The organism is Variovorax sp. PAMC26660 (genome assembly GCF_014302995.1).
Classification (GTDB): domain Bacteria; phylum Pseudomonadota; class Gammaproteobacteria; order Burkholderiales; family Burkholderiaceae_C; genus Variovorax.
The window spans coordinates 6553127-6661950 of sequence record NZ_CP060295.1 but is presented as its reverse complement, the minus strand read 5'-3'; the positions used below and the strand labels follow the sequence as shown (position 1 = coordinate 6661950).

Genomic DNA, 108824 nt, shown 5'->3' with positions numbered 1-108824 from the left:
TTTCAGCGAAACGCGCGAAGCGCCGGATGCCAGCCACCTCGCACCAGCGAGCCAGCCTGCCACTGAAATCTTCCCAGCGCCTGCCATCTGCCATGGGGCGGCCTTCTCATCTCGATTGAAGGACGCTGACATGCACCCGGATACTTCCAAAGCTCGCTCCGACCAGCGCCATGCGCTGGACCTTTTGCTCGAACGTCATTCGCCCTGGCCATTGACCGAGCCCGCGCCGTCCGCTGAAGAATTGGACCTCGTGTTCCAGTCCGCGCTGCGGGCCCCGGACCACGGACAACTTCGCCCCTGGCGCTTCGTACTCATCCGTGGTGATGCACGACTGGCCTTGGGCAACGTCTTCGCGAACGCTGCGCGCCTGCGCGATCCCCTCGACGACGGCGAGCGCTTTCGCGGCAAAGCCATGGCAGCGCCCGTGCTCATCGCGATCTGCGCCCGGGTGCAGTCGCCGCACAAGGTGCCGGAATCCGAGCAGGTCCTCGCCGTGGGCGCCGCCGCGATGAACATGCTCAACGCGCTGCACTTGCTGGGCTATGGCGGTTTCTGGGCGACGGGGCTCAACAGCTACGACCGTCATGTGCAGCAGGCGTTGGGCCTGCAGGACGCAGAGCGGCTGCTGGGCTTCCTGTACGTGGGAACCCCGAAGGAGGCGACGCAGGCTCCCGCGCGAGAAGCGCCGGATGCGTTCGTGCGCGAATGGACGGGTGAGACGACCCGCCACACTGCGGCCGACCTGGCATCCGTTCGATGACTTGCAGACGCGACAGTGCGCCGTCGCCAGCTGGCGACGGCGCATATCGTTGCCAGACCGAGGCTTAGAAGCTGGCCTTCAGACCCACCGAGAACATGCCGCCCTTGGCCTGCTTCGACACCTTGCCGAAGTAGTCGTAGTCCGCCGTCACCGACAGGTTCTGCGTCACGCGGTATTCGGCACCGAAGCCCGCCATGACACCGGTGGCGTTGCCGGAGATGCGCTGGTAGCTCGGCGCCCACTTGTCGCCGCCGGAGACGCTGCCGCGCGCGAGGCCCAGGCGTCCGTTGAGCGCGAAGGATTCGCCGATCGGCAAGCGGGCCGTCGCGGCTGCATAGAAGGCGCTGCCTGTGCCGTTCTGGTGACTGGAGATGCCGTTCACCGCGGTCCACTGGCTCACGCGACCCAGGCGCGCATAGCCCACTTCCACGCCGAAGGTTTCCGTCAGGCGATAGCCGCCGTACATCTTGTAGGCGGTGCCGGACTTGCTGCTCTTCTCGCCGCCCCACGGCGCGGGCACGCTGTTGGAGCCCGACAGGCTGTAGCTCGAGCGGCCGATGGCGCCGCCCGCGTAGAAGCCGGTGTCCTGAGAGGGGCCGGCGGCGTAAGCGCCCATGGATGCGGTGCCGAGCAAAAGGGCTGCGAGGACGGTGCAGGCTTGCGTTTTCGTCAAGATGAAATTCCTTGTGGGATTGGGTTGAAATCGATCGACAGGTGGCAGGCTGTTGCCGTGCCATCAGCGTCCATCGATTCTCAAATTTCAAGCTGAAGACGAGCTTGGTGCTTGCTGAAGATCGCATGAAGGGCAGCGGCCATGCGCGATGATCGAGGCATGTCTGAACAGTTTCTTCTTCCCGGTATCGATCCCCCGCCGCGGCCTCTGCCGCGCAGCCGAAAAAACAAGCCGCAGCGCAAGGAAGCGCTGCCGCACGCACTCTTCTTCGCCATCCTCCCGAGCCCGCAAGACGCCGCATCCATCGCCGCATTGGGCGCGCTGATGGACTCGCGTCATGTGCTGAAAGCCACGCTGATCGATGCGCCGCGCCTGCACGTCACGTTGCACGATCTGGGCGAGTACGCGGTGGTGCCGCAAGACAAAGTGGCGCTCGCGCGGGCTGCCGCCGCGACGCTGGAAGCGCCGTCCTTTGACGTCGTGTTCGACCGGTCCATGAGCTATGCGAAGGGTGCGCTCGTGTTGTGCGGCAATGAAGGGACCGGCGCGCTCGCGCAGTTCAGGCAGCGACTGGGCGAAGCACTGGCGGACGCGGGCTTCAAGCCGACGCGCGCCTTCACGCCGCACATGACGCTGGCCTACGCGCGCCGCAAGCTCGAAGAGCACGCGATCGACGAACCGGTCCGGTGGCGCGCCGGGTCATTGGCGTTGATCGACAGCCACGTGGGCGAGGGCGTCCACGAAATCCTGGCGCAGTGGCCGGTCATGCAGAACTCTGAGGAGGCCTGAGGTGAGCGAGCCGCTGCTGGTCTGCCTGGACGTGGACTACCGCGCCGACACGGCGGTGGGCGCCGGCGTCTGGTTCCGTGGATGGGCCGCGGAGCGCGAAGAAGCACGCGCCGTCGCGGGCTTCAGCGGCATCGCGCCCTACGAGCCCGGCGAGTTCTATCGCCGCGAGTTGCCCTGCCTGCTCGGCGTTCTGCGCGCAGGGCCGGCGGCCGACATCATCGTCGTGGACGGCTATGTCTCGCTGGGCGAGGGGCGCGCGGGTCTCGGCGCGCATCTGCATGCGGCGCTCGATCGAAAAGTGCCCGTCGTCGGCATCGCGAAAACCGCGTACCGCAGCGCACCCGAAGCCATCGCAGTGCGGCGCGGCCAGAGCGGCTCGCCGCTGTTCGTAACGGCGGTGGGTATCGATGCATCGACGGTTGCGGAGGCGCTGAAACGCATGCACGGTCCGTTTCGCGTGCCGACGCTGTTGCGCAACGTCGATCAGCTCGCGCGCAGTGCCATGCCGGACCGGTTCGAGCCGACAGCGGGCATTGGGTAGCCGGTCAATCGCTATCCGCGAAGTTGTCGAACAGCAACCCGCGCAGCCACTGGTTGCCCGGATCGCGATGCACCTTCGCATGCCAGAACAGATTGATCGCAATCTGCGGCAGCGCCACGGGGTGAGGGCGCCACACCAGCCCGAAGGGTTCGGCAATGCTCTGCGCCAGCCGCTCGGGCACCGTGGCGATCATTCCGCTCGAACGCAGGATGTGGCCGATGGCCACGAAGTGCGGCACGCGCAGCCGGATGCGACGCTGGATACCTTGCGCGGCCATCACGTCGTCGGCCTTGCCGTGGCCCGTGCCGGCTGCCTGCACCAGCACATGGTCGGCCGCGCTGAAGTCTTTCAGTGACAGGCTGCGCTTGCGCGCCAGCGGATGCGTGCCCGAGAAAAGGCACACGTAGCGCTGCAGGAACAGCCGGCGCTGGAACACGCCCGCCTTGAGCTGCGGCAAGAGGCCGATGGCAATGTCCACATGGCCGGCTTCCAGCTCGTCGCGCAGGTTGGTCGCGGTGTTGTTGCGCAGGGTGCTGATCGTCACGCCCGGTGCCGCGAGCGACAGCGCTTCCATCAGCTTGGGCGTGAAGTAGATCTCGCCGATGTCGGTCATGGCGAGCGTGAAGCTGCGCGTGCTGGTGGCAGGGTCGAACACCACCTGCTGGTTGAGCGCCGTGTGCAGCGCGCCCATCGCATAGGCCACCGGCTCGGCCAGTTGCAGTGCGAAGGGCGTGGGCTCCATGCCGCGCGCCGTACGCAAGAAAAGTTCATCGCCCAGCAGCTTGCGCAGCCGTGCCAGCGCATTGCTGATGGCGGGTTGTGAAAGCCCGAGCGATTCGGCCACGGCCGACACGCGTTTTTCGGCCAGCATGCGGTCGAACACCAGCAACAGGTTGAGGTCGATGTCCTTGAGCTGCATGGCGGACCTTTATTCATGCCAGTGATGAAGATGATTCACCAGATTCTATTGGTCAATCTTCATCGGCCGCGCATCATCCAGCCCCAGAGACAAGCCGGCCATGACGCCGGCGCAAAGAGAGCCCGACGATGGACCTGCACATTCACCCCCTTGCCCGCACCCTCGAGGTCCGCCCCGGCGCGAACCTGCTCGAAGTGCTGCGCGAGCACCATGTGCCGGTGTCGTACAGCTGCATGTCGGGGCGCTGCGGCACCTGCCGCTGCAAGGTGGTGTCGGGCCAGGTGCTCGACGGTGGGCAGGACGCGATCCGGCCGGACGGGCAGGGCGAGCGCTACGTGCTGGCCTGCCAGAGCACGCTGACCGAAAGCTGCACCATCGAGATTCCCGAGCCCGATGAGGTGGTGGTGCATCCGGCGCGCATCCTGAAGGCCACCGTCACGGGCATCGATGTGCTCACGCACGACATCCGCCGCCTGCGGCTCAAGCCCAACAAGCCGCTGGAGTTTTCTCCGGGCCAGTACGCGCAATTGCAGTTCGCCCCCGATCTGGCGCGGCCGTATTCGATGGCTGGCCTGAGCCGCGATGCGGAGCTTGAGTTCCATGTCCGCAGGGTGCCGGGCGGCCGCGTGACGGCGCATATCTTCGAGCAACTGCGTGTGGGCGATTCCGTGCGGGTGAGCGGGCCGCTGGGCACGGCTTACCTGCGCACGAAGCACCGAGGCCCGATGCTCTGCGCCGCGGGCGGCACCGGGCTCGCGCCGATTCTTTCCATCGTGCGCGGCGCCATCGCGGCGGGGCTGACGCAGCCGATTCACCTGTACCTCGGCGTGCGCTCCGATGAGGACGTCTACGGCCTGCAGGAGCTGCGCGAGCTGCAGGCGCAGCACGCGGGCCTGAAGGTGCACGTCGTGGTCGTCACCGGCCCGGCGCGCGATGGCCAGCGCCTGGGCCTCATCACCGATGCGATCCGTGCCGACTGGCCCGGCAAGCTCGACGGCTGGCGCGCCTACCTCTGCGGCTCGCCGCCGATGGTCGAGGCCGTGACCCAACTGGTGCGCGCACGCGGCCTTGCACCCGAACAGACCCATGCCGATGCCTTCTACCTGCAAGGCACCTGAAGAACACACGCAGACAGACAAGAAAAGGAGACCCGCGATGACCACGCAAGCCGTGTTCCCCATCGAGTTGCGATGGGAGAACGACAAGACCAGCCGCATTCCCTTCATGGCTTACACCGACGAGGCGCTGCACAAGAAGGAGCTGCAGCGCTTCTTCTACGAGAAGCATTGGTGCTATGTCGGGCTGGAAGCCGAGATCCCGAACCCCGGCGACTTCAAGCGCACTGCCATCGGTGAGCGCTCGGTCATCCTGTCGCGTGACGAAGCGGGCGCGATCCACGTCTTCGAGAACGTCTGCGCCCATCGCGGCATGCAGTTCTGCCGTGAGCGCCACGGCAACAAGAAGGAGTTCGTCTGCCCCTATCACCAGTGGAACTACACGCTCAAGGGCGACCTGCAGGGCGTGCCGTTTCGCCGCGGCGTCAAGCAGGACGGCAAGGTGCACGGCGGCATGCCGGCCGACTTCAAGACCGAGGACAACGGCCTGAACAAGCTCAAGGTCGCGTCGCGCGGCGGCGTGGTGTTCGCCTCGTTCGACCATGAGATCGAATCCTTCGAGGAATTCCTCGGCCCTGACATCCTTCATTACTTCGACCGCCTGTTCAATGGTCGAAAGCTCACGATCCTGGGCTACAGCCGCCAGCGCATTCCGGGCAACTGGAAGCTGATGCAGGAGAACATCAAGGACCCCTACCACCCGGGCCTGCTGCACACCTGGTTCGTGACCTTCGGCCTCTGGCGTGCCGACAACAAGTCGGAGCTGAAGATGGATGCGCGCGGCCGCCACGCCGCCATGATTTCCACGCGCGGCAATGCAGGCAAGGCCGCGCAGGTGACGCAGGTGTCGAGCTTCAAGGAAAGCATGCAGCTCAAGGACCCGCGCTTTCTCGACATCGTGCCCGAGCCCTGGTGGGATGGACCGACGGCAGTGATGATGACGCTGTTCCCGAGCCTGATCCTGCAGCAGCAGGTCAACAGCGTGTCGACGCGGCACATCCAGCCGGTGGGCCACGACGCCTTCGATTTCGTCTGGACGCATTTCGGCTTTGAAGACGACACCGAAGAGATGACGCAGCGCCGTCTGCGGCAGGCCAACCTGTTCGGGCCGGCCGGCTTCGTGTCGGCGGACGACGGCGAGGTGATCGAGTTCTCGCAGCAAGGCTTCGAGCAGAAGCCCTACCACCGCACGCTCGCCGAGTTGGGCGGGCGCGAGGTCGAGAACACCGATCACATGGTGACCGAGACGCTGATTCGCGGCATGTACCGCTACTGGCGCGAAGTGATGGAGGCGGCATGAAGCTCGACGCCGACACCTATCTCGAACTGGCCCGTCTTTACGCGGCCTATGCGCATGCGGTCGATTCCGGCAAGTGGGACCTGTGGCCCGCGTTCTTCATCGAACAATGCAGCTACCGGCTGCAGCCACGTGAGAACCACGAGCGCAATCTGCCGCTGGCCACGCTGTCCTTCGAGAGCCGGGGCATGCTCGAAGACCGTGTCTACGGCATCCAGGAGACGCTGTTCCACGACCCGTACTACCAACGTCATGTGGTCGGTTTGCCGGTGGTGCATTCGGTGGACGCCGATGGCGCGATCCACAGCGAAGCCAACTACGCGGTGTTCCGCACCAAGCTCGACGGACCTTCCACCGTGTTCAATGTCGGCCGCTACATCGACAAGGTCGTGCCGACGCCCGAAGGCCTGAAGTTCGCTTCGCGCCTGTGCGTGTTCGACAGCGAAATGATCCCGAACTCCATCATCTATCCCATCTGAGCCATGCAAGAAAAAGAACCAGAGACCCACGGTGCGCCATTGAGGCGCTTTGTCGACCCGGCCTACCAGCCGCTGTGCAGCAACCTCGCCGATGTGCGCGAGAAAATCGACGCGCTCGACCGCAAGATCGTCGCGCTGCTGGCCGAGCGCGGCCGCTACGTGAAAGACGCCGCGCGCTTCAAGTGCGATGCCTTCCAGGTGTCGGCGCCGCAGCGCCAGCAGGAAGTGATCGACAAGGTTCGGGCGTTGGCCGAGAAGGAGGGCGCTTACCCGGAGGTGGTTGAGGCGGCTTACCGCGCGCTCATCGCGGGCTTCATCGCACGCGAGCAGCAGGACCATCTGGGCATGGTCGATGTGGGGGCCAAGCCATGAGCGTGATCCGCATGCTGCCGCTTGCCGTCGCCGCGCTCTTCGCTGTGGCCGGCGCGCACGCACAACAGGAATGGCCGCAGCGCCCCGTGCGCATCGTCGTGCCGTTCGCGGCCGGCTCGTCGCCCGACATCCTTGCGCGCATCGTCAACGACAAGCTCTCGGCCCGCATCGGCCAGCCGCTGATCGTCGACAACAAGCCCGGCGCCGGCGGCAACACCGGCACCGACCAGGTCTCGAAAGCCTCGCCCGACGGCTACACCTTCCTGCTGTCGGTGAATGCGCCGCTGGTCTACAACACCATCCTCTACAAGAACCTGCCCTACGACCCGTTCAAGGACCTCGTGCCGGTGTCGCTCGCCGCGACCACCCCCAATGTCTGCGTGGTCTCGAATTCGATGAACGTCGATTCGGTCAAGGGCTGGCTGGCCGCGATGAAGCAGAACCCCGGCAAGTTCAACTTCGCGTCGACGGGCAACGGATCGATCTCGCACCTGGGCGTGGAGCTGATCAAGCTCAAGACCCAGTCGTTCGCGGTGCACATTCCGTATGCGTCGTCGGGACAGGCGGTCACGGCCATCATCCAGGGCGACGTGCAGTACGCCTGCCTGCCGCCCGTCACGGTGATGCCGCAGGCCAAGGCCGGGCGCCTGAAGGCGCTGGCCGTCACCTCGGCCGAGCGCTCGGCGCTGCTGCCCGACCTGCCCACGCTGCGCGAATCGGGCCTGCCCGACATCCAGGCGGTGCCCTGGTTCGCCTACATGGCGCCCAAGGGCACGTCACCGGAGATCGTGCAGCGCATGAGCCGTGAGATCGCCGTTGTGTTGAAAGACCCCGAAACCCAGAAGCGCCTGCAGACCGCGTACTTCGATGGCGTGGGCAGCACGCCCGAAGCGCTGGGCAAGTTCATGGGCGAGGAACTGCGCCGCTGGAAGCCGGTGATCGAACGCGCGGGCATCAAGGCCGACAACTGAGCGAAGGAAAATGAACATGAGCACGATGACCTGGGTCGACGCCGCAGCAGTCGGCGATGTTCCCGCCGACGACGTGGTGGGCATCGAAGTGCAGGGCAGGGACATCGCCCTGTACGGCACCGAAGACGGCATTCACGCGACCGACAACATCTGCACGCACGGGCACGCCCGGCTGTGCGACGGTTTCCTGGAAGGCCATGAGATCGAATGCCCGCTGCATCAGGGGCGCTTCGATGTGCGCAACGGCAAGGCGATGTGCGCGCCGTTGACCGAAGACCTGCGCAGCTACCCGGTGAAGATCGAGGGCGGCCGGGTCTTCCTCGCGTTCGAGGCCTGAGCGATCTGTTCCGCATCGGGTCCACGCGATCTGTATCTGTTTTTCGGCAAGGGGGTGGCGACAATGACGCTCCTTTTCATGGAAGCCATATGACAGAGCAAACCCGCGACCAGATCGCCGACCTCATCGCCTCGGAACTGGGCCACAGTTTCGAGGGCGACATCATTGCGGGCGGCCATTACGTGCCCCTCGTGCGCGATGGCCGAACGGTCTACCTGAGCGGGCAGGTGCCGCGTGTGGGCACCACCGTGGTCGTCACCGGGCGGGTGGGCGATCAGGTGTCGCTGGCCAAGGCGCAAGACGGTGCGCAGATCTGCGTGCTGCGCAGCCTGGCGCTGCTGCGGCGTGCGCTGGGTTCGCTCGATGCGGTCGAGAAGGTGTTGCGCGTCGGCGTGTTCGTGCAGTGCACGGCAGACTTCACGCAGCAGAGCGAAGTGGCCGATGCGGCGTCCGACCTGCTGCACCGCGTGTTCGGCGATGTCGGCGTGCATGTGCGCACGGCGGTCGGTGTCTATGCGCTGCCGAAGAACGCGACCGTCGAGGTCGAGATGACGGTGGCCGCAAAGGCCTGACGCACTGGGCGCCTAGGCCGCCTGTGCTTCCTGTGCCCCTTGCAGGCGGCGCGACGGCTCGGCCTGGTGCAGGTACACCGCGAAGGTGTCATATGGCAGTTCGCGCGACTCCTGCCGGAGCAGGCGTCCGACTTCACCCCGGTGGTAGCCGCCGTGGGTGACGACATGGGTCAGCATTTCTTCGCGTGACATGAAGCCCTTGTCTCCATCGGTGAAGACGAAGGGCACGCGCTCGGCCAGCAGCGCCGGTGTCATCGTTTCCAGATAGTCGAGGTACCAGCGGTCCAGCGTGGCCACGGCGGTGCGAAGGTCCTTCAGCGTCGGTGTGTGTTCGGTGTTGTCCATGGAAAAGTCGTGCGCTTTGCCCACGAGATGCGCCGCGAAGATCTGGTTCACCACGAGGCAGTGGTTGATCAGCCGGATGGCGGTGTGCCGCGCATCCCTGTGCAATTCCGGATCGAAGCCTTCCATTCGTTCCAGCAGCTCGTCGTGGGCCCATGTCTGGTAGTTGAAAAGTGTACGAAGCAGTGCCGACGCGCTCATGACTGGGGTGTCCTTTGATTCGGGGGAAGGCCATGCTACGTGAATAGGATTGCCTGTCTACCCCTGTCCGAAGCCGACTAACGCGGTGGCTGGTTCACGATGTCGCGCGCCAGCGAGGCGATCGTCAGCGGCGCGCAGCCTTCGGCGTTGTTGCTCACGGTGACGAAGGCGTTCTGCCCCGCGCGCGTGGTGCCGGCAATCACCTTGGCCAATGCCGCGCGCGTTTCAGGATCGGGATCGATCACCTTGTCGAAGGGGCCGTAGAGCTTCTCCGCATCCTCATAGCCGAAGCGGCCGTGGCGGCGGTGCAGGTTCCAGCGGCACACCAGCGGACCGGGCCAGAGCGCGCGCAGCATCGGCAACTGGTCTTCGATCGGCGGCATCTTGGCGTGCAGGCCCATGCAGAAGGTGGCGCGCACGCTGCGCAGCATGTCGGCGAAGGCGGGGCACAGCAACTGCGGATCGCGCACTTCGACCGCGATCACCGCGTCGGGCGCCACGGATGTCAGGTCGGGCAGCGATTCGAGCATGGCGGCGATGCGCCCGAGCAGCGCGGGCTGGTCGGCCAGCAGGTGCCCTGGGATGGGGCTGAACTGGAACACCAGCACGCCGATGCGGTGGCCGAGCCCTTCGAGGGCCGGCAGCACGAACTCTTGCCGCGCGATCTCGCTGCTCAGGAACACCGGGTTGGCCTGCATGCCGCGACCGCTTTCGTCGCGCACGGTGGCGTCGGTCACCAGGCTCGGCGCCTTGACCACGAAGCGGAAGTCGTCGGGCACCATGGCCGCGTAGCGCGCGTATTGGCTCGCGGTGAGGGCGCGGTAGAAGTTGCGGTCCAGGCTCACGGTGCGAAACAGCGGGTGCTTCGCCAGCGCGGAAAGGCCGTTCTTCGACAGCACGGTCTCGGCGTATTCACCGTCCCACACGAGCTTGGCCCAACCCGGGTAGCTCCACGACGAGGTGCCGAGCCTCAGTTGAGGCGGCAACGCCGCGGCCAGTTCGACGAGCGCCGGATCGGTCGGCGCAGCCTCGACCGTGCCGGTGCGCGATTTCTTCTTCGCGGGCGTTTCGGTCCCTGCCTCCGGGCCGGGCGGCAGCGATGCCGCAGGCGCCTCTTGCGGGCGCGGAAGATCGGGGAAAAGGGAGTCCTGCACTTCAGCCATGTGTGGGGCCGCATTCTCGACCAACATCGAAGGGGCCCGCAGCGGCGGGCACAATCCGCGCCATGAAACAGTGGTTGCGTACGCAGGGTGGTTGGTGGCTGGCCTGGCTGGTCCTCACGGCCGTGGGTGCGGTGTGGCTGGCGCGCGCCCAACTGGCGCAGATGCATCAGGACTTCGAGACCGACGTGCGCATTGCCCACCGGCTCATGAGCCAGCAGGTGGTTCAGTACGACGCCGTGCTGGCCACGCTCGCATTGCTGGAGCCCAGCACCGAGGCGGATCACCCCGAGCAGCGCCTGCCGTCTGTGTACTCGTCGATCCTGCGTGTGCAGCGGCGAGATCGCGACGAGCCCTGGCCCGACGCAAAACAGGCGAGCGCATTGGCCGCAGCCGAGGCGCGTTCGCGCAGCCAGCACCGCGCTGAGCTGGCCACGCTCGACCTGACGCACGGCCGCTACCAGCTCGTGATGGGTGCCATGCCCTTCAGCTATGCGCTTGAAATCGATCTGGCCGGCTCGGTGCCGTGGCGCGACTGGCCGATGAGTCCGCAGCAAAGTCCCGTGCGCTTGAGTCTGCAGCGCGATGGCCAGCAACTGGTGCTGCAACCGGGGCGGCCTTCGGCGAGCGGCTGGCGCTTCGACCTGACCAAGGCACTGGCGTCGCCGAGCCAGCCCTTCGACCTCGTGGCCGAACGCCATGTGGGTTGGGGCGAGTTGCCGTGGCGCAGCATCGGCGGCTGGGCCGTGGCGATGGCGTTGCTGCTGGCCGGCCTGTGGGCAGCCCAGCGTCAGCGCGTTGCGCGTCGCAGGGCTGAAGAACTGCTGCGGCTTGGACAGGTCGCGCGGCTCAACGCGCTGGGTGAACTGTCGGCGGGTCTGGCGCACGAACTGAACCAGCCGCTCACGGCCGTGCTGGCCAATGCGCAGGCCGCGCGTCGCTTGCTCGATGACGATCCGCCGGACCTTGCCACCGCCCGCGACGCGATGGGCCAGGCCGTCGAGCAGGCGCGCCGCGCGGCCGGCGTGGTGGGGCGCCTGCGCCGCGTGATCGAGCGGCCCGAGGCCGGTGGCGAAGTGAAGCCATTGGTGCTGCAGGAGGTGGTGCGCAGCGCGATGCACTTGCTGGCGCCGGAGTTTTCCCGGCACGCGATCACGGCCCAGTTCGATGCGACCGCACAGGCACCGGTGCGCGTGCAGGCCGAAGCGGTGGCGTTGGAGCAGATCGTGCACAACCTGCTGATGAATGCACTGCAGGCGCTTGACCTCGTGCCGGCGGCCGAGCGGCGTTTGGTGGTGTCCGTCGGCCGCAATGGGCAAGAGGGCGTGCTGACCGTGACCGACAACGGACGCGGCATTGCACCCGAGGCGCTGCCGCGCCTGTTCGAGCCTTTCTTCAGCACGCGCGAAGGTGGGCTAGGCCTTGGCCTGAGCCTCAGCGAGACGCTGGCCAGCGGCATGGGCGGCAGCCTGAGTGCGGCCAACGCCACGCCGCGCGGCGCACGCTTCACATTGTTGCTGCCGTTGGTGGCGCCAATATCTTCCCCGGAGCGCACACCGTGAGCACGCCCGGCACCAACCAGCCCCTGTCGCCGCTCATCCACCTGATCGACGACGACCAGGCGGTGCGCGAAAGCCTGTCACTGCTGATCGGCACGGTCGGCCTGCGGGTGCAGGACTGGGCCGATCCGCAGGCCTTCATCGACGGCTTCGACCGCGCGAGCGTGGGCGCCATCGTGCTCGATGTGCGCATGCCCGGCATCAGCGGGCTCACGGTGCTCGACCGGCTGATGGCACAGGGTGTCGACCAGCCAGTGATCATGCTGACCGGCCACGGCACCGTCGAGATGTGCCGCCGCGCCTTCAAGGCCGGCGCCGCCGAGTTCCTCGAAAAGCCGGTGGATGACGAGCAGTTGCTCGAAGCCCTGCAGCAGGCCGTGCGCCAGCACGTGCGCACGCGCGAACGCTCGCAGGCCGACAACGCCGCGCGCGAGCAGGTCGCGCAACTGTCGGAGCGCGAGCGCGAGGTGCTCGCCTTCATCGTGCAGGGCCTGACCAACAAGGAGATCGCGCGCACGCTCGCGCTGTCGCCGCGCACGGTCGAGACGCACCGCGCCAACCTGTTCGCCAAGCTCGATTGCGACTCGCTGGCCCAACTGATCCGGCGCTACGCGGTGCTGGTCGACAACAAGGCTTGAAAGGCGGGGCAGGGCGCGCTCCGTAGAACTACGGAGCGCCGCGCGTAGCCGTACGAATGGCCTTCGGGCGCGGCGTTTTCTACAGTGGCGCAGCGGTCGGCAAGCAGCCGGCGCACTCACCCTGCATCCACTGGAGAAACCAAACAATGCATTCGATCCTTCGCCTCGGCGGCCTTGCCGTTCTGCTCGCCGCATCCGCCGCTCAGGCCCAGTCGCCCGTACCGGCCGTTCGCACCGAAAAGAACATTTCGCTCGCACTGGCCAACCAGGTCGCGGCCGAAGCCGTGGCGGCCTGCGCAGCCAATGGCTACAACGTGGCGGCCACCGTGGTTGATCGCGCCGGCACCGTGCGTGCCGTGCAGCGCGCCGACAACGCAGGCCCGCACACGCTGGCATCGAGCGAGCGCAAGGCGTGGACTTCGGCCTCGGCCAAGAGCCCGACGCAAGCCATGATGGAAGGCGCGCAAAAGAACCCGGGCGCGGCGAACCTCGTGTACCTGCCGGGCTTCCTGCTGCTGGGCGGCGGCGTGCCGATCAAGTCGGGCAACGAAGTGATCGGTGCCGTGGGCGTGGGCGGCGCACCAGGCGGCAACCTTGATGAGCAGTGCGCCAACGCGGCCATCGACAAGATCAAGGGCCAGCTCTGATGACGGCGCGCGGTGCCTGGACGGCGGTGTTGGCTGTGGCGCTCGGGCTGGGCGCATCGGCCGGCGTGTCCGCGCAGGTGCCGCCGCTGGCGACCGAGGTGCTGGCCTATGAAGGGCTGCACCGGGCGGCCTGGCATGGCGACCTGCCGAAGCTGAGGAGCCTGATTGCCTCGGGCGCCAGCCTCGATGCGCGCGACCCGCGCGGGCGCACGCCCTTGCATGTCGCCACCCATGCGCGGCAACGCGACGCGGTGAAGCTGCTGGCCAAGGCCGGCGCCAACCTCGATCTGCTCGAAGACGATCGCTACGACGCCGTGACCATCGCGGCGGTGGCCGACGATGTGGCCTCGCTCACGCTGCTCCTGTCGCTCGGCGCCAATGCCGGGCAGACCACGAGCCGCTACGACGGCACGGCGCTGATCGCCGCCGCGCATCTGGGCCACGACGAGGTGGTGCGCCGCCTGATCGCGGACGGCGCGCCGCTCGACCATGTGAACAACCTGCACTGGACCGCGACCATCGAGTCCATCGTGCTCGGCGACGGCGGATCGCGCCACCAGCGCACGCTGGCCGCGCTGATCGACGCCGGTGCCAGCCTGAAGCTGGCCGACCGGCAAGGCAACACACCGCTGCAACTGGCCAGGGCCCGTGGCTACACGGTGATGGTGAAGCAACTGGAGGCCGTGCACGCAAAGTAGCGCGGCTCGGGGACAATCAGGCCTCGCCACGAGGAACCCGCCCCATGTACATGCCTCCGCAGTTCAATGCCAAGGACCCGGCCATCGCGCTGGAACTGATGCGCTCGCACCCCTTCGCGAGCCTGATCTCGAACGACGACGACGGGCTGCCGTTCGTCTCTCACCTGCCTTTGGTGGCCGAGCGACGAGAGGGCGACGAGCTGGTGTTGTGGGGCCATTGCGCCAAGCCCAACCCGCACTGGCGCTATCTGCAGGCACGGCCGAGCGCGGTCGTCACTTTCCTCGGGCCGCATTCATACCTTTCGCCCTCGGTCTATCCCGATCTGGCGCGCGTGCCGACGTGGAACTACCTGGCGGTCCATTGCACCGTCGAGGCCCGGCTGATCGAAGAGCCGGCCGCCAAGGATGTCCTGCTCAAGAAGCTCATCGGCGATCACGAGCCCGGTTACGCGCAGCAATGGCGCGACCTGGGCGAAGAGTTCCAGCTCAAGATGCTGGCCGGCATCGTCGGCTTCGAGCTGCGTGTCACGGCGCTGCAATGCAAGGTCAAGCTCAACCAGCACCGTCGCGAATCGCATGCCGCGATGCACGCCGCCTACAGCGCGGGCACGCCGGATGAGCAAGCGCTGGCCGTGTGGATGGACCGCCTCGGCATGAACGTCGAAGCGCCCGTGGCGCAGGGACGCTGAAATGCGCGTGCTCGGATTGATCGGTTTGGTGCTGGCGTTGTTGATCGTCGGATTGATCGCGAAGAAGCAGATGGGGAGCGGTGTTGCTACGGCTTTGCCGGCCGTGCCCGGCGTGGCCGCGCCAGCGGCCGGCGAGCCACCCACCACGGTGCGCGATCAGGCGCAGCAGGTTCAACAGCAGGTCAAGGACGCGCTCGAAGCGGCCGCCCAGGCGCGCAAGATGCCGGATGACAACTGAGCCCGCATTGCCTTCGCAGATGAACGACGACGCGCGCTGGATGACGCTGGCGCTGGCCGAGGCCCGCCTCGCTGCTGAAGCGGGCGAGGTGCCGGTCGGCGCGGTGCTGGTCAAGGACGGCCAGGTCATTGCCACCGGCCGCAACACGCCCGTGGCGAATCACGACCCGAGCGCGCATGCAGAGATCAACGCGCTGCGCGCTGGTGCCACCGTGCTCGGCAACTACCGGCTGGACGGCTGCGAGTTGTTCGTCACGCTGGAGCCTTGTGCGATGTGCGCGGGCGCCATGCTGCATTCGCGGCTGGCGCGCGTGGTGTTCGGCGCGACGGACCCGAAGACCGGCGCGGCCGGCTCCGTGCTCGACCTCTTTGCCGAGCCGCGCCTGAACCACCGCACGCAGGTGCAGGGCGGCGTGCTGGCGCAGGAATGCGCGGCAGTGCTGCAAGCCTTCTTCCAGCAGCGCCGCAGCGTCGCGCGCGAACAGGCCGAGCCCTTGCGCGACGATGCGTTGCGTACGCCAGCGGAGCGCTTTGCCGCGCTGGGCGACTGCGCCTTCGCCGCGCATCACGTGCAGGACCTGCCGAGCCTGCAAGGCTGGCGCATGCATTACATGGACGAAAGCGGTGAGGGCGATCCACTTGCTGGCTGCCTGTGCCTGCATGGCCCCGGTGAGTGGGGCTACTTCTTCCGGCACTTTGTCGGCGCGCCCGGCCTGCGCACGCTCGTGCCCGACTTGATCGGATTCGGCAAGAGCGACAAGCCCAAGCGCGAGACGACGCACACGCTCGAATGGCATCGCGACGTGCTGCTCGAATGGCTCGACCGTTTGCAGCTGGCGCCAGTGGTGCTGGTGCACAGCGCATCCGCCGCCAGCCTGGCCGCGCTGCTGCAGGCTGTGTCGGGCGACCGTTTCGTGGCGACGCTCGTGGCGCCGGAAGGCGGCGAGCGCATCAAGGACGCATGGCGCGCGCCTTTTCCCGATCGAGGCTACGAAGCCGCATTGCGCGCGCTCGGCCCCATCGCTTCTTCTTCGGGACCGACACCCGCGCAGGCCAGGGCGCTCGCCCTGCAAGCGCGCAACGCAATGGGATACTCGACCTCGTGACCAAACACATCTACATCTACTCCCCCTCCAGCGCGATCCGTGACAAGGCTGCTTTTCGGCGCGGCGTGAAGCGACTCACGGCGCTGGGCCATGAAGTCGAAGTCGACGACGCAGCCCTGTCGGTGCACCAGCGCTTTGCGGGTGACGACGCCACGAGGCTCGCCGCCATTTCGCGCGCGGCCGCCAGCGGTGCCGACATCGCGCTCATCGCGCGCGGTGGCTACGGGCTCACGCGCATCCTCGACGCGATTCCGTACAAGACCGTGGCCAAGGCGATCCACAAGGGCACCCAATTTGTTGGCTGCAGCGACTTCACTGCGCTGCAGAGCGCGCTGCTTGCCAAGACCGGCGCGGTCACCTGGTCGGGCCCCGCGGTCGGCGAAGACTTCGGCGCTGAGGACGGTCCCGACGACATCATGGAAGCCTGCTTCGACGACTTGCTGAGCGGGCAGGGTGAAGGCACTGGCTGGCGCATGCCGGCACGCGATGCCGAGCTGAAGTTCAAGCCGGTGCAAGACGCCGTGCTGTGGGGCGGCAACCTGTGCGTGCTGACCAGCCTGCTTGGCACGCCGTACTTTCCGGCGGTCGACAAGGGCGTGCTGTTCATCGAGGACACCAACGAGCATCCGTATCGCATCGAACGCATGCTCGATCAATTGAAGCTGGCCGGCGTGCTCGCGCGCCAGCGCGCCATCGTGTTCGGTCAATTCACCGGCATCCGCAAGGTGGCGGGCTACGACCGGGGATTCGGGTTGAACACGGTCATCGACCGCCTGCGTGCCACGCTCAAGGTGCCGGTGCTGGCAGGCCTGCCGTTCGGGCATGTGCCGACAAAGGTGTTGCTTCCCGTGGGCGCGAAGGTGTCGATGGCGGCCGAAGGGCGCGACGTGTTCCTGGTGTGGGGTCATCAGCATGACCATTCACACGAGCACCACCATCACCACCACGACCATCACGCCCATTGAACAGGGCGCGGGTCGCGCGGCGGCCTCAGCCGTTGTTGGTGAAGCGCTGGTGAGCGCGCGGGCCCATCGAGCCGGGCAGTCCGCCCTTGAACATGCTGTTGATGGCTTTCATCTGGCGGCGCGCGGCGGATTCGCCGTCGATGTCGCTGAGCGCGACCATCACGTCCTGCCGCAGATACCAGAGGGCTTCCATGTCGGCCGCAAAGCGCACGCGCTGGCTGACACGCTGGATCGAATGACCGCCACGTCCCTGAAGGGCCGACAGCATGGCTGTGCGGATGCGCCCCAGTTGGCTCTCTGCCACCTGGCGGGATCCGAAGCCGGGCACGTTCAGCAGACGAAGAATTCGGCGGAAAAGCATGGGACGAGAAGCGTATTGCGGGAAGCAAGGACGGTCGCTACCTTAAGCCGCAGTTCACGGTTACACAAGATCGCAAACAGTGTTTCTTGTTTGTAAAACAACACGCTTTACTTGTCGTTTTCACTGTCATTTTCAATTTGTTTTCCAAAGTACTACATATGGTCAATGTCCCCGGGACATCCGCCTCGCGGTTACGAGCGCATACATATGGTCAACAAAGAGGTCAGGCAGATCGTTCCTTGTATGTCTGGTCGCACGTCAAGGAAACTGCTTGCAAGTGAATGCGGGGTGCCTTGACCATAATCAACCAGAGATCGCAATAGAGAATCACAACAGTATGGGTGTCAATTCCACAGTCGTATTCGCGGACTTGACGGGGAGTACCAGGGTCTTCGAGGCCATGGGGAATGCACGGGCTACCGAAACCGTCACGCGACTTACTCAATGGATCGGTGGCGTCTGCCAGGCGCACGGTGGCCGGGTGGTCAAGTCGCTGGGAGACGGTGTGTTCGCAATCTTTTCCAGCGGAGCCGCAGCCACGCATGCAGTCATCGAATTGCAGCGCTACCACCAGAAGCGCTTGCTGGTCTGGCCGGCGCCATTGCGCATGGCGCTGCAGATCGGCGTGGCAAGTGGCGATGTGGTGGAAGTGGAGGGCGATTGCTACGGCGACGCCGTCAACCTGGCCTCGCGCCTGAGCGACTTGGCAGGGCCCGGCCAGATCTGGGTGACCGACGCCGTGATCTCGCAGTTGCGCGAAGGCGGCGTGCAGCATCGCGACCTGGGCCTCATCAACATCCGGGGCCGCAGCGAAATGTCGGTGGTGCACCGCATCGACTGGCAGGAAGACGTGACCTCCTTTCTTACCGTGCCGGCCGCGCTGGCGCCGTTGCGGGTGCCGGACTCTTCGTTCGGCCAGATCGAACTCGCATGGCTCGACGTTCGCTCGATGTTCAGTACCGAGCAGTTACCGATTCACCTCGGGCGCGTCGACGACGCGCAGTTCGTGGTCAACGACCCGCGTGTCTCGCGGCTGCACGCGCGCATCGAGGTCCGGCAGGGCAGTTGCGTGCTGATCGACGTCAGCACCTACGGCACCTGGGTCCGCTTCCACGGCAACGGCGGGCCGAGCACGGAGATCGCCTTGCGGCGCGAAGAGTGCGTGCTGCATGGCCGCGGTGAGATCGGCCTTGGCGCGCCGCTGAGCGACTTCAGCGCACCGACCATCTCTTTCAGCACCACCGGCGGTGATGTGATGCTGTCGCGCCGCGAGATCGCGCGTTGAGCCTTTCGCGGCGCGTGCTGCCGGTGACGTTTGGCAACCACCCGACAGCACCGCGGGTGCACCGCATGCATGCATCGGGCGTTGCGTATCCACATGGGCGCTGTCCGCCCTTGGCCCTGGAGCCAATGTGAACTTCAAAAATCATTCTTCTGTTTTCAAATGGGTTGCCATCGGCGCGATTGCAGCGGGCGCCTTGCTGGCCGTGGGATCGGCCAGCGCGCGCGGAAGCTGGTCGGTGGAAATCGGCACGCCCGGCCTGGCCATCGGCGCCTACCCGGCGCCGTACTACGCGCCGCCGCCGGTTTATTCGTACCCGGCTCCGATCTATTACGAACCCCCTCCGCCGGTCTACTACCGGCCGCCACCGCCGGTGTACTACCGCCCGGCACCCATCTACAGCCCACCGCCAGGACGCATCTATTACGGCCCCGGCTATCCGTACCGTCCGCCGAACGACGACTGGTACGACGAACGCGACTGAACCTCTCCGCAGGCAGTGCGCTGCTGAAGGCTTGCTGAACCGCGCCAGTTTTCTGGCATGCCATTTTTGTTTCTGGAAGTGACCAAAAGGTCACAATAAGTCACATTTGTGGATTGACTCGCCTTGTTTTCAAGCCACCCACCACGCGATTTCCGCAGGGCATGCCACTTGCCTTGAACAGCTCGACCGGCGTTGGAGCGCCGCAGGAGCGAGGAACATGGTGGAACAGATCGAAGCCGGCTGCGCATGTGTGGCCGACGAAGCCGCGCAGGATGCGCCGCGGCCCTTGAACGCCGCCACGCTGGCGCGCTGGTTGGGCGTGCCCGATGCGCAACTCAACAGCATCCTGCCGAACCTGAAGAACTTCAGCATGACGGCGCCCAGCGGCATCGCCTGTCCGCGCGACATCGGGTTCATGGCATGACATCGATGAGCATCGGCGGCCTGAATGGCATGGAGGGCGGCGCCATCGTCAACTTCGGGGCGGAGCCCGTGGCGCCGCACAGCCTGCCGCGCAGCAGCAGCCCGATGGTGCATGCACTGCGCCCCTTCGGCAACGTGGAGGCCGCCATCGCGGCGATCGAGGCGCTGGACCGCGACCTCCGGAAGTTCGAGATCGCGGTGGCCGACAACCTGCAGGACTACCTTGGCCTGCAGATGGCGCTGATCACCGACAGCGCGCTGGCGCGCGGCTGGGAACCCATCAGCTTCATGCAGAAGGACGGCTTTCGCCTCTACCGCTACAAGGCGATGCGTTAGCCGGCGAGCGTCACGCAGGCTCCGGCCACTGTGCCTGCGCCGGCCGCACCGATTCGTAGAACGAAGCCATCTGCAGCACACCCAGGTCGTCGAACCGGCGACCTGCAATCTGCAGGCCGATGGGCAGGCCACTCTTTGAGTAGCCGCAGTTGATCGACGCCGCGGGCTGCTCCGACTGGTTGAACACCGAGGTGAAGTGCGAGTCCTTCAGCGGGTTCTCGGGGCCGCTGTTGATGGCTTCCGCCGCGAACGGCAGCACCGGCGACACGGGCGACAGCACGTAGTCGTAGGGCTGCGTGGCGGCCACGGTCGCCGCGCGCAGCGCCTGCATGCGCGTGAAGGCACGGAAGGTTTCTTCGGGCGTGAGCGAACCCGCGAACTCGCCTGCGGCATGGATGTAGTCGGCCGCCAGCTTGGCGCGCTCGATCGGCATGGCCGCCAGGTCGACGCGGCAACGCATGGTGAAGAAATGCGCCATGCCCATGCGCATGTCCAGCGTGGTCCAGTCGGGCAGCGGCTCCACGATGGCGCCGGCCTGCTCGAAGACGCGTGCCGCAGCCAGCACGGCTTCTTTCACTTCGGGATCGATCGGCCAGCCGCCCGTGGTGTCGGTCCACAGGCCGATGCGCAGGCCGCGCACGTCGCGGCTCAGGCTTTCCCATGCAATGTCTTGTGCCGGCAGGCTCATGTAGTCGCGCGGATCGGGGCGTGACACGACTTTCATCAGCAGCGCGGCGTCGGCGACCGTGCGCGTCATGGGGCCGATCACGCGGGCTGCCGCCGGTGGATCGACCGGAATGCGCCCCTGGCTGGGCTTGAGCCCGAACACGCCGCAGAAGTTGGCGGGAATGCGCACCGAACCGCCGATGTCGGTGCCCAGGTGCAAGGGGCCGTAGCCCGCAGCGGCAGCAGCGCCGGCACCGGAGCTGGAGCCGCCCGTGTTCTTGCTCAGGTCCCAGGGGTTGCGCGTGAGCGCATGAAAGCTCGATGGCGCCGCGCCCAGAAAACCGAAGTCCGGCATCGTGGTCTTGGTGACGATGACCACGCCCGCTTCGCGCAGGCGCGCGGCAGCAGGTGCGTCCGCCGCGGCAGGCGACAGCACCGTGGCGGCGCTGCCGATCGGAGACGGCGTGCCGCGCGTGGCGATGTTTTCCTTGAGCGTGACCGGCACGCCGTCGAGGTCGCCTTGCGGCGCGCCTTGGGCCCATCGTGCCTCGGAGGCCTTGGCCGAGGCCAAGGCGGCTTCGGCATCCAGCCCGTAGGTGGCGTGGATGCTCGGCTCCCAACGCTCGATGCGTGCCAGCACAGCTTTCGTCACGTCGACGGGAGAGAGCGTGCGGGCGCGATAGTGCGCCAGCAGTTGAACGGCGCTGAGTGCGTACAGGGGTGTTTCCATGGTGTGTTGCTCTTGGGGGTCGAAGATGTTGATCGGGGCAGGGGACTGGTGCGCGCGCATCAGCCCTGACCGAATGCGTAGCCCTGACCAGGGGCTGCTGCCAACAGGGAACGGGTGTAGGCCTCTTGCGGCGACAGCAGCACGTCGTGCGCCGTGCCTTGCTCGACGATGCGGCCCTTGTGCATGACGATCAGCCGGTCGCAGATCTGGCTGGCCACGCGCAGGTCGTGCGTGATGAAGAGGATGCCGATGGACAGGCGCTGCTGGATCTCCGCGAGCAGCTTGAGGATCTGGTCCTGCACCGAGACGTCGAGCGCCGAAACGGCCTCGTCGGCAATCAGCACCTGGGGCTCGCAGGCCAGCGCGCGCGCAATGCACAGGCGCTGCCGCTGGCCGCCGGAGAACTCGCTCGGATAGCGGTGCAGCACCTCGGGTTTCAGCCGCACGAGGTCCATCAGTTCTTCGGCGCGCTTCCAGGCCTTCTCTGGAGAAAGACCGAAGTTCACCGGCCCTTCGATGATCGACTGCCCGACGGTGCGGCGCGGATTCAGCGAGCGGTTCGGGTCCTGGAACACCACCTGGACCATGCGCCGGAAGGCCGAGAGCCGTGCGCGCGGCGCGTGCTGGGCCTCGATGTGAGGCACCCACACATCGCCACTGGTCGGCTCGATCAACCGTGCAATGCAGCGCGCGACGGTGGACTTGCCCGAACCGGACTCACCCACGATGCCCACGGTTTCGCCGGCATGGAGCTTGAGCGACACATCGGTCGCCGCATGCACCGTGCGGCGCTTGCCCGGCCACGAGCCGGAGCGATAGGTCTTGGTCACGCCGCGCGCGTCGAGCAGCGGCGCAGCGTTGGCGACGGGCGGGCGCGGTGCGGGCTCCAGGCGCGGCACGGCATCGAGCAGCATGCGCGTGTAGGGCTCCTTCGGCCGGCGCAGCACGTCGTCCTTCGGTCCGCTTTCGATCTGGCGGCCGAGCTGCAGCACCACGACATGGTCCGCGATGTCCGCGACCACGCCGAAGTCGTGCGTGATGAACAGCACCGCCGTTCCGTTCTCCTGCTGCATCTCGCGAATGAGCGAAAGGATCTCGGCCTGCGTGGTCACGTCCAGCGCGGTGGTCGGCTCGTCGCAGATCAACAGCGCGGGCCGCAGGATCAGCGCAATGGCAATCACGATGCGCTGCCGCTGCCCACCCGAGAGCTGGTGGGGGTAGGCGTCGTAGATGCGTTCGGGCTCGGGCAGCTTGACGCGCGCGAAGATGGCCAGCACCTTTTGCTTGCGCTCGGCGGCGTTGAGTTCGGTGTGCTCGGCCAGCATTTCGTCGACCTGCATGCCGCAGCGCATCACCGGGTTCAGGGCCGTCATGGGCTCCTGGAACACCATCGCCATGCGGGCGCCGCGCCACGCACGCAGGTGCGCAGCGTCGGCCGTGAGGATGTTCTCGCCCAGAACCTCGATGCTTCCGCCCGAGGGCACCAGCGAATCGGGCAGCAGCCCCATCACCGCCTGGGCGATCACTGATTTGCCGGAGCCCGACTCGCCCAGCAGGCAGACGACCTGACCGGGCATCACTTCAAAAGAAACGGCGTGAACGGCGTGCGGCCGGTCCGCGCCCTCGGGCAGGTCGATGCTCAGATTGCGCACCACGAGGCATGGCGATTCGACGGCGGGTGTGGCGGAAAGCGTGTGTGCCATGGTCAGCTCCCGCGCTTGTTGAATTTCGGATCGAGCGCGTCGCGCAGGCCGTCGCCGAGCATGTTCACGGCCAGCACCGTGAGCGCGAGGAAGGCGCCGGGCAGCAGCACGGTCGACGGATGCGAAGTGAAATACGCGCGGCCTTCGGACATGATGTTTCCCCAGGTCGGCACGTCGGAGGGCAGGCCGATGCCCAGGAACGACATGACCGCCTCCGCCAGCATCGCCGCAGCGCAGACAAAGGTGCCTTGAACAATCAGCGGCGCCACCGTGTTGGGAAGGATGTGGCGCAGCATCAGCTTCCAGGCGGGTGTGTCCAGTGCAATGGCCGCCTCGACATACGGCTCTTCGCGAACCGACAGCACGACCGAGCGCACCAGCCGCGCAACACGCGGTGTTTCGGGAACGACGATGGCCAGGATCACCGTCCACAGGCTGGGCCGCCAGACCGCGACGAGCACGATGGCGAAGAGGATGCCGGGGATGGCCATCATCCCGTCCATCACCCGCATGATCACGCCGTCGAAGCGGCGAAAGTAGCCCGCGACCATGCCCACCAGCATCCCGAGCGCGATCGAGCCCAGCGCCACCGCCACGCCGACCGACAGCGAAATGCGCGCACCGTAGGCCGTGCGGCTCCAGATGTCGCGGCCCATGCTGTCCGTGCCCATCGGGAAGAAACGCTCGAAGCTGTCACCGGCCAGCGTCGTGAATTCGGCATGCGCGCCCGGCGACAGGTGCGAGTTGGCCGGGTCCATGGCGTTGGGGTTGATGGTGTAGAGCCACGGGGCCGCGACCGCCAGCACCACCATCAGGCACAGGAGCACGCTGCCCAAACGCACGGCGCTGTTCGAGAAGACGCGACGCAGCAGCGAGGGCTTGCGATGGCGGCGCGTTGCCGCTGTCGTGTCCACCGGCAGGGAAATCGAAGTCATGGAAAAGGTCTCCGAAAAAAAATGGCCGTGCGCGTCAGTAGCGGATACGCGGATCGAGCAGCAGGTAGCTCAGGTCTACCAGCAGGTTGACGACGACGTAGACGAGCGAGAAGAAAAGGGTGATGCCCTGGATGAGCGGGTAGTCGCGCGAGAGCACCGCGTCCACCGTCAGTTGGCCCAGCCCCGGTATGGCGTAGATGGTTTCGGTCACCACCACGCCACCGATGAGGCCGGCCACGCTCAGGCCGATGATGGTGGCGATCGGCACGGCCGCATTGGCGAGCGCATGGCGCGTCAACATGCGCCACTCCGGAATGCCCTTGGCGCGCGCGGTGCGCACATAGTCTTCGGTCAGTGCTTCGGACACCGCTGCACGGGTCACCCGCGCGATCAGTGCCGCATACATCACGGCCAGCGTGACGCAGGGCAGCACCAGGTTGCGCAGCCACGGGCCGACGCCTGCGGCAATGCGGTTGTAGCCCTGCGACGGCAACCAGCCCAGCTGCATGGAGAACAGCCAGATCATCAGGTAGCCCGCCACGAACACCGGCACGGAAAAGCCGAGGACCGATGCGCTCATGATGAAGCGGTCGAGCCCGCCGCCGCGTCGCGAGGCCGCCAGCACGCCCAGCGGCACGGCGATCAGCACGGTGAGCACGACAGTCACTGCGGCCACAGACAGCGTGGGCTCCAGCCGCTGCCCGATCAGGTCGGTCACGCTCATCTTGTAGAAAAAGGAGTAGCCCAGATCGCCGCGCAGCACATGACCCAGCCATCCGAAGAACTGGCTGACGATCGGCGCGTCCAGCCCGAGCTGTGCGCGAATGCGCTCGATGTCCTGCACGCTGGCCGCGTCGCCCGCGATGGCCGCTGCCGGATCGCCGGGCGTCATGCGCAGCAGCAGGAAGACGATGACGGCCACGATCAGGAGCACGGGCACGGTGGCCAGGCCGCGTCGCAACAGAAAGTTGAGCATGTGAGAAGGTCTCGTTCGAGCGGTTGAACTGCCGGCGCGGGCAAAGGAAATCCCCGACCGGTTGCAACGGGTGCAACCGGCCCAACGCCTCGGTGAAAGAGGTGAGGGGGCTCGCCTACTTCTTGCGCACGTTCCAGTACAGAACGGCGGGCGATGGCAGCAGTCCGCTCACCACGCCACGGCGCACGGCGGTGGGCGCCTTGCCTTCACCCAGCGGGGCGATCACGCCGCCTTCGAGCACGCGAAGCTGGATCTGCGTTGCGATGTCCTTGCGCTGCGCGATGTCGGCGGTTTCGATGAAGCGCGACTTCAGCTTTTCGAGCTCGGGATCGACCGGCCAGCCGAAGTAGCCCTGGTCGCCATTGCCGGTCAGCGGGCTGTAGGTGATCGGGCTGCTGGCATCCACGCCACCCCAGAACGTGATGAAGGCGTTCCAGCCGCCGTTTTCCGGCAGGTCTTTCTTGGTGCGGCGCGTCACGAGCGTGGCCCAGTCGGTGGTCTGCACGTCCACGTTGAATCCCACCTGCTTGAGCAACTGTCCGTAGATGGCGGGCAGCTTGTTCAGCGCCGGTGCATCGCCCGGCAGCAGGATGACCACGGGCTTGCCGTCATAGCCCGATTCCTTCAGCAGCTTCCTGGCTTCCTCGAACTGCGGCTTGCCGGTGAAGAAGCCCGTCTTGTCGCTCGCATACATCGAGCCGCACAGGTAGATGGACGTGCACGGCTTGTAGAAGTCGCGGTAGGTCGCCTGGGCGCGCAGCATGGCTTCCTGGTTGATGGCGAGCATGGCGGCCTTCAACGCTTTCGGGTTGTTGAAAGGCGCGACCTTGTGGTTGTAGATCACCGTGAAAGGGCCCGCGGGCATCACGTCCACCAGCTCGATCTTCGGGTTGGTGCGCATGTCGGCGAAACCGGAAGAAGGCACGGTCTCGACCATGTCGACCTCGCCGTTGAGCAAGGCATTCACCTGCGTCTGCGGGTCGCGAAGCAGCACCCATTCCACGCGGTCCACGTTCACCACCTTGCCGCCCGCAAGACCCGAAGGGGCCTCCTTGCGTGGCACGTAGGCGGCGTTCTTGCGGTAGATCACGCGGTCGCCGGGGCGAAAGTCTTCCTTGGCGAGCGTGAAGGGGCCGGAGCCGATCATTTCGTCGATCTGCTTGTCGGCGGGCGTGTCGGCCACGCGCTTGGGCATGATGAACGGCACCAGCGGATTGGGCTTGCCCAGCGCGTCGAGCACCACGCCGAAGGGCTGCTTGAACTTCATGCGGAAGGTGTTGGGACCTTCCGCCGCGATGCTGTCCATGACCTCGTACATCTTCTGGCCGAGCGTGTCGCGCTTGGCCCAGCGAGCGAGCGAGGCGATCACGTCCTGCGAGCTGACGGGCGCGCCGTCATGGAACTTCAAGCCCGGGCGCAGCGTGAAGGTCCAGACCTTGTTGTCGGGGCTGGCGGTGTACTTGTCCACCATCTGCGGCTTGATCACACCCTTTTCGTCCATGCCGAAAAGGGTGTCGTAGATCATGAAGCCGTGGTTGCGCGTGATGTTGGCCGTGGTCCAGATCGGGTCGAGGATCTTCAGGTCCGACGAGGGCACGGTGCGCAGCACGGTGTCCGCAGAGGCCGCGGCACAGAGCGTCAGCGCCAGCGCCGACAGGGAGACCGCGAACGCGCGGCGCAGGGAGCGTGAATTTGCCATGAAGCCTTACTTCTTTCGAGGGGTGTCAGAGGGAGGTGGCGTGGAGGAGTCCGAAGATTTGCTTTCGCGCAGTTGGGCCAGCAGGAACTCGAAGATGTCGCGCGAACCGGCTTCCGCGTCGATGATCTTTTGGAGGATGCGGCTCAGGGTGCCGACCTCGGCCGCGCTGAGGCAGTCGAGAAAGCGGGCTTCCATCTCTCGCCCGATGGGCTCGGCCTGCAGCACGAGGTCGATGCCGGCCTGGGTCAGGCACAGGTGGATCTGGCGGGCGTCCTCGTTGCCGATCTGGCGCTGCACCAACTCGCGTTGCACCAGCGAAGCCACGAGCTTGGAGACCAGCGTTTTTTCGATGGCGCAGGTCTGCACCAGTTGGCCCATCGTGATGCCGGGTGCGCCGCCGATCATCCGCAGCAGCCGCACGTCGCGGATCGACAGGCCGAGTTCGATCTCGTACACGCGCGAGCCGCGATCCCGCGTCCGCGAGGAAGCAAGGTCGAGCAGAACGTTGATGTAGTCAGTCTTGAGTTGGAGCGGTGCGTGCATGGCCAGATGGAAGAAATTTTCAATAGTTGAAATGTTCAACTATCTTGCGAAGCTACGCAAGCTCTGGGCCAGACGACGAGGGAAATCCCCTACGAAGGGCGCTGCCCTGGGGAAAGTTCTCTGTAGCGGGATGAATAGTGGCCTCGCCGAACGACGAGGCGATCACCGAGCCGGTGCGATGCGTGCACCAGGAGGCGGGTTCGCGCACCGAAGACCGGCGCGCCGGCACCCGCTCAGGACATGGCGGCCAGCGCGCCCATCACACCGCGTTCTTCGAGCAGGCCGAGGTGATGCGCCACCGCGGACACGAAGCGCGGCTCGCCTCCCAGTTCGCCGAAGACCGGTGCAAAGCCGGTGAAGAAGGCGACGCGTTCCTGCACTGAAGCGGCGGTGCCGGCTTGCGCCAGGCGTGCCGAGAGTGCGATGGCCAGCGGGTCCTGTATCTCGTGGACCGCGCCGGTCTCGTCGACGCCGCGCAGGTAGTGGACCCACGCGGCCACCGCCAGCGCGAGCCGGTCGATCGACAGGCCTGCCGCGAGTCGGTCACGCACGGTGCCCAGCAACCGTTGCGGCAGCTTCTGCGAGCCGTCCATGGCGATCTGCTTTGTCTGGTGTTGCAACGCCGGGTTCGAGAAGCGCTGCAGCAGCCGCGCGCGATACGCGTCCAGGTCTATGCCTTGCATCGCGGGCAGTGTGGGCGCGATCTCCTCGCGCATCAGGGCATCAATGAAATGGCGCAGCGCCGGCTCGTTCATCGCACGATCGACTGTGCGCAGCCCAGCCATCGCGCCCAGATACGCCAGTGCCGAATGGCTGCCGTTGACCATGCGCAGCTTCAGCCGCTCGAAGGGCTCGGCGTGATCGACGAAGCGGGCACCGCCCGCCGTCCAGTCGGGGCGGCCACTGGCGAAGCGGTCTTCCACGACCCATTCCAGAAAGGGCTCGCCGATCACGGGCCAGGCGTCGTCCACGCCCAGGCGCGCCGAGATGCGCGTGCGGTCGTCGTCGGTGGTGCGCGGCACGATGCGGTCGACCATCGAATTGGGGAAAGTGCAGTGCGTGTCGATCCAGTCGCGCAGTTCGCCATCGACCTCCTGCGCGAAGGCCAGCACGATGCCGCGCATCGTGTCGCCGTTGGCGGGCAGGTTGTCGCAGGACAGCAGCGTGACCGGCTCCAGCCCACGCCGGCGGCGCAGGTTCAGCGCGTGCACGACGAAGCCGGGCATGGTGCGCGGTGCTTCGGGATGCGCGATGTCATGCGCGATGCCTGGATCGTCCAGCCGCAGCGCGCCGGTGGCCGGGTCGTGGTGGTAGCCCTTCTCGGTGATCGTGAGGCTCACGATGCGCGCGTCCGGATGGGCGATGCGTTCGAGCACCGCCTGCGGATCTTCCGGCGCCACCAGCACGTCGAGCAGGTTGCCCACGACCTGCAGCGCTTCGCGCGGGCTGCCGTCGTCGGCCGCATCGCGCAGCGCCAGCGTGTAGAGCCCGCTTTGCGGGCGCAGTGCGTCGCGGGTGTCGGCGGCGCGCAGCGACACGCCCACCGTGCCCCAGCGCAGGTCACCGCTCGCGTGCAGCGCCGCCTCGTTGACGACGGCGAGGTGCGCCCGATGAAAGGCGCCCACACCCAGGTGAACAATGCCGGCCCGCAGCGCCTCGCGCGGGTAGCGTGGGCGGGCAATGTCGGATGGAAGCCGGGGCAGGGCGTCGGGATGCAGGCGTGGCATGTTCGGGCTCACCAGTTCCAGAGCGTGCCGTCGTGCTGCTGCCGGTTCACCGGCAGGTAGGCGCGCTTGTACGGGTACTTGGCGGCAAGCGCCTCGTCGATCTCCACGCCGTGGCCCGGCGCTTCGCCCGGATGCAGCATGCCGTTCGCGAAGGTGTACGCATGCGGGAACACCGCGTCGGTTTCCTCGGTGTGGCGCATGTACTCCTGGATGCCGAAGTTCGGCACCCACAGGTCGAAGTGCAGGGCCGCGCCCATGCAGGCCGGCGACAGGTCGGTCGCACCGTGGCAGCCCGTGCGCACCTGGTAGAGCGAGGCCAGATCGGCAATGCGGCGCAGTTGCGTGATGCCGCCCGCGTGGACCACCGTGGTGCGGATGAAGTCGATCAGCTGGTTCTCGATCAGGTCCTTGCAGTCCCAGATGCTGTTGAAAATTTCGCCCACGGCCAGCGGCGTGGTGGTGTGCTGGCGGATCAGCTTGAAGGCATCCTGGTTCTCGGCCGGTGTCGCGTCTTCCATCCAGAACAGGTTGAAGGGCTCCAGCGATTTGCCCAGCCGCGCGGCCTCGATGGGCGTCAGGCGGTGGTGCACGTCGTGCAGCAGGTGAATGTCGGGTCCGACAGCGCTGCGCACCGCGTCGAACAGCTTGGGCGTGTGTTCGAGGTACTTGGCGGTCGACCAGTCGTGCTCGCTCGGCAGGTCGGCATCGGCCGGTTCATAGAACATGGTGCCGCGACCCACGCCGTAGACCTTCTCCAGCCCCGGCACGCCGCTTTGCGCACGGATCGCCATGTAGCCTTCTTCCTTGTAGCGCAGCACTTCTTCGACCGTGTGTTCGATGTCGCGGCCGTTGGCGTGGCCGTAGACCATCACGCCGGTTCGGCTCTTGCCGCCCAGCAACTGGTACAGCGGCATGTTCGCGGCCTTGGCCTTGATGTCCCACAGCGCGGTGTCGACGGCGGCAATCGCCGTCATCGTGACCGGGCCGCGGCGCCAGTAGGCGCCCTTGTAGAGGTACTGCCAGATGTCTTCGATCTGGTGCGCGTCGCGGCCGATCAGGCAGGGAATGACGTGCTCGGTGAGGTAGGCGACCACCGAGAGTTCGCGTCCGTTGAGGGTGGCGTCGCCGATGCCGGTGAGGCCTTCGTCGGTTTCGATCTTCAGGGTGACGAAGTTGCGACCCGGGCTGCAGACGATGACGCGGGCGTTGGTGATTTTCATGGGTTGACGTCGTTTGAAAAGAGGGTGGAGTGGCGCGCGAACGGCTCAGCCGTGCCAGCCGAGATGACCGAGGAAGTCGCGCGTGCGTTCCACGGTGGGGTTGTCGAAGATCTGCGTGGGCGGTCCCTGTTCGATGATGGCGCCGGCCTCGAACACCACCACCCAGTCGGCCACGCGCCGCGCGAAGCCCATCTCGTGGGTCACCACGATCATGGTCATGCCTTCGTGCGCCAGCTTCTGCATCACGCTGAGCACTTCGCCGACGGTCTCGGGGTCGAGCGCGGAGGTCGGCTCGTCGAACAGCATCACTTCGGGTTCCATGGCCAGCGCGCGGGCAATGGCCACGCGCTGCTGCTGGCCGCCCGACAGGTTAGCCGGGAAGTTGTCGGCCTTGGCCGCCAGCCCGACTTTTTCGAGCAGCACCATGGCGCGCGCCCTGGCATCGGCCTGGCGCATGCCCAGCACGGTGATGGGGCCCATCGCCACGTTGTCGAGCGCCGACTTGTGCGGAAACAGCTCGAAGCTCTGGAACACCATGCCCATGCGTTGGCGCACCTTGCGCACCTGCGACTCTTGCGTCGGCAGCGCCACGCCGTCGATCAGCACGCGGCCGCCATCGATGCTTTCCAGCGCGTTGGTGCAGCGAAGCAGCGTCGACTTGCCCGAGCCCGAAGGGCCGATCAGGCACATCACTTCGCCCTTGTGCACCTGCAGCGACACGCCGCGCAGCGCCACGAAGTCGCCGTACAGCTTGCGCACGTTTTCATAGACCAGCACAGGCGGCTGGCCGGCGTTCTTGCGCGCCGAGGACTCGACAGGGGTGGGGTTCATTCCTTGACTCCGTATTTGCGATGAATCCAGTCCACCAGCTTGGCCTGGGGATAGCCCATGAGCCAGTAGAGGACGGCCATGGCGGTGAGCATTTCCAGCACGCGGAAGGTCTGCGCGCGGATCTGCATGGCGGTGTAGGCCAGTTCGCTGACCGCGATGACGGAGACCAGCGAGGTGTCCTTGAACAGCGAGATCCAGGTGCTGGCAATCACCGGCAGGATGCGCCGGGCCGCCTGCGGCATCACCACCTTGAACATCGCCTGCCGGCGGGACATGCCCATGGCCAGCGCGGCTTCCATCTGGCCCTTGCGGATCGAATTGATGCCGGCGCGGAAGGTCTCGGCGTTGTAGGCCGCCACGTTCAGCACCAGCGCCACCAGCGCGGTGGTGATCGCGGAGAACTGCACGTCGAAGGCCATGGGCATCACATAGAACGCCCAGTAGATGACCAGGATCAGCGGCAGGTTGCGAAAGAACTCCACGAAGGCCAGCGAGGCCGACTGCAGCAGCCTGTTGGGCGACAGCCGCATCAGCGCCAGCGCAATGCCGCCGGGCACCGCCAGCAGCATGGTGACCACCGTCAGGCCCACCGTGAGCGCCGCGCCTTCGAGCAGCGCGGTGCGATGCGTCCAGATCACGGACCAATCGAATGTCATGTTCGCGCCACTCCTAGGAGCGCCCGAGGTGCGCGAAGCGGCGGTAGAGCCGGTCCACGCCCCGGGTCACGGGGAAAAGGATGCAGAAGTACGCCACCATCACGGCGGTGAAAACCTCCACCGGGCGGTAGCTCTGGCCGGCCACCGTCTCGGCGCGGTGCATCAGCTCCGGCACCGCGATCACGGTGGCAATGGCCGTGTCCTTGATTGCGATGGTCAGGATCGAGCCGAAGGCCGGCAGCATGCGCACGATGGCCTGCGGCAGCAGCACCTTGCGCAGGATCTGGGCGCGCGACATGCCCAGTGCCAGCGCGGCGCGCGTCTGGCCGGGGCGGATCGATTCGATGCCGGCCCGGATCACCTCGGCCGCATACGCGGCGATGTGCAGCGTGAGCGCAACCAGCGCGGCCCAGAAGGGCGGAAAGGTCACGTTCACGAGGATCGGAAAGGCGAAGTAGATCCAGATCAACACCACGAGCACCGGAATCGCGCGCATCGAGTCGATGTAGAAGACCAGCAGTGGACGCAGCCAGCGCGGACCGTACATGCGCAGCAGCGCAATCGCCAGGCCGGCCAGCAGGCTGGTGACGGCGCTCACGATGCTCAGCAGAACGGTCACGCCCAGGCCACCGGCGAAGAAGCGCCAGTTGTCCACGATGGGCGAGAAGTCGAATTCCATGAAAGCTCCGTAGTCAGAACGTGACGACCACCTTCATCGCGCGCTGCCGGTCGGCCGCGAGCGCAAAGGCGTCGTGCACACGGGCCACGGGCACCGCCTCGGTGAGCAGCGGCGACACGTCGAGCACGCCGCGGCTCAGGTAGTCGACGGCCCATGCGTACTCGTCGATGAAGCGGAAGCTGCCCACCAGCGACAGGCTCTTCACCATGATCTGGTTCAGCGGGCAGCCTTCGCTGTTGCCGCCCAGCGTGCCCACCTGCACGATCACGCCGCGCGGGCGCGTCAGCCGGATGCAGTTGGCAAGGCCGGCGTAGTTGCCCGACACCTCGAAGCTCGCGTCGACCTGGCCCTTGCCTTCGGCCAGCGCCTCCAGCGCGGCGGGGTCCTTCGCGACATTGATGGTTTGCGTCGCGCCCACGCGGGTGCATGCGGCCAGGGTCTGGTCCACGATGTCCACCGCGATCAGCCGGCTCGCGCCCGCCAGTTTTGCGGCCATGAGGATCAGCGCGCCGATGGGGCCTGCGCCCACCACCATCACTGTCTTGCCCAGCAGCGAGCCGGCTTCCTGCACCGCGTGCAGCGCCACCGCCAGCGGCTCGCCGAAGGCGGCCAGCTCGAAAGAAAGCGAGTCGGGCACCGGCAGGCACTGGTGGGCCTCGACGATGACCTGCTCGCGCATCGCGCCCTGCATGTGCGGCCACTTGCTCGCGCTGCCGAAGAAGTGCACGTTCTCGCAGTGGTTGGATGCGCCCATGCGACAGAAGCGGCAATGGCCGCAGGTGCGCGAGGGGTTGAGCGCCACGCGGTCGCCCGCGCGCACCGAGGTGACTTGCGCACCGACCTCCAGCACCTGCCCCGAGGCTTCATGCCCCGGCGTCAGCGGCGCGCGGATCAGGAAATCCCCGACGCGCCCGTGCTGGTAGTAATGCAGGTCGGAGCCGCAGATACCTACCGCCTTGACCCCCACGCGGACCTGCGTGGGCGACAGTGTTTCGGTGGGGACATCGGCCACGCGCAGGTCGCGCGCACCGTGGATTTCGCAGTTCAGCATGGTGACGGTCTCGAAAATGATGGAAAGCAGGCGAAGGACGTCCCACGGGCTGCACCGATCACGGTGGCCCGGCAGGCTGCGTCCGAAGGGCGTGTGGGGTGGGCGAGCGTCTTGCAGGCGCCCGGCCCGTCAGCTCACTTGAGGTTCTGCGTCATGCGGCGCTCTTCGGCCGAGAGCGCGGGCTGCATGCGTTGGGCGACGGCGCGCAGCCAGTCGAGGTAGACCTGCTGGTCCTTGGCCACGCCCATGCCGGCCTCGATCTCGAAGATCTTGCTGTCCTGGCAGTCGTTTTCTTTCGGGAAAGCAGCCAGGCCCTTCACCTTCTTGCTGATGTTGGGCCACAGCATGCGGTTGAGCGGCGCCACGTCGGAGCGGCCGGCCATCACTTCCTCGATCGGCGCCACCGACCCCGAGTTGGCCACGCCGCGCAGCTTGGCCTTCGGGAACTGCTGGCGCACCAGCGGTTCTTCGCCCGCGCCCGAGAAATAGGCGATGGTGACTTCGGGCTTGTTGAAGTCCTCCAGCGTCTTGGCACTGGTGAACTTGGGGTTGTCGGCACGCCCGAACATGCAGACGCCGGTGCTCGAGAAGGTCACGAAGTCGATGATCTTGGCGCGCTCGGCCGTCTGGTTCAGCGGGCCGATCATGATGTCCATCTGGTTGGCGATCAGCGCGGGCACCTTGGTCTCGTGGCTCACCGGCACCGGCACGGCCTTCACGCCGAGCAGCTTGGCGAACTCGTTGCCCAGCAACCATGACGGGCCGGCCCATCCGTCGCCGTCGCCGGTGGTGTTCTGCACCAGCCATGGTGGGTTGTTCACCACGCCGACGCGCAACACGCCGGCCTTGCGGATGGCATCGACCCGCGCGCTGGCACCCGGTGCCGGCGGTGTCTGCGCTGTCGCCGCAAAGCCTGCCGCGGCAAGGGTCGTGGCGAGCATGGCACTGCGCCATGCGCGTGCAGAGATGGAGGTGAACTTCATGGTGATGAACTGCTTCCTGAATGGGCTGTGGGGGACCGTACTCACTTCAAACCGCCGACGATGCGGGCTTCATCGGCATCGAGGCGCGTCTTCTGCGCGTGTGCGACCTGGCGCAGCCAGTCCAGGTACGCCGGCTGGTTCTTGTCGACGGCAAGCCCGACGGGCGAAGCCTTCTCGGTGCTCGACTGGCAGTTGTTGTCCTTCGGCAGCACGGCCAGTCCCTTGACCTTCTGCTGCAGGCCGACCCATGGCACGCGATTGATGGGAGCGGCATCGGCGCGGCGTGCCATGATTTCCTCGATCGGCGCGGTGGCGCCCGAGCTGGCGACGGCGCGCAGCTTTGCCTTCGGAAAGCGTTCCTTGACCCAGCCTTCCTCGGCACCGCCAGTGAAGTAGGCGATGGTCACGTCGGGGCGGTTGAGGTCTTCCACGCTGTTCGCCTTGCCCAGCTTCGCGTTGTCGGCACGCCCGAACATGCACACGCTGGTGGCGGAGTAGATGACGAAGTCGACCACCTTGAGCCGTTCCGGCGTTTCACCCAGTGGGCTGATGGTCATGTCGACCTGGTTGGCCGCGAGCACCGGTACCTTGGTCTCGTGCGAGACCGGCACTGTGCGCAGCTTCACGCCAAGCTGCCGCGCATATTCGTTCGCCAGCAGCCAGGCCGGGCCGCTCCAGGGCTCGCCGGTGCCGGTGGTGTTTTCCAGCAGCCAGGGCGCGTTCTGCAGCACGCCCACGCGCAGTTCGCCGGCCTTGCGTATCGCGTCGATGCGCGGGCTGGCGCCGGGCGCGGGTTGCGCGAACAGGCTGGTGACGGTGGCCGCCGCGAGCAATGCAGCGGCCGCGCACCGGGCGGCGGTGCGCCCCCTTGAGAGGGAAAAAATCATCTTCTTGTCTCCAATGTTCGAATCCGGAACGGCGCGCGGTGGCGCCGTTCGTTCGTTGTCTCTGTCAGCGCCAGGCTTGCGCGAACTCGCTGATCACGCGCTCGATGTGCCCGCGCATCGCCTTGCGGGCCGCGTCCGCATCGCGCTCCAGCAGCGCGGTGAACACGCGCTGGTGATCGTCCTGCGAGGCGTTGCGCAGGGCGGGCGTGTGAAAGTGCGCCTCCATCTGCGACCAGATCGGCGCCTTGGTGTGGTCCCACACCGCCGTCACCATCTGCAGCAGCACGCTGTTGCCGGTGGACTCGGCAATGCGCAGGTGAAACAGCCGGTCGGCCGCTTCGTTGGCGACCTTGTCGTGCATGTTCTCGCGCATCTCGACCAGGGCCGAATAGATGCGGTCGAGGTCGCTGTCCTTGCGGCTTTCGGCGGCGACCGCGGCGATCTCGGCTTCGATCAGGCAGCGCGCGCGCAGCAGCTCGAAGGGGCCGGGGCCGGGCGAGAGGGTGTAGGCGGACGCGGGGGCCATCGCGGCGCCGGCGGCCGGCGCGCAGATGTAGATGCCGGAGCCGCCACGCACCTCGACCGCGCCCTGGATTTCCAGAACGATGATCGCCTCGCGCACCAGCGTGCGGCTGACGGTGAAGCGCTCGGCCAGGGCCCGCTCGGACGGAAGGCGGTCGCCCACCTTGAATTCGCCCTCGTTGATGAGGCTGGCGATGCTGGCTGCGAGCTTCTGGTAGGAGCGGTCGGAGTCCGGCTCGGCAGAAGGCAGGCGGGGGAGTTCGTGGATGGTCGCCATGATTGGTGAGCCAGTTTAAAAGTGGTTCACCAATTATTGACTCGTGGTTTACCAGTAGGGCGATTTGCTCTGGATGGCAGGCACAGGCTGGCGCCGCGCCGGCATGCGGCGTGGAAATTCAGGAGGGCGTGGGAGCGGTGGCCAGCCTCGGCTGGCGAGGCAAGCCGTCAGGTCGGCGACTGCGCCAGGATGCGCTCGAGCTGCGCAATGTCGAGCGGCTTTTGCAGGTGATGGTCGAACAGCCCTTCGGCCGATTGGCCACCCGTGTCCTGCGCCGAAAACCCCGAGATCGCGATCAGCAACTTGGGAGCGCCTTCGGCCGCGCTGGCCCGCAGGCGCCGTGCCACTTCGGTGCCCGGAAAGTCGGGCAGCGTGAGGTCGATCAGCGCGGCATCGAAGCGCTCGGCGGCTGCCGCATCCAGCGCCTGTTGCGCGGTGTAGGTGCAGCGCGCCGTGTGGTCCTGCAGGGTCAGCAGTTCCTGCAGCAGGTCGGCCGCGGCTTCGTTGTCGTCGACGATCAGCACGTTCACAGAGTGTTTTCTTTCCGGTTAATTCTCGAAGGGGACAGTATCGCGGGCCGTGGCCCGCCGTGCGGTAGGAGTGGGCCTACGTTCAGGTCTTTGCCGGCTGCAGCGGCAGGTCGACCACGAAGCGTGAGCCCTGGCCCGGCGCGCTGTCCACGCCGATGTGGCCGCCATGCAGGTCCACGATCTTGCGCGTGATGTAGAGCCCCAGGCCCAGGCCGGCCGCGTGCTTGCGGCTGTCGTCGGTGCGCTCGAACTGCTCGAAGATGCGCTCGTGGTCTTCGGGCGCGATGCCGATGCCCTGGTCGCGCACGCTCACGTGCGCCGAGCCATCGACCTGCTGCTGCACCACCATCTCGACCGGCTTGCCACCGCCGTAGCGCAGCGCGTTGGTCAGCAGGTTGGTCAGCACCTGTTCGATGCGGAACTCGTCCCACACGCCGCGCAATTCATGCGGCGCTTGCAGCGTGATGACGCAGCCTGCGGCCTCGGCCTGCTGGTGCAGGTTATCGACCACCGCGCGCGCCAGCACCGCCAGGTCCACCGGCTTGGTCTGTATCGACAGCGCATCGCGCCGCATGCGCGTCACGTCGAGCATGTCGTCGATCAGCCGCACCATGTTGCGGATCTGCCGCTGGTCGCGCTCGATCATCGCGGGCAGCCGGTCCGCCGCGAAGATCGCCAGGTTGCCCTTCGACAGATGAAGCTGCCGCAATTGCGCTTCCAGGTAGAGCGTGTTGAGCGGCGTGCGCAGTTCGTGCGACACCATCGACATGAAGTCGTCGCGCATGCGCACCGCGCGCTCCAGCTCGCGCTGCGTGTGCTGCAGTTGCTGCACCAGTTCTTCCTGCTTGCGGTGGGCGGCTGCAAGCGACTCCATCTCGTGCCGCAGCGCCTTGCGGTGCTGGTACAGGTCGACGAACACGTTCACCTTGCTCACCACCGCATGCGGGTCGAGCGGCTTGTGCAGGAAGTCGACCGCGCCGCTCTCATAGCCCTGGAAGGCGTAGTTCAACTCGCGCCCGGCGGCGCTCACGAAGATGATGGGAATGTGCCGCGTGCGCTCGGTGCCGCGCATCAGCTCGGCCAGCTCGAAGCCGTTCATGCCGGGCATCTGCACGTCGACGATGGCCAGCGCGAATTCATGCTCCAGCAGCAGCGTGAGCGCGGCTTCCGCCGACAGGGCGCGGTACACGGTGCGCCCCGGCGCGCGGATCAGCGCTTCGAGCGCCAGCAGGTTTTCCGGCAGGTCATCGACGATCAGCAGCTTGCTTTCGATGTCAATGTTCATGGGCGGCCTCGAGTTGAAGAAGCAGGGTGCGCAGCTCGCGCAGGGGGAGCACGTAATCGGGAGCGTGGCGCGCAATGGCGGCTTGGGGCATGGTGGGAATCAGTGCTTCTTTCGGTTCCTGGACGGCGGTAAGCCCGCCGGCCAGATGGATGCGGCGCAAACCTTCGGCACCGTCGTCGTTGGCGCCCGTCAGCAAGAAGCCGGCGAGCGCGGGGCCGTAGGCATCGGCGGCGGAGGCCATCAACACGTCGATCGACGGCCGCGAGAACAGCACCGGCGGCTCGCAACTGAGCGAGAAGCTGCGCTCGCGCTCGATCGACAGGTGATAGCCCGGTGGCGCGAAATACAGGCTGCCGCTGGCCAGCGGCATCTTGTCGTTGGCTTCGTGCACCGGAATCGGCAGCCGCTGCGCGAAGATTTCCGCGAGGTGGCTTTCATGGTCTTCGGGCAGGTGCAACACCACCGCCATCGGGATGTGCCAGGTGGCGGGCAACTCGTGAAGCAGCACGGTCAGCGCATCGATGCCGCCAGCGGAAGCGCCGAGCACCACGGCGTCCACGCGCTTGCGCAGGAAGGAGCGAAGCTGTCTTCTCATGCGAGCTTGCGGTAGATGCGTTCGGCGCGCGCATGCGTATCGAAACGCTCCGCGTAGCCCGAGAAGTCGATGCTTTCCTTCGAGCCCAGGCCAAGGAAGCCGCGGTGCGACAGCGATTCGTGGAACAGCCCGAGCGCCCGGTCCTGCAACTCGCGGTTGAAGTAGATCAGCACGTTGCGGCACGACACCAGTTGGGTTTCAGCGAATACGCTGTCGGTGGCCAGGCTGTGGTCGGCAAAGATCACGTCGGCGCACAGCGAGGGGTCGAAGCGCGCGGCATCGTAGGCGGCGGTGTAGTAGTCGGAGAACTCGCCGCGCCCGCCCGCGCGCTGGTAGTTGACTGTGTAGCCGCGAATGGCTTCGAGCGGAAAGATGCCTTGCCGCGCCTTCTCCAGCGAGGCCGGGTTGATGTCGGTGGCATAGATCTGCGTGCGTGCGAGCAGGCCTTCTTCGCGCAGCAGGATGGCGAGCGAGAACACTTCCTCGCCGGTGCTGCAGCCCGCCACCCACACCTTGACCGACGGGTAGGTGTGCAGGATCGGCACCACATGCTGGCGCAGCGCCAGAAAGTACGACGGGTCGCGGAACATCTCGCTCACCGGAATCGTCAGGAACTGCAGCAGCCGCCCGAACAGCGCCGGCTCGCGCAGCACCCGCTCCTGCAGCGCCGAGATGCTCGGCAGCCCGAGCTGGTCGAGCGCATGCAGCACGCGGCGCTTCTGCGAGGCCACTGTGTAGTTGCGAAAGTCGTAGCTGTACTTCAGGTAGATCGCCTCCATCAGCAGGCGCAGCTCGATCTCCGTGTCGCTCAGCGGATGCAACGGCGGCGTGAACGTACTGGAAGGGGAAAGGGGTGGGCGGTTCCGGGTCACAGTCTCTCCATCCGGGGCATCCATACACGCAGCAGCGAGAACAGCCGCTCCAGGTCCACGGGCTTGGCAAGGTAGTCGTTGGCGCCGGCGGCCAGGCATTGCTCGCGGTCGTCCTTCATGGCCTTGGCGGTGATGGCGATGACCGGCATCTTCTGGAAGCGCGGATCGGCACGCATGCGGCGTGTGGCTTCCAGACCGTCCATCTCCGGCATCATCACGTCCATCAGCACAAGGTCGATTTCGCTCACCTGGTCGAGCTTTTCCAGCGCCTCGCGGCCGTTGCGGCCGATCTCGACGGCCGCGCCGCGTTGCTCCAGCGCGCTGGTCAGGGCGAAGATGTTGCGCACGTCGTCGTCCACCAGCAGGATGGTTCGGCCCTCGAAGATGCGGTCGCGCCCGCGCGCCGTCTTCAGCATGCCCTGGCGCTCGCTCGACAGCTCGGCTTCCACCTTGTGCAGGAACAGCGTCACCTCGTCGAGCAGCCGTTCGGGCGAGCGGGCGCCCTTGATGATGATCGAGCGCGAATAGCGCTGCAGCTCGGCTTCTTCGTCGCGCGTGAGGTTGCGCCCGGTGTAGACGATGACCGGCGGGAACGACACGATCTCTTCGGCCGCCATCTTCTTGAGCAGCTCGCTGCCCTGCATGTCGGGCAGCCGCAGGTCGGTGATCATGCAGTCGAAGACGCGGGTGCGCAGCAGCTCCAGCGCCTCTTCGCCCGAGCCGACCGCGACGATCTCGATGTCGTCGTCCTCGATCAGCCGCATCACGCTTTCGCGCTGCAACTCGTCGTCTTCCACCAGCAGCACGACCTTGACCTTCTGCGTCAGCTTTTCTTCGAGCCGGCCGAACACCTTCATCAGCTCGTCGCGCGTGGCCGGCTTCAGCGCGTAGCCGATGGCGCCCATGTGCAGCGCCGCGGCCTGCGCGTTGTCCGCAGCCGAGACCACGTGGATGGGAATGTGGCGGGTGTGCGGCGAATCCTTCAGCCGCTGCAGCACGTCCAGGCCGGTGCTGTCGGGCAGGCGCATGTCGAGCAGGATCGCGTCGGGCACGAACTGCGTGGCCAGCTCGAAGCCGTCGGCGGCGCCGTGCGCCACCAGGCAGCGGTAGCCCAGCTCATGCGCCAGGTCGTAGAGGATGTGCGCGAACTGCGGCTCGTCTTCGATCACCAGCACGCGGCGTACCTGGTCGCGGGGAATCGAGCGGTCGTCGGCGAACTGCGGTGCCGGCACCACGGCCTTGGGCGAGGGCGCGACAAGCACCGGAGCGGCGGGCGCGACATAGGAATGCGCGCCGCGCATCGGTGCCGGTGCGGGAGCCGCCTGTTGCTGCGGCGAAGCCTGCGGCGCCTTCGCCGGCAGTTGCAGCACGAAGGTGCTGCCCTGGCCGGGCACGCTCTGCACGGCGAGCGTGCCGCCCAGCAGTTGCGTGAGGTCGCGCGAGATCGACAGGCCCAGGCCGGTGCCGCCATAGCGGCGGCTGGTGGTGCCGTCGGCTTGGCGGAAGGCCTCGAAAATCAGCTCGTGCTGCTGCGGGTCGATGCCGATGCCCGAGTCGGACACCGCGAAGGCCGCGCCGCCGTCCGCCGCGGCGGACACCATCAGCGCTACTTCGCCACGGTCGGTGAACTTCAGTGCGTTCGACAGCAGGTTCTTCAGGATCTGCTCGACCCGCTGCCGGTCGGTGACCAGCGAGGCCGGTGCGCCGGGCCGGATCTCCAGCCGGAAGCCCAGGTTCTTCTGCATCGCCAGCGGCCTGAAAGTGCCCTCCAGGCTCTGGGCCAGCTTGTCGAGCGCCACGTCTTCCGGCACCACGTCGAGCTTGCCGGCCTCGACCTTGGAGATGTCGAGGATGTCGTTGATCAGCACCAGCAGGTCGTTGCCCGACGAATAGATGGAGTCGGCGAACTTGACTTGCTCGGCGCTCAGGTTGCCCTGCGGGTTGTCGCCCAGCAGCTTGGCCAGGATCAGCGCACTGTTGAGCGGCGTGCGCAGCTCGTGCGACATGTTCGCGAGAAATTCGGACTTGTAGCGGCTGGCGCGCTGCAGCTCATCGGCGCGGTCTTCCAGGTCGCGCTGCACGCGGCGCAGGGCGGTGTTGCGCTGGTCCAGCGCCTCGGTGCGTTCGGAGAGCTGGCTGTTGGTCTGCTCCAGCTCGGCCTGCTGGTTTTCCAGCATGGCTTGCGAGGCGCGCAGGGCGCGCGACTGTTCTTCCAGTTCTTCATTGGCGGTGCGCAGTTCTTCCTGCTGCACCTGCAGTTCTTCGTTGAGCTGCTGGGTTTCGGCCAGTACGTCCTGCAGTTGCTCGCGGTAGCGCGCCGCCGCGAGCGATGTGCCGATGTCGTCGGCCACCACGTCCAGCAACTGGTTGCCGCGCTCGTCGAGCGGGCCGGCCAGGCCGAGTTCGATCACGCCGTTGACCAGGCCGTCGCTCACCACCGGCATCAGCAGCACCGCCTTGGGCGCCATCTCGCCCAGGCCCGAGTTGACCTTCAGGTAGTCGGCATTGACCGGATCGACCAGCATGCGGCGCCGCTCGGCCGCCGCCTGGCCGACCAGGCTTTCGGTGGGAGAAAAGACCTGCGGCGTGGCTTCGGCCTCGCTCGAAAAGCCGTAGCTCGCCGCGCGCCGCAGCGGGCCGTGCCGCTCGCGCACGTACAGGGCGCCGACCGCGCTGCCCAGTTGCCGCGAGAAGAAGGCCAGGATCTTGCGGCCCATGTCCGGCGCGCTCAGCTCGCCGACCAATTCGCCCACCAGCTCGGTCTGCGCGCCGCGCAGCCAGGCCTCGTGCGACAGGCGATCCGTGTGCGCCGTCTGCGCCTTGAGCACCACGTCATAGCTGTCGGACAGCCGCATCAACTGCCGCCGGCCGAAGTAGGCCACCAGCCCGGTCAGCACCAGCGTGAACAGCAGGAACAGGCCCACCACCCACCAGGCGGTGCGGTTGGCGTCGTTGTTGCGCTGGAAGCGCAGGGCCTGCTCGGTGTCCATGAAGACGGTGAACTCGGCGCGCATGTCGTCGGTCAGCCGCTTGCCGCGGCCCAGGCGCACAGTGGCGTGGGTGTCCTCGCCGGCGCGGCGCGCGGCGATCAGGCTGCGGGCGAATTCGTTCCAGGTGTCCTGGATCGCGGCGATGCGGTCGATCCGCTCCACCTGCTGCCGGTTGTCGGACACCAGTTCGCGCAGCGCGGCGGTGTCGCCCTTGATCCGGGGCAGGGCGCTCTGGTAGGGCTCCAGGAAGGTTTCGTCACCGGTGATCAGGAAGCCGCGCATGCCGGTTTCCATGTCGATGCTCTGGCGCTGCAGCTCGCTGGCGGCCCGGGTGACGCGGTCGGTGTGCTCGACCCAGCCGATGGTGTTGAGCAGGAAAAGGATCAGCCCGACGAACACCACGGCGCCGAAAACGCCGCCCATGAGCGGGAGCTTGAGGTTGCGGCTCAGCAGACGCTCGAAGTCGTCGGGATCGATCGCGGAGGGAGTGTTCATCAGGCGCATTTGTAAGCAAAACTTGTCAAGTTTTGCCGAAAAAGGATGCCCTCCCTGTCGGAGAACACCCCGAGACGGAGCATCGCCCGGAACGGGCCGGCAAAGGACGCCCTCGTTATACTGTAATTTCATACAGTAAAAAGAGCGAGATGGCGCCCGAAGCTTCCAGCCTGCCAGACGCGGCCCCAGTGGCGCATGTCGTTTCCGTCAAGGCGCTGTGCGCCTTCGGCGCGAAGGCGGGCGACCTCGACCTGCGTTTCGTGCCCGCGCCCAGCGCGCTCGAAGGCATCGCCGGCCATGCGCTGGTGCAGAGCCGGCGGGGCAGCGGCTATCAGAGCGAAGTGGGCCTCGAGGCGACCTGCGGCGCGCTGCGCGTGCGCGGCCGGGCCGACGGCTACGAGGCTCGCAACATTCGCAATGCGCGCGTGGAAGAAATCAAGACCTTTCGCGGCGACTTCGATGCCATCCGCGGCAACCACCGCGCGCTGCACTGGGCGCAGGCCCGCACCTACGGCTGGATGCTGTGCGAGGAACACGGCCACGAAGACATGACAGTCGCGCTCGTGTATCTCGACCTCGCCAGTGGCGACGAGACCGTGCTCGAAGAAAACCACACCCATGCCTCGCTGCGTGAGCACTTCGAGCTGCTGTGCGGCCGCTACAGCGCCTGGGCGCAAAGCGAGGCCGGCCACCGCAGCGCGCTCGACGCCACCCTCGCGCAGCTAGCATTTCCCCACCGCGCCTTTCGCACCGGCCAGCGCGAACTGGCCAAAGCCGTCTACCGCGCGGCCGTAGGCGGGCGCTGCCTGATGACGCAGGCACCCACCGGCATCGGCAAGACGCTCGCCACCATCTTCCCGCTGCTGAAGGCGCGCGCCGCGCACAAGATCGACAAGGTCTTCTTCCTCACCGCCAAGACCTCGGGCCGGCCGGTCGCGCTCGATGCCTTGCGTGTGCTCGACAAGGGCCGCGCGCAGGGCAGGGTGCGCGTGCTCGAACTCGCGGCCCGCGAAAAGGTGTGCGAGTACCCCGACCGCGCCTGCCACGGCGATTCGTGCCCCCTCGCCAAGGGCTTCTATGACCGCTTGCCCGCCGCGCGCGAGCAGGCTGCGCAGGCCGCCTGGCTCGACCGCGACGCGCTGCTCCACATCGCGCTCGCGCACGAGGTGTGCCCCTATTTCCTTGCGCAGGAAATGGCGCACTGGAGCGACGTGATCGTCGGCGACTACAACTACTACTTCGACGGCAGCGCCTTTCTCTACGCCACCATGCGCGACGCCGACTGGCGCGTGGCCGTGCTGGTGGACGAAGCCCACAACCTGCTGGAGCGGGCGCGCGGCATGTACACCGCGCAGCTCGATGGCGCGGCGCTCGAAGAGGCGCACCGCGTGGCGCCGTCGGCACTGCGCGGCCCGCTGTCCCGGCTGTTCCGCGAATGGGACACGCTGCAGCAGTCGCAGCAGGCCGACTACGAGACCGGCGACGAGATCCCCGAGCGCTTCACGCGCACCCTGCAGGCCGCCAACACCGCCATGGCCGAATACTTCGCGGCCACGCCCGACGCATCGCAGGGGCCGCTGCAGCGCTTTTTCTTCGACGCGCTGCACTTCGCGCGAATGTCCGAAGCCTTCGGCGACCACTCGGTGTTCGAGCGCACGCTGGGCGCCACGCAAGAGCAGCGCAGCCTGGCCATCCGCAACCTCGTGCCCGCGCCGTTCCTCGAAGCCCGCTTCGCGGAGGCGGTCTCGGTCACCTGCTTTTCGGGCACGCTGTCGCCCTTCGAGTTCTACCGCGATGCGCTCGGGCTGCCGGAAGACACGGCGCTGCTTGACGTGGCCTCGCCGTTCAGCAGCCAGCAGTTGCGTGTGGAAGTGGCGATGGACGTGTCGACGCGCTTTCGCGACCGCGCCGGATCGCTGCGCCATGTGGCGGACATCATCGGCGCGCAGTTCGAGCGCGTGCCCGGCAACTACCTGGCCTTCTTCAGCAGCTTCGACTACCTCGACAAAGCCTGCGCCGCCTTTTCCAGCCGCCACCCCGGCGTGCCGGTGTGGACGCAGACGCGCGGCATGCGCGAAGCCGAGCGCCACGGCTTCATCGCGCGCTTCGAGGAAGGCGGCCAGGGCATCGGCTTCGCCGTGCTGGGCGGCGCGTTCGGCGAAGGCATCGACCTGCCGGGCAGCCGGCTCATCGGCGCCTTCGTCGCGAGCCTGGGGCTGCCGCAATACAACGAACTCAACGAGATCACGCGCGAGCGCATGCAGTCGCGCTTTGGCAAGGGCTACGAGTACACGTACCTTTACCCGGGCTTGCAGAAGGTGGTGCAGGCGGCCGGTCGCGTGATCCGAACCGAGGAAGACCGGGGCGTGCTGCACCTGCTGGACGACCGCTTCGCGCGGGCGGAGATCCGGCAACTGCTGCCGAGCTGGTGGCATGTGCGGCTGACCGGAGACGAAGACGGTGCGCGCCGCTAGACGCCTCGAACACGCGGGCCAGCCAGACCTGTTCGGCGAGGCGCCCGTGGCCGCCATCGAGGGCTTGCGCTACGAGCGCGGTTTTCTCTCGCATGAAGAAGAGGCCGGTTTGATACGCATCGTGCAGGGCCTGCCGCTCAAGGAGATGCGCTACAAGGAATACACCGCGCGCCGCCGCGGCACCAGCTTCGGCGGCAGCTACGACTTCGACACGAACCGCCTCAAACCCGGTGCGCCGCTGCCCGACGTGCTGCATCCGCTGCGGGCGAAGGTGGCCGCATGGGCCGGCGTCGCGCCCGAAGACCTCGCCCACATGCTGATCGCCGAGTACCGGCCCGGCACGCCGCTGGGCTGGCACCGCGATGTGCCCGACTTCGAGGACATCATCGGCGTCTCGCTGAACAACGATGCGGTGATGCAGTTCAGGCCCTATGTGCCGGGGGCGCCTGCATCGGGGCCGGCTGCGCTCGAATTCCTGATCGAGCCGCGCTCCGTGTACCTGCTGCACGGCCCTGCGCGCTGGGAATGGCAGCACGCCATTGCACCGACCGAGGCGCTGCGCTACTCGATCACGTTGCGCACGCGGCGCGACAAGGGCATCGGTCGCGGGCCTACCTGAAGACCGGGCAGCCCGCCGGCAGCTTCTTCTCGAACAGCACCGCCACGCCGCAGTCGGATGTGAACATGCCGAGGTTGTCGTGCCCGATGCCCGGCACTTCGACGATGTGCTGGTTGAAGTTCGTGGCGTGCCGGCTCTTCAGGTAGTCGAAGTACGGATGCCCCCGGGCCAGCCGGTTCGGCCCCTGGGCCATGCCGCTGCAGGAGCGGTCGAAGAAATGCAGGTACGGGTCGGTGTCGGCGCCGCCGAGCAGGTAGACGACGTTGCGCGATGCGTAGCGGGCTTCGAGCGATTTCACATCCTGCTTCGCCACGTAGGGCGGCGCCTTGTCCAGGCCGTAAGGCCAGTCGTTGACGGCAGGGCATGCCTGCAGGTCGGCCGGCTGCAGCTTGCCGTCGGCCGAGGGCCGGTCGCGGTCGAAGTAGAGGTAGTTGCTCGGGTTGGCAATCACATAGCGGATGCCGATGCCGGCGCGGCGCAGCACCGCCTCGCCGTCGCTGGTGGCCACATAGCGGTTGAGGATGCGCCCGCCGGCCGAATGTCCGATCAGCAGCACCTCTTTCAACGCCGGATAGCGACTGCGGTCCGCGAAATGCGCGAGCACCGCATCGAGCGCCGAGAACGAACTGACCGGTGCGGGGCCGGCCGCCGCATCGCCGCGCGCCCAGCCGGAGCGGACCCAGCCGAGCACGTCGGGCGACAGGCTGAAGACCTTCGCATCGGTGGCGGTGAGGAACTGCGGCGCCACGACCATCGTGCCCGTGGCCGCGTCGCCCGCGTTCTGGACGATCTTCTTTCCGGTGGCGAAGTACACGTCGGCGTTGCGCAGGATGCCGTGGACGATCACGATCACGCGCCGCACGTCGGGCGCGGGCGCATCGATCGGGCGGTCCGCGAAGATCGGGATGGTGCCCGCACCGTCCGCCGTCCTGACGGCGATGCGCTGGTCACCGACCTGTTTGACGGGCTCGTCGACACGGCGGCTGTTGCGGGTCGCCAGATCGCCTTCGCCCTGCGTCTGGGCGAGGCCGTTCGATCCGATGAGAAGGAGCGCAAGAAACGCCGCGCGCACGAGGCCTGCCGACTTGCCGATGGACATGAAGAGAACTCCAGGAAAAAAGTGCAACCGCTCAAGAGCCTACCGGCTGACGGGCGCCATCGACCTTAACCACCTTTGGCGGCGCCCGCCGCATTCACCGACACGCCCCACATGCGCGGCTTGCCTTCCCACACCGCAAACCCGCCGATGCGCTTGCGCACGGCCCATGCATCGAGGCCGTTGAACAGCATCACCATCGGCACCTGCTGGATCATCAGCGCGTGGATCTGGTCGAACAGCGCCTGGCGCTTCTTCGGGTCCGACTCGGCAAAGCTGTCGTCGATCAGCTTCAGCGCCTGCGGGTCTTCCCACACCTTGCGCGCCTGCTTGTCCTTGGGGCCCGAGAACTGCTCGTAGCTCAGTGCCGGATCGAGCCGCGACGAATAGCTGAACGAGCTGATCTGGTAGTTGCCGCTGTTGTAGCGGTCAAGCTGCGTGGCCCATTCGAGCACTTCGAGCTGCGCGTTGATGCCCACCGACTGCATCATGGCCTGCGCCAGCACGGCCACCGTGTAGCTGGGCACATGGGCGCGCTTGTTGGTCTGGATGGTGATCTTCTCGCCCTTGTAGCCGGCCTCGCGCAGCAGCTTCGCAGCCTGTGCGGGGTCGTAGTGCCAGCCTTTCTTTTGCGCGGGGCTGTAGAAGGCCGAGCCCTTGTGGATGGCCGAGTTGTTGACCGAGCCCAGCCCTTCGGAAGCAGCCGCCACGATCTGCTCGATGTCGAGCGAGGCGGCGATGGCCTGGCGCAGCTTCTGGTTCTTCAGCAGCGGGTCGCGCGTCTGGATCAGCAGCACGTTCTTGATGGCCTCGGGCGGCGCCTGCACCACGAGGTTGCGGTCGTTCTTCAGCTCCTGCGCATCGCTCGACGTGATCTGCCCCGCATCGATGGCGCCCGACTTCAGGCCCGCTGCCGCGGTGGCTGCATCGGGCACGACGAGGAACTTCACCGTGTCCACCAGCGGCGTCTTCAGGCCGGTGTAGCCATCGGACTTGGTGGCGCCGGCCGGCGAGGTGTAGCCCTTGAAGGCCGTCACGGTGACGTATTCGCCGCGTTTCCATTCCGCGAGCTTGAACGGGCCGGTGCCCACGGGCTTGTCCCAACTGCCGTCGGCTTTGACCGAACTCTTGTGCAGGATGGCCGTCATGCCGCAGTCGGTGCGCGCGAGCGTGTCGAGGAACACGGCCGAGGGCTTGTTGATCTTCATCACGAAGGTGCTGTCGTCGGGCGTGGCGGTCTCGACCACCTTCAGGCCGTTGCGGCCGTCGTACTCGCTGGTGCAGCGCCAGTCGGTCTTCGGGTCCATGTAGCGCTTCCAGTTCCAGGCCACGTCGGCCGAGGTCATCGGCGCGTCGTTGTGGAACTTCACACCCTTGCGCAGCTTGAAGGTGTAGGTCAGGCCGTCCTTCGACATATCGACCGACTGCGCCAGCAGCGGGCCCACGCTGCCGTCCATGCGGTAGCCCACCAGACCTTCGACGATGTTCAGCACCACGCCATCGGTGGTGTTGTCGCGGTTCACGCCGGGGTTGGTGGAGCGGATGTCGGCGGGTTGCGCGACCGTCACCGTGGTCTGTGCGAAGGCGCCCGAAGCGGCCAGACAGGCGCTGGCGATGGCGGCATGGCGGAAGAAAGAGCGGGGCATCAGGAACTCCTGCAGGGGCAAGTACAAAAAGAAGGATCAGGCGAAGACCGGCGCTTCGGCACCGAAGCGCCAGCGCAGCCGCACGCCGCCGGCCTCGGTCGGCTCCAGCGCCGGAATGGCCGACAGCAGCTTGCGCGTGTAGTCCTGCTGCGGCGCATCGAACACCGTGTCGCGCGAGCCTTGCTCGACGATGCGGCCGTCCTGCATCACGATCACGCGGTCGGCCACCTGCTCGACCACGCCGAGGTCGTGGCTGATGAACAGGCACGAGAAGCCGTGGCGCTTCTGCAGCTCGGCGAAGAGTTCGAGCACTTGCGCGCGCACCGTCACGTCGAGCGCCGAGACCGGCTCGTCGGCGATCACGAACGCGGGCCGGCGCACGAGCGCCCGCGCGATCGCCACGCGCTGACGCTGGCCACCGGAGAGTTCGTGCGCATAGCGCGGCGAATAGGCCGTGTCGAGGCCGACCTCGTCGAGCACTTCGGCCACGCGCTTGGCCTTGTCGGCCGACGACATGCCCTTGACCAGCCGCAGCCCTTCGCCGACCAGTTGGCCGATGGTCATGCGCGGATCGAGCGAGGCATACGGGTCCTGGAACACCATCTGGCATTGCAGCCGGTAGTCGAACCAGCCGGCGTCCGAGCGCGCGATGGGGCGACCGCGAAAAAGAATCTCGCCGCCGCTGGGCTTGAGCAGGCCGGCGATGGTGCGGCCCAGCGTGGTCTTGCCGGAGCCCGAGCCGCCGACCACCGCGACCACTTCGCGCGGACGCACCACAAGGTCGATGCCGTGCAGCGCACGCTTGGGCACCGCCTTGGCGAACAGCCGGCGATGGCCAGGGTAGTCGACCACGAGACTGCGCACTTCGATGACGGGCGCATCGTCCACCGCCTGCCGCGCGGGCAGCCGGCGCGGCATGGCCTGCAGCAGCTCGCGGGTGTATTCATGCTTCGGGTGTTCGAGCATGTCGTCGGTGTTGCCGACTTCTTTGACCTCGCCATGCCGCATCACGACCATGCGCTGCGTGAAGCGCGCAACCATCGGCAGGTCGTGGCTGATCATCAGCACGGCTGTCTGGTGCTCGCGCGTGAGGCCGACCATCAGCTCCAGCACGTCGCGCTGCACCACGGCGTCGAGCGCAGTGGTCGGCTCGTCGGCGATCAGCAAGGCGGGCTCCAGCAGCATCACCGAGGCCAGCATCATCCGCTGGCGCATGCCGCCCGAGAACTCGTGCGGCCAGGCCGCGAGCGCGCCCTTCGGGTCACGGATGCCCACGCGCGCCAGCATGTCGAGAATGCGCGCCTGCCGCGCGGCGGGCGACAGGTCGCGGCGGTGCAGCGCGAGCGCTTCGCCGAGCTGCTTGCCGATGGTCATCGACGGGTTCAGTGACGTCATCGGCTCCTGGAACACCATGCCGACGCGCGCGCCGCGCAGCGCGCGCAGCCGGGCCGGCTTGGCGAGCGCCAGGTCTTCGCCCTCGAAGAGGATGCGACCGGCGGTGCGCACCAGCGGCGGTGGCGTCAGGCCCATGAGGGCGCGCGCAGCCTGCGTCTTGCCGCTGCCCGATTCGCCCACGATGCCGACCATCTCGCCCGGCGCGATGTCGAAGGACACGTTGCGCACGATCTCGCGACCGCCCATGCCGACGGCGAGCGTCAGGCCTTCCACGCTGACCAGCGGCGTGTTCGTCGTGGCTGTCATTGCACGCCCTTCATGCGCGGGTCGAGCCAGTCGCGCACCGCGTCGCCCAGCAGGTTGATGCCCAGCAGCGTCAATGCGATGCACAGGCCGGGAAGAATCGAAAGGTAGCTGGCCTGCGCCATGAACGGGCGGGCCGACGCGAGCATGTTGCCCCAGGTGGGTGCCGGTGGCGGCACGCCCAGGCCCAGGAACGACAGCGCGCTCTCGGCCAATATGACCCAGCCGAACATCGAGGTGGCCAGCACCGTGAGCGGCGCGGTGCAGTTGGGCAGCACGTGGCGCACCATCGTGTACAGCTCGGAGTTGCCGAGCACGCGCGACGATTCGATGAACTCCTTCTCGCGCAGCGACAGCACCGTGCCGCGCACGATGCGCGTCACCGATGGCGTGTAGGCCAGCCCGAGCGCCAGGATGATGCCGTACTGGTTGGCCCCCACCACCGCGAGCAGGCCCAGCGCCAGCAGCAGGCCCGGAAAGGCCAGCAGCGCGTTGTTGAAGGCCATCACGATGCGGTCGGTCCAGCCGCGCAGAAAGCCCGTCAGCACGCCGACGATGCTGCCCACCACGATGGAGAAGCCGACGGTCAGCACGGCAATCCACACGCTGGTGGCGGCACCGGCCATGAGGCGCGACAGCTCGTCGCGGCCGAACTCGTCGGTGCCCAGCAGGTAGGGGCCACCCGGCAGCTTCAGGCGCGAGCCGAAGTTGATGCGCAGCGGATCGTGCGGCGTCCACACGAGGCTGATGAGCGCAGCCGCGGCGATCAGGCCGACGATGACGATGCCGACCAGCGCGTTGAGGGGAATGCGCTTCTTGCGCTTCATCGTTGTCATTCGACGGCGACGCGGGGGTCGAAGAGGGGGTAGCAAAGATCGATCACGAGGTTGACCACCACATAGATCACGGCCACGAACAGCAGGCAGCCCTGGATCACCGGGTAGTCGCGCGCAAAGATCGCGTCGACCAGCAGGCGGCCCAGGCCTGGAATGGTGAATACCGTCTCCACCACCGCGATGCCGCCGAGCAGGTTGCCCAGCACCAGGCCGATCAGGGTCCAGGTCGGGCCGAAGGCGTTCTTGAAGGCATGGCGCATCAGCACCGCGCGCTCCGACAGGCCCTTGGCGCGCGCATGCGTGATGTAGTCCAGCCGCAGCACCTCGAGCGTGCTGGCGCGCGCCATGCGCATGAGCACGCCGATCTCGTGCAGGAAGAGCGTGAGGATCGGCAGCACCAGATACAGCAGGCCGTTCTTCCAGTCTTCGGTGATGCCCACGTAGCCCACCACCGGCAACCAGCCCAGCTTGAGGCCGAACAGCAGCAGCAACAGCAGGCCGAGCCAGAAGGTCGGGATCGACACCAGCAGGGTGGCCGAGCCGACCAGCAGCAGGTCGGGCGCACGGTTCTGCTTCCACGCAGCGATCATGCCGGCGGGCACCGCAACCATCGCGGCCAGCGCCACGGCCACCAGCACGATGCGCCCGCTGATCAGGAAGCGCTCTGCCACCAGCGGCAGCACTTCCTGGCCGCTGTTGATCGACGTGCCCAGGTCGCCCTGCAGCACATGGCCGAACCAGATGCCGAACTGCGCCATCACCGAGCGGTCGAGACCGAGGCGGGCGCGCAGTTCCGCAAGGCTCGCGGGCGTGGCAAGGTCGCCCAGCAGCAACTGCGCCGGGTCGCCGGGAATCAGCCGTATCAGCACGAACACCGACACCGCCACGATGAGCAGTGTGGGAATCGCCATCGCGATGCGGGCGGCTGCGAAACGGAACATGCCTTGTTCTTCCTTGTGGGTGGTGGGCGTCAGGCCGGCGAGGGCGTGGCACGCAACTCGTGCAGGGCCTTCGCGAAGAAGTCTTGCACATGCCCCACGCAGGCCAATCCGTTGTGCGGCACGTTGTCGAGCAGCTCGAACGCAACCTTCACGCCAGCCGCCTCGAAGGAGCGGCGCAAGGTGTCGAGGCGTTCGGGCCGCGTGCGGCCGGCGTCGTTCGCGCCCGGCATGAAGAACTTGCCGCCTTCGCGGTGCGTGATCTCCCAGGTCTCGATGTCGGCCTTGCCGGCAATCATGTGCACCGGCACGCGGCGCAGGGCATCGAGGTTCATCGGCTTGCCGAAGCGCGCGTCGAAGTCTTGCGTGCCGACCCACCAGCCCTGCTGCGGGTCGATGAGCGTGACGGAGCCCGGCGCGCCGATGGACGCGGCCCACAGGTGTTCGGGGTGCAGCATCGCAAAGCGGTTGACGAACTGCCCGCCGCCCGAATAGCCGAAGAGCGCGAAGCGGCTGAAGTCGCAGTCGAATTTCTCGCCCACCTCGGCCACCATGTCCAGCAGGATCTGGTCGTAGCGGATGTCCGCCTCGATGAGGTGCTTGAAGCCGTCGCGGTTGCCGTCGCCGCGCACGCCCGCCGGGAACAGCGGGCACAGCACGATGCAGTCGTTCCACTTGGCAAAGCCGCTGAAGGCCTCGCGGTAGTTGACGAAGGCGCGGCCGGTGCCGTGCACCACCACCACCAGTTGAATCGGCCGCGTGCCGGGCTGGCCGATGTGCTCCGGCACGTAGGTGCAGTACGAAAAGCGCGGGTCGCTGCGCGAGGCGTAGATGGTGCTGGGGCCCAGGTCGTAGATGGCGCGGGCGCGTCGGTCGGCCAGGGCGGTGGAGGTTTCGGTGGTGGCGGTCATGGCGAGAAATCTGCAAATGAAGAGAGAAGGGCGGGCGGAACTACAGCGTGTATTCCTGGAAGTTGCGCGCCTCGTAAGGCTTGCGCGCCACCCACATCACGCGGTTGGCCGCATCCATGAGCGTGGTGGCCACGGTGGCCGAGATGCTGCTGAAGTCCGCGGGCTTGGGCGTGCGCAACACGCCGTCGGGCTTGCCGAATTCGTCGGCCAGCGCAGCCTTCACATGGGTCCAGTCGATGCGGCCCTCGATGCGGCCGAGCGCGTTTTCCACACGGTGCTGGCGGTAGATGCTGTCGGGCCGCTGTGGCAGGCCGGGGTCGCGCAGCTTCATCACGGCGGACGGGGACATCCAGTGGTTGGCATGCACCAGCAGGTCGTTTTCGGGCAGGGTCCAGAAGATCTCGCCTGGCGAGGTTTCGAGGCTGATGCCAGAACCGTCGTTGCCGCTGGCCTGCGCCAGGATCATGTTGTTGGCGCAGTAGCGCTTCGAGGCCCACACCGACTTCATCGCGGTGGCGAGGTTGGCAGCCTCCAGGATGCGACGGCGCAGCAGCACCAGCGGCACGCCGGGGCCCTTGCAAAAGTCTTCGTCGCAGGTCAGCGAATTGCCGGTGAGCGACACGCCGTGCGTGTTGAAGCCATGGCGCGCGAGCGCGCCGGCTTCGGTGAAGGTGAGCATGTCGGGGGCGCTTGCGCTGCGGATGCGCAGCACGATGCCGGTGTCCACGCATTCCTGGCGCCAGTCCCAGTTGTGGGCATGCATGAGCCGGCCGGTGGCCGAGCGCGCGGGCAGCACGAGCAGGCCGGTGCAGTCGCCGTCTTCGGACGGGGCTGCGTCGGGTGCGGGATCGGCCTTGCCCTTGAGGTCGGCATAGCCGAACAGCATTTCGGTGCGGCAATTGATCATCACCACGTCTTCGAGCGACACGCCCGCGCCCTCGGCAATGCCGCGCATCTCTTCGAGGTAGCCGGCGTCGTAGGCCTCGATGATCGGCAGCATCGACTGCGCGAGCTGGCGGATCGTCGCCTCGTCGAGCCCGCGCCGGCCGAGCTGGGCACGGTAGAGCGCGACGCCGCCCGCCACGCGCTCTGGCACGGCACGGCCGTGCTGCACGCCGCGCGCGTGCGGCGTGCCGGAAACATCGACAAGGGGAAAGTATTGGGGAGTGGTCATGGGTTGCAGCAAGGTGTCATCTGCCTGCCGCGCAAAGGCGGTAGTGCGGTGGTGATGGCACGCATTGTTTTGCAGGCACAGGAAAAATAAAATTTAAAAATCATTTAGAGTTGATAAAGGATTTATTTACCTTTCAACGTCTGCCTGCCCCGTGAGCACCATCCGCTTTCTTCGCACCTTCGTGGCCGCTGCCCGTGGGGGCTCCTTCGCCGCCGCGGCCGACCAGGTGGCCCTGACGCAGGCGGCGGTCGGCCAGCAGATGCGCGCGCTCGAAGCGGAAATGAAGAAGACGCTGTTCGACAAGACCGGCCGCACCATGGTGCTGAGTCCCGCCGGGCATCTGCTGCTGCCGCGCGCGGAAGAGCTGCTGGCGCAGTACGAATCGATGCGGCGCGACCTGCAGGACCAGCGGCAGATCGCCGGCAGCATCAAGCTCGGCTCGCTGATCTCGGCCATGGGTTTGCTGTCGAGCACGCTGGCGGTGCTCAAGTCGCTGCATCCGAACCTCGAGGTTGAGCTGCGCGTGCGTGAGCAATCGCAGTTGATGCAGGACGTGGTGAGCGGCGAACTCGATGCGGCCGTGGTGGTCGAGCGGCAATGGCCCGAGGTGCCGGGCCTGCTGTGGACGCCTTGCTACGACGAGACGCTCACCGTCATCGCCAATTCGGGCATCGCTTCGCCCGACACGAGCATTGCGAGCCTGTTCGCCACCCATCCCTTCATCCGCTTCGACCGGCGCACGCCGACGGGAGCACGCATCGACCGCATCCTGCGGCGGCTGCAGCTCGTTCCCAAGGAATTCCTGGAACTCAATTCGCTGCTTGCCATTGCGGAACTGGTGCGCAAGAACGTCGGCTTCACCATGGCGCCGCTGCTGAAGAATTTCGATTGGGAGAGTGACCCCGCGCTGTGCGTGCTGCAACTGCCGGGCCGGCCCATCGCGCGCCGGCTGGGCATGCTGGAGAACGGGCGGCGAAGCCACATCACGGGCGTGGTTCGCGAGGAAATGCTGGCGCACCTGCGCCGCATGAAGCCGGGCGGCTGACACGCTTGCGACCACGCGCGCCAGACAAGGCTGACGCGCAGCGCTCGCGTCTTCTTACCCCCGGCAGGCACCAGCCGCCCAGCATGGAGGCTTCTCAACCCGAAGGAGTACTGACATGCCAAGAGGCGACAAGTCGTCCTACACGGACAAGCAGAAGCGGCAGGCCGAGCACATCGAGGACGGCTACGAGCACCGTGGCGTCGGCAAGGGCGAGGCCGAACGCCGCGCCTGGGCCACGGTGAACGCGGAGACCGGTGGCGGCAAGAAGAGCGGCTCCGGGCGCGGCAAGGCCGAGAACCATGCACCGGCACGCAAGGGTGGTCGTCTCGGTGGCGCTGCTGCTGCGCACCGCACCGCCGCCGAGCGGTCGGCTTCCGCGAAGAAGGCCGCCGCCACACGCAAGCGCAATGCTGAAAAGCGCGCCTGAACAAAGGGCTCCCATGCACATCATTCTTGGCGCGACGGGCCACGTCGGCGCGGCACTTGCGCAAACCCTGCTGGCCCAGAACCAGCCGGTCACCGTGGTCACGCGCGATGCCCGCAAGACCCAGGCATTGCAGAACAAGGGCGCGCGCGTCGCCCAGGTCGACGTGTTCGACACGCTCGCCCTGAACCGCGTGATCCAGGGCGGCACGCGGCTCTTCGTGCTCAACCCGCCGGCCGCGCCGTCGACCGACACCGTGGCCGAGGAGCGCAAGAGCCTGCGCGCCATCGTCGCCGCGCTCGAGGGCTGCGCGCTGGAAAAGATCGTTGGCGAGTCCACCTACGGCGCGCAACCCGGTAGCGCCGTGGGCGACCTGGGCGTGCTGTACGAGATGGAGCAGGCACTCGGTGCCGGCCCCGTGCCGTTCAGCGCTCTGCGCGCGGCCTACTACATGAGCAACTGGGACACCTCGCTGAAGACCGCGCGCGAAGAGGGCAAGGTCTACAGCATGTACCCGCGCGACTTCAAGCTGCCGATGGTCGCGCCGCACGACCTGGGCGAGTTCGCGGCGAAGCTCATGCTCGGATCGCCCGCGCCGTCGGGGCCGCACTATGTCGAAGGGCCGCAGCGCTATTCGGCGGCCGATGTCGCGGCGGCTTTCTCGGCCGCGCTGCAGCGCCCGGTGGCGGTGGTGGAAACGCCGCCCGCGCAGTGGGAGCAGGCATTCAAGTCGCTGGGTTTCTCGGACGCGGCTGCGAAGTCCTATGTCGCCATGACCCGCATCACGCTCGAAGAGAAGTACGAGCTGCCCGACAAGCCCGAGCGTGGTGTCATCTCGCTGAACGAATACATCAACGCATTGGTGAACAAGAGCAGCGCCTGAGCCGGCGCTTGGCCGATCGTTGAAATCGGCCACAACGCGTGTCCGAAAGGTGCAGCCGAGGCCGTGGGGCCGCGAGAACCGGACATTCGCGGGCCATCTTTGGTGGCAGCCGGACAACTTGCAAGCGCGGCTGCCCAAGCGCCGGATGCACGAAGCCACCGCGTTGCGCGACATTGCGCTGAACGTACCTTCTATGCGGCTGAACGTCGCTCAACCACCTCCCATCCCGCGCACGAAAAGCAGGTTTGCCGTGCCGCTTCAGCGTCGATACGATCCCGCGCCTTGCCCCTCGTTCCTCTCGACGGGCAGAGCTTTTTCCGAACAAGAAAGGAACGCGCGGGTGCCTCCATCGACTGCTTTTCCCCTCATCTGCACGCCAGCCGGCAATGCCGGTTGGCAGCAACGCAGCCGGCGTCACGTGTGGCACCCGTGCACCCAGAGCATCCGCCTCGACGTGGCGCCGCCATTGCCCATCGCGCGCGGCGAGGGCGTCTGGCTCTTCGACCATGAGGGCGGCCGCTACATGGACGCCACCAGTTCGTGGTGGGTCAACCTTTTCGGCCACGCGCATCCGGCCATCAACGCGGCGCTGAAGAATCAGCTCGACACCTTCGCGCACGTGATGCTCGCGGGTTGCACGCATGCGCCGGCAGTGGAGCTGGCCGAGCGCCTGTCTGCGCTGACGGGGCACGCGCTGGGCCATTGCTTCTATGCATCCGACGGCGCCTCGGCCGTGGAGATCGCGCTGAAGATGAGCTTCCATGCCTGGCGCAACGCCGGCCGCAGCGGCAAGCAGCGCTTCGTGGCGCTGAAGCAGGGCTACCACGGCGAGACGCTGGGGGCCTTGCATGTGACTGACGTGCCGGTGTTCCGCGACGCCTATGCGCCGCTGCTCGCCAACGCCCATCTGGTCGCGTCGCCCGACGCGCGCAACGCGCGGCCCGGCGAAGACGCCACCGCCGTCGCTCGCCGCGCCGCCGCTGAACTCGAAGCCCTGCTGGCTCAACAGCACGACACCATCGCCGCTGTGATCGTCGAGCCGCTGGTGCAGTGCGCCACCGGCATGGCGATGCATGACCCCGCGTACCTGCGGCTGGTGCGCGCCCTGTGCGACCGCTACGACATGCACCTCATCGCTGACGAGATAGCAGTCGGCTGCGGGCGCACCGGCACTTTCTTCGCGAGCGAACAGGCCGGCATCTGGCCCGACTTCCTGTGCCTGTCCAAAGGCATCAGCGGCGGCTACCTGCCGCTGGCGCTGGTGATGACGCGCGACGCCATCTACGACAGCTTCGTGGACGACGACGTGGCGCGCAGCTTCCTGCATTCGCATTCGTACACCGGCAATGCGCTGGCCTGCCGGGCTGCGCTTGCCACGCTGGACCTGTTCGAGCGCGAGGACGCATTGCGCCGCAACCGCGAGCGCGCCGACCGGCTGCTGCAGCGGCTGCGCGCAGGGCTGGCCGGCCAGCCGGTCGATCACCTGCGGCAGCGCGGAATGATCACGGCCTTCGACGTGCGCGAGCCCGGAGCGCGCTTCGCCGAGCGTTTTCACCTTGCGGCGCGTGCGAACGGGCTGCTGATGCGGCCCATCGGCGCCACCGTCTACCTGATGCCGCCCTACGTGATCGGCGACAGCGAGATCGACCGGCTGGTCGATGGCACGCTCGCCACGCTGGCGGATGTTTCTGCTGCTGACCACGCAGAAGGAGGCCGCGATGTCGCGCTTGCTTGAACGCCTGCAGGAAGAGATCGCCGCACTCGACACACAGTCGCTGCGCCGCCGCCGCCAGATCGCCGAGACGGCCTGCGCGCCCGAACAGTCACTCACGCTGGCCGGCGCCACAGCGCCGCGCACCATGCTGGGCTTCAGCAGCAACGACTACCTCGGGCTGGCCGCGCATTCCGCATTGGCGGCCGCCTGGGCTGAAGGCGCGGCGCGCTATGGCACGGGCAGCGGCGGTTCGCACCTGATCCTGGGCCACTCGCGCGCGCATGCGCAGCTCGAAGAGCGGCTGGCCGACTGGATGGCGCCCTTCATTCCCGAGGCGCAGAGCCTGTTCTTCTGCACCGGCTACATGGCCAACCTCGCGGTGCTGTCGGCGCTCGGCGGCGCGCAGGCGGTGATCTTCTCGGAGGCGCTCAACCATGCTTCGCTGATCGACGGAGCCCGGCTGGCGAAGGCACGCGTCGAGCGCTACCCGCATTGCGACATCGACGCGCTCGACGCCATGCTGGGCGCCTGCGATGCACCGGTCAAGCTGATCGTGAGCGACGCGGTGTTCAGCATGGACGGCCACCTCGCGCCCGTGGTGCAGTTGCTCGCACTGGCCGAGCGGCACGACGCCTGGCTGGTGCTGGACGACGCGCACGGCTTCGGCGTGCTGGGCGACACGGGCCGTGGCGTCGTGCAGGCCCTGGGCCTGCATTCAGAGCGGCTTGTGCTCATCGGCACGCTGGGCAAGGCGGCGGGTGTGTCGGGCGCTTTCGTGGCGGCGCACCGCACTGTCATCGACTACCTCGTGCAGCGCGCTCGCCCCTACATCTTCACCACGGCCGCGCCGCCGGCGGTGGCGCATGCACTGCTCGCCAGCCTGACGCTGATCGAGGGCGAGGAGGGCATGGCTCGCCGTGCCTCGCTACAGACCCGCATCGCCCAGTTGCGCGAAGGGGTGAACACAGTCCTGCCCGCAGACGGCAGCGCATGGCTGCCCGAATCGCCCACCGCGATCCAGCCGCTGATCGTCGGCGACAACGCGCGTGCGATGCGGACGATGGCGCAGCTCGATGCGCGCGGCTTGCGTGTCGGTGCGATCCGTCCGCCGACGGTGCCGGCCGGCACGGCGCGGCTGCGCATCGCGCTGTCGGCCAGCCACAGCGAAGCCGATGTCGAACGGTTGGTCGATGCGTTGGGCGCGGCCCTTGCACAGCCTTGTCAGGAGGCGGCATGACGCGCCGCCACTGGTTCGTCACCGGCACCGACACCAGCATCGGAAAAACGCTGGTCAGCAGCGCGATGCTGCATCTGCTGGCGTCGTCGGGTCTGCGTGCAGTCGGCATGAAGCCTGTCGCGGCCGGCGTCGAAATGATCGATGGCATCTGGCAGAACGAAGACGTGGTGCAACTGCAAGCGGCCGGCAACGTCAATGCGCCGCTGTCGTTGCGTTGCCCCTACGGGCTGCGCGCACCGATGTCGCCGCACCTCGCCGCGCGGGAAGAGGGCGTGCGGATCGAACTGCCGGTATTGCAGTCGGCCTTCGAGGCACTGGCGCAACGCGCCGATGCGGTCGTGGTCGAAGGCGTCGGTGGCTTCTGCGTGCCCTTCGGCGACGACCTAGACAGCGCCGACCTCGCCACCGCACTGGGCCTGCCCGTGATCCTCGTGGTCGGGCTGCGGCTGGGTTGCCTCAGCCATGCGTTGCTCAGCGCGGAAGCGATCCGCGCGCGCGGCCTCACGCTGGCAGGCTGGGTCGCGAGCGCGGTCGATCCATCGATGCTGGCGCCCGAGGCCAATCTGCAGACCCTGCGCGCACGCCTCGGTGCGCCGCTGCTGGGCGTGGTGCCGCACCTCGCATCGCCCGATGCAGCGGCTGCGGCCCGCCACATCGACCTGCGTGCGCTGCGCGCGACGGCGGCCCACGCCGCGCGCCGATCCGCAGCGCAGCCGTACGAGGAAGAAGCCTCAGCCGCGCTGGCCTGACTCGGCCAGGCGCTTGCCACGAACGCCGCCCTGGCGCTCCAGCATCCAGCCCGGGTATTCGGCCGGCAGCGCGCTCGCCTTGTCGAGCGTGGCCAGTTCGTCGGCACTGAGCTTGATGGCCGTGGCCGCGATGTTGTCGTCCAGTTGCTCGACGCGCTTGGCGCCGATGATCACGCTGGTTACCACCTGCTGGTGCAGCAGCCACGCCAGCGCGATCTGCGCGACCGAGACCTTGCGGGCATCGGCCAGCACGCGCATCGCGTCGATGCAGTCGTAGGCGCGCTCGACGTTCACCGGCGGAAAGTCGAAGCTGGCGCGGCGGCTGCCTTTTTCCACTTCGGTGTCGCGCCCGAACTTGCCGCTCAGCAGGCCACCGGCCAGCGGGCTCCAGACCATCAGGCCGACGTTCTCGCTGCGCATCATCGGCGCCAGTTCGCGCTCGAGGTCGCGCCCCGCGATGGTGTAGTAGGCCTGCAGCGACTCGAAGCGCGCGAGGCCGTGGCGCTCGGCAATGCCCAGTGCTTTGGTGATCTGCCAGGCGGCCCAGTTCGACACGCCCACGTAGCGCACATGGCCTTGCTGCACGAGGTTGTCCAGCGCGCGCACGGTTTCCTCGATGGGTGTGAGCGGGTCGAAGCCGTGGATCTGGTACAGGTCGATGTGATCGAGCTGCAGCCGCTTCAGGCTGGCCTTGACGCCGTCCATGATGTGAAAACGCGAGGCGCCGGCGGAGTTGACGCCCTTGCTGCCGGTCTCGCCCAGCACCTTGGTGGCCAGCACGAAGCTGTCGCGCGGCAGCTTGAGGTTTTTCAGTGCCTGGCCGGTGATGACTTCAGACTGGCCTTCGGAGTACACGTCCGCCGTGTCGATGAAGTTGATGCCGGCGTCCACTGCCCGGCCAATCAGGCCTTCGGCTTCGGACTGCTGCAGGTTGCCGATCTGGCCCCAGATGCCGGAGGAGCCGCCGAAGGTCATGGTGCCGAGGCACAGTTCAGACACCAGAAGGCCGGTACGACCGAATTTGCGGTATTGCATGGAGAAATCCTTTGCGTTGGGAGGCGAGCCGCCAAAGTATCCCGCCGCCTCCCCGGCGCAGGCGAGCGCGTTCCTGCAAAGTCTTTGCCTATTTCTCCAGACCACCCCGCCGGGGCGTGCCATTTCGCGGGCGGAGCGCTAAGCTGCAAACCACTCGATCCTCCATGGCGGCCATTCCGTGGCGCCCACCGTGACAAGGCCCTGAACATGTCCGACGAAACACCTGAAATCTCCGCTGTCATCGCCGCACCGATGCCGCTGGAGCCCGAACTCGACGAAGCCAGGAAGGAACTGGTGCAGTTGATCAACCACATCACGCGCGGGCAGGACGGCACCATCATCACCGCCGTACCCGGCCTGCAGGTGTACTGCATCAGCAAGCCCGATGGCCCCAAGCACGGCTTCGCAAGCCCGGCACTCGGCCTGATCGCGCAAGGCTCCAAGCGCATCATCGTGGGCGACGACATCTACGTGTACGACCCGATGCACTACCTGGTGACCTCGGTCGACCTGCCGGTGTGCGGCCATGTGCGGCTGACAAGCGACAACCAGCCCTACTTGGGCTTGCGGCTGGAACTGGCGGTCGACGAAATCGGCGAACTCATCGGCGACGAGAAGCTGCCCGCCAAGGCCAACGCGCCGGCCTCGCGCGGCATGTACGTCAACCGCATCGCGATGCCGGTGCTGGAGCCGGTGCTGCGCCTGCTGCGGCTGCTCGACACACCGGAAGACGTGCCGATCGTCGCGCCGCTCATCAAGCGCGAGATCATGTACCGCCTGCTGGTCAACGGCGAGGGCGCGCGGCTGCGGCAGATTGCGCTGCAGGACAGCCACACGCAGCGCATCACCAAGGCCATCAGCGCGCTGCGCGTCAACTATGCGCAGTCGCTGCGGGTGGAAGACATGGCGCGCGCGGTGCACATGAGCGTGTCGTCGTTCCATCACCACTTCAAGGCCGTCACCGCGATGAGCCCGCTGCAGTACCAAAAGCAACTGCGCCTGCAGGAAGCACGCCGCCAGATGCTGCTGACCGGCGCCGACGTGGCCTCCGCCGCGCACAACGTGGGCTACGAAAGCCCCTCGCAGTTCGCGCGCGAGTACGGCCGCATGTTCGGCGCGCCGCCGTTGCGCGACAAGCGCCGCTGGCTCGGCGAGGCCGGCAACGACGCATTGGGTGCCGAGTCGATGGAAGCGGCCTGAGCGCAACGGCCGCCCATGGCTGAATCCAAGGTTGCCATCTACGGCGCCATTGGCGCCAACGTGGCGATCGCGGCCACCAAGTTCGTCGTGGCGGGCGTCACGGGCAGCTCGGCGATGCTGTCCGAGGGCATCCACTCGGCGGTCGATACCTTCAACGGCATCCTTCTGCTGGTCGGCTTGCGCCTGAGCAAACGGCCCGCGACCGTCGAGCATCCGTTCGGCCACGGCAAGGAGCTGTACTTCTGGAGCCTGATCGTCGCGGTGCTGATCTTCGGGCTGGGCGGTGGCGTGTCTTTCTACGAAGGCATCCAGCACATCCGCCACCCGGAGCCGATGCGCGACCCCACCTGGAACTACATCGTGCTCGCGGCGGCGGCGCTGTTCGAGGGCGTGAGCTTTGCCATCGCGCTCAGGGAATTCCGCGCCCAGTCACGCGGCATGCCGTTCTGGCAGGCGCTGGACCGCAGCAAGGACCCGACCACCTACACCGTGCTGGCCGAAGATTCGGCCGCACTGGTCGGGTTGGCGGTGGCCGCGCTGGGCATCTACTTCAGCCACAGCCTCGACATGCCGGCGCTCGACGGCGTGGCCTCGGTGGTCATCGGCGTGCTGCTGGCCGGCGTGGCCGTGTTTCTCATCAGCCAGGCGCGCGGGTTGTTGATCGGCGAGGGCATTCGCCCCGAGACGGCGCGCGCCATCCGCAGCATGGCGATGGAGCAACCCAGCGTGGAGAACGTGGGCCATGTGCTGTCGATGTACATCGGCCCCGACGAAGTGCTCGTGATCGTCGACGTGAACTTCAAGGACGACACGCCCACCGGCGATGCAGCCGATGCCATCGCCGCCATCGAGAAGCAGGTGCGCGCGCGTTTCCCGATGATCAAGCGCATCTTTGTCGAGGCGAGCGATGCGCCGGCCGCCGACACGCCCGCCGTGCCCTGAACAACGGCACGTTCAGCAAAGCGAGCGGTACTGCGAAGGCGTGAGGCCGCAGGACTGCTTCCACGCGTGCACCAGGTGCGCCGAATCGAAGAAGCCCGAGGCATGAGCGATGGCGGTGAGCGATTCGCCGCCCTTGCTGCTGCACATCGCATGGCTTGCGAGGGTCAGGCGCACGGCCTGGCGCAGCAGGCGAAAGCTCAGGCCGGCCTGCGTGAAGGCGCGCTGCAGCGTGCGGCGTGAAGCGCCTACCGCGCCGGCACATTGGTCCAGTTCGGCGAAGGGGTCGGCATACAGGCTGTCGACGCTGTCTCGCAACGCGGCGTTTGCATAGCCGAGTTCGCCGAAGTGCCGTGCGAGCGGCCTGATCTCGTCGTGGCGTTGGCGCAGCGGGCTGTTGTCGGCCATGAGGTGCGACACGCAGATCGCGCCCGCCTGTTCGCGCATTTCGTCGTGCAGCCCGGCGGCGCGCGTCTCGCGTTGCAGGCGAAGGCCGGCATCGCAGGAGACCAGCGTTTCCACGCCCAGTGGCGCCATGCGGTTGAAGCCGTTCCATCGCATCTGGAAGGCGGATGCATCGCGGGCCGTGCGCATCAGTTCTGCGACAGGGTTCGCATCGAGGGCCATGAGCTGCAGCATGCGCCGCTCCGCGCGCTGCATGGCTCCTTGCCGCGTGGCGGCCCGCGCAACGGCCTGCGAATAGACATCGTGGTCGGTGAGGCCATCGACCACGCGCTCGACCGACCAGCGGAACAGCAAGGCCGGGGCATCGTCCGTGTCGGCAAAGGATTCGCCGAGCAGGTGATAGCTTTTCCAGTGCGTCATGGTCTTGGGGAGGAGATGTGGGCGGGATTCTAGTGATGGCCCGTGGCGCACAGATACAAGCCTTGGACGCAGGTCACAAAAACAATGCGACTCCATTCATCAGGAGCCCATTCACCGTGGACAGACGACAACTTCTTCTAGGCGCCGGCGCCAGCCTCGGCGGCACCACCCTGGCCGGCTGCGCCGCCTTCGATCGCCCGGTGGCCGCGCGGCGCGACGATTTCGCAGGCCTGGATGCCACCGCGCAGGCCGAACTGGTGCAGCGCCGCGAGGTCACGCCCGGCGAACTGCTCGAAGCCGCGATCGTGCGCATCGAGGCACTGAACCCCCGGCTCAATGCCATCGTGACGCCGCTGTACGAGCGTGCGCGCGGCGAGGCTCGTTCGCAGCTGCCGGCAGGGCCGTTCCAGGGCGTGCCCTATGCCATCAAGGACATGCTGGACCTGCAGGGCACGCGCCGCACGTCGGGCTCGCGGCTGTTCGCGCGCAACATCTCGCAGGACACCAGCGAGATCGTCACGCGCTCCGTGGCGGCGGGCCTTGTGATCGTGGGCAAGACCAACACGCCGGAGTTCGCGCTCAATGGCTCCACCGAGCCGGTGCTGTTCGGGCCTTCGCGCAACCCGTGGGACACGGCGCGGTCTTCCGGTGGCTCGTCCGGCGGTGCCGCCGTTGCAGTGGCTTCGGGCATGGTGCCGATCGCGCATGCGAGCGACGGCGGTGGTTCGATCCGCATTCCCGCGTCGTGCTGCGGCCTCTTCGGGCTCAAGCCGAGCCGCAGCCGCATGGTCGGCTCGCGCGCCACCGATTCGGGCGTGGAGCATTGTGTGAGCCGCTCTGTGCGCGACAGCGCACGCCTGTTCGCATGGAACCAGCGGCAAGATGCGCAGGCACCGCTGAAGCCCGCACCGGTGCTCGACCCGCTGGGCGCACGGCGGCTGAAGATCGGCTTCTCGACCGCCAATGTGTTCGGGCAGCAGGCCGCGCCTTCCGTGCGCTCGGCGCTCGAAGAAAGCGCAAGGCTCTGCGCGGGCATCGGCCACCATGTCGAACCAGTGCGCCTGCCCGTGAACGGCGAAGAGTTCTTCACGCATTTCATGGTGGCGTGGAGCAGCGGTGCCGATCGCATGCGGCGCATGGCCGAGACGCAGGGCCTGCGAGCCGAAGACATGCTGGAGCCCTGGACGCTGTACCTCAGCGCGCATTTCCGCAGGCAACCCGCCGATGCCGGCGCGAAGGCCGGCGTGTATTTCGCGGAACTCTCGCGGCGCTTCGATGCCTTCTTCCAGACCGTCGACGTGATGTTGACACCGGTGCTTCATGAAGAGCCACCAGCATTGGGTTTCCTCGGCCCTGACGTGCCCGGTGCGCAGATGTACGAGCGGCTCATGACCTACGTGTCGTACACACCGATGCACAACGTGGCAGGCACGCCCGCGATGTCGGTGCCGCTCGCCCAGGGTGCATCGGGCTTGCCCATCGGCAGCCAGTTCGCGGCACGCATGGGCAATGAATCCACGCTGTTCGGCCTGGCCTTCGAGCTGGAGCGCGCCGCGCCCTGGGTGCAACGCAAGCCGGGAGCCTTGTAGCACTTACTGCGATTTCCTGCGTTGTCCACACCATGCAAGTTTTACAAAATCTCGCTATCGTTTTGTTCGCTGCAGCAGCCCGGCCCATGGGGTCGGGGCAACCTAACAACATGGAGAAATTGCATGCTTTGGGAAAAGAAGCTGGCGCAGTGGTGCGCCGCAGTTCGCGCTCGCGCCAACCTGCCTGCGCGACTGACCTTGTGGGACGGCCAGTCCTATGACTTCGGCACCTTCAGCGGGCCTTCGGTCACGCTGCATGTCAAGTCGCCGGCTGCGCTGTCGCTGATGCTGCAGCCTACGCTCGACAACCTGGGCGAGGCTTACGTCAAGAGCAAGATCGACATCGAAGGCAAGCTCAGCGACGTCATCGACATCGCCTACGGGCTGGCCAAGACATCGATCGACAAGCCCGGCGGCGCGCTGCAGAACATGGCGCGCTACTTCACGCACACCAAGTCGTCGGACAAGAAAGCCATCGAGTACCACTACGACGTATCGAACGAGTTCTACCAACTGTGGCTCGATCCGAACATGGTCTATTCGTGCGCCTACTTCGAGAACGGCGACGAAGACCTCGCCACCGCGCAACTGAAGAAAATAGACCACATCCTCACCAAGATCGAACTCAAGCCGGGCCAGACCCTGCTCGACATCGGCTGCGGCTGGGGCGCACTGGTGATCCGCGCGGCGCAGAAGTTCGGCGCGCGCTGCGTGGGCGTCACGCTGTCGCAGAACCAGTTCGAGCTGGCGACCGAGCGCGTGCGCGCGGCCGGCCTGCAGGACCGCATCGAGATCCGCCTGCAGGACTACCGCGACGTGACCGGCCAGTTCGACCGCATCACCAGCGTGGGCATGTTCGAGCACGTGGGCCGCAAGAACCTGACCGCGTATTTCAAGCGCGTGCAGGAACTGCTGGCCGACGACGGCGTGGTGATGAACCACGGCATCACCTCGTCCGACCCCGAAGGCGGCGGCGTGTCTTATGGCGGAGGCGACTTCATCGACCGCTATGTGTTCCCGAACGGCGAGCTGCCGCACATCAGCCTGACGCTGCAGGCCATGCAGCAAGGCGGCCTGGAAGCCTTCGACGTGGAGAATTTACGCCGCCACTACGCGCAGACACTGCGCCTTTGGAGCGACAACTACGAGGCCAACAGCGACAAGGCCCACGCGCTGGTCGACGAAGAGAAGTTCCGCATCTGGCGCATCTACCTCGCGGGCTGCGCCTATGCCTTCGAGAACGACGACGTGGCGATCTACCAGATCGTCGGGCGCAAGGCGGGCCGTGCGGCGAAGACGCTGCCGTGGTCGCGTCGCTACATCTACGAAGGCACCTCGGCGCTGAACGCGGGCTGAGCGAGCGAGAGCCTGAGCGCAAGCGCGGAATCGCGCACCTCGGTAGCATCGGGGCCTCGCGGCCAACAACACCTCGGCGCCTGCCGGACATCTTCGTCCGCGGGCCGCTTTCCGGCCCCGAAGAAGCCCCATGAGCGCCAGCACCAAAACAACAAACCGCCCCCTGGTCATCGCATCGATCATGGCTTCCATGGCCATGGTCGCCATCGAAGCCACGATCGTCTCGACCGTCATGCCGCAGATCGCCTCCGAACTCGGCGGCCTGCATCTCTACAGTTGGGTGTTCGCATCCTTCCTGCTCGCGCAGACCGCCATGACGGTGGTGTTCGGCAAGCTGTCCGACCTGTACGGGCGCAAGCCCATCATGTTCGTAGGCATCGCCATCTTCATCGTCGGCTCGGTGCTGGCCGGCTTCTCGTGGTCGATGCCGGCCATGATCTGCTTCAGGTTGATCCAGGGCATTGGCGCGGGCGCGATACAACCGGTGTCGCTCACCATCGTCGGCGACCTGTATCCGGCGCGCGAGCGCGGCAAGGTGCAGGGCTACCTCGCCAGCGTCTGGGCGGTGTCGGCGGTGGTCGGTCCGATGATCGGCGCGCTGATCGTGCAGAAGCTTTCGTGGGGCTGGATCTTCTGGATCAACGTGCCCATCGGGCTGGCCGCAGCGGCGGGCTTCTGGTTCTACCTGCACGAAGCGCCGACCGTGCGGCGTTCGTCCATCGACATGGTGGGCGCGGTGCTGTTCACCGTCGGCATTGCGGCGTTGATGATTGCGCTGACCGAGTTCGGCGTCGGCAACTCGGGCGTCGCGCTTGCGTGGGGCGTGCTGTTCGTCGTCACGCTGGCGCTGTTCATCGCGCAAGAGCGCCGCGCGGCCGACCCGATGGTGTCGCTGAAGCTCTGGGGCGCACGGATGATCGCGACCGTCAACGGCGCGGCGATGCTGGCCGGCATGGTGCTGATCGGCATCACGACCTTCTTGCCGATGTACGTGCAGGTGGTGCTGCAGCGTTCGTCGGTTACCGCCGGGCTCACGCTCACGATGGTGATGCTCGGCTGGCCCATCGGCGCGACGCTGACCTCGCGCACCTTTCATCGCATCGGGCTGTGGCGCATGGTGGTGGTCGGCGGGGCGTTGATTCCGCTGGGCACGTCGACCTTTGCATTGCTCGGCGCAGGCAGCTCGCCGGTGTTGCCCGCCGTAGGCTCGTTCATCATCGGGCTGGGCATGGGGGTGATGAGCCTGGCTTCGCTGATCCTGATCCAGGAGGGCGTGGAGCTGTCGCAGCGCGGCATCGCCACGGCCTCGAATGTGTTCTCGCGCAACCTCGGCAGTGCGTTGGGCGCTGCGTTCTTCGGTGCGGTCTTCAACTTCGGCCTGACGCGTCGCGACGGCACGATGATGTTCACCGACGATCAGTTGCGTCTGCTGTTGCAGGGGGTGCACGGCTCCGCCGCCGGGGATGCGGGCATTCGGCTGGCGCTGAGCAACTCGCTGCATCTGACGTTCCTGATGATGCTGGTCGTGAGCCTGGGCGTGGTGGCGCTGGCGTTGCTGTTGCCCAAGGAGGGGCTGGAGAGCCAGGCGGTCAAGGGCAATGACGAGGCTACGCAGAAATAGGCCGGGCTTTCTCGGGGCTGTTCGTGGTCTGTTGGGTATGGTGCGGGTTCATTCGGGGCTTGTGCGAATGACACCGGGAGCTCCCCTCCGCGAATGTCCCCCGCTTCGCTCCTCCTTTATTTCGCTGCGGGGAGCACCCGGCGTCATTCGCACATGGACGCGCTGCTGGTGATCCAGCGATCAACGACGGCTCTGAGCGCTCACGTCGATACGGGGCTCTTTTTCACGAAATAAAGGAGGAGCGAAGCGGGGGACATTCGCGAAAAAGAGCACCGTGTCGGCGGGAGCGTGCCCCGAATCATGGAGCCTGCACAAGCTCTTGCGCTAATGAGGCGCGCCCAGCAACAAGCGCGAAACCCATCCGGCCACATAAAGGCCAAGGCCGAAAACGCCGTGCGTGACGACGCTGTGAAAACGCGCGACGTTCGGGCGAGGCGTGCGGCTGGCGGCGATGCCTGCGCCCATGCCCGGCTGCATCACCAGGAACGGCGCAGCCACGCTGCCGATGCCGACGATCAGTGCGGGGCCGAGCGTCGGGCGGTGGGCCCAGTCGAGTCCCCAGACTGAAAGCAGCACGGCCGCGAACGCAATGCCGATTGCGTAGTGCGCAGCCCATCCGATCACGCGTTCGCCATTCACGGGCGCCGAGGCGGCGATGGGTGTGTGGCGAAAGCGCCCACGCGTCATGTAGACGAGCCAGCGGCCGACCAGCGCGTAGTCCAGCGAAGGCAGGCCGAACAGCCGCTTGCGGACGATGGCCCAGAGGTCCATCACCGCCGTCGCACCCGCTCCGATCAACAGCGCGCATGCCAGATAGTTCGCTGCCTCAGACATTCACGGCCTTCTTCGGCGCCCGTGCACTGACCATCCAGCACGCTGCGCTCAGGCGGACTTCATCGCCATGCACATAAGGGGCGAAGGCGGCGCGAACCGTTTCGATGACCTGTGCGCGCGTCTGCGCGTCGGACGTTTGCAGAGCCAGCCCGACGGGGCCGAGCCGGCTCAGGTATGCGAGCAAATCGTTTTCGGGCAGGGTGCAGTCCACATCGATCGGCCGGATGTCGACATCGGCCCAGCCGCCGTCTTCCAGTACGGCCTGAACGCGGTCCCGGTCGGCGAAGGCGAACTGGCCGGGTGCGCCCGGCCGGCGTGTGGGAAGGTTCGGCAGCAGCGGGGCCGCAGCGCGCTCGGCCGTGGTCATGAACGGGTTTTCCGCTGCGCTGCGCCAGGCGATGAACCGGAGTTCGGCGCCGTCCCGCGCCGCGCTTCGCAGGTTTGCGAAGGCGCGGACGGGATCGTCGAAGAACATGACGCCCAGGCGCGAAATGACCATGTCGAAGCTTGCGGGCTCGAACGCGTGGGTCTGGGCGTTGGCGCAGATGAAGCTGGCTGGCGAGCCTTCGCGTTCGGCGCGGTTTCTGGCGGCGGCGATCATCGGCTCCGAGATGTCGACACCGACGCATTGGCTCTTCGCACTGTGAAGCCGGGCGACGGCGAGCGTGGTGGCGCCCGTGCCGCAACCGACGTCGAGTACCCGCCCTCCGGTTCCGGCAGAAGCCGCTTCGACCAGCAGGTCTTCAAGCGGCTGGAACAGATGGTCGAGCGATGCTTGGGTGTCGACCCAGGCGCGGCCGGCGGGGCCGTTCCAGAGCTTGGCCTGCTCGTCGCCGGTCGGGTGTGTGATGGTCATGATCGTTTTCCATTGCGTGCCCTCAAGAGGCGGAAGCTAGACTGTGCAACTTCAAGTCGACTTGAGGTCAAGGGGGTAAGAAACATGGACATCGCAGAGGTGTCGCAGCGGTCCGGCGTTCCTGCCTCGACGCTGCGGTTCTATGACGAAAAGGGGCTGATCACCTCGATCGGCAGGCAGGGCCTGCGCCGCCTGTTCGACCCCGGCGTGCTGGAGCGGTTGGCGCTGATCGCGCTGGGGCGCGCCGCCGGTTTTTCGCTGGACGAGATCGCGCTCATGTTCGCGTTGGACGGGCGGCCACGCATCGACCGGCAGATGCTGGCGGACAAGGCCGACGAGTTGGACAAGACGATCCGCAACCTGAGCGCCATGCGCGACGGGCTGCGGCACGCCGCGGTCTGCCCCGAGCCGAGCCATATGGAATGCCCCAAGTTCCGACGCATCGTGAAGGCTGCTGCTTCCGGCGCGATTGGCGCGCCGCGGAAGAAGAGGGGACCCGGCATCGGCAAGAACCCCGCAAGCCGCCTGAAGAAGGACACCCTATGACCGGAACAGAACTCGCCACCGCGTATCGTGGCTACATCGCCTGCTTGAATGCACAGGACTGGCCGAGCCTTGCAAACTTCGTTCACGACCAGGTGGTCCACAACGGACGAAAGCTCGGTGTCTCGGGCTATCGCGAGATGCTGGAGAAAGACTTCCGCGACATCCCGGATCTCCGGTTCGACATCCAGTTGCTCGTGGCCGATCCGCCCCGTATCGCCAGTCGACTGCAGTTCAACTGCTCTCCCAAGGGAACATTCCTCGGCTTGAACGTGAACGGAAAGAAAGTCGCTTTCACCGAAAACGTGTTCTACGAATTCCGGGACGGAAAAATTTCAGAGGTATGGTCCGTCATCGACAAGGCGACCATCGAAGCCCAGCTCTAGCGCGACAGGCGACGTCGAATCAGCCCGCGTCTTTCTGCATGAACACGCTCAGCGGATCGTCCGGATAGGCCCCGAACCGGTCGCGTCGCACATACCCCGCGCGCGCATAGAACGACAGCGCCTCGGGCTGGCTCACACCCGTCTCCAGCCTGAACATGGCGCAGCCCCGGGCCATCGCTTCGCCCTCGACAAAAGCCAGCACCTTCGCGGCGATGCCTTGCCCCCGGTCTTGCGGTCGCACGTACATGCGCTTGAGTTCGCCGTAGCCGGGCTCCATCACGATGGCCCCGCAGCCGATCGCCGTGCCGGCCTCATCGCGCGCCACCGCGAACAGCACATTGGCCGCAGACAGCGCTGCAATGTCGATGCCGTAGTGGCTCTCCGGCGGATACAGCGGCTTCTGGTAGGCGTCGAGGTCGTCGATGAGCTGGACGACGTCGGGTTGGTCGGGGCGTTCGAGTGCAATGGTCATCGGTCGAATTCTTTCGGAGCGCCGATATTACCTAGCGCCATTCCCAAAGCCCATTCGCCAGTGGGGGTTCGACGCCACGGCCAACAATGGCTGCGACGACAGGCCGATCTGCCTGCCGCAAACCCATCCGTTCGTTCGCATGAAGGAGTAGCACTTTGGAATACCGTCACCTGGGTAAATCGGGCCTCAAGGTCCCCGTGTTGAGTTTTGGCACCGGCACGTTCGGCGGCAAGGGCGAGTTCTTCAGCGCCTGGGGCAGCACCGACGTGGCCGAGGCGCGCAAGCTCATCGACATCTGTATCGACGCTGGCGTCAACATGTTCGACAGCGCCGACATCTACTCGGCCGGCGCCGCTGAGTCGGTGCTCGGCGAAGCCATCAAGGGCAGGCCGCGCGACCGGCTCATCATCTCGACCAAGGCCACCTTCCGCAGCGGCGAGGGTGCGAACGACGTGGGCTCGTCGCGCCATCATCTCGTGCAGGCGGTCGATGCCGCGCTCAAGCGCCTGGGCACCGACTACATCGACCTGTTCCAGCTTCACGGCTTCGACGCGAGCACGCCCGTCGAAGAAACCGTGTCCACGCTCGACGACCTCGTGCGCGCGGGCAAGCTGCGCTATGTGGGCGCCTCGAACTTCTCGGGCTGGCACCTGATGAAGTCGCTGGCGGTGGCCGAGCGTTACGGCTACGCGCGCTATGTGGCGCACCAGGCCTACTACTCGCTGGTCGGCCGCGACTACGAGTGGGAGCTGATGCCGCTGGCCAAGGACCAGGGCGTGGGCGCCGTGGTCTGGAGTCCGCTGGGCTGGGGCCGGCTCACGGGCAAGATCCGCCGCGGACAGCCGCTGCCCGCCAACAGCCGCCTGCACGCGACGGCCGACATGGGTCCGCCCGTGGCTGACGAACTGCTGTTCCGCGTGGTCGACGCGCTGGAAAAAATCGGTGCCGAAACCGGCAAGACCGTGCCGCAGGTCGCGCTGAACTGGCTGTTGCAGCGCCCGACCGTGTCGACTGTGGTGGTCGGTGCGCGTGACGAAGCGCAACTGCGGCAGAACCTCGGCGCCGTCGGCTGGAACCTGACGCCCGCGCAGGTGGCCGAACTCGACGCAGCCAGCACCACCACACGGGCCTATCCGTACTGGCACCAGCAGGGTTTTCTGGAGCGAAACCCGAACCCTGTTTAAGCAGGCGTCAGTCCGAGCACCCACGTCTTGAAGTGCTCCAGCGCCCCGGAGGCCGGCCGGCCTTCGGGGTACGCGAAGTAGTAGCCCTGGCGCACGTCCAGGTGCCGATCGACCGGGATCACCAGCTCCCCGGCGCGCAGCTCGTGTTCGATCAGGATGCGCGGCGCCAGGCCGATGCCCATGCCGGCCGCCGTGGCCGCCACCACCATCGTGAACAGCTCGTAGCGCGGCCCGCGCGAGGCGTGCACCGTGTAGTCCCAGCCTTGCTGCGCATACCAGTCGCGCCATGCATGGGCGCGCGTGCTCAGGTGCACATGGCGGCAGCGCTCGAAGCCGGCTTCGTCCCACGGCCCGTTGGCATCGCGAAACGCGGGGCTGCAGACCGGCACCATCTCGCCCTCGGCAAAGATCAGCCCGCCGCGCGTGTCGGGCCAGAACTGGTCGCCGAAGTAGATGGCCGCGTCGTAGGCGTTTTCCTGGAAGGAGAAGGGCTGCGAGCGCGCCGACAGGTTGACCGTGATGTTCGGGTGCAGCCGGCTGAACTCGGGCAGCCGGGGAATCAGCCACTGCGTGGCGAAGGTCGGCACCACGGCCAGCTCCAGCACGAAGCCCATCTCGTGGCCCGCGCTGATCTCCAGCGTGTCGCGGCGGATCTGGTCGAGGTGGCGGCGGATGCGCGCCGCGTACTCGCGCCCCACCTCGGTGAGCGTCAGCCGCCGGCGCACCCGCGAGAACAGCGGCACGCCGAGCCGCTGCTCCAGCATGGCCACCTGCCGCCCGACCGCGCTTTGCGTCAGCGCCAGCTCGGTCGCGGCCCGCGTGAAGCTCCCCAGCCGCGCCGAAGCCTCGAAGGCCTGGAGCGCGCCGAGATTGGGAATGTCTTTTCTCATCGATTCACTGCCTGTTGTCTCTGTCTTCTTGTCAAAGCACCTGCCGTGCCTGTTCCCAAAGAACCGTGTCCGGGCGCCGGCTTCCTTCCGGGCCCGCACAACGTTGTGTGTATTTAGCGTTTGTTCCGCATGCGGTCACGACTCTATTCTGCGTGCCGACCCCTGCCAACGATACGAGGAGACTTCCGATGATTGTTTCGTGCACCCGTCGCACTGCCCTGGGCATTGCGCTCGCTTCCGCCCTGAGTCTGCCTGCCGCCGTATGGGCGCAGGCCGAGCAGACCGTCACCATCGGCCACGCCGGCCCGCTGACCGGGGGCGCCGCCCACTGGGGCAAGGACAACGACAACGGCGCACGGCTGGCGGTCGAAGACCTGAACAAGCAGGGCCTTGTGATCGGCGGCAAGAAGATCAAGTTCGTGCTCCAGTCCGAAGACGACCAGGCCGACCCCAAGCAGGCCATGGTGGTCGCCAACAAGCTGGCCGACATGGGCGTGAAGGGCATGCTGGGCCACTTCAACTCGGGCGCGGCCATTCCGGCCTCGGCCGTCTACAGCCGTGCGGGCCTGCCCGACGTGTCCACCGCCACCAACCCGACCTTCACCAAGCAGGGCTACGACAACGTCTTTCGCATCCTGGCCAGCGACGACGACGTGGGCATCGCCATCGCCAATTTCACCGTGAAAGACCTGAAGGCGAAGAACATCGCGGTGATCGACGACCGCACCGCCTACGGCCAGGGCGCCGCCGAAGTGTTCACGCGCGGCGTGAAGGCGCTGGGCGGCAACATCGTGGCGCAGGAGTACGGCAGCGACAAGGCCACCGACTTCATGGCCATCCTGACCACCATCAAGAGCAAACAGCCCGACGTGGTGTTCTACGGCGGCATGGACGCGCAGGGCGGCCTGATTGCACGCCAGATGAAGCAGTTGGGCATCACGGCCAAGCTGCTCGGCACCGATGGGCTGTGCACCAACGAGGTCGCCAAGATCAGCGCGGGCGCCGTCGATGGCCTGCTGTATTGCACGCGCGGCGGCAAGGAACTGGAAAAGACCCCCAAGGGCGCCGAGTTCGAACAGCGCTACAAGGCCCGCTACGGCGTCGAGGTGCTGACCTATGCGCCGTACCTCTACGATGCCATGATGGCGCTGGCCGCCGGCATGCGCGCGGCCAACTCGGTCGAGCCCGAGGCCTACCTGCCGGCGATGCGCAAGGTGAAGTTCGACGGCGTGACCGGCACCATCAGCTTCGACGGCAAGGGCAACCTGCAGAAGCCGGACTTCACCGTCTTCACCTACAAGGACGGCAAGCGCGTTCGCGTGGCCGGCTCCTGACGCAAGCGCCCGGATGCGAACCCTGAATGCGGCAGAGACTGCTGCGGCGCTTCCCTACGGTGCGCTGGTCGAAGCGCTGCTGCAGATGTTCGAGCGCGAACGCCGGGGCGAGGCGCATGCCGCACCTCGGACCTGCGTGCCGCTTGCGGCCGGCGGCGTCATGCTGTTGATGCCCGCGGCCGATCTGCGCTTTGCAGTCTTGAAGACGGTGACCGTGCACGCAGGCAATGCTGCGCAGGGCCTGCCGGTGGTGCAGGGCGACGTGACCCTGATGGATGCGGCCGATGGCAACCGGCTGCTTGGCATGGACGGCAATGTGCTGACTGCGCGGCGCACGGCGGCGCTGTCGCTCGCTGGTGCGATGCGGGCAGGGCGCAGGAGCGGCGCTCGCATGCTGCTGATCGGCGCGGGCGTGCAGGCGCTTGCGCATGCCGAGGCATTCGCCGAGGTGTGGGGCGTTCAGCGCCTGCAGGTTCATGCCCGGTCGCAGGCGCACTCCGAAGCCCTGGCGCAACACATGCGCGCACGCGGTGTCGATGCGAGTGCAATCACCGACCCGGCCGCTGCGGCGGCCGAGGCCGACGTGATCGTGGCCACGACCAATTCATGCGATCCCGTGGTGCCGTCGCAACTGCGGCCGGACGCCACGGTGATCGCCATCGGCGCCTACCGCGCCGACATGGCCGAAGTGCCGCCCGAGGTGGTGCGGCGCTGCGCCGTGTTTGTGGATACGCTGGAGGGCGCGCGCGCCGAAGCGGGCGACCTGATCCAGGCGGACGTCGACTGGTCCGCTGTGCAGGCCTTTGCCAGCGCATCGCCCGTGGCGGCCGACCGGCCGGTGCTGGTCAAGACCGTGGGCCATGCGCTGTGGGACCTGGCGGCGGCGCAACTGGCGTACCGAAATCAGCAGTGACATCAGCAGTGATGCTGGACAGCAGCAAGGAAGGCAATTCATGCGTCGTGTGGTGATCATCGGCGGCGGTGCCATTGGCTCCGCCATCGCCTACTTCCTGACCCGGGACCCGGAAGGGGAGCCCTTCGAGGTCACGGTGGTCGAGCGAGATTTCTCGTACAAGCAGGCGTCGTCGGCGCTGTCGGCCAGCTCGATCCGCCAGCAGTTCTCGACCGCCATCAACATCGAGATGTCGCTCTATGGCATCGACTTCTTCCGCAAGCTCGGCCAGACCTTGCGCGTGGGCGACGACGTGCCCGACATCGGGCTGGTCGAGCCCGGCTACCTCTACCTGGCATCACCGGCCGGCGTCGATGTGCTGCGCGAGAACCATGCGATGCAGAAAGCGCACGCGGTCGACGTGGCGCTGATGACGCCCGATGAACTGAAGACGCGCTTCCCGTGGATCTCGACCGAAGGCGTCGCGCTCGCATCGCTCGGTCTCTCGGGCGAGGGCTGGTACGACGGCTACAGCCTGCTGCAAGCCTTTCGCAAGAAGGCTGTGTCGCAAGGCGCGCGCTACGTGCAGGCGCATGCCACCGGCTTGCGGCGCAACGGGCGCACGCTGACCGGTGTGGAACTCGACAGCGGCCAGGTGCTCGATGCCGACGTCGTTGTCAACGCGGGAGGCGCCTGGGCCGCGAAGGTCGCCGAATGGGCCGGCATCGCGCTGCCGGTGCGCGGTCGTCGCCGCAGCGTTTTCAGCTTCTCGTGCCCCGACACGCTGCCGGACTGCCCGCTGGTGATCGACACCTCCGGCATCTGGCTGCGCCCCGAAGGCCGCCAGTTCATCTGCGGCTTTGCACCGCCCGAAGCGCAAGACCACGACGACATGCCGCTCGACGTCGAGTACGAGGCCTTCGACAACTTCATCTGGCCCGCGCTGGCCGAGCGCGTGCCGGCCTTCGAGGCGATCCGCATGACGGGCGCCTGGGCCGGCTACTACGAGATGAACGTGTTCGACCACAACGCCATCCTCGGGCTGCATCCCGACTGCGACAACCTGTTCTTCGCGAACGGCTTCTCGGGCCATGGGCTGCAGCAGTGCCCGGCGGCGGGGCGGGGCGTGGCGGAGCTGATCCGCTTTGGCGAATACCGCAGCCTCGATCTTTCTGCGGTCTCGTTCGACCGCATCCTGGAGAACCGGCCGCTGCTCGAAAAGAACGTGATCTAGCAGGCGTCCTCAGGGCGACGCCAGCGCCGTGAACGGCCCCGGCTGGCCCAGCGCCGTCTGCCCCTCGTTGAGCACGGCCACCAGCCTGCCGTAGAAAAACGGCAGGCCGAAATCGATGGCGCCGTTGATGCCGGTGCCGGCCACATCATCGACCGCCACTGCACCCGGGTTGCTCGTGAACAGCGACTGTGCATTCACGATGGAAAAGTTCTGGCTCAAGGAAGATCCCGTTGCCGAGGTGAAACTGGCAGACAGGGCCAATGAACTCGCAGGGCAATAGAAGCCCGCAAACGAAACGCTCGGGCATCGGGCAATCGAGGAATCGTTCAGAAAGAAGAAGTTCGAGCCGCTGTCGAGAAAGCTGTCGGGAAAGCTCGCGCTCTTGTAGGTCGCCGAGACAGCGAGTGTGCGCGGGTTCGTTCGCAGCACCGTCGCGCCGCTCATGGCGTTGTTGGATTGCGTGCCGACGCCGAAGTAGAGCGTTCCGAGCGTCGTGCCCTGGCCTGCCGACGAGATCGCGGGCAGGCTGAGCACGACCCCGTTGTTGTCCTGCGCGAAAGCGGCCACGAGGTTGGGGGCCTGCATCGCGACGGGCACTGTGCTTCCCTGGCACGCCCCTCCCGAGGGGCAGGTGTAGTAGGTGGCCGAAACGACCTGCTGCGCGCACGCTGCGCCGCAATCGTGCAGGAAGGCCGCCAAGCCGATGATGCCGTTCGTTCCAAGGTCGGCGGGGGTGTTTTCAGCCGCCAGCGTCCCGTTGTCCGAGCATGTGGCCGGGGCGCCGCCCGCCGCCGTATCGCCCACGATCTGCAGCGGTTGCGCCGCCGCCGACTTCGGCCCCAGCGTGACGTCGGCCACGCGCATCGTTCCCCACGTGTAGCCATCGAGGAACTGCTGGCATGCATTCAGCGGCGCACTGTTCACCGTCTCGCGCGGCAGGGCCGCGAGCAGCGACGGACTGATGGCGGCGGCGGTGATCCGCAGGCCCGTGGAGCCGGTGTCGATCAGTACGTTGTTGATCGTCTGGCAGTTGCCCGTTCCCGGAGCGCAAAGCTGCACGCTGACCTGTGGAAGGTTGACCCCGCTCGAATCCGTTCCACGGCCCACCGTGACGGTCATCGCGTTCTGCGAGGTTGCCACCGGGGCCGAAGGCGCTGCTGCTGGCGCCGTGGGGGGCAGCAACCCGATCGGCAGGCCGCCTCCGCCTCCGCCGCCACCCCCACCGCAGGCAACGAGGCCCGCGAGGCTTCCCGCGCATACAGCCATGACCGCAGCCCTGAGAAGCCAGGCCCTGGCTCCCGGGCTCATTGCCTTCGCGCGCGCACTGGCGCCAGTCACGCGTTCGTTGCTTGCCTGCTGTGATTCCATGGGCATGGTGGCTGATGACTGAAGGGTTGAGAGGGTCAGGAACCTTGCGGGATCGACAGCGCATCCGGACTGACGCCGGCTGGCAGCAATTGCGGCAACCAGGCAACGCCCGTCGAAGAGCGTTGGTGCGTGGAGGCCTGTACCGCGAATGTCTCGTCCTTCTGCGAGGTCGTGCCGTGCGAACCCCTGCCTTGCAGGCGCAGCGCGCGTGCGTTCCGTGACATCTGCGTGGCGTACTGGGTGCCCAGCAACACCGAGAGTTCAGGCCGGTGCGAGCCGCGCCACGCCACCGCGAACACGACGCCGTCCGCGGTCAGGTACTCGCGCTCGATCAGGCCGTCTGGCAGCGTGACTTCGCGCGTGGTCCAGCTTGCCGTTGTTCCTGCCGGCGCGCTGCCGCCCGTTGCGGGTTCGGTGCTGGCCGTCGGGCTGCTGGCCTTGTTCGACCCGGCGGCAAGGCGCTGAACCGAATGCGCGCTGGCGGCACTCAGCGTCGGGGCGCCCCCCAGTTCGGCAAACGCCGAGGGCATGCCGGCCACGGCGAGCGCAAGCGCAAGGCCGCCCAGCAAGGCGGGCCTGTGGGCACGACGCGCATGACATTTATGTGACCCGCTCTTCATGCAGACTTCCTTTGACATGCCGACGCGCGGAGATTACATCCCGTTGGCACCGAGTGGGCAAAGACCTGTGTGCCTGCATTGGCTGCAACGCCAAGTCGGCCAGCGCTCAGGTTCGCGGTGTTAGCGCGTTCGCGGGGAGGGCGTAGGATCGCTGCCAAAGAGGTGCCCCGACATGACTGCACAGACATTGATCGATACCGCGCAGGCGCTGGTCGCCGGTGACAAGGGCCTGCTCGCGATGGACGAGAGCAACGCCACCTGCAACAAGCGCTTCGCGGCGCTGGGCATCCCGCAGACCGAGGGCGCGCGGCGCGACTGGCGCGAGCTGATCGTCACTGCGCCCGGGCTGGGCGACAGCATCAGCGGGGCCATCCTGTTCGACGAAACCATCCGGCAGAAGACGAATACCGGTGCCTCGTTCGCCAAGGCGCTGGCCGACGTCGGCATCATCCCCGGCATCAAGGTCGACATGGGTGCGAAGGCGCTGGCCGGCCATCCCGGCGAGACGGTCACCGAAGGCCTCGACGGGCTGCGCGAACGCCTGGCCGAGTACGTCGGCATGGGCGCGCGCTTTGCCAAATGGCGCGGCGTGATCGCCATTGGCGACGGCTTGCCCAGCCGCGCCTGCATCGACGTCAACGCCCATGCGCTCGCGCGCTATGCGGCGCTGTGCCAGGAAGCCGGCGTGGTCCCCATCGTCGAGCCCGAAGTGGTGATGGACGGCGACCATTCGCTCGCGCGATGCGCGCAGGTCACCGAAGAGGTTCTGCGCAAAGTGTTTGCCCAACTGAACGCGCAAGGCGTGCTGCTGGAAGGCATGCTGCTCAAGCCGAACATGGTGCTGCCGGGGCAGGGCAGCAAGGTGCAGGATGCTGTCGATGCGGTGGTCGATGCCACCGTCGCTTGCTTGCTGCGCACCGTGCCGGCGGCCGTGGCCGGCGTCGCATTCCTGTCAGGCGGGCAGTCCGCTCAACTGGCTTCGGCTCGCCTGGGCGCAATGAACACGAGGTTCAAGTCGCGCATGCCGTGGGCGCTGACCTTCTCCTTTTCGCGTGCGGTGCAGCAGCCGGCGCTCGACGCATGGAAGGGTGACGCGGCCAACGTCGCAGTGGCCCAGCAGGCGCTGGTGTTCCGCACCCGCTGCAACCGGGCGGCACGCCGCGGCGAGTACGACGCGCAGAAGGACGCGCCACGCTGAGCGATCAATCAATCAAGCAATCGATCAACAAACAACAAGAGACAAGACCCGCTTCATGACGATGCAAGACCTGTACGCGCAAAAGCGCGTTTCCGCTGCCGATGCCGTGCGCCAGGTGCGCAACGGCGACATGATCATCGTGCCGACCGGCGTGGGCGAGCCGCCATCTCTGCTGACGGCGCTGTCGGAGCAGCGTCGCGATTTTCGCGACGTCAAGGTGGCGCAGATCCTTGCGATGCGCAAGTACGCCTACATCGACCCCGAGACCATCGAGCATGTGCGCCACGTCGCGCTGTTCTTCGGCGGTGCCACCCGCGCGGGCGGACAGGAAGGCTGGATCGACTTCATCCCCAACTACTTTTCGGAGATCCCGGCGCAGATCGAGCGTGGGCAGATCGCCGCCGAAGTGGTCTTCAGCATGGCGTCGCCGATGGACGCGCACGGCTACTTTGCCGTGAGCCTGGGCGCCGACTACACGATGGCCGCCATCGCCAAGGCGCGCGCGGTGGTGCTGGAGGTGAACCCGAACGTGCCCTTCGCATGCGGCAACTGCCACGTGCATATTTCGCAAGTCGCGGCACTCGTCGAAAGCGACGCGCCGGTGATGGAAGTGGGCCTGCCGAAGATCGGCCCCGTGCAGGAGTCCATCGGCAAGCATGTGGCCGATCTGATCGACGACGGCTCGACGCTGCAGATCGGCTATGGCGGCATTCCCGACGCGGTGGTCATGCAGCTCACGGGCAAGCACGACCTGGGCATTCACACCGAGATGATCGGCGACGGCATCCTCACGCTGGTGGAAAGTGGCGCTGTCACCAACCGCCGCAAGAACTATCTGCCGGGCAAGTCGGTCGCGACCTTCGCGCTCGGGTCGGGCAAGCTGTATCGCTTCATGGACCGCAATCCGGGGCTGGAGATGCATCCGGTGAACTTCACCAACGACCCGGCGCTGGCGGGGCTGAACGACAACCTGATCGCCATCAACGCGACCATGCAGATCGACCTGCTGGGCCAGTGCGGCTCCGAGAGCCTGGGGCATGCGCCGTATTCCGGCACGGGCGGGCAGTCGGACTTCGTGCGTGCGGCCAATCGCTCGCGCGGCGGCAAAGCCTTCATCGTGCTGCCCTCGACCGCCAAGGGCGACACCATCTCGCGCATCGTGCCGTCGCTCTCGCCCGGCACGCATGTGAGCACGAGCAAGAACGACATCAACTACGTGGTCACCGAATACGGCGTGGCGCAGTTGCGTGGCAAGTCGGCCAAGCAGCGGGCGCAGGAGCTGATTGCGATTGCGCACCCGGACTTTCGCGCGGAACTCACCGAGCAGGCGAAGCGACTGAGGTTGCTGTGAACCGGCGCTGGCGGTCGACCGGTCTGCGTTGTTGAGGAAGTTCGCCGAGCCGCCTTGCGGTCTCACTCGAGTTCCGCATGCGCGCGATATTGTCCCGGCGTCATTTTCTTGAGTCGACGGAAGTGCCGGTTGAAGTTCGAGATGTTGTTGAAGCCCACCTCGTAGCAGATGCTGCTCACCTGCTTGCGGGTACACAGCAGCAGGCGGCCGGCTTCTGCCACGCGCAGCCCGACAAGGAACTCGGTGAAGGTGCGGCCGGTGACTTTTCGGAACTGGCGTGAAAAGGCGCTCGGCGTCAGATGGGCGAAAGCGCTGACGTCCATCAGCGTCAGCGCGTCGGTGTAGTTCGACTGGATGTGGTCGAGCGTGCGGTAGATGTGTGCCGACGAGGCGCTGGTACCGCAGGCCGGTGTCCTGCAGGGCTGCGATGACAGCGTGCGGTAGTCGGTCGACTGCGTCAGCTCATGCAGCAGCGCGGCAAATTCCGAGAGGCGCGCAAGCCCGCCTTGCGCCTTGACCCCCTGGAACCGCTTGGCCACGAGTTCACCGAGGCCGGCGAATGCCACGCCACGGCGTGCGCGCTCCAGCAGGGCATGGGCCTTGCGCAACTCTGGAAAGAACTCCATGCCGCGGCGCATCGGCTCATCGGAGAACCGCAGCAGCAGGCTTCCGTGCATGACTGCGGCGGCGCTGTTGCCTTGGGCGCGCATGAAGACAAGGTTGTGCGGCAGCCTGGGCCCGATAAGCACGACACTGCCGGGCGCGAATCGATGGACCTCGTCGCCGATGTAGGCGCACTCGTGGGGCGCTGTGATCAGGTGCAACTCGTAGCCGTGGTGATAGCGCAGCCGGCCGGGTTGCCAGGGGGCACCCTGTTCCAGCAGGTGCATGAAGGACTGCGGGTCGTCACCTTCGTGTGCGAAGGCCGTCGCCTCGTCTTGCACGGCTGCGTTCATGGCCATCGCTTCAGCCGGCGTTTTCAAGAAAGTCCCAAAGCTCCTGCCGGGTTGGCAGCGTGCTCTGGGAGCCGAAGCCGCGAACCGCCATGGCAGCCACCGCGCAGGCCATCCGCATCGCCTGCGGGATGCCGAGCGCCCAATGGACCGCCAGCGCCGCGGCGAAGGCGTCACCGGCGCCGGTCGTGTCGAGCACCGGAACGCGGAAGGCGGGCTGTTCGTGCAGGGTGCCTTGCCCATCGACATGCGCCGCGCCTTCGTCGCCGCGCGTCACGACGATGCGCCCCGGCCACTTCGCCAGCAGCGCGCGCCATTCGGTTTGGCCGTCGCCGAAGCCCATCATGAGTTCGTGCTGGTTGGTCAGGAAGAGATTCACCCGTTGCAACAGTTCGGGCGGGATCGCGCCAGCGGGGGAGGCGGTCAGCAGGAAGGGCTTGCCGAAGCGATGGGCGAGCGCGGCCGCTTCCATCGCGGCTGCCATCGGGATGCCCAACTCGGCCAGCACCATGTCGCTGCGGGCGAACAAGGTCTCGGCGGTGCGCACGTGGGCGGGGGTCAACCGATGGTTGGCACCCGGCACCACCGTCACGGCGCTTTCGCCCTGGCACGCGAAAACCGCCGCGGCGCCGGTGGGCGCGTCGACCGTCGTGGCGACATGGTCGGTGCACACGCCTTCGGCGCGCAGGTGGTCCAGCAGCCCATGCCCCTCGGCATCGTCACCGGTGCAACCAACGAGCCAGGTTTCGGCGCCCAGGCGCGCGGCCGCGACCGCCTGGTCGGCACCCTTGCCGCCGGGCGTGCGCCGAAAGCTCTGCCCGCCCAGCGTCTCGCCGTTGCGCGGCAGGCATGACGCCTCGAACACGTAGTCCATGTTGATGCTGCCCACCACCAGCAAGCGAGTCATGCCTGTCTTTCCCCTTTTCTTTGCATTGCGAAGTCGCAAGGCGCGGCAAGTATGCAGCATCAAATACGAACATAAACGGACAAATACAAAGGGATTTCCCTGAGATAAATTTCGATTTTGTGCGAATTTAAATGTCCGAATGAACAATAGAATTCCGTCCGTTCAACCGAACGAACGCACGCTCGACGTTAGCGCGCACCTTCAACAAGAGCATTCGCAAGGAGACCCATCCATGAAGAAGTCGATCACCCGCTGCGTCGCAGCCGCAACCCTCGCCCTGTTCGCAGGCCACGCGTTCGCCCAGGACAAGCCGCTCAAATCCGTCGGTATCACGCTGGGGGACATGGCCAACCCGTTCTTCGTGGCCATCGGCCGCAGTGCGGAAGCCGAGGCCAGGAAGATCAATCCGGCGGTGAAGGTGACCACGGTGTCGAGCAAGTACGACCTGAACACGCAGGTCGACCAGATCGACAACTTCATCGCCAACAAGGTCGACGTGATCGTGCTCGGCGCTGCCGATTCCAAGGGGGTCGGCCCCGCCGTGCGGAAGGCGCGCGCCGCGGGCGTCATCGTTGTGGCGGTGGACGTGACGGCCGAAGGGGCCGATGCCACCGTGATGTCCGACAACGCGATGGCTGGGGCCGAGTCGTGCAAGTTCCTGGCCGAACGCATCGGCGGCAAGGGCAACTTCGTGATCGTCAACGGTCCGCCGGTGTCGTCGATCATGGACCGCGTCAAGGGCTGCAAGGAGACCCTGGCGAAGTACCCCGGCATCAAGCTCGTGTCGGACAACCAGGACGCCAAGGGCAGCCGCGACGGCGGGCTCGCCGCGATGGCCAACATCCTGACGGCGCAGCCGAAGATCGATGCCGTGTTCGGCATCAACGACCCGACGGCCATCGGCGCGGAACTCGCGATTCGCCAAGCCCGCCGCACCGACATCAAGGTGACCGGCGGCGTCGACGGTTCGCCCGACGGCGAAGCCGCGCTCAAGGCCAAGGATTCGCTGTTCGTCGTCACGCCAGCGCAGGACCCCAACGGGATGGCCGCCGAAAGCATTCGCGTGGGTTACGGCCTGCTCAATGGCCGCAAGCCGCCCAAGACGATGAACCTGATGGCGACGCCGCTCACCACGCGCGACAACATCGGCAGCTACAAGGGCTGGGTGCGTTGAGCACGCAGGCGACCATGGGCGAATTCGTTCTGGAGATGTCGGGGATCCACAAGCGCTTCGGCGCCACCCGCGCGCTGCAGGACATGCGCCTGCAGGTGCGCCCCGGCGAAATCCACGCCCTCATGGGCGAGAACGGCGCGGGCAAGAGCACGCTGATGAAGATTCTCTCGGGTGTCTACCAACCGGACGCGGGGCAGATCCGGGTGGCGGGTCAGCCCGTGGCCATCCGCAGCCCCAGCCATGGGCAGCGCGCGGGCATCAACCTGATCTACCAGGAGCTCAGCATCGCGGCCCACCTCACGGTGGCGGAGAACGTGTTCATGGGCAACGAGCCGCGCGCGGCGCTCTGGCTGGTCGACCGTGCGCGGATGCTGCGCGAGACCGAGCGCGTGCTGCAGCAGCTCGGCGCGCAGTTCGGCGCCGACTGGCCGGCCGGGCGGCTGTCGATCGCCGAGCAGCAGCAGGTAGAGATCGCGCGGGCACTGGTGCACAAGGGCCGCATCCTGATCATGGACGAGCCGACGGCCGCGCTGTCGGACCGCGAGACGGCGCACCTGTTTCGCGTGATGCGCCGACTGCGCGACGACGGCATCGCGATCATCTACATCAGCCACCGGATGGCCGAGGTCACGGCGCTGGCCGACCGCGTGACGGTGCTGCGCGATGGCTGCCACGTGGCCGACCTGGCGCGCGACGAGATCGACGAGCAGCGCATCGTCCAGATGATGGTCGGGCGCACGCTCACCGATTTCTACCAGCACCGCGGCCAGCGCAAGCCCGGCCGCGTGATGCTGGAACTGCAGAACGTGAGCGGGCCGCGCAATCCACCGAGCAGCCTCAAGGTGCATGCGGGCGAGGTGCTCGGCCTGGCCGGCCTGGTCGGGGCAGGGCGCTCGGAGCTTGCACGGCTCGTGGTGGGAGCGGACGCGCGCACCGGCGGAATCATCCGCGTCGACGGCAAGCCGGTCGACGTGCGCCGCCCGCTCGACGCCATCCGCCTCGGCCTGGGCTATGTGCCCGAGGACCGCAAGGGGCAGGGCCTGTTCCTGCAGCTCAGCGCGCTGACCAACGTCGCAATCAACGTGTTGCCCAGGCACGCGGTGGCGGGCGTGCTGAACCACGGCGCGCTCGACCGGCTGACGCGCCAGGCCATCACGCGGCTGAACGTGAAGATCTCCGGCCCGCAGGGCATCGTGGGCGCGCTGTCGGGCGGCAACCAGCAGAAGCTGCTGCTGGCGCGCTGGCTCGAGATCCAGCCGCGCGTGCTGATCCTCGACGAGCCGACGCGCGGCGTCGACGTCGGTGCCAAGAGCGAGATCTACAAGATCATCGGCGAGCTGTCCGACGCCGGTGTCGCCGTGGTCGTGATCTCCAGCGAGCTGCCCGAGATCGTCGGTGTGTGCGACCGCGTGCTCGTGATGCGCGAAGGTGCCATTGCGGGCGAACTCGAGGGCGATCGCATCACCCAGGAAAACATCATTCAACTCGCAGTCAACGCTCCCGAGCCGGAGCGGCACATCGCATGAACGCCTTCACAGAAACGCATCCCTCTCCCCTTCAAGCCGTGGTCTTCGACATGGACGGGGTCCTGATCGACACCGAGATCGTCTGGCAGCGCGTGCGGGAGGACTTCGCGCAGAGCATTGGCGCACACTGGACCACCGAGGACCAGGAGTCCACGATGGGCACGAACACCGCAGCCTGGTCGCGCATCATGGTCGAGCGCCTGCAACTGCGCGAGCGCAACGGCATGGACGAAGCGGCGGTCGCGCGCGAGATCGTGGGCCGCATGCTGGCGCAGTACCGACGCCATCTGCCCCTGCGTGCCGGTGCCGTTGCCGCCGTGCAGATGGCCGCGCGATCGCACGTGGTGGCGCTGGCCACGGGCTCGCCAGCCGAACTCGCCCACCATGTGCTGCAGGCCAGTGGACTTGCGCCGCTGATGCAGGCCGTGGTCTGCGGTGACGATGTCGAACACGGCAAGCCGGCCCCCGACATCTACCTGCTTGCACTCGCGCGCATCGGCGTCGCACCGCACGCGGCCATCGGCATCGAGGACAGCGCCAACGGCCTGCGCTCGCTCAAGGCCGCCGGCATGGCCGCCATCGCCGCACCCAGCCCCGACTACCCGCTGTCGCCCGAAGCGCTCGCGCTGGCCGACCTGCGCATCGACAGCATGGAAGCCCTGACACCCGAACTGCTGCAACAGGCGCACGCGAATTCGGCACGCACGCCGCGCTGAATTCGCGCGCCGTCTTACACCTTCAAGAAATCACCATGTCAAAGACTCTTACCTCCGCGGCCCTGCCGCCTGCGCGGACCAGTGCCCACGTCCGCACCGGCCGCGCGGCCGGCATCCTCCAGCGCCTGGGCATGCTGCCTGCGCTGCTGATCCTCTATGTCGTCTTCTGGGGCCTCACGGTCTACGTCTCGGGCGACGGCGGCTCGAACTTCGCGACCACTGCGAACACGATGAACATCCTGCGCCAGGTCTCGATCAACCTGGTGCTCGCGGCCGGCATGACCTTCGTCATCCTGACCGCCGGGATCGATCTTTCGGTGGGCTCGATGCTGGCCGTGTCCGCCGTGCTGGGCATGCTGACCTCGCTCACGTCCCATGCCGGGCTGTCGCTGCCCGTGTTCCTCGCCACGGGCTTGCTGATGGGGCTGCTCAACGGCACCACGGTGGCGCTGCTCAAGATCAACCCCTTCATCGTGACGCTGGGCACCATGACCGCGTTGCGCGGCGCCGCCTACCTGTTCGCCGATGGCACCACGGTGCTCAACAGCGAGATCCCGAGCTTCGGCTGGATCGGCAACGAAGACTTCCTGGGGCTGCCCTGGCTGGTGTGGATCGCCGCCGGCGTGACGCTGCTGTCGTGGGTCATCCTGCGCAAGACCATCCTCGGGCTGCACATCTACGCGGTCGGCGGCAACCCCGAGGCGGCGCGCCTCACGGGCATCGGCGTGGGCGGCGTGTTGATCTTCGTCTATGCCATCAGCGGCCTGTTCTCGGGCCTCGCCGGCGCGATGTCCGCCAGCCGGCTGTTCGGCGCCAACGGCAACTGGGGCACCGGCTACGAACTCGACGCGATCGCGGCGGTGGTGCTGGGCGGCACCAGCCTGATGGGCGGCGTGGGCTCGATCGGCGGCACCATCATCGGCGCGCTGATCATCGGCGTGATCAACAACGGCCTGACCATCCTCGGTGTCTCGTCGTTCTGGCAGTACGTGGCCAAGGGCGTCGTGATCCTGCTGGCAGTTGTCATCGACAGATGGCGGCAGAAGCAGGCGCAACACTGAACGCCATGATCTCCAGTACCTATGTCATCGGCGTCGATTTCGGCTCCGACTCGTGCCGCTGCGTGATCGCGGACACCACCACCGGCGAGGAACTCGCCAGCGCTGTGGCGGCCTTTCCCCGATGGGCGGCCGGCCTGTATTGCGACCCGATGCGGCGTATTTTTCGCCAGCATCCGCAGGACCATCTCGATGCGCTGACCCAGGCGGTGCGTGCCGCGGTGTCGCAGGTGACGCCCGCAGTGCGTGCGGGCGTGCGCGGCCTGTCGATCGCGACCACCGGCTCCACCTCGGCGCCGGTCGACGAAACCGGCTGTCCGCTGGCGCTGCGTCCGGCTTTCGCCGACAACCCGAACGCGATGTTCCTGATGTGGAAGGACCACAGCGCCACGCTCGAGGCCGAGCAGATCACCGCCGCCGCAAAGACCTGGGGCGGTGTCGACTACACCGCGCACATCGGCGGCGTCTACTCGGCCGAGTGGTACTGGGCCAACCTGCTGTGGGTGTTCCGGCACGATGCGCAGGTGCGCGCGGCCACCGCGAGTTGGGTGGAGCATTGCGACTGGCTGCCGGCCGAGTTGACGGGCACCACCGCGCCACGGCTGATGCGCCGCAGCCGCTGCGCCGCCGGCCACAAGGCGATGTGGAACGAGGGCCATGGCGGCCTGCCGTCGCAGGCCTTCCTGAGCCACATCGATCCGCTGCTCGACGGCATTCGTGCGCGGCTGTACGAGGACACCTGGACCGCCGAGACGCCCATCGGCACACTGACGCCCGCGTGGGCTGGCCGACTGGGCCTGCCGGACGAGGTCGTGGTCGGCGTGGGGGCCTTCGATGCCCACATGGGCGCCGTCGGCGCCGGCATCCGCGCCCACACACTGGTGAAGATCATGGGGACCTCGACCTGCGACATCGTGCTGGCCCCGACCGATGAGCTGGGCGACCGCGTGGTCGAGGGCATCTGCGGTCAGGTCGACGGATCGGTGATGGCCGGGGCCATCGGCCTTGAGGCAGGGCAGTCTGCCGTCGGTGACGGCTTCGCATGGTTCGCGCGGGTGCTGGAGTGGCCACTGCCCGAGGGGCCGAACCGCGATGCGTTGCGCACCGAGTTGCTGCCGATGCTCGAGCGTGCCGCCGCGCTGGAGCCGCCCGGCGCGCATGGTGTGGCCGCGCTCGATTGGCTCAACGGGCGCCGCACGCCCTATGCCGACCAGACGCTGCACGGCGCGCTGTTCGGCCTGTCGCTGGGCAGCTCGGCGCCGCAGCTCTACCGCGCGCTGGTCGAGGCCACGGCCTTCGGTGCGAAGGCGATCGTCGACCGCTTCACCGAAGCGGGCGTGCGCATCGACGAGGTGCTGGCAATCGGTGGCGTGGCGCGCAAGTCGGCGCTGTTGATGCAGATCCAGGCCAATGTGTTCGACCAGCGCATCCGCGTGGCGAAGTCGGAGCAGGCGGTGGCGCTGGGCGCCGCGATGTGTGCGGCAGTCGCATGCGGCCTGCATGCCGACATCCCAGCCGCGCAGCAGGCGATGGCCTGCGGGTTCGATCTGGTCTACGAGCCACAGGCCCGGGAGGCCGCGCAGTACCGCTCACTGTTCCGGCGCTATCAGGAGATGGGCGCCTTGGTGCAAGGGATGAAGCAAGAGGTGATGGCCCATGACGCTGCATAAAGAACTCAAACGCGAGGCCTATGAGGCCAATCTGGAAATCCCGAAGCAGGCCTTGGCGCTGTACACCTTCGGCAACGTGAGCGCATTCGATGCCCGGCAAGGCGTGTTTGCCATCAAGCCGAGCGGCATTCCCTACGAACAGATGTCCGCCGACGACATGGTGGTGGTCGATCTTGAATCGCGCGTCGTCGAAGGCACGCTCCGTCCGTCCAGCGATACCAAGACCCACGCGGTGCTCTATCGTGCGTTCGAGGGCATCGGCGGGGTGTGTCACACGCACTCGGTGCATGCGGTTGCCTGGGCACAGGCAAGGCGTGCGATCCCCATCTACGGGACCACGCACGCCGATCACCTGACCGTGGCTGTTCCAGTGACCGAAGTCATCAGCGACGAAGCCGTGGCGCGCGACTACGAAGAAGAAACCGGGCTGCAGATCGTGCGCAGAATGCATGGCATCTCGCCGCAGGAGGTCGAGATGATCGTGGTGTCGTGCCATGGACCGTTCACCTGGGGAAAAACCGCCATGAAATCCGTGTACAACGCTCGCGTGCTCGAGGAGCTGGCGCAGATGGCCTACCTCACGCAATCGATCGATCCCGCGGCGCGCGAGTTGCCGCCCGCAGTGATCCGCAAGCACTACGAACGCAAGCATGGCGCCGGCGCCTACTATGGGCAGTCCTGACAGATAAACAACCTCGCGATGACCCGAAACGCTTCCCGCCCCGCGCCCATGGCCTCCGAGCCGCCGTCCGATCCATCGCCGCAGGAAGCCCTGCAGGCGACCACGGCAGAGCACCGTCACATGCTGATCCTGAAGGTGCTCGCACAAGAGGGCGCCTGCCGGGTCAGCGACATGGCGCGCCGTTTCACCCTGTCGGAGATGACGCTGCGGCGCGACCTGCAGGAGATGCACGACGCCGGCCTGCTCAAGCGGGTGCACGGCGGCGCATTGCCGATCGGGCGCGACACCGCGTTCGGCGTGCGCATCCAGGAAGGCTCTTCGCAGAAGCAGCAGATCGGCGCGGCAGCGGTCGGCCTGATCCAGGACGGCTGGTCGATCTACCTCGACGCCGGCACCACCTCGATGGAAGTGGCGCGCGCGATCATGCAGGGCCTGAAGAACGTGAAGCAGCTCGCGATCGTCACCAACGGCATCAACATCGCCGCCGAACTGGTGGGCCGCACGCCCTACGACATCTACGCGATTGGCGGCGAGATCTACGCCACCGGTGTGAGCGCGGTGGGCCCGATGACGCTGGCGCAGGTGGCGAATTTCCATTTCGACCTGTTCTTCATGGGCGCGCGCGGGGTCGATGCCGAGGCCGGCTGGACCAACACCAATCATCTCGAGACGCAGGTCAAGCATGCGGTGATGGAGCGCAGCCGGCATGTGTGCGCGATCGTGGACAGCAACAAGTGGGGCCAGCGCGCGCTGGTCTCGGTGGTTCCCTTCGGCGCGGTAACGCACTGGGTCTGCGATGCGCGGCTGCCGCAAGAGGCGCGCGACGCGGCGCTGGCCCAGGGAGTTGAACTGCGGATCGCTGCACCAGAGGCGGTGCCTGGAGCCTCAGGTCTTGTCGGGAAGCAGAAGGATTGATGCCCGCTCCACGCGAGGGGCTTTCCATTGCCCTGCTGGACGGCTCGACGGAACGGATTCTCGCCACCAGGAAAAGACTCGAATCAATGGGTCATCGGCCAATCGCCTTTGCCCAACCGGTCGACCTGCTCCAGGCGTTGAGCCATGCCCAGCGCTTCGACATGCTGTTCCTGGGCATTCAGGACAATGTCATTCGCAAGAGCCTGTGCGCCGTGTGCGGCGTGATCCGCATACCGGTGCTCTTTATCGTCGATGGTGCGAACTGGACGGCGCTGGCGCCATGGGGTGCGGACTTCGCGAACGGCGATGCCATCGAACTCGATGTCGAGCGAACCTCGAACGAAGAACTGGACAGGCGGATGCAGACGCTGCTTCGGGACAGGAGCGCGCTGTCTCCGGCCGTGAATGAGGCGCAGGCTCCGAGCTGGCACGGCTACCAGTTCATGCCCGAGGCCTGTCTGGTGCTGCATCGCGACCGCGAGATCCGCCTTCAGCCGCGCCAGTTCGCGCTGGCGCTCGAGCTGTTCAGGAACATGGGGCACGTCGTTTCCAGGGATCGGATCACACGCGTGGTTTGGAAAACCGCGTCGTTGCGTGAGGGAACAAGGGTGCTCGACGTCTGCGCGACAGGCGTGCGAAGCCGGCTCGCACTGCATGGCGAGAACGGCCTGCTGCTGCGTGCCGTGTACGGGCAGGGTTACCAGATCGTGCTGGTGAGGCCCCGGATCGGCGCAGCAGAGGAAGGCTGCGCCACCCCGGGCTGAAGCTCTAGCCGGCCTTGGCTGCGCGCACCAGCGATGGCGTGGCCTTGTAGTTCTCCGGGAACAGCTTCTTCAGGTCATCGATCTTCGGCATGTCGTTGATCGCGATGTAGGGCTGGTTGGGGTGCAGCGTCAGGTAGTCCTGGTGGTAGTCCTCGGCCGCGAAGAAGGGCTTGGACATTTCGATGGTCGTCGCGAGCGGCTTGCCGAAGGTCTTGGCCTGGTTCAGTTGCGCGATGTAGTCCTTGGCAACACGGGCCTGTTCGGCGTTTTCGGCAAACACCGTGGAGCGGTATTGCGTGCCCGAGTCCGGCCCCTGCCGGTTGAGTTCGGTCGGGTCGTGCGCCACCGAGAAATAGATCTGCAGCAGCTTGCCGTAGCTGACCTGCTGCGGGTCGTAGGTGATGCGCACCGACTCGGCATGGCCGGTGCGGCCCGAGCCGACTTCGTCATAGCGCGCCGTCTTGGCGTCGCCACCGGCATAACCCGAGACCGCGTTGCTCACGCCCTTGACGCGCTGGAACACGCCCTGCACACCCCAGAAGCAGCCGCCCGCGAACACGGCGGTTTCGGTCTTTGCGGTCGGTGGGGCCGTCAGGTCGGCGGTGGGCGCGGGCACGCGGCGGGCCGTTTCGGCGAACGAGGGAACGGCATGCCAGACCAGGAGCGCGGCCGCGAGCGTGCCTGCGGTGAGTGCGAAGGATTTCATGGGGTTTCCTTGAAAGAGGTTTCGTTGGCGAAACCGGTTGACGAGACATTGACGCCGAATCCGCCGGGCGTCAACGGCGGCGGTTGCGGGTGAAAACGTTCGAGCAGGCGTTGCTCCAGGCCGGTGCTGCCGTCGCCGGACGACCATTGCGCCAGCAGGCCCGTGTCGAGCCCGAGCGCCACGGCGCCCACGCCCGCGAGCACCGCCACGCCCAGGCCCTTGCGGACCCATTCGCCAATGCCCAGCGATCGCTTCATGGCTGCGAAAAGCCGGCCACCGGTCCACAGCGCCAGGGCGAGGGAGCTGACGGCGCCGGCGGCATAGGCCAGCAACAGCAGCGAGGTCTGCACATTGGCGCCGTGAATCGCGGCGCCAGTCAGCACGAGGCCGAGCACCGGGCCGGCGCAGGGCGCCCACAGCAGGCCGGTGGCAACGCCGAGCACGAAAGAAGGAAGGATGGATGTCGGCGCATGCTGCGCCTTGCGCTGGGCAACGCTGGACAGCCGCGAGCCCAGTGCCACCAGCGGTTGCGCAAGGCGTGTCGAAAGACGTGGCGCGAGCAGCGTGAGGCCCAGCAGTGCCAGCATCGCCATGGCCAGGTAGCGGCCGAATTCATTGGCATGCACGGCCCACGCGCCGCCGACCGCCGCGAGGCTGGCCACCGCGGCGAAGGTGAGCGCCATGCCCGCCAACAGCGGCAGGCCGCTGCGAACGAAGGGCTGGTCGACGCGCGCGAACACGAAGGGCACGACCGGCAGGATGCAGGGCGCAAAGATGGTGAGCGCACCGCTCAGGTACGACAGCACAAAAAGGATCACGAAGGCTCCTTGGAGGCTGGTCGCATCGGGCGGCGCGTGTGAGACGTGAAAGAGAAAGCGGCGTCGCGCTTACTTCTTCATCTCGTCCTTGCCCATGCTGTCCTTGGCCATGGAGTCTTTCTTCATGCCGTCCTTCGACATGGAATCCTTGGCCATCGAGTCCTTCTTCATGCCGTCTTTGGACATGCTGTCTTTCGACATCGAATCCTTCTTCATTCCGTCCTTGGACATCGAGTCCTTGGCCATGCCGTCTTTGGCCATGTCATCGGCGGCGAAGGCCGAGGCGCCAGCGAAGGCCATGCAGGTTGCGAGCAGGGTTGCGGTGAGCTTGTTCATTTGGAATCTTCCAGTTGAGGTTTCGTTTTCAAAATTGGCGCGGTTCCAGGGAACACGGCCTCGCACTTTCATCGGCAGTCGAGCGGCTGTGGCAGCCGCTCAGCTCCCTCCGAACCAGTTGTAGCCCTGGTCTTCCCAGTAGCCACCGGGATAGGTGTTGGTGACGAACATCGCCTTGATGTGCTTGGGGTTCTTGTAGCCAAGCTTGGTGGGCATGCGCAGCTTCATCGGAAAGCCGTACTTGGGCGGCAGGGGCTGGTCGTCGTAGGTCAGCGTCAGCAGCGTCTGCGGGTGCAGTGCGGTGGGCATGTCGATGCTGGTGTAGTAGTCGTCGGCGCACTTGAAGCCGACATACTTGGCGGTGGTGTCGGCGCCGATGTGGCGCAGGAAGTCGGCAAAGCGCACGCCGCCCCATTTGCCGATCGCGCTCCAGCCTTCCACGCAGATGTGCCGCGTGATCTGGTCGTGCTGCGGCATGGCGCGCAGTTCGGCCAGGGTCCAGCTGCGCTTGTCGGCGACCATGCCGGTCACTTCGAGCTTGTAGGTGGCTTCGTCGACTTCGCGGACTTCGTCCTCGCCGTAGAAGGCGTTGAAGGGAAAGGGGCGCGTGATCTCGGCTTCGGTGTAGGTCGGCGCGAGTTGCGTGGGGCTGAAGATCAGGCCTTGCACCTTGTCGTTGAAGCGCGAGATTTTCATCAGCGCCGCTTCGACATGGCTTTCGTCGCTGATGCTGCAGCCGGTGAGCAGCGACAGGCCGCCCAGCGTCAACGAGCGCTGCAGGAAGGCGCGGCGCGCGGGCTGGTCGAGCTTCTTCGCAATCAGCGAGCGGGCTTCGCGCACCACGGCGTCGCCGTCGAGGCTGGTCATCGTGAGGGCTTTGAAAATTCTCATGTCGGGTTTTGCTTTGCTGCTTGGAGTCGACGTTTGGGGCGCTGTTGTTCAGGGCTTGTGCGAATGACACCAGGTGCTCCCCTCCGCGAATGTCCCCCGCTTCGCTCCTCCTTTATTTCGCTGCGGGGAGCACCTGGTGTCATTCGCACGTGGACACGCTGCTGGTGATCGCCGATCAATCAGTGCTCTGATAACGCTCACGTCGATACGGGGCTCTTTTTCGCGAAATAAAGGAGGAGCGAAGCGGGGGACATTCGCGAAAAAGAGCACCGTGTCGGCGGGAGCGCCGCCCTGAACAGCAGCATCCCGAAGAGCGACGCGACGAACAAAAAGACAGAGGGTCATTTCGAGCTCTTGGGCGCACGGCCGCGAATCATGGTCAGCAGGGTGCGAGGAACCAAAGCCACCATCACAAGGTGCAGCGCCACGAAAGCAACAATGGCGGCCATCGCAAAGAAGTGAATGCGGCGCGCGAAGTCGTAGCCGCCCATCAGGTCGCGCAGCACGGCGAACTGCACCGACTTCCACAGCACCAGGCCCGACAGCACGATCACGATCAGGTCGAGCATCACGAACAGGTAGGCCAGGCGCTGCACGCTGTTGTAGCGCCGCGGGTCGGCGTGCGAGAGCTGGCCCTTGAGCGCAGCCAGCGCGTCGTGCCAGATGCCGGCCGGCGTGACCGGGAAGAACTTGGCCGCGAACCGGCCACTGGCGATGTTGATGGCCAGGTACACGAAGCCGTTGAAAACCAGCAGCCACATCGCTGCAAAGTGCCACTGCAGCGCACCGCCGAGCCAGCCGCCGAGCGTGATCACGGTCGGAATGGTGAACGGGAAGAAGGGCGCCGCGTCATAGATGCGCCAGCCGCTCGTGACCAGAATCAGCACCGCCACGGCGTTGAGCCAGTGCGTGACGCGCATCCACAACGGGTGGATGGGGCGGGCATCGGGTGCGGTGCTTGCGATGGCTGTGCTGTTCATGGGGCGGATTGTTGGACGCACCCCATGACCGATTCATCACGCAAAGTTCAATTAATCGTGATAACTCCAAAACCCGTATCGCGGGACAATCGGCGCCATGGACACCCCCAAGCGCGTGCTGATCGTCGAGGACGACGCCCACATTGCCGAACTGCTGCGCATGCACCTGCGCGACGAAGGCTATGGGGTGGAGCACGCCGCCGACGGTCACGCCGGCCTGCGCGAACTGGAGCGCGGCAATTGGGACGCGCTGGTGCTCGACCTGATGCTGCCCGGCATCGACGGCCTTGAAATCTGCCGCCGTGCCCGTGCCATGACGCGCTACACGCCCATCATCATCATCAGCGCGCGGTCGAGCGAGGTGCACCGCATCCTCGGCCTGGAGCTGGGCGCCGACGACTACCTGGCCAAGCCCTTCTCGGTGCTGGAGCTGGTGGCGCGCGTCAAGGCGCTGCTGCGGCGTACCGATGCGCTGGCGCGCAATGCGCGCATGGAATCGGGCAGCCTCACATTGGGCAACCTCGACATCGAGCCGCTGGCGCGCGAGGTGCGCGTCGACGGCAAGCTCATCGAACTCACGCCGCGCGAGTTCGACCTGCTGTACTTCTTCGCGCGCCATCCGGGCAAGGTGTTCTCGCGGCTCGACCTGCTCAACCAGGTCTGGGGCTACCAGCACGACGGCTACGAGCACACGGTCAACACGCACATCAACCGGCTGCGCACCAAGGTCGAGGCCGACCCGGCCGAGCCGCGCCGCATCCTGACGGTCTGGGGGCGCGGCTACAAGCTCTCGCCAACGGGCGCCGGCGAGGAGGGCACTGCATGATGGCCTGGGCCACGCTGTCGCGGCGGTTGTCCGCGGTGTTCGCGGTGCTGCTGCTGGCTTGTTGCGGGGCATCGGCCTGGCTGCAGATGCGCTCCAACGGGCAGCACGAGCAGGAGGTGATCCAGCGGCTGTCGAGTGGCCTTGCGGGGCACATCGCGGGCAACTCCGAACTGATGCGGCCCGGTGGCCTGAACCAGGAGGCGGTGAAGGACCTGTTCGACAAGCTGATGGCGGTGAACCCCAGCGTCGAGGTCTACCTGCTCGATCCCGAGGGGCGCATCGCGGCGCAAGCGGCGCCGCCCGGCCATCTGAAGCACGACAAGGTCGACCTTGCGCCGATCCGCCGCTTGCTCGCGGGTGCGCCGTTGCCGGTGCTGGGCGACGATCCACGCGGCGAGGGCGGCGCTGGCAAGGTGTTCAGCGTGGCGCCTTTGCGCGTCGACGGGCGCGATGCCGGCTTTGTCTATGTGGTGCTGCAGGGCGAAGACCACGACGCACTGGCCGCCAACGTCGCGGCCGACAACGTGCTGCGCACCACGCTCTGGTCGATGGGTCTGGTGGCGCTGCTGGGCCTGCTGGCTGGCCTTGCCGCCTTCCGGCTCATCACCCGGCCGCTGCGCGAGCTGACCGCGGCGGTCAAGCGCTTCGAGACCGAGGGCATGGCGTCGCTCGAAAGCGAAACGCCACGGCTGGAGCGGTTGTCGCGCGGCAATGACGAGATCGCGCAACTGGGCCAGGCCTTCACGCAGATGACGCGCCGCATTGCCGAGCAATGGCGCGAACTCACGTTGCAGGACCAGCAGCGCCGCGAACTGTTCGCCAACATCTCGCACGACCTGCGCACGCCGCTCACCTCACTGCACGGCTACCTGGAGACGCTGCTGCTCAAGGCCGGTACGCTCGATGAATCGGAACGGCGACGCTATCTGGAGATTGCGCTCGGGCAGAGCCGCAAGGTCGGCCGTCTTGCACAAGAGGTGTTCGAGCTGGCGCGGCTCGAATACGGCGTGGTCAAGCCCGAGAAGGAAAGCTTTGCGCTGGCCGACCTCGTGCAGGACGTGTTCCAGAAGTTCGAGCTGGCGGCCGAGGCGCGCCACCAGCAGCTCAGGCCCGACATCGCACCGGGCCTGCCGGTGGTGTCGGCCGACCTCGGCATGATCGAGCGCGTGCTGACGAATCTGCTGGACAACGCCATTCGCCACACGCCGGCGGGCGGCCAGATCGAGGTGCAACTGAGGGCCGAGAATGCCGGCGTGGCGGTGCAGGTGAGCGATACGGGGCCGGGCATTCCGGGCGAGCTGCAGAAGGGCCTGTTCATGCGGCCCGTGTTCATGAGTGGCGCTCGCGCCGATGGCTCCAGCAGCGGTGGTTTGGGGCTGGTGATCGTCAAGCGCATCCTGCAACTGCACGGCAGCGACATCCGCTTGGTGCAGCAGCCCGACAAGGGGGCGGTGTTCCGCTTTCAGCTTGGCGGTGTCGCGGGCGGCTGAGGCGCTTCGGTTCAGGACTCGGGGCCGACGTGTCGGTTCAGGCGTTCGATGAGCCCCTGCAAGTCAAAGCCCTGCTCGGCCACTGATTTGGGCAAGACGTGGAAGAGCCGAGGCATCAGGTAGATCAGCACGAAGCGGTCGCTTTGTCGCCACTTGAGTACGTTCGCCCAGACGACCGTGCCGTCGGCATGCGGTGACATGATGCGCAAGCCGTTGTCGAGCAACTCGGCCCCGAACTCTTCCTGCATTCCCTTGTACTTGCGGTAGTGCCGGCGGGCCAGCATCGGCGCCAGGAAAAACGTGAGCAGGAGCACGACGGCACCACAGAACAAGCTGGCCAGCGTGAAGGGCCACAAACGCCTGCTGCCGATCGCTGCACCGATCAGCGCGCTCAACACGAGCACCACCACCATGACGATCAACAGCGCCCGGCGCATCCGGCTCGGCCTTGCGGAAACCTTGATCGCGGCGGCGTAGTCGTCTTCGGAGATCCTGAATTTCGCGATCATGGGCTGCTGTGGTTGGTTTGCCTGCGGGCGACGGTCGATGCTACAAGAGCAACGCGACCCAACCACAGGAGACAAGAGACATGCCCGTTTTCGACACCGTCCTGATCGACAAGGACCCGCAACATCCGCGCATCGCGCGCCTCGTGCTCAACCGGCCCGAGAAGCTCAACGCCATCGGCGAGACCACGCCTTCCGAGATTCGCCGCGCGGTCGAATGGGCGGAGGCTGATGACGAGGTGCATGTGATCGTGGTCGAAGGCGCGGGCCGTGCGTTCTGCGCCGGCTACGACCTTGGCGACTACGCCGAAGGCCACGGCCGCGACGGGAAGGGCGACCACCCGTGCCGGCAAGAGAAGACCCCGTGGGACCCGATGCTCGACTACGCCGCCATGAAGCGCAACACCGAAGACTTCATGGCCCTGTGGCGCTGCAACAAGCCCACCATCGCCAAGGTGCATGGCTATGCGGTGGCCGGTGGCAGCGACATCGCGCTGTGCTGCGACCTGCTGACCATGGCCGACGACGCGCGCATCGGCTACATGCCCACACGCGTGTGGGGCTGCCCGACCACCGCGATGTGGACCTACCGCCTGGGCGCCATGCGCGCCAAGCAGCTCATGTTCACCGGCGATACCATCCCCGGCACGCAGGCGGCCGAATGGGGCCTTGCCAATTTCTCGGTGCCGGCCGAACAGCTCGACGACGCCACGCTGAAGCTGGCGCAACGTATTGCGGGCGTGCCGCGTTCGCACCTGATGATGCACAAGCTGGTCGTCAACCAGGTGTGGCATTCGATGGGGCTGGAGCAGAGCCAGATGTTCGCCACCGTGTTCGACGGCATCACGCGCCACAACCCGGAAGGCATGTGGTTCCGGCGGCAGGCGGAGGCGGAAGGCTTCAAGAGCGCTGTGGCGTGGCGCGACAGCGGCCGCAATATTCCCGAAGGCGACGAGGCGAGGGCGCTCGTTGCGGAACTCGAAGCGAAGCTCGCGGCGGCGCGGGCTGCTGTGCCGTCCGTGCGTTGAGCCGGCTGGGTCAGCCCTTGCGACGCGTGACGACCACCGTGGCTTCGAGGCCTTCATAGGCCTCGGCGTCGCCATACCAACTGCCCGAGATCGGCGCTGCCTGCGCCGGGTCGCGCGTGACGCCGACGCGGATCAACTGGCCGCTGCCCATCAGGTTGTTGGTGGGGTCGAACGCCAGCCAGCCGATGCCCGGCAGGTAGGCCTGCAGCCACGCGTGCGTGGTGCCGGCGCCGGTCATGGATTCACCGGCTGTCTGGTTCGCGCGGTCGAGTGCGGCGTCGTAGAGGTAACCGGAGACGAAACGCGTTGCGATGCCGAGGCGGCGCGCGGCTTCCATCATCAGCAGCGCGTAGTCGCGGCAACTGCCGCTGCCCAGGGCCAGCGTGGCAAGCGGCGTCTGCGTGCCTTCTTCGTCGCGCGCCATGTATTCGAGGCTCTGGCCGATGTGCGCGTTCATGCGCGCGAGCACCTCGCGCGTGCTGTTGGGCTTGTCGGTGTGCAGGAACTGGTGGGCCCAGCGGATCAGCGTGCCCTGCGCATCGTCGTCGTGGTGCGGGCGCAGGTAGTGCTCGAGGTCCAGGCGCTCCTGCACCGAGTAGGCAAAGGGCAAAAATTCGGCGGCCGGGTCAAGCGCCAACTGGTCCTGCTGCGCGGGCACATGCTCGATGGTGAAAGAGCACACGATGCGCAGCTCGGTCGCTTCGCCCATCGGCTGCACCAGCGCAACGGAGTTCGAGTGCGGGTCTTGAATGAGCCGCGTGAAGGCCTGCGGACTCACCTGCAGGTCGGTTGCCAGCACGCGCAGGTCGTGGCTGTCGCGCGGACGGAACATCACGCGGTGCAGGCCGAAGGTGACCGGCTTCTTGTAGCGGTAGACGGTGGTGTGCGTGATGTCGTACTGAATGGCCATGCGGTGCATTCTCACGCGTTCGCAAGACAAGTGGTGGCTTGTGGCGGCTCAATGCCGCAGAATCGGCGCCCGCTCGATCTTTCATGCCTTTTTCAAGGAGATTCCGGCTGCCATGTACTCCGCCACTTTCATCTTCGCCAAGAAGCAGTTCGACGACGAGTTCCATCGCCTCGACCAGACCATCGCCACGGCCGCGAAGTCGCTGCCCGGCTACCTGGGCGAAGAGACGTGGGAGAACACCGGCAACGGGCTGGTGTCGAACGTCTACTACTGGGATTCGCTGGACAGCCTGCAGGCGCTGATCCGGCACCCGGTGCACCAGCAGGCCAAGGCCGCGCAGGCGAACTGGCTCGATGGGTACAAGGTGGTGATCTCCCAGGTGGTGCGTACCTACGGGGACAGCCGCATCGATCACATGCTGGCGCCCTCGGGCCACGCCGAGGCCTAGGCGGCGAATGATCGAATCGCTCGGCTGCGTCCAGGTGCTGGTGGTGTGCATGGCACTGCTGATGGCCTACCGGGCTGTGGGCTCGGCCTGAAGGGGCCGCTCAGAGCCGCTGCGTACCGAGCGCCTTGGCGAGCGTCGCGGGCAAAGGCAGTGGTTCGCCATGCCATTGCGCCACCAGCAGCTCGGCGCAGAGGGCCGCAAAGCTCAGGCCGCGCGAGCCCAGGGCGGTGCAGGCCCAGAGACCGCCTGCGTCTTCACCCAGTGGGCCGACCAGCGGCCGGCGGTCGCCTGAGGCGCAGCGCACGCCGACCCAGGCGTTGACTTCGCCCCGCTCGAACGCCGACGCCAGTGACACGGCTGCGGCGGGGTGGAGACGGGCGAGGCGTTCGCGGTTTGATGCGGCGTCTTCGGCGTTCGGTGTAAGGTCCGTGCTGTCGCGGTCGAAGGTGGCGCCAGCCAGCCAGAGCGGGGTGCCTTCGGTATCGGGGACGTGAGCGATCAGGTGGCCGTCGCCGTTGATCGGTGTGGCTGGCAGCCCGGCGTTGAGGGGCATGCGCCCCCATGCGACCTGGCCGCGCACAGGTTGCAACGGGAGCGAAGGCGCGAAACGGCCCGACTCGAAGCCCGCGGCGATGACGACGCGGTCTGCTTCCGCCAGCAGGCGGTCGGAGGCGTCGAACAGTTGCCAGCCATCGGTGCCGCGCGTCAGGCGGGCCACGGAGGTGTTGCCGCGGAACGCGATGTCCGGCTCACGCAGCCATGCGTGGATCAAGCGATGGGGTTTGACCCATGCGGCGCGCGTGTGCCAGAGCGCTGGCGGATCGGCTGGCAGATCGACGGCCGCCAGTTGCGTTGCGCTCGCAGGCCACGATTCATTGGGGCCGCTGTCGCTCCAGCCTGTGGGCACGCGCGCATCGCCATCGGGGCGGCGCTCCAGCACGCCGCTGGCACGCCAGTCACGGCCTTCTTCCAGCAAGCGCTCCAGCTCTTGCCATGTCGCACGGATGCCTGCACGTGTCAGCCGCGACAGCAGTGCATCGTCCGGTGAGACATGCGGCGCCAGCATGCCCACCGGCAGCCCGGAAGCGCCCGAGGCCGGTTGGTCGGCCGCATCGAGCACGGTGACCTGCCACCCGCGCCGCGCGAGGCTGGCCGCGACGGCCGCGCCTGCAAGCCCGGCGCCGATCACGGCGCAGCGCCCCGGCGTCTCGACGTGTTCGGGCGCCGGGCCGCGTCGCCGCACCGTCCAGGCAGGCGCGAACACGCCGCTCAGGCAGTCGCGCTTGGGTGGCAAGCCCTCGCGGCTTTCGAGCTGGAAGCCGTTCTGCGACAGCGCCTCGCGCACCGCATGCGCGAAGGTCCAGGTGGCCAGGCCAGTGCCCCGGCGGGCAAAGCGCGATACCGCCTTCAGCGTGTCGGGCGACCACATGGCCGGGTTCTGTTGCGGGCTGAAGCCATCCAGGAAGATGCTGTCCGCCTCGAAGCGTTGCGCGCGCAGCAACGCCTGCACATCGCCGATGCACAGAGTGAGCAGCACGCGGCCCGCGTCGAAGGCCAGCCGGTGAAAGCCCGGCAGCAGCCCGTGCCACTGCGCGACCAGTTCCTCGGCCAGTGGCCGCAGTTCGGCGTAGGCCTCGGCGGCACGCAGCAGGTCTTCAGGCGCGACCGGATGCGCCTCGACCGAGACGAAGTGCAGCATCCGTGGCCGGTCGGCGTCTGCACGCCAGGCCTGCCAGGTTGTCAGGAAATTGAGGCCCAGGCCGAAGCCGGTTTCGAGAATCCGCCATTGCGGGCGCCCGGCCCAGGCCGCGGGCAGGCCGCAGCCGCCCAGGAACACATGGCGAGCCTGCGCCAGTGCCCCGGTTTCGGTGTGATAGATGTCGTCGAAGCGTTCGCTGCGGGGGACGCCGTCAGCGCGCCAGGCCACGGGCTCGGCGGTCACGACGGGGCGGCTGCGCTCAGGGGGCCGGGGGAGGGACGTAGCCTTGCGCCACGTCGGCGCCTTCGCCGAAGAAGTGCTTTTCCATCTGCCGCGCCAGGTACTGGCGGGCGCGCAGATCGGCCAGATTCAGCCGGTTTTCATTGACCAGCATTGTTTGTTGCTTGAGCCAGGCGGCCCAGGCTTCCTTGCTGACGTTTTCCCACAGGCGCTTGCCCAGATCACCTGGGTAGGGCGGGAAGTCGAGCCCTTCGGCCTCTTTGCCGAGTTTGATGCACTGAACCATGCGTGCCATTGCGATTGCCTTTGAACGGGAAAAGTGGGGGAAAGCGGTTGCTTAGTTGATTTTGCTATTTAGAACTGAAAACTTGGTCGTTCCAGTTTCTATATGTCGTATTGAGAATACGCAGCTTCATTGATATGCCTTTTTAGAGCAAGACACCATGAGCCTTCGCCGCGACTTTATCAAGCTTTCCCTGGGTGCCGGCGTGGCCGGTGCCATGGCCCTGTCGGCATTGCCGACGTTTGCCCAAGGCGGCGCGGCTCCCGTGACGCTGCTGAACGTGTCGTACGACCCGACGCGCGAGCTGTATGTGGACTACAACCAGGCCTTCGCCAAGTACTGGAAGGCCAAGACCGGCCAGGACGTGACGGTCAAGCAGTCGCACGGCGGCTCGGGCAAGCAGGCCCGCTCGATCATCGACGGCATCGACGCCGACGTGGCCACGCTGGCGCTCGGCGGCGACGTCGACGCGCTCGTCACGCACGGCGGCCTTGTCAAGGCCGACTGGCAAAAGCGCCTGCCGCACAACTCCGCCCCCTACACCTCGACCATCGTGTTCCTGGTGAAAAAGGGCAACCCCAAGGGCCTGAAGGACTGGGACGACCTCATCAAGCCCGGCGTGCAGGTGATCACCCCCAACCCCAAGACCTCCGGCGGCGCTCGCTGGAACTACCTGGCCGCATGGGAATTCGCCAAGCGCAAGTACGGCGGCGATGCCAAGGCCAAGGAATACATCGGCAACCTGTTCAAGAACGTGCCCGTGCTCGACACCGGCGCGCGCGGCTCGACCATCACCTTCGTGCAGCGCGGCGTGGGCGACGTGCTGCTGGCCTGGGAAAACGAAGCCTTCCTGGCGCTGAAGGAATTCGGCCCCGAGAAGTTCGAGATCGTCGTGCCTTCGATCTCCATCCTGGCCGAGCCCAGCGTGGCCGTGGTCGACAAGGTCGTCGACAAGAAGGGCACGCGTGCCGTGGCCGAGGAGTACCTGAAGTACCTGTACTCGGACGAAGGCCAGGACATTGCCGGTCGCAACTTCTACCGCCCGACGTCGGACAAGGCGAAGGCCAAGTACGACAAGCAGTTCCCCAAGCTGACGCTGGTGACCATCGACCAGGCCTTCGGCGGCTGGGCGAAGGCCGACAAGGAGCACTTCGCAGACGGCGGCTCCTTCGACCAGATCTACACAACCAAGCAGAAGTAACCCAGTCCGCTGCCGAGTTGGTAGCGCATGGCGCCCGTTCGACGGGCGTCATGGATTGTTTCGCTCTGAATTCCTGAAGAAAAACGAAAGCCTCCTGTGTCCGTTCTCCTGATTGCCGGCAGCCCCTCGGCCCCGTCCCGTTCCACCGCCTTGCTCGAGGCCGTGGGCGAGCGGCTGGCCAAACGCAATGCCCGCATCGAGCGGCTCTCGATCCGCGACCTGCCAGCGCAGGCGCTGCTGCTGGCCGAGTGGACCCACCCGGCCATCGAGCGGGCCATCGCCCAGGTGGCGGCGGCCCGCGTGATCGTCGTGGCCACGCCGGTCTACAAGGCGGCCTACAGCGGCGTGCTGAAGGTCTTCCTGGACCTGCTCGCGCAGAACGCGCTCAAGGGCAAGACGGTGCTGCCGCTGGCCACTGGTGGCAGCCCGCACCACATGCTTGCGCTCGACTACGCATTGCGGCCTGTGCTGCAGTCGCTGTCGGCGCGCCACATCCTGCCGGGCGTCTACGCCAGCGATTCGCAGATTGCGCTGACGCCCGAGAACGCCTACCAGGTGCACAACGACCTGGCCGAGCGACTCAACGAGGCCGTCGAGGTGCTCGCCACCGAAGGCCTGAAGCTGCCGGCAACCCACGGCTTCGAGCCGGTGCCGTTCTCCCGCGTGCGATGTAGCGTCTGACGGCCGGGTTCTCCATCGAACCCGTTCCCTCAGACCCATCCCTGTTCCCGATTTTTCAGGCCGCCTGCGCGCGGCAGGGGACAGCCTTTGCCTGAAGTTTTGCAACACCAAGGAATCCACGCATGACCCCCGTTGCCACCGAAGACTCCGTGCTCGACACCACGCCGCGTTCCTTCTGGCACGCGCTGGGCGACCTCGCCGTGAGCGCCATCGTCGTCAGCGCGATCGCGCTGATCGTGAGCTTCATTTCCGCCGCCTGATTCGCGCGGCGCCTTCCCCACACGAACACCGATTGCCATGACATTGATTTCCGCTCTCCGCCGTCGCCTGATTCAAGGCGTTGCCGCTGCCATCGCACTTCCTTCCTCGTTCGCCGCACTGGCGCAGGCGCCCGCGCGGCAGCTTCGCATCGGCAACCAGAAGGGGCCGCTCAGCATCCTCAAGGGCCGTGGCACGCTGGAAAAGCGGCTCGCGCCGCTCGGCGTGACGGTCAAATGGACCGAGTTCACGGCCGGCCCCGTGCAGCTCGAAGCCCTCAACGTCGGCTCCATCGACTTCGGCGATGTGGGCGAAGCGCCCCCCATCTTTGCGCAGGCTGCCGGTGCGCCACTGGCCTATGTGGCGGCCACGGTGACGCGTCCGCAGTCCGAGGCGGTGCTGGTGCCCAAGGGCTCGGCCATCAAGACCGTGGCAGACCTGAAGGGCAAGAAGATCGCGCTCAACAAGGGCTCGAACGTTCATTACTTCATCGTCAAGCTGTTCGAGAAGCATGGCCTTTCCTACAGCGACCTGAACCTGGTCTACCTGCCGCCCGCCGATGCGCGCGCTGCCTTTGAAAAGGGCTCGGTCGACGCCTGGGTGATCTGGGACCCATTCCTCGCCGCTGCCCAGAAGGCACTGGACGCGCACGTGCTGGCCGACGCCACCGGCGTCGTGGGCAACCGCGCCTACTACTTCTCGTCGCTCGACTACGTGGCAAAGAACGCCGACGTGCTCGCCATCGCCGTCGAGGAGATCAACAAGATCGACGTCTGGGGCGCTGCCAACAAGAGCGAATACGCGGGTGAACTCGCCAAGCTCTGGGGCCTGCCCAAGCCGGTGGCCGACCTGTCGGTGGGCCGCGTGGGTTACGGCACGAGCCCGATCACCAAGGCCATCCTGGCCGAGCAGCAGAAGATTGCCGACACCTTCTTCGAGCTGAAGCTGATCCCGAAAAAGATCAACGTGCTCGAAGCTGCCGGCGCAGGGATCGCGTGATGCAGATCTTCTGGTTCCTTCCCACGCACGGCGACAGCCGCTACCTTGGCACCAGCGAAGGCGCGCGCCCCATCGACCTGGCGTACCTGCAGCAGATCGCGGGCGCGGCCGACAACCTGGGCTACGAGGGCGTGCTGATTCCCACGGGCCGTTCATGCGAAGACCCGTGGGTCATTGCGTCGAGCCTGATCGGTTCGACCAAGAAGCTCAAGTTCCTGGTTGCGGTGCGGCCTGGCCTGCACCAGCCCAGCCTGGCCGCGCGCATGGCCGCTACGTTTGACCGGCTCTCGGGCGGGCGCCTGCTGGTGAACCTCGTGACCGGCGGCGACCAGGCCGAACTCGAAGGCGACGGCGTGTATCTCGAACATGCGTCGCGCTACGAGCAGTCGGCCGAGTTCATCCGCATCTGGCGCGAAATCATCGCGCGCAGCCATGACGGGCAGGCCTTCGACTACGAGGGCAAGCACCTGAGCGTGAAGGGCGCCAAGCTGCTGTATCCGTCGGTGCAAAAGCCGTACCCACCCGTGTGGTTCGGCGGCTCTTCGGCTGCGGCGCACGACCTTGCGGCCGAGCAGGTCGATGCGTACCTCACCTGGGGCGAACCGCCCGCCGAAGTGGCGAAGAAGATCGCCGACGTGCGCGCCCGTGCCGAGCGCCAGGGCCGCAAGGTCGAGTTCGGCATTCGCCTGCACGTGATCGTGCGCGAGACCGAAGACGCCGCCTGGAAGGCCGCCGAAGAACTGATCAGCCGCGTGGACGACGAAACCGTCATCCGCGCCCAGGCCGCTTTTTCGCGCATGGACTCCGAAGGCCAGCGCCGCATGGCCGCGCTGCATGCCGGCGGCGCCAAGCGTTCGCGCGCCGAACTCGAAATCTCGCCGAACCTGTGGGCCGGCGTGGGCCTCGTGCGTGGCGGTGCCGGCACCGCACTGGTGGGCGATGCGAAGACCGTGGCGGCGCGCATCGAGGAATACGCAGCGCTCGGCCTCGACAAATTCATTCTCTCGGGCTACCCGCACCTGGAAGAGGCCTACCGCTTCGCCGAACTGGTGTTCCCGCTGCTCTCGCGCAAGGCGCAGACGCGGCTGGCCGGGGGCTCGCTGAGTGGCCCGTTCGGCGAAGTCGTTGCCAACCTCGACGCGCCGTCGCGCCTTGTCTCCCAAAGCTGAAGGACTCCCATGACCGAACAAGTGCAGGAGCTTCCGGTGACCACCAACGATGCAGGCGCAGGCAAGGCATTGAAGGCCTTCGGCATCAACGTCGCGAAGCGGCTCATTCCGTGGCTGGTGCCGGTGGGGCTGATCGTGTTCTGGCAGATCGCGTCGTCGCTCGGCTGGATCTCCACCCGTGTGCTGCCGGCGCCGGTCGATGTGGTCAAGGCCGCATGGACGCTCACCGCGTCGGGCGAGCTGTGGACGCACGTCAAGGTCAGCGCGGGCCGTGCGCTCGCGGGCCTGGCCATTGGCGGCGGCGCGGGGCTGGCGCTGGGCCTGCTGACCGGCTCGGTGAAGTTCGCCGAAACGCTGCTCGACTCGACCATCCAGATGGTGCGCAACATCCCCGCGCTGGCGCTGATCCCGCTGGTGATCCTGTGGTTCGGCATTGACGAGTCGGCCAAGCTGTTCCTGATCTCGGTGTCGGTGTTCTTCCCGATCTACCTGAACACCTTCCACGGCATCCGCAATGTCGATCCGCAGCTCATCGAGATGGGGCGCACCTATGGCCTGTCGCGCTGGCAGCTCTACCGCGAGGTGATCCTGCCGGGCGCGCTGTCGTCGATCCTGGTGGGCCTGCGTTTCTCGCTGGGCCTGATGTGGGTGATCCTGATCGTGGCCGAGACCATCTCGGCGCAGGCCGGCATCGGCTACCTGACGATGAACGCCCGCGAGTTCCTGCAGACCGACATCGTGCTGGTGGGCATCCTGCTGTACGCGCTGCTCGGCAAGCTGGCCGACCTGTTCGCACGCGGACTGGAGCAATGGTGGCTGCGCTGGCACCCCGGCTACCAGAAGAAGGCGAGCTGAGGGCAGGGCATGACGACGAAATCCATGATCTCCCGCCGCACGGCCATCGCCACGCTGGGCGCTGTCGCTGCATTCGGCTCGGGCACGGTGCTGGCGCAGGGCACGGCCACCCGACCCGTCACCGTGCGGCTCGGCTACCAGAAGTCCTCGACGCTGATC

Annotated in this window: 112 protein-coding genes and 1 pseudogene (1 of these 113 cut by a window edge); 62 read left to right on the top strand and 51 right to left on the bottom strand. The window is 66.7% G+C overall.

Translation table 11 applies throughout. From position 1 onward, the window contains the following. Window positions 1–130 precede the first annotated feature (130 nt). Window positions 131–760 (top strand): nitroreductase, encoded by a 630-nt coding sequence (locus tag H7F35_RS31300; RefSeq protein WP_187110379.1) that lies wholly within the window; start codon window positions 131–133, stop codon window positions 758–760. Between the two features lie 64 nt (window positions 761–824). Here H7F35_RS31300 and H7F35_RS31295 read toward each other — a convergent pair whose 3' ends face one another. After that, entirely contained in the window at window positions 825–1433 is a 609-nt protein-coding gene (locus H7F35_RS31295; protein ID WP_187110378.1) for a porin family protein, read from the bottom strand. A 159-nt stretch (window positions 1434–1592) separates the two neighbouring features. Here H7F35_RS31295 and H7F35_RS31290 point away from each other — a divergent pair, with 159 nt between their 5' ends. Continuing rightward, complete coding sequence (locus H7F35_RS31290; protein ID WP_187110377.1) at window positions 1593–2222, top strand: 2'-5' RNA ligase family protein; 630 nt, start codon at window positions 1593–1595, stop codon at window positions 2220–2222. Between the two features lies 1 nt (window position 2223). Then, entirely contained in the window at window positions 2224–2763 is a 540-nt protein-coding gene (locus H7F35_RS31285) for an endonuclease V (RefSeq protein ID WP_222621987.1), read from the top strand. Window positions 2764–2767: 4 nt separating this feature from the next. Here the strand turns inward: H7F35_RS31285 and H7F35_RS31280 are convergent, their stop codons facing one another. Further along, window positions 2768–3682 carry a LysR family transcriptional regulator gene (locus H7F35_RS31280; protein ID WP_187110376.1) on the bottom strand — a complete coding sequence of 305 codons (915 nt, stop codon included), beginning with the start codon at window positions 3680–3682 and terminating at the stop codon, window positions 2768–2770. Between the two features lie 128 nt (window positions 3683–3810). Here H7F35_RS31280 and H7F35_RS31275 point away from each other — a divergent pair, with 128 nt between their 5' ends. From H7F35_RS31275 to H7F35_RS31245, 7 genes are all read left to right on the top strand, one after another. Continuing rightward, complete coding sequence (locus H7F35_RS31275) at window positions 3811–4800, top strand: 2Fe-2S iron-sulfur cluster-binding protein (protein WP_187110375.1); 990 nt, start codon at window positions 3811–3813, stop codon at window positions 4798–4800. Between the two features lie 37 nt (window positions 4801–4837). Continuing rightward, complete coding sequence (locus tag H7F35_RS31270) at window positions 4838–6097, top strand: aromatic ring-hydroxylating dioxygenase subunit alpha (RefSeq protein WP_187110374.1); 1260 nt, start codon at window positions 4838–4840, stop codon at window positions 6095–6097. Continuing rightward, complete coding sequence (locus H7F35_RS31265; protein WP_187110373.1) at window positions 6094–6573, top strand: aromatic-ring-hydroxylating dioxygenase subunit beta; 480 nt, start codon at window positions 6094–6096, stop codon at window positions 6571–6573. The genes H7F35_RS31270 and H7F35_RS31265 overlap by 4 nt, the downstream gene beginning before the upstream one ends. A 3-nt stretch (window positions 6574–6576) precedes the next feature. Further along, window positions 6577–6945, top strand: coding sequence for a chorismate mutase (locus H7F35_RS31260; protein ID WP_187110372.1), 369 nt, complete (start codon window positions 6577–6579; stop codon window positions 6943–6945). Next, window positions 6942–7916: a Bug family tripartite tricarboxylate transporter substrate binding protein gene (locus H7F35_RS31255; protein ID WP_261803431.1), complete on the top strand. Its 975-nt coding sequence runs from the start codon at window positions 6942–6944 to the stop codon at window positions 7914–7916. Before H7F35_RS31260 ends, H7F35_RS31255 begins: the two co-directional genes overlap by 4 nt. Before the next feature lie 16 nt (window positions 7917–7932). Continuing rightward, window positions 7933–8253 carry a non-heme iron oxygenase ferredoxin subunit gene (locus tag H7F35_RS31250; protein ID WP_187110371.1) on the top strand — a complete coding sequence of 107 codons (321 nt, stop codon included), beginning with the start codon at window positions 7933–7935 and terminating at the stop codon, window positions 8251–8253. 89 nt (window positions 8254–8342) lie between these two features. Next, the gene (locus tag H7F35_RS31245) at window positions 8343–8825 is read left to right on the top strand and encodes a RidA family protein (RefSeq protein ID WP_187110370.1); all 483 of its coding nucleotides are present in this window, start codon (window positions 8343–8345) and stop codon (window positions 8823–8825) included. 12 nt (window positions 8826–8837) lie between these two features. Here H7F35_RS31245 and H7F35_RS31240 read toward each other — a convergent pair whose 3' ends face one another. Continuing rightward, entirely contained in the window at window positions 8838–9368 is a 531-nt protein-coding gene (locus H7F35_RS31240; RefSeq protein WP_187110369.1) for a DinB family protein, read from the bottom strand. A 77-nt stretch (window positions 9369–9445) separates the two neighbouring features. Further along, the gene (locus H7F35_RS31235) at window positions 9446–10531 is read right to left on the bottom strand and encodes a DUF72 domain-containing protein (protein ID WP_187110368.1); all 1086 of its coding nucleotides are present in this window, start codon (window positions 10529–10531) and stop codon (window positions 9446–9448) included. A 62-nt stretch (window positions 10532–10593) separates the two neighbouring features. Between H7F35_RS31235 and H7F35_RS31230 the strand changes: the two genes are divergently transcribed. From H7F35_RS31230 to H7F35_RS31195, 8 genes are all read left to right on the top strand, one after another. Then, entirely contained in the window at window positions 10594–12090 is a 1497-nt protein-coding gene (locus H7F35_RS31230; RefSeq protein WP_187110367.1) for an ATP-binding protein, read from the top strand. Then, on the top strand, window positions 12087–12725 hold the full coding sequence (locus H7F35_RS31225; protein ID WP_187110366.1) for a response regulator transcription factor: 639 nt from the start codon (window positions 12087–12089) through the stop codon (window positions 12723–12725). The genes H7F35_RS31230 and H7F35_RS31225 overlap by 4 nt, the downstream gene beginning before the upstream one ends. A gap of 146 nt (window positions 12726–12871) precedes the next feature. Next, on the top strand, window positions 12872–13372 hold the full coding sequence (locus H7F35_RS31220) for a GlcG/HbpS family heme-binding protein (RefSeq protein ID WP_187110365.1): 501 nt from the start codon (window positions 12872–12874) through the stop codon (window positions 13370–13372). Further along, window positions 13372–14070: an ankyrin repeat domain-containing protein gene (locus H7F35_RS31215; protein WP_187110364.1), complete on the top strand. Its 699-nt coding sequence runs from the start codon at window positions 13372–13374 to the stop codon at window positions 14068–14070. Before H7F35_RS31220 ends, H7F35_RS31215 begins: the two co-directional genes overlap by 1 nt. A 44-nt stretch (window positions 14071–14114) precedes the next feature. Next, entirely contained in the window at window positions 14115–14759 is a 645-nt protein-coding gene (locus H7F35_RS31210) for an FMN-binding negative transcriptional regulator (protein WP_187110363.1), read from the top strand. Window position 14760: 1 nt separating this feature from the next. After that, on the top strand, window positions 14761–14997 hold the full coding sequence (locus H7F35_RS31205) for a hypothetical protein (protein WP_187110362.1): 237 nt from the start codon (window positions 14761–14763) through the stop codon (window positions 14995–14997). Then, the gene (gene tadA / locus H7F35_RS31200) at window positions 14987–16102 is read left to right on the top strand and encodes a tRNA adenosine(34) deaminase TadA (protein WP_187110361.1); all 1116 of its coding nucleotides are present in this window, start codon (window positions 14987–14989) and stop codon (window positions 16100–16102) included. Before H7F35_RS31205 ends, tadA begins: the two co-directional genes overlap by 11 nt. After that, window positions 16099–17067, top strand: a complete 969-nt coding sequence (locus H7F35_RS31195; protein WP_187110360.1) for an LD-carboxypeptidase — start codon at window positions 16099–16101, stop codon at window positions 17065–17067. Before tadA ends, H7F35_RS31195 begins: the two co-directional genes overlap by 4 nt. 25 nt (window positions 17068–17092) lie before the next feature. Here H7F35_RS31195 and H7F35_RS31190 read toward each other — a convergent pair whose 3' ends face one another. Next, window positions 17093–17371 carry a hypothetical protein gene (locus H7F35_RS31190; protein WP_261803430.1) on the bottom strand — a complete coding sequence of 93 codons (279 nt, stop codon included), beginning with the start codon at window positions 17369–17371 and terminating at the stop codon, window positions 17093–17095. 394 nt (window positions 17372–17765) lie between these two features. On the opposite strand from H7F35_RS31190, the gene H7F35_RS31185 reads away from it, so the two are divergent. From H7F35_RS31185 to H7F35_RS31170, 4 genes are all read left to right on the top strand, one after another. Continuing rightward, a complete protein-coding gene (locus tag H7F35_RS31185) occupies window positions 17766–18713 on the top strand; it encodes an adenylate/guanylate cyclase domain-containing protein (RefSeq protein WP_187110358.1) in 948 nt (315 codons plus the stop codon). A 127-nt stretch (window positions 18714–18840) separates the two neighbouring features. After that, window positions 18841–19194, top strand: a complete 354-nt coding sequence (locus H7F35_RS31180) for a hypothetical protein (protein ID WP_187110357.1) — start codon at window positions 18841–18843, stop codon at window positions 19192–19194. Window positions 19195–19411: 217 nt separating this feature from the next. Beyond that, window positions 19412–19618 carry a hypothetical protein gene (locus tag H7F35_RS31175; protein ID WP_187114522.1) on the top strand — a complete coding sequence of 69 codons (207 nt, stop codon included), beginning with the start codon at window positions 19412–19414 and terminating at the stop codon, window positions 19616–19618. Next, window positions 19615–19953 (top strand): hypothetical protein, encoded by a 339-nt coding sequence (locus tag H7F35_RS31170; RefSeq protein WP_187110356.1) that lies wholly within the window; start codon window positions 19615–19617, stop codon window positions 19951–19953. Before H7F35_RS31175 ends, H7F35_RS31170 begins: the two co-directional genes overlap by 4 nt. A 10-nt stretch (window positions 19954–19963) precedes the next feature. On the opposite strand, the gene H7F35_RS31165 is transcribed toward H7F35_RS31170, so the two are convergent. From H7F35_RS31165 to H7F35_RS31070, 20 genes are all read right to left on the bottom strand, one after another. After that, window positions 19964–21349 carry an amidase gene (locus H7F35_RS31165; RefSeq protein ID WP_187110355.1) on the bottom strand — a complete coding sequence of 462 codons (1386 nt, stop codon included), beginning with the start codon at window positions 21347–21349 and terminating at the stop codon, window positions 19964–19966. 59 nt (window positions 21350–21408) lie between these two features. Then, entirely contained in the window at window positions 21409–23052 is a 1644-nt protein-coding gene (locus H7F35_RS31160) for a dipeptide ABC transporter ATP-binding protein (protein WP_187110354.1), read from the bottom strand. Between the two features lie 2 nt (window positions 23053–23054). Further along, window positions 23055–23987 (bottom strand): ABC transporter permease, encoded by a 933-nt coding sequence (locus tag H7F35_RS31155; protein ID WP_187110353.1) that lies wholly within the window; start codon window positions 23985–23987, stop codon window positions 23055–23057. 34 nt (window positions 23988–24021) lie between these two features. Beyond that, the gene (locus H7F35_RS31150; protein WP_187110352.1) at window positions 24022–24963 is read right to left on the bottom strand and encodes an ABC transporter permease; all 942 of its coding nucleotides are present in this window, start codon (window positions 24961–24963) and stop codon (window positions 24022–24024) included. Window positions 24964–25078: 115 nt separating this feature from the next. Beyond that, complete coding sequence (locus H7F35_RS31145; protein WP_187110351.1) at window positions 25079–26662, bottom strand: ABC transporter substrate-binding protein; 1584 nt, start codon at window positions 26660–26662, stop codon at window positions 25079–25081. Window positions 26663–26668: 6 nt separating this feature from the next. Next, entirely contained in the window at window positions 26669–27205 is a 537-nt protein-coding gene (locus tag H7F35_RS31140; protein WP_187110350.1) for a MarR family winged helix-turn-helix transcriptional regulator, read from the bottom strand. A gap of 233 nt (window positions 27206–27438) precedes the next feature. Beyond that, entirely contained in the window at window positions 27439–28932 is a 1494-nt protein-coding gene (locus H7F35_RS31135; RefSeq protein WP_187110349.1) for a mannitol dehydrogenase family protein, read from the bottom strand. 8 nt (window positions 28933–28940) lie between these two features. Then, window positions 28941–30152, bottom strand: a complete 1212-nt coding sequence (manD, locus tag H7F35_RS31130) for a D-mannonate dehydratase ManD (RefSeq protein ID WP_187110348.1) — start codon at window positions 30150–30152, stop codon at window positions 28941–28943. Between the two features lie 45 nt (window positions 30153–30197). Then, a complete protein-coding gene (locus tag H7F35_RS31125; RefSeq protein ID WP_315970464.1) occupies window positions 30198–30983 on the bottom strand; it encodes an amino acid ABC transporter ATP-binding protein in 786 nt (261 codons plus the stop codon). Next, window positions 30980–31639 (bottom strand): amino acid ABC transporter permease, encoded by a 660-nt coding sequence (locus H7F35_RS31120; RefSeq protein ID WP_187110347.1) that lies wholly within the window; start codon window positions 31637–31639, stop codon window positions 30980–30982. Before H7F35_RS31120 ends, H7F35_RS31125 begins: the two co-directional genes overlap by 4 nt. Before the next feature lie 13 nt (window positions 31640–31652). After that, window positions 31653–32318, bottom strand: coding sequence for an amino acid ABC transporter permease (locus H7F35_RS31115; protein WP_187110346.1), 666 nt, complete (start codon window positions 32316–32318; stop codon window positions 31653–31655). 13 nt (window positions 32319–32331) lie between these two features. Beyond that, complete coding sequence (locus H7F35_RS31110; RefSeq protein ID WP_187110345.1) at window positions 32332–33369, bottom strand: L-idonate 5-dehydrogenase; 1038 nt, start codon at window positions 33367–33369, stop codon at window positions 32332–32334. A gap of 134 nt (window positions 33370–33503) precedes the next feature. After that, window positions 33504–34352, bottom strand: a complete 849-nt coding sequence (locus H7F35_RS31105; protein ID WP_187110344.1) for a transporter substrate-binding domain-containing protein — start codon at window positions 34350–34352, stop codon at window positions 33504–33506. 41 nt (window positions 34353–34393) lie between these two features. After that, window positions 34394–35239, bottom strand: a complete 846-nt coding sequence (locus tag H7F35_RS31100; RefSeq protein ID WP_187110343.1) for a substrate-binding periplasmic protein — start codon at window positions 35237–35239, stop codon at window positions 34394–34396. Between the two features lie 64 nt (window positions 35240–35303). Further along, on the bottom strand, window positions 35304–36038 hold the full coding sequence (locus H7F35_RS31095; protein WP_187110342.1) for a FadR/GntR family transcriptional regulator: 735 nt from the start codon (window positions 36036–36038) through the stop codon (window positions 35304–35306). 167 nt (window positions 36039–36205) lie between these two features. Continuing rightward, a complete protein-coding gene (locus H7F35_RS31090) occupies window positions 36206–36568 on the bottom strand; it encodes a response regulator (protein ID WP_187110341.1) in 363 nt (120 codons plus the stop codon). Between the two features lie 82 nt (window positions 36569–36650). Continuing rightward, the gene (locus tag H7F35_RS31085) at window positions 36651–37853 is read right to left on the bottom strand and encodes a hybrid sensor histidine kinase/response regulator (protein WP_187110340.1); all 1203 of its coding nucleotides are present in this window, start codon (window positions 37851–37853) and stop codon (window positions 36651–36653) included. Beyond that, the gene (locus H7F35_RS31080; protein ID WP_187110339.1) at window positions 37843–38448 is read right to left on the bottom strand and encodes a chemotaxis protein CheB; all 606 of its coding nucleotides are present in this window, start codon (window positions 38446–38448) and stop codon (window positions 37843–37845) included. The genes H7F35_RS31085 and H7F35_RS31080 overlap by 11 nt, the downstream gene beginning before the upstream one ends. Then, window positions 38445–39227 (bottom strand): CheR family methyltransferase, encoded by a 783-nt coding sequence (locus H7F35_RS31075; RefSeq protein ID WP_187114475.1) that lies wholly within the window; start codon window positions 39225–39227, stop codon window positions 38445–38447. The genes H7F35_RS31080 and H7F35_RS31075 overlap by 4 nt, the downstream gene beginning before the upstream one ends. An 89-nt stretch (window positions 39228–39316) precedes the next feature. Further along, a complete protein-coding gene (locus H7F35_RS31070) occupies window positions 39317–42805 on the bottom strand; it encodes a response regulator (RefSeq protein WP_187110338.1) in 3489 nt (1162 codons plus the stop codon). Between the two features lie 149 nt (window positions 42806–42954). On the opposite strand from H7F35_RS31070, the gene H7F35_RS31065 reads away from it, so the two are divergent. Both H7F35_RS31065 and H7F35_RS31060 read left to right on the top strand, forming a co-directional pair. Beyond that, window positions 42955–45279: an ATP-dependent DNA helicase gene (locus H7F35_RS31065; protein ID WP_187110337.1), complete on the top strand. Its 2325-nt coding sequence runs from the start codon at window positions 42955–42957 to the stop codon at window positions 45277–45279. After that, the gene (locus H7F35_RS31060; RefSeq protein WP_187110336.1) at window positions 45266–45898 is read left to right on the top strand and encodes an alpha-ketoglutarate-dependent dioxygenase AlkB; all 633 of its coding nucleotides are present in this window, start codon (window positions 45266–45268) and stop codon (window positions 45896–45898) included. Before H7F35_RS31065 ends, H7F35_RS31060 begins: the two co-directional genes overlap by 14 nt. Here H7F35_RS31060 and H7F35_RS31055 read toward each other — a convergent pair. From H7F35_RS31055 to H7F35_RS31025, 7 genes are all read right to left on the bottom strand, one after another. After that, window positions 45891–46997, bottom strand: a complete 1107-nt coding sequence (locus tag H7F35_RS31055; RefSeq protein WP_187110335.1) for an alpha/beta hydrolase — start codon at window positions 46995–46997, stop codon at window positions 45891–45893. The two genes, H7F35_RS31060 and H7F35_RS31055, sit on opposite strands and share 8 nt — an antisense overlap. A gap of 65 nt (window positions 46998–47062) precedes the next feature. Next, on the bottom strand, window positions 47063–48640 hold the full coding sequence (locus H7F35_RS31050; protein ID WP_187110334.1) for an ABC transporter substrate-binding protein: 1578 nt from the start codon (window positions 48638–48640) through the stop codon (window positions 47063–47065). 36 nt (window positions 48641–48676) lie between these two features. Continuing rightward, on the bottom strand, window positions 48677–50341 hold the full coding sequence (locus tag H7F35_RS31045) for an ABC transporter ATP-binding protein (protein WP_187110333.1): 1665 nt from the start codon (window positions 50339–50341) through the stop codon (window positions 48677–48679). Then, window positions 50338–51165, bottom strand: a complete 828-nt coding sequence (locus tag H7F35_RS31040) for an ABC transporter permease (RefSeq protein ID WP_187110332.1) — start codon at window positions 51163–51165, stop codon at window positions 50338–50340. The genes H7F35_RS31045 and H7F35_RS31040 overlap by 4 nt, the downstream gene beginning before the upstream one ends. 5 nt (window positions 51166–51170) lie before the next feature. Then, on the bottom strand, window positions 51171–52115 hold the full coding sequence (locus H7F35_RS31035) for an ABC transporter permease (protein ID WP_187110331.1): 945 nt from the start codon (window positions 52113–52115) through the stop codon (window positions 51171–51173). Window positions 52116–52144: 29 nt separating this feature from the next. Further along, the gene (locus tag H7F35_RS31030) at window positions 52145–53023 is read right to left on the bottom strand and encodes a hydrolase (protein WP_187110330.1); all 879 of its coding nucleotides are present in this window, start codon (window positions 53021–53023) and stop codon (window positions 52145–52147) included. Between the two features lie 40 nt (window positions 53024–53063). Beyond that, complete coding sequence (locus H7F35_RS31025) at window positions 53064–54197, bottom strand: C45 family autoproteolytic acyltransferase/hydolase (protein WP_187110329.1); 1134 nt, start codon at window positions 54195–54197, stop codon at window positions 53064–53066. 151 nt (window positions 54198–54348) lie between these two features. Here H7F35_RS31025 and H7F35_RS31020 point away from each other — a divergent pair, with 151 nt between their 5' ends. The 6 genes from H7F35_RS31020 to bioD all read left to right on the top strand — a co-directional run bounded on the left by H7F35_RS31020 (window position 54349) and on the right by bioD (window position 60249). Further along, complete coding sequence (locus tag H7F35_RS31020; protein ID WP_187110328.1) at window positions 54349–55242, top strand: LysR substrate-binding domain-containing protein; 894 nt, start codon at window positions 54349–54351, stop codon at window positions 55240–55242. Window positions 55243–55357: 115 nt separating this feature from the next. Next, window positions 55358–55669, top strand: a complete 312-nt coding sequence (locus tag H7F35_RS31015) for a plasmid stabilization protein (protein ID WP_187110327.1) — start codon at window positions 55358–55360, stop codon at window positions 55667–55669. Window positions 55670–55682: 13 nt separating this feature from the next. Next, on the top strand, window positions 55683–56549 hold the full coding sequence (locus H7F35_RS31010; RefSeq protein ID WP_187110326.1) for an NmrA family NAD(P)-binding protein: 867 nt from the start codon (window positions 55683–55685) through the stop codon (window positions 56547–56549). Window positions 56550–56889: 340 nt separating this feature from the next. Then, window positions 56890–58284 (top strand): adenosylmethionine--8-amino-7-oxononanoate transaminase, encoded by a 1395-nt coding sequence (bioA, locus tag H7F35_RS31005; protein WP_187110325.1) that lies wholly within the window; start codon window positions 56890–56892, stop codon window positions 58282–58284. Beyond that, complete coding sequence (gene bioF / locus H7F35_RS31000; RefSeq protein WP_187110324.1) at window positions 58268–59500, top strand: 8-amino-7-oxononanoate synthase; 1233 nt, start codon at window positions 58268–58270, stop codon at window positions 59498–59500. Before bioA ends, bioF begins: the two co-directional genes overlap by 17 nt. Then, the gene (bioD, locus tag H7F35_RS30995) at window positions 59497–60249 is read left to right on the top strand and encodes a dethiobiotin synthase (protein WP_187110323.1); all 753 of its coding nucleotides are present in this window, start codon (window positions 59497–59499) and stop codon (window positions 60247–60249) included. Before bioF ends, bioD begins: the two co-directional genes overlap by 4 nt. Here the strand turns inward: bioD and H7F35_RS30990 are convergent. Beyond that, window positions 60232–61284: an aldo/keto reductase gene (locus H7F35_RS30990; RefSeq protein ID WP_187110322.1), complete on the bottom strand. Its 1053-nt coding sequence runs from the start codon at window positions 61282–61284 to the stop codon at window positions 60232–60234. The two genes, bioD and H7F35_RS30990, sit on opposite strands and share 18 nt — an antisense overlap. 207 nt (window positions 61285–61491) lie before the next feature. On the opposite strand from H7F35_RS30990, the gene H7F35_RS30985 reads away from it, so the two are divergent. After that, on the top strand, window positions 61492–62484 hold the full coding sequence (locus H7F35_RS30985) for an AraC family transcriptional regulator (protein ID WP_187110321.1): 993 nt from the start codon (window positions 61492–61494) through the stop codon (window positions 62482–62484). A gap of 15 nt (window positions 62485–62499) precedes the next feature. Beyond that, the gene (locus tag H7F35_RS30980) at window positions 62500–63426 is read left to right on the top strand and encodes a cation diffusion facilitator family transporter (protein WP_187110320.1); all 927 of its coding nucleotides are present in this window, start codon (window positions 62500–62502) and stop codon (window positions 63424–63426) included. A gap of 12 nt (window positions 63427–63438) precedes the next feature. Here H7F35_RS30980 and H7F35_RS30975 read toward each other — a convergent pair whose 3' ends face one another. Beyond that, on the bottom strand, window positions 63439–64248 hold the full coding sequence (locus tag H7F35_RS30975; RefSeq protein WP_187110319.1) for a helix-turn-helix domain-containing protein: 810 nt from the start codon (window positions 64246–64248) through the stop codon (window positions 63439–63441). Window positions 64249–64364: 116 nt separating this feature from the next. Here H7F35_RS30975 and H7F35_RS30970 point away from each other — a divergent pair, with 116 nt between their 5' ends. From H7F35_RS30970 to H7F35_RS30960, 3 genes are all read left to right on the top strand, one after another. Continuing rightward, complete coding sequence (locus tag H7F35_RS30970) at window positions 64365–65837, top strand: amidase family protein (RefSeq protein WP_222621986.1); 1473 nt, start codon at window positions 64365–64367, stop codon at window positions 65835–65837. A 123-nt stretch (window positions 65838–65960) separates the two neighbouring features. After that, window positions 65961–67193 (top strand): SAM-dependent methyltransferase, encoded by a 1233-nt coding sequence (locus H7F35_RS30965; protein WP_187110317.1) that lies wholly within the window; start codon window positions 65961–65963, stop codon window positions 67191–67193. Between the two features lie 130 nt (window positions 67194–67323). After that, window positions 67324–68814, top strand: coding sequence for an MFS transporter (locus tag H7F35_RS30960; protein WP_187110316.1), 1491 nt, complete (start codon window positions 67324–67326; stop codon window positions 68812–68814). A 324-nt stretch (window positions 68815–69138) separates the two neighbouring features. Here H7F35_RS30960 and H7F35_RS30955 read toward each other — a convergent pair whose 3' ends face one another. Further along, the gene (locus tag H7F35_RS30955; RefSeq protein ID WP_187110315.1) at window positions 69139–69648 is read right to left on the bottom strand and encodes a DUF2938 domain-containing protein; all 510 of its coding nucleotides are present in this window, start codon (window positions 69646–69648) and stop codon (window positions 69139–69141) included. Continuing rightward, window positions 69641–70504 carry a class I SAM-dependent methyltransferase gene (locus H7F35_RS30950; RefSeq protein ID WP_187110314.1) on the bottom strand — a complete coding sequence of 288 codons (864 nt, stop codon included), beginning with the start codon at window positions 70502–70504 and terminating at the stop codon, window positions 69641–69643. The genes H7F35_RS30955 and H7F35_RS30950 overlap by 8 nt, the downstream gene beginning before the upstream one ends. Before the next feature lie 84 nt (window positions 70505–70588). Between H7F35_RS30950 and H7F35_RS30945 the strand changes: the two genes are divergently transcribed. Together H7F35_RS30945 and H7F35_RS30940 are read left to right on the top strand one after the other, a co-directional pair. Then, window positions 70589–71050, top strand: coding sequence for a helix-turn-helix domain-containing protein (locus H7F35_RS30945; protein WP_187110313.1), 462 nt, complete (start codon window positions 70589–70591; stop codon window positions 71048–71050). Continuing rightward, complete coding sequence (locus H7F35_RS30940; RefSeq protein WP_187110312.1) at window positions 71047–71433, top strand: ester cyclase; 387 nt, start codon at window positions 71047–71049, stop codon at window positions 71431–71433. The genes H7F35_RS30945 and H7F35_RS30940 overlap by 4 nt, the downstream gene beginning before the upstream one ends. Window positions 71434–71452: 19 nt before the next feature. Here the strand turns inward: H7F35_RS30940 and H7F35_RS30935 are convergent, their stop codons facing one another. Then, window positions 71453–71905 (bottom strand): GNAT family N-acetyltransferase, encoded by a 453-nt coding sequence (locus tag H7F35_RS30935; RefSeq protein WP_187110311.1) that lies wholly within the window; start codon window positions 71903–71905, stop codon window positions 71453–71455. 155 nt (window positions 71906–72060) lie between these two features. On the opposite strand from H7F35_RS30935, the gene H7F35_RS30930 reads away from it, so the two are divergent. Then, on the top strand, window positions 72061–73089 hold the full coding sequence (locus tag H7F35_RS30930; protein WP_187110310.1) for an aldo/keto reductase: 1029 nt from the start codon (window positions 72061–72063) through the stop codon (window positions 73087–73089). On the opposite strand, the gene H7F35_RS30925 is transcribed toward H7F35_RS30930, so the two are convergent. Further along, window positions 73086–73979: a LysR substrate-binding domain-containing protein gene (locus tag H7F35_RS30925; protein ID WP_093240532.1), complete on the bottom strand. Its 894-nt coding sequence runs from the start codon at window positions 73977–73979 to the stop codon at window positions 73086–73088. The two genes, H7F35_RS30930 and H7F35_RS30925, sit on opposite strands and share 4 nt — an antisense overlap. 188 nt (window positions 73980–74167) lie before the next feature. Between H7F35_RS30925 and H7F35_RS30920 the strand changes: the two genes are divergently transcribed. Genes H7F35_RS30920 through H7F35_RS30910 form a run of 3 tightly spaced genes read left to right on the top strand, consistent with a single transcriptional unit; the run spans window position 74168 to window position 77439 of the window. Next, window positions 74168–75313: a branched-chain amino acid ABC transporter substrate-binding protein gene (locus H7F35_RS30920; RefSeq protein WP_187110309.1), complete on the top strand. Its 1146-nt coding sequence runs from the start codon at window positions 74168–74170 to the stop codon at window positions 75311–75313. A 13-nt stretch (window positions 75314–75326) separates the two neighbouring features. Then, on the top strand, window positions 75327–76226 hold the full coding sequence (locus H7F35_RS30915; protein ID WP_187110308.1) for a delta(1)-pyrroline-2-carboxylate reductase family protein: 900 nt from the start codon (window positions 75327–75329) through the stop codon (window positions 76224–76226). A gap of 40 nt (window positions 76227–76266) precedes the next feature. Further along, entirely contained in the window at window positions 76267–77439 is a 1173-nt protein-coding gene (locus H7F35_RS30910; protein WP_187110307.1) for an NAD(P)/FAD-dependent oxidoreductase, read from the top strand. A gap of 9 nt (window positions 77440–77448) precedes the next feature. Here H7F35_RS30910 and H7F35_RS30905 read toward each other — a convergent pair whose 3' ends face one another. Beyond that, entirely contained in the window at window positions 77449–78705 is a 1257-nt protein-coding gene (locus H7F35_RS30905) for a DUF3443 family protein (protein WP_187110306.1), read from the bottom strand. Window positions 78706–78842: 137 nt separating this feature from the next. Continuing rightward, complete coding sequence (locus H7F35_RS30900; RefSeq protein ID WP_187110305.1) at window positions 78843–79376, bottom strand: DUF2844 domain-containing protein; 534 nt, start codon at window positions 79374–79376, stop codon at window positions 78843–78845. A 223-nt stretch (window positions 79377–79599) separates the two neighbouring features. On the opposite strand from H7F35_RS30900, the gene H7F35_RS30895 reads away from it, so the two are divergent. Together H7F35_RS30895 and H7F35_RS30890 are read left to right on the top strand one after the other, a co-directional pair. Further along, window positions 79600–80625: a class I fructose-bisphosphate aldolase gene (locus H7F35_RS30895; RefSeq protein WP_187110304.1), complete on the top strand. Its 1026-nt coding sequence runs from the start codon at window positions 79600–79602 to the stop codon at window positions 80623–80625. Window positions 80626–80680: 55 nt separating this feature from the next. Beyond that, the gene (locus tag H7F35_RS30890) at window positions 80681–81976 is read left to right on the top strand and encodes an acetyl-CoA hydrolase/transferase family protein (protein ID WP_187110303.1); all 1296 of its coding nucleotides are present in this window, start codon (window positions 80681–80683) and stop codon (window positions 81974–81976) included. A gap of 62 nt (window positions 81977–82038) precedes the next feature. Here the strand turns inward: H7F35_RS30890 and H7F35_RS30885 are convergent, their stop codons facing one another. Together H7F35_RS30885 and H7F35_RS30880 are read right to left on the bottom strand one after the other, a co-directional pair. After that, a complete protein-coding gene (locus H7F35_RS30885; RefSeq protein WP_187110302.1) occupies window positions 82039–82938 on the bottom strand; it encodes a helix-turn-helix transcriptional regulator in 900 nt (299 codons plus the stop codon). Between the two features lie 4 nt (window positions 82939–82942). Beyond that, a complete protein-coding gene (locus H7F35_RS30880; protein WP_187110301.1) occupies window positions 82943–83836 on the bottom strand; it encodes a ribokinase in 894 nt (297 codons plus the stop codon). A 232-nt stretch (window positions 83837–84068) separates the two neighbouring features. On the opposite strand from H7F35_RS30880, the gene H7F35_RS30875 reads away from it, so the two are divergent. From H7F35_RS30875 to H7F35_RS30840, 8 genes are read left to right on the top strand one after another with little or no spacing between them, the layout of a single operon-like run. After that, window positions 84069–85010 (top strand): ABC transporter substrate-binding protein, encoded by a 942-nt coding sequence (locus tag H7F35_RS30875; protein WP_187110300.1) that lies wholly within the window; start codon window positions 84069–84071, stop codon window positions 85008–85010. A 14-nt stretch (window positions 85011–85024) separates the two neighbouring features. Beyond that, a complete protein-coding gene (locus H7F35_RS30870) occupies window positions 85025–86536 on the top strand; it encodes a sugar ABC transporter ATP-binding protein (protein WP_222621985.1) in 1512 nt (503 codons plus the stop codon). Beyond that, complete coding sequence (locus H7F35_RS30865; RefSeq protein ID WP_187110299.1) at window positions 86533–87252, top strand: HAD family hydrolase; 720 nt, start codon at window positions 86533–86535, stop codon at window positions 87250–87252. Before H7F35_RS30870 ends, H7F35_RS30865 begins: the two co-directional genes overlap by 4 nt. Before the next feature lie 35 nt (window positions 87253–87287). Then, window positions 87288–88313: an ABC transporter permease subunit gene (locus H7F35_RS30860; protein ID WP_187110298.1), complete on the top strand. Its 1026-nt coding sequence runs from the start codon at window positions 87288–87290 to the stop codon at window positions 88311–88313. Between the two features lie 5 nt (window positions 88314–88318). After that, window positions 88319–89980, top strand: a complete 1662-nt coding sequence (locus H7F35_RS30855; RefSeq protein ID WP_261803425.1) for a ribulokinase — start codon at window positions 88319–88321, stop codon at window positions 89978–89980. After that, a complete protein-coding gene (gene araD / locus H7F35_RS30850) occupies window positions 89967–90662 on the top strand; it encodes an L-ribulose-5-phosphate 4-epimerase AraD (protein WP_187110297.1) in 696 nt (231 codons plus the stop codon). The genes H7F35_RS30855 and araD overlap by 14 nt, the downstream gene beginning before the upstream one ends. Before the next feature lie 18 nt (window positions 90663–90680). After that, window positions 90681–91577 (top strand): DeoR/GlpR family DNA-binding transcription regulator, encoded by an 897-nt coding sequence (locus H7F35_RS30845; protein ID WP_261803424.1) that lies wholly within the window; start codon window positions 90681–90683, stop codon window positions 91575–91577. Further along, a complete protein-coding gene (locus H7F35_RS30840) occupies window positions 91577–92341 on the top strand; it encodes a winged helix-turn-helix domain-containing protein (RefSeq protein ID WP_187110296.1) in 765 nt (254 codons plus the stop codon). The genes H7F35_RS30845 and H7F35_RS30840 overlap by 1 nt, the downstream gene beginning before the upstream one ends. A gap of 4 nt (window positions 92342–92345) precedes the next feature. Here the strand turns inward: H7F35_RS30840 and msrA are convergent, their stop codons facing one another. From msrA to H7F35_RS30815, 5 genes and pseudogenes are all read right to left on the bottom strand, one after another. Then, complete coding sequence (gene msrA / locus H7F35_RS30835; RefSeq protein ID WP_187110295.1) at window positions 92346–93047, bottom strand: peptide-methionine (S)-S-oxide reductase MsrA; 702 nt, start codon at window positions 93045–93047, stop codon at window positions 92346–92348. 83 nt (window positions 93048–93130) lie between these two features. Next, window positions 93131–93865 (bottom strand): annotated as a pseudogene (locus tag H7F35_RS30830) (cytochrome c biogenesis CcdA family protein); the annotation flags it as partial. Between the two features lie 69 nt (window positions 93866–93934). Beyond that, window positions 93935–94201: a pentapeptide MXKDX repeat protein gene (locus H7F35_RS30825; RefSeq protein ID WP_187110293.1), complete on the bottom strand. Its 267-nt coding sequence runs from the start codon at window positions 94199–94201 to the stop codon at window positions 93935–93937. A gap of 99 nt (window positions 94202–94300) precedes the next feature. Then, window positions 94301–95092, bottom strand: a complete 792-nt coding sequence (locus H7F35_RS30820; protein ID WP_187110292.1) for a molybdopterin-binding protein — start codon at window positions 95090–95092, stop codon at window positions 94301–94303. Between the two features lie 341 nt (window positions 95093–95433). Beyond that, window positions 95434–96072 carry a cytochrome b/b6 domain-containing protein gene (locus H7F35_RS30815; RefSeq protein WP_187110291.1) on the bottom strand — a complete coding sequence of 213 codons (639 nt, stop codon included), beginning with the start codon at window positions 96070–96072 and terminating at the stop codon, window positions 95434–95436. Between the two features lie 97 nt (window positions 96073–96169). Here H7F35_RS30815 and H7F35_RS30810 point away from each other — a divergent pair, with 97 nt between their 5' ends. Both H7F35_RS30810 and H7F35_RS30805 read left to right on the top strand, forming a co-directional pair. Continuing rightward, a complete protein-coding gene (locus H7F35_RS30810; RefSeq protein ID WP_187110290.1) occupies window positions 96170–96898 on the top strand; it encodes a response regulator transcription factor in 729 nt (242 codons plus the stop codon). Beyond that, the gene (locus H7F35_RS30805) at window positions 96895–98388 is read left to right on the top strand and encodes an ATP-binding protein (RefSeq protein WP_410010742.1); all 1494 of its coding nucleotides are present in this window, start codon (window positions 96895–96897) and stop codon (window positions 98386–98388) included. The genes H7F35_RS30810 and H7F35_RS30805 overlap by 4 nt, the downstream gene beginning before the upstream one ends. A gap of 11 nt (window positions 98389–98399) precedes the next feature. On the opposite strand, the gene H7F35_RS30800 is transcribed toward H7F35_RS30805, so the two are convergent. Beyond that, on the bottom strand, window positions 98400–98897 hold the full coding sequence (locus H7F35_RS30800) for a YcxB family protein (RefSeq protein WP_187110289.1): 498 nt from the start codon (window positions 98895–98897) through the stop codon (window positions 98400–98402). An 80-nt stretch (window positions 98898–98977) separates the two neighbouring features. Here H7F35_RS30800 and H7F35_RS30795 point away from each other — a divergent pair, with 80 nt between their 5' ends. Continuing rightward, window positions 98978–99922, top strand: coding sequence for a crotonase/enoyl-CoA hydratase family protein (locus H7F35_RS30795; protein ID WP_187110288.1), 945 nt, complete (start codon window positions 98978–98980; stop codon window positions 99920–99922). Window positions 99923–99932: 10 nt separating this feature from the next. Here H7F35_RS30795 and H7F35_RS30790 read toward each other — a convergent pair whose 3' ends face one another. Further along, the gene (locus H7F35_RS30790) at window positions 99933–100832 is read right to left on the bottom strand and encodes a transglutaminase-like domain-containing protein (RefSeq protein WP_261803422.1); all 900 of its coding nucleotides are present in this window, start codon (window positions 100830–100832) and stop codon (window positions 99933–99935) included. A gap of 112 nt (window positions 100833–100944) precedes the next feature. Here H7F35_RS30790 and H7F35_RS30785 point away from each other — a divergent pair, with 112 nt between their 5' ends. Beyond that, complete coding sequence (locus tag H7F35_RS30785; protein WP_187110286.1) at window positions 100945–101280, top strand: antibiotic biosynthesis monooxygenase family protein; 336 nt, start codon at window positions 100945–100947, stop codon at window positions 101278–101280. Between the two features lie 100 nt (window positions 101281–101380). On the opposite strand, the gene mnmC is transcribed toward H7F35_RS30785, so the two are convergent. After that, entirely contained in the window at window positions 101381–103222 is a 1842-nt protein-coding gene (mnmC, locus tag H7F35_RS30780; RefSeq protein ID WP_187110285.1) for an FAD-dependent 5-carboxymethylaminomethyl-2-thiouridine(34) oxidoreductase MnmC, read from the bottom strand. A 16-nt stretch (window positions 103223–103238) separates the two neighbouring features. Beyond that, complete coding sequence (locus H7F35_RS30775) at window positions 103239–103514, bottom strand: oxidative damage protection protein (protein WP_187110284.1); 276 nt, start codon at window positions 103512–103514, stop codon at window positions 103239–103241. A 148-nt stretch (window positions 103515–103662) separates the two neighbouring features. Between H7F35_RS30775 and H7F35_RS30770 the strand changes: the two genes are divergently transcribed. From H7F35_RS30770 to H7F35_RS30740, 7 genes are all read left to right on the top strand, one after another. Continuing rightward, window positions 103663–104703 carry a sulfate ABC transporter substrate-binding protein gene (locus tag H7F35_RS30770; RefSeq protein WP_093173969.1) on the top strand — a complete coding sequence of 347 codons (1041 nt, stop codon included), beginning with the start codon at window positions 103663–103665 and terminating at the stop codon, window positions 104701–104703. A gap of 96 nt (window positions 104704–104799) precedes the next feature. Further along, window positions 104800–105384 carry an NADPH-dependent FMN reductase gene (gene ssuE / locus H7F35_RS30765; protein ID WP_187110283.1) on the top strand — a complete coding sequence of 195 codons (585 nt, stop codon included), beginning with the start codon at window positions 104800–104802 and terminating at the stop codon, window positions 105382–105384. A 122-nt stretch (window positions 105385–105506) separates the two neighbouring features. Then, window positions 105507–105644, top strand: coding sequence for a hypothetical protein (locus H7F35_RS30760; protein WP_187110282.1), 138 nt, complete (start codon window positions 105507–105509; stop codon window positions 105642–105644). A 37-nt stretch (window positions 105645–105681) separates the two neighbouring features. Further along, the gene (locus H7F35_RS30755; protein WP_187110281.1) at window positions 105682–106641 is read left to right on the top strand and encodes a sulfonate ABC transporter substrate-binding protein; all 960 of its coding nucleotides are present in this window, start codon (window positions 105682–105684) and stop codon (window positions 106639–106641) included. Further along, entirely contained in the window at window positions 106641–107810 is a 1170-nt protein-coding gene (gene ssuD / locus H7F35_RS30750) for an FMNH2-dependent alkanesulfonate monooxygenase (protein WP_187110280.1), read from the top strand. The genes H7F35_RS30755 and ssuD overlap by 1 nt, the downstream gene beginning before the upstream one ends. 9 nt (window positions 107811–107819) lie before the next feature. Further along, the gene (gene ssuC, locus H7F35_RS30745) at window positions 107820–108665 is read left to right on the top strand and encodes an aliphatic sulfonate ABC transporter permease SsuC (RefSeq protein WP_187110279.1); all 846 of its coding nucleotides are present in this window, start codon (window positions 107820–107822) and stop codon (window positions 108663–108665) included. Between the two features lie 9 nt (window positions 108666–108674). Beyond that, a protein-coding gene (locus tag H7F35_RS30740) for an aliphatic sulfonate ABC transporter substrate-binding protein (protein WP_187110278.1) crosses the window boundary here: on the top strand, window positions 108675–108824 show its 5' portion. 831 nt of this gene lie beyond the right edge of the window; 150 of the gene's 981 nt are visible here — the first part of the coding sequence; the start codon lies at window positions 108675–108677; its stop codon lies beyond the right edge, outside the window.

What these genes read in the sequence shown, in the direction of transcription:
- H7F35_RS31300 (WP_187110379.1), top strand. Translation starts at nt 131, where the DNA reads ATGCACCCGGATACTTCCAAAGCTCGCTCCGACCAGCGCCATGCGCTG.
- H7F35_RS31290 (WP_187110377.1), top strand. Translation starts at nt 1,593, where the DNA reads ATGTCTGAACAGTTTCTTCTTCCCGGTATCGATCCCCCGCCGCGGCCT.
- H7F35_RS31280 (WP_187110376.1), bottom strand. Translation starts at nt 3,682, where the DNA reads ATGCAGCTCAAGGACATCGACCTCAACCTGTTGCTGGTGTTCGACCGC.
- H7F35_RS31275 (WP_187110375.1), top strand. Translation starts at nt 3,811, where the DNA reads ATGGACCTGCACATTCACCCCCTTGCCCGCACCCTCGAGGTCCGCCCC.
- H7F35_RS31270 (WP_187110374.1), top strand. Translation starts at nt 4,838, where the DNA reads ATGACCACGCAAGCCGTGTTCCCCATCGAGTTGCGATGGGAGAACGAC.
- H7F35_RS31265 (WP_187110373.1), top strand. Translation starts at nt 6,094, where the DNA reads ATGAAGCTCGACGCCGACACCTATCTCGAACTGGCCCGTCTTTACGCG.
- H7F35_RS31260 (WP_187110372.1), top strand. Translation starts at nt 6,577, where the DNA reads ATGCAAGAAAAAGAACCAGAGACCCACGGTGCGCCATTGAGGCGCTTT.
- H7F35_RS31255 (WP_261803431.1), top strand. Translation starts at nt 6,942, where the DNA reads ATGAGCGTGATCCGCATGCTGCCGCTTGCCGTCGCCGCGCTCTTCGCT.
- H7F35_RS31250 (WP_187110371.1), top strand. Translation starts at nt 7,933, where the DNA reads ATGAGCACGATGACCTGGGTCGACGCCGCAGCAGTCGGCGATGTTCCC.
- H7F35_RS31245 (WP_187110370.1), top strand. Translation starts at nt 8,343, where the DNA reads ATGACAGAGCAAACCCGCGACCAGATCGCCGACCTCATCGCCTCGGAA.
- H7F35_RS31240 (WP_187110369.1), bottom strand. Translation starts at nt 9,368, where the DNA reads ATGAGCGCGTCGGCACTGCTTCGTACACTTTTCAACTACCAGACATGG.
- H7F35_RS31235 (WP_187110368.1), bottom strand. Translation starts at nt 10,531, where the DNA reads ATGGCTGAAGTGCAGGACTCCCTTTTCCCCGATCTTCCGCGCCCGCAA.
- H7F35_RS31230 (WP_187110367.1), top strand. Translation starts at nt 10,594, where the DNA reads ATGAAACAGTGGTTGCGTACGCAGGGTGGTTGGTGGCTGGCCTGGCTG.
- H7F35_RS31220 (WP_187110365.1), top strand. Translation starts at nt 12,872, where the DNA reads ATGCATTCGATCCTTCGCCTCGGCGGCCTTGCCGTTCTGCTCGCCGCA.
- H7F35_RS31215 (WP_187110364.1), top strand. Translation starts at nt 13,372, where the DNA reads ATGACGGCGCGCGGTGCCTGGACGGCGGTGTTGGCTGTGGCGCTCGGG.
- H7F35_RS31210 (WP_187110363.1), top strand. Translation starts at nt 14,115, where the DNA reads ATGTACATGCCTCCGCAGTTCAATGCCAAGGACCCGGCCATCGCGCTG.
- H7F35_RS31205 (WP_187110362.1), top strand. Translation starts at nt 14,761, where the DNA reads ATGCGCGTGCTCGGATTGATCGGTTTGGTGCTGGCGTTGTTGATCGTC.
- tadA (WP_187110361.1), top strand. Translation starts at nt 14,987, where the DNA reads ATGACAACTGAGCCCGCATTGCCTTCGCAGATGAACGACGACGCGCGC.
- H7F35_RS31185 (WP_187110358.1), top strand. Translation starts at nt 17,766, where the DNA reads ATGGGTGTCAATTCCACAGTCGTATTCGCGGACTTGACGGGGAGTACC.
- H7F35_RS31175 (WP_187114522.1), top strand. Translation starts at nt 19,412, where the DNA reads ATGGTGGAACAGATCGAAGCCGGCTGCGCATGTGTGGCCGACGAAGCC.
- H7F35_RS31170 (WP_187110356.1), top strand. Translation starts at nt 19,615, where the DNA reads ATGACATCGATGAGCATCGGCGGCCTGAATGGCATGGAGGGCGGCGCC.
- H7F35_RS31165 (WP_187110355.1), bottom strand. Translation starts at nt 21,349, where the DNA reads ATGGAAACACCCCTGTACGCACTCAGCGCCGTTCAACTGCTGGCGCAC.
- H7F35_RS31160 (WP_187110354.1), bottom strand. Translation starts at nt 23,052, where the DNA reads ATGGCACACACGCTTTCCGCCACACCCGCCGTCGAATCGCCATGCCTC.
- H7F35_RS31155 (WP_187110353.1), bottom strand. Translation starts at nt 23,987, where the DNA reads ATGACTTCGATTTCCCTGCCGGTGGACACGACAGCGGCAACGCGCCGC.
- H7F35_RS31150 (WP_187110352.1), bottom strand. Translation starts at nt 24,963, where the DNA reads ATGCTCAACTTTCTGTTGCGACGCGGCCTGGCCACCGTGCCCGTGCTC.
- H7F35_RS31145 (WP_187110351.1), bottom strand. Translation starts at nt 26,662, where the DNA reads ATGGCAAATTCACGCTCCCTGCGCCGCGCGTTCGCGGTCTCCCTGTCG.
- H7F35_RS31140 (WP_187110350.1), bottom strand. Translation starts at nt 27,205, where the DNA reads ATGCACGCACCGCTCCAACTCAAGACTGACTACATCAACGTTCTGCTC.
- H7F35_RS31135 (WP_187110349.1), bottom strand. Translation starts at nt 28,932, where the DNA reads ATGCCACGCCTGCATCCCGACGCCCTGCCCCGGCTTCCATCCGACATT.
- manD (WP_187110348.1), bottom strand. Translation starts at nt 30,152, where the DNA reads ATGAAAATCACCAACGCCCGCGTCATCGTCTGCAGCCCGGGTCGCAAC.
- H7F35_RS31125 (WP_315970464.1), bottom strand. Translation starts at nt 30,983, where the DNA reads ATGAACCCCACCCCTGTCGAGTCCTCGGCGCGCAAGAACGCCGGCCAG.
- H7F35_RS31120 (WP_187110347.1), bottom strand. Translation starts at nt 31,639, where the DNA reads ATGACATTCGATTGGTCCGTGATCTGGACGCATCGCACCGCGCTGCTC.
- H7F35_RS31115 (WP_187110346.1), bottom strand. Translation starts at nt 32,318, where the DNA reads ATGGAATTCGACTTCTCGCCCATCGTGGACAACTGGCGCTTCTTCGCC.
- H7F35_RS31110 (WP_187110345.1), bottom strand. Translation starts at nt 33,369, where the DNA reads ATGCTGAACTGCGAAATCCACGGTGCGCGCGACCTGCGCGTGGCCGAT.
- H7F35_RS31105 (WP_187110344.1), bottom strand. Translation starts at nt 34,352, where the DNA reads ATGAAGTTCACCTCCATCTCTGCACGCGCATGGCGCAGTGCCATGCTC.
- H7F35_RS31100 (WP_187110343.1), bottom strand. Translation starts at nt 35,239, where the DNA reads ATGATTTTTTCCCTCTCAAGGGGGCGCACCGCCGCCCGGTGCGCGGCC.
- H7F35_RS31095 (WP_187110342.1), bottom strand. Translation starts at nt 36,038, where the DNA reads ATGGCGACCATCCACGAACTCCCCCGCCTGCCTTCTGCCGAGCCGGAC.
- H7F35_RS31085 (WP_187110340.1), bottom strand. Translation starts at nt 37,853, where the DNA reads ATGAACATTGACATCGAAAGCAAGCTGCTGATCGTCGATGACCTGCCG.
- H7F35_RS31080 (WP_187110339.1), bottom strand. Translation starts at nt 38,448, where the DNA reads ATGAGAAGACAGCTTCGCTCCTTCCTGCGCAAGCGCGTGGACGCCGTG.
- H7F35_RS31075 (WP_187114475.1), bottom strand. Translation starts at nt 39,227, where the DNA reads ATGGAGGCGATCTACCTGAAGTACAGCTACGACTTTCGCAACTACACA.
- H7F35_RS31070 (WP_187110338.1), bottom strand. Translation starts at nt 42,805, where the DNA reads ATGAACACTCCCTCCGCGATCGATCCCGACGACTTCGAGCGTCTGCTG.
- H7F35_RS31065 (WP_187110337.1), top strand. Translation starts at nt 42,955, where the DNA reads ATGGCGCCCGAAGCTTCCAGCCTGCCAGACGCGGCCCCAGTGGCGCAT.
- H7F35_RS31055 (WP_187110335.1), bottom strand. Translation starts at nt 46,997, where the DNA reads ATGTCCATCGGCAAGTCGGCAGGCCTCGTGCGCGCGGCGTTTCTTGCG.
- H7F35_RS31050 (WP_187110334.1), bottom strand. Translation starts at nt 48,640, where the DNA reads ATGCCCCGCTCTTTCTTCCGCCATGCCGCCATCGCCAGCGCCTGTCTG.
- H7F35_RS31045 (WP_187110333.1), bottom strand. Translation starts at nt 50,341, where the DNA reads ATGACAGCCACGACGAACACGCCGCTGGTCAGCGTGGAAGGCCTGACG.
- H7F35_RS31040 (WP_187110332.1), bottom strand. Translation starts at nt 51,165, where the DNA reads ATGAAGCGCAAGAAGCGCATTCCCCTCAACGCGCTGGTCGGCATCGTC.
- H7F35_RS31035 (WP_187110331.1), bottom strand. Translation starts at nt 52,115, where the DNA reads ATGTTCCGTTTCGCAGCCGCCCGCATCGCGATGGCGATTCCCACACTG.
- H7F35_RS31030 (WP_187110330.1), bottom strand. Translation starts at nt 53,023, where the DNA reads ATGACCGCCACCACCGAAACCTCCACCGCCCTGGCCGACCGACGCGCC.
- H7F35_RS31025 (WP_187110329.1), bottom strand. Translation starts at nt 54,197, where the DNA reads ATGACCACTCCCCAATACTTTCCCCTTGTCGATGTTTCCGGCACGCCG.
- H7F35_RS31015 (WP_187110327.1), top strand. Translation starts at nt 55,358, where the DNA reads ATGCCAAGAGGCGACAAGTCGTCCTACACGGACAAGCAGAAGCGGCAG.
- H7F35_RS31010 (WP_187110326.1), top strand. Translation starts at nt 55,683, where the DNA reads ATGCACATCATTCTTGGCGCGACGGGCCACGTCGGCGCGGCACTTGCG.
- bioF (WP_187110324.1), top strand. Translation starts at nt 58,268, where the DNA reads ATGTCGCGCTTGCTTGAACGCCTGCAGGAAGAGATCGCCGCACTCGAC.
- bioD (WP_187110323.1), top strand. Translation starts at nt 59,497, where the DNA reads ATGACGCGCCGCCACTGGTTCGTCACCGGCACCGACACCAGCATCGGA.
- H7F35_RS30990 (WP_187110322.1), bottom strand. Translation starts at nt 61,284, where the DNA reads ATGCAATACCGCAAATTCGGTCGTACCGGCCTTCTGGTGTCTGAACTG.
- H7F35_RS30985 (WP_187110321.1), top strand. Translation starts at nt 61,492, where the DNA reads ATGTCCGACGAAACACCTGAAATCTCCGCTGTCATCGCCGCACCGATG.
- H7F35_RS30980 (WP_187110320.1), top strand. Translation starts at nt 62,500, where the DNA reads ATGGCTGAATCCAAGGTTGCCATCTACGGCGCCATTGGCGCCAACGTG.
- H7F35_RS30975 (WP_187110319.1), bottom strand. Translation starts at nt 64,248, where the DNA reads ATGACGCACTGGAAAAGCTATCACCTGCTCGGCGAATCCTTTGCCGAC.
- H7F35_RS30965 (WP_187110317.1), top strand. Translation starts at nt 65,961, where the DNA reads ATGCTTTGGGAAAAGAAGCTGGCGCAGTGGTGCGCCGCAGTTCGCGCT.
- H7F35_RS30960 (WP_187110316.1), top strand. Translation starts at nt 67,324, where the DNA reads ATGAGCGCCAGCACCAAAACAACAAACCGCCCCCTGGTCATCGCATCG.
- H7F35_RS30955 (WP_187110315.1), bottom strand. Translation starts at nt 69,648, where the DNA reads ATGTCTGAGGCAGCGAACTATCTGGCATGCGCGCTGTTGATCGGAGCG.
- H7F35_RS30950 (WP_187110314.1), bottom strand. Translation starts at nt 70,504, where the DNA reads ATGACCATCACACACCCGACCGGCGACGAGCAGGCCAAGCTCTGGAAC.
- H7F35_RS30945 (WP_187110313.1), top strand. Translation starts at nt 70,589, where the DNA reads ATGGACATCGCAGAGGTGTCGCAGCGGTCCGGCGTTCCTGCCTCGACG.
- H7F35_RS30940 (WP_187110312.1), top strand. Translation starts at nt 71,047, where the DNA reads ATGACCGGAACAGAACTCGCCACCGCGTATCGTGGCTACATCGCCTGC.
- H7F35_RS30935 (WP_187110311.1), bottom strand. Translation starts at nt 71,905, where the DNA reads ATGACCATTGCACTCGAACGCCCCGACCAACCCGACGTCGTCCAGCTC.
- H7F35_RS30925 (WP_093240532.1), bottom strand. Translation starts at nt 73,979, where the DNA reads ATGAGAAAAGACATTCCCAATCTCGGCGCGCTCCAGGCCTTCGAGGCT.
- H7F35_RS30920 (WP_187110309.1), top strand. Translation starts at nt 74,168, where the DNA reads ATGATTGTTTCGTGCACCCGTCGCACTGCCCTGGGCATTGCGCTCGCT.
- H7F35_RS30915 (WP_187110308.1), top strand. Translation starts at nt 75,327, where the DNA reads ATGCGAACCCTGAATGCGGCAGAGACTGCTGCGGCGCTTCCCTACGGT.
- H7F35_RS30910 (WP_187110307.1), top strand. Translation starts at nt 76,267, where the DNA reads ATGCGTCGTGTGGTGATCATCGGCGGCGGTGCCATTGGCTCCGCCATC.
- H7F35_RS30905 (WP_187110306.1), bottom strand. Translation starts at nt 78,705, where the DNA reads ATGGCTGTATGCGCGGGAAGCCTCGCGGGCCTCGTTGCCTGCGGTGGG.
- H7F35_RS30895 (WP_187110304.1), top strand. Translation starts at nt 79,600, where the DNA reads ATGACTGCACAGACATTGATCGATACCGCGCAGGCGCTGGTCGCCGGT.
- H7F35_RS30890 (WP_187110303.1), top strand. Translation starts at nt 80,681, where the DNA reads ATGACGATGCAAGACCTGTACGCGCAAAAGCGCGTTTCCGCTGCCGAT.
- H7F35_RS30885 (WP_187110302.1), bottom strand. Translation starts at nt 82,938, where the DNA reads ATGGCCATGAACGCAGCCGTGCAAGACGAGGCGACGGCCTTCGCACAC.
- H7F35_RS30880 (WP_187110301.1), bottom strand. Translation starts at nt 83,836, where the DNA reads ATGACTCGCTTGCTGGTGGTGGGCAGCATCAACATGGACTACGTGTTC.
- H7F35_RS30875 (WP_187110300.1), top strand. Translation starts at nt 84,069, where the DNA reads ATGAAGAAGTCGATCACCCGCTGCGTCGCAGCCGCAACCCTCGCCCTG.
- H7F35_RS30870 (WP_222621985.1), top strand. Translation starts at nt 85,025, where the DNA reads ATGGGCGAATTCGTTCTGGAGATGTCGGGGATCCACAAGCGCTTCGGC.
- H7F35_RS30865 (WP_187110299.1), top strand. Translation starts at nt 86,533, where the DNA reads ATGAACGCCTTCACAGAAACGCATCCCTCTCCCCTTCAAGCCGTGGTC.
- H7F35_RS30860 (WP_187110298.1), top strand. Translation starts at nt 87,288, where the DNA reads ATGTCAAAGACTCTTACCTCCGCGGCCCTGCCGCCTGCGCGGACCAGT.
- H7F35_RS30855 (WP_261803425.1), top strand. Translation starts at nt 88,319, where the DNA reads ATGATCTCCAGTACCTATGTCATCGGCGTCGATTTCGGCTCCGACTCG.
- araD (WP_187110297.1), top strand. Translation starts at nt 89,967, where the DNA reads ATGACGCTGCATAAAGAACTCAAACGCGAGGCCTATGAGGCCAATCTG.
- H7F35_RS30845 (WP_261803424.1), top strand. Translation starts at nt 90,681, where the DNA reads ATGACCCGAAACGCTTCCCGCCCCGCGCCCATGGCCTCCGAGCCGCCG.
- H7F35_RS30840 (WP_187110296.1), top strand. Translation starts at nt 91,577, where the DNA reads ATGCCCGCTCCACGCGAGGGGCTTTCCATTGCCCTGCTGGACGGCTCG.
- msrA (WP_187110295.1), bottom strand. Translation starts at nt 93,047, where the DNA reads ATGAAATCCTTCGCACTCACCGCAGGCACGCTCGCGGCCGCGCTCCTG.
- H7F35_RS30825 (WP_187110293.1), bottom strand. Translation starts at nt 94,201, where the DNA reads ATGAACAAGCTCACCGCAACCCTGCTCGCAACCTGCATGGCCTTCGCT.
- H7F35_RS30820 (WP_187110292.1), bottom strand. Translation starts at nt 95,092, where the DNA reads ATGAGAATTTTCAAAGCCCTCACGATGACCAGCCTCGACGGCGACGCC.
- H7F35_RS30815 (WP_187110291.1), bottom strand. Translation starts at nt 96,072, where the DNA reads ATGAACAGCACAGCCATCGCAAGCACCGCACCCGATGCCCGCCCCATC.
- H7F35_RS30810 (WP_187110290.1), top strand. Translation starts at nt 96,170, where the DNA reads ATGGACACCCCCAAGCGCGTGCTGATCGTCGAGGACGACGCCCACATT.
- H7F35_RS30805 (WP_410010742.1), top strand. Translation starts at nt 96,895, where the DNA reads ATGATGGCCTGGGCCACGCTGTCGCGGCGGTTGTCCGCGGTGTTCGCG.
- H7F35_RS30800 (WP_187110289.1), bottom strand. Translation starts at nt 98,897, where the DNA reads ATGATCGCGAAATTCAGGATCTCCGAAGACGACTACGCCGCCGCGATC.
- H7F35_RS30795 (WP_187110288.1), top strand. Translation starts at nt 98,978, where the DNA reads ATGCCCGTTTTCGACACCGTCCTGATCGACAAGGACCCGCAACATCCG.
- H7F35_RS30790 (WP_261803422.1), bottom strand. Translation starts at nt 100,832, where the DNA reads ATGGCCATTCAGTACGACATCACGCACACCACCGTCTACCGCTACAAG.
- H7F35_RS30785 (WP_187110286.1), top strand. Translation starts at nt 100,945, where the DNA reads ATGTACTCCGCCACTTTCATCTTCGCCAAGAAGCAGTTCGACGACGAG.
- H7F35_RS30775 (WP_187110284.1), bottom strand. Translation starts at nt 103,514, where the DNA reads ATGGCACGCATGGTTCAGTGCATCAAACTCGGCAAAGAGGCCGAAGGG.
- H7F35_RS30770 (WP_093173969.1), top strand. Translation starts at nt 103,663, where the DNA reads ATGAGCCTTCGCCGCGACTTTATCAAGCTTTCCCTGGGTGCCGGCGTG.
- H7F35_RS30760 (WP_187110282.1), top strand. Translation starts at nt 105,507, where the DNA reads ATGACCCCCGTTGCCACCGAAGACTCCGTGCTCGACACCACGCCGCGT.
- H7F35_RS30755 (WP_187110281.1), top strand. Translation starts at nt 105,682, where the DNA reads ATGACATTGATTTCCGCTCTCCGCCGTCGCCTGATTCAAGGCGTTGCC.
- ssuD (WP_187110280.1), top strand. Translation starts at nt 106,641, where the DNA reads ATGCAGATCTTCTGGTTCCTTCCCACGCACGGCGACAGCCGCTACCTT.
- ssuC (WP_187110279.1), top strand. Translation starts at nt 107,820, where the DNA reads ATGACCGAACAAGTGCAGGAGCTTCCGGTGACCACCAACGATGCAGGC.